Below are 115,343 nucleotides of genomic sequence, written 5' to 3'. Positions count from 1 at the left end.
GACTTGCATCTCTTGTTCCATCTGATTTAAATTGGTCAAAATTGAGATCATCCATTCGTTGGAAACGGCTTGATTCAAATGTAAAAAGACTCCGTCTGCTGGATAGACGACCCGTAAATATTCCTGCAGCTGATCCACAACAGGAATCAAGTCAGCAAAACTGGCGTAGCTATTTGCATCAAAAGCCAATTGCGGCTCAATGGCTTCCCAGGATAACGTCTGATCGACAAACAAGGCACCGATGATTTTTGCTAAGTAAGCAATATCAAAGCCCATCGCATCACTGGAATAACGTAGCGCCAGGCGATTGCCATTGGTCAATTCTTCATCTGTCAACTGGTCCAACTGTTCTTGGGTAAATGCGGTCACACTTCCTTCAGTGATCCCTTGGGTTAAGGCGCTACGCAGCGAACTAGGTTCATCGGCTAACGTGTTGATCTCACTGACATCTTGCGTCCCCGTCTCTGCTTGGATCGAGGCAATAACAGCTTCGGAATCGACTGGTTCTTGATTCTCGGTAGTCGTAGTTTCTGAAGCAGCGGATTGATCCGTCTCTTGATTTTCTACTGTACTTTCTTGGACAGCAGCTTGTGTCTGATCCGTTCCTGATTGCTCCTCTGATGAAAGCGTCTCGCTAACGGCAGCCTGATTGCCACTTTCACTCGTAGCTGTTTCATCTGCATGAACCATCAGTGGTGAAAAAGCCAGCGTCATTAGTCCGAACCAAATTATTTTTTTCATCCTCATTGCCTCCTCGAATGGGATCACTCCCTTTGTAACGAAACTGTAACATAAAGGAAAATTTTTCGCAATCTATTTAGTAACTTCTTAAAAAAAACCTCTATCTTTATCCGATAGAGGTTTTAACATTATTTTATCGTTGCCACATGCATGACGGCTTGACCCGCTTTTGTTTCTGTTCCTGGTAACCCTTCGATATTGGCTACTTGCTCCATATTGGTGATGATCACGAGCATCTCAGAAGCTTTGCCTTTAGCCGTCAACTGTGCCAAATCGACTTGGGCAACTTGGGTAGCTGGTGTCACGGCTTGGCCTTCCTCCACCAGGATCTCAAAAGGTGCTCCTTGCAATTCGACGGTGTCAACACCCATGTGCAGCAGAATCTCTAGCCCGCTGGCAGTCTTGATCCCCAATGCATGTTTCGTGGGAAAAATCGTCGTGACGGTTCCTGCTGCTGGTGCATAGATCGCACCATTGTCTGGCAAGACGAAATACCCGTCGCCCATCATTTTTTGCGAAAATACCGGATCACTTGATGCACTGATCGCTTTTGTCGTGCCTGTGGCTACTGCGTATAAAGGGGTATCGATCGGTTCTTTTGATGGAGTTGCTGTCATTTCCTTTGCAGCCGTTTCACTCGTTTCTTTTGGTTGCGGTTGCACAGTAACGGTTGCAGCTGGTTTTGCTTCTTCTGCCTCGCTTTCTTTGACTGCTTCTAAGCGATCTTTCGGAATCCCAAAGAAGTAGGTGGCAACGAAGCCGCCAGCATAGCCTGCTAACAAGCCGAAAATATAGCCCATCCAACGGCCGTTGGCAATCAAGGGGATCAAAGCTAGCCCTGATGGTCCAATCGCCGTTGCGCCGATATTTGTCAAAGCGCCAATGACCGCACCACCGATCCCACCACCAATACAAGCAGTGATAAATGGTCGACCTAATGGCAACGTCACTCCATAGATCAATGGTTCGCCGATGCCTAAGATCCCAACTGGCAATGCACCTTTGATCATTTCAGAAAGCTCTTTGTCTTTACGTAGTCGTACCCATAAGGCTAAAGCTGCACCGACTTGACCAGCACCAGCCATGGCTAAGATCGGTAATAATTGCGTGCTGCCTGTTGCTTCGATCATTTGAATGTGGATCGGGGTCAAAATTTGATGCAAACCAAACATGACCATTGGTAGGAAGGCCGCCCCTAAGACAAACCCAGAGAAAGCACCGCCCACGTTCAAGACCCAAGTGATCGAACCGACTAAGCTGTCAGAGATCAGACCTGCCAATGGCATGATCAAGAAAATCTCCGTCAAACCGATGATCAGCAAACACAACGTCGGGGTCACGATAATATCGATTGCTTCAGGAATCACTCGATGCAGCACTGCCTCTAATTTCGCCAAAAGCCATACTGCGAAGATCACACCGATGATCCCTCCTTGGTTGGCAGCTAAAGCTTCGCCAGTGAACAAGTTTTGGATCGGGGCTTCTGGGTTCATACCTGTCAGCAAGATGATCGAACCGATCACGCCACCAAGGGTGGGATTGGCTTTAAAGACCTGCGCTGCATTGACCCCAGTAAAGATCGCTAAATAGGTGAACATCCCATTTCTGAGGACGTTTAAAATCATGACATAATAATTCCAAGTATCTCCATCTAATCGGCCAGCCGTGATCATGTTGGTCAGAACAGAAGCGATCCCTGCGACGAGTCCTGCACCAACGAAGGCTGGAATCATTGGAACAAAGATATTAGAAATATCTTTCAGCAGCGACTTTAATGGCGATGATTTTTGTTTGGCTTTTTGGGCTGCTTTCATCTCTGCCGTTTTTTCTGATAACGCCTCTTTGCCTGATTTTTGCGGTGGGATCTCTTGCCCTAAATCAACACCAGCTTTTGCCACCATTGCATTGGCTACTTTGTTGACTTTCCCTGGTCCGATAATGACTTGCAGCTGCTCATCATTGACCACACCCATCACACCGGGAATCTCTTTTAACCCTTGTTGATCGACCTTGTCGTGGTCGCGGACGGTCATTCGTACGCGAGTCATACAGTGATTGACTGTTTCTACGTTGTCCATTCCGCCGGCTTCTTGAAAAATCTTCTCCGCTAACTCTTCTACCGTCAGTGTTTCTTTTGCCATTACTTTTCTCCTCCTAACGCCGTTTTGACAAACCCTTGTGCCGTGGCAAGTTTTGCTTGTGCTTCGTCTTTCGTGCTATCAGTCAACAGCATCACGATCGCCAATTTGACATTCTGATCTGCTTCTTCAAATGCCGCGGCGGCTGTTTCATAATCAGCTTCAGTCGCCTGCATGATGATCCGTTTTGAGCGTTCCACCAATTTTTCGTTGGTCGCTTTCACGTCGACCATCAAATTATTGTAGACTTTGCCGATCCCTACCATCGATAACGTCGAGATCATATTCAAAATCAGTTTTTGGGCAGTCCCAGATTTCAAACGAGTCGAACCTGTCAGAAATTCTGGTCCACAATCGACCTCGATTGGAAAGCTGGCATGCTGAGAGATCTCCGCGTCTTTATTACAAGCGATCGTAGCCGTTGTGGCACCGAGCTCATTGGCATAGTCAAGCGCCCCGATCACGTAAGGGGTTCTGCCACTGGCAGCGATCCCGATCACCATATCATTTTGGTTCAACTTCAAATCGACAAGGTCTTGTTTGCCTAGCGTTAAGGAGTCTTCTGCTCCTTCGACAGCGACCGTCATCGCTTCTTCGCCACCGGCGATCAGACCGACCACCATCTCAGGTGATACCCCAAAGGTTGGGACACATTCGGCCGCATCCAAGACCCCTAATCGACCACTCGTCCCAGCGCCAAGATAAATCAAGCGTCCGCCCTTTTTAAAAGCGACGATGGTTTGTTCAATCACTTTTTCAATACTAGGAATTTCTTTTTCCACCGCATAGGCAACTTTTTGATCTTCTTGGTTCATTTTTTGACACGCTTCTAAAATCGTCATTTCATCTAAATTGCTCGTTTCACTATTGCGTCGTTCGGTCGTTAATTTGTCTAAATTGATTTTATTCATCGGAATCATCTCTTTCTAATTTAAATCGCATCCCTGCTTTGATTTGTTGGATCAACGGCAGATCGGCTGGTATCACCTGAGCGGCGAGGTTGACTTTTGGGTCTGCCGGCAAAGGTCGTTTGCACACCTGGATCTCTCCCATATAGCGCAAGTACTCTTGGTTATCGATCGTCACAGCCCCCACTGGCCGCTCTTGACTAAGTTCAGGTTTGACTTCTGGAATGGCATTGAAACGGGCATCGGCGCTGCGCAAGACATCCCGAGCTTCATCGTAACGATTTTGGTGATTCCCTAAGACGTGTTCAAAGTAAGTGGAACCAAGATCTTTGACCCGCAAAACGATCCGCGCTTCTTGCAGATACGTCGCAAACTGCTGGGCACTTTTTTCAGAAACCATGCCATCGCCAATGTAAACAGCATCGACTGAGCCAGTTGCCAATAAGTCGATCGCTGCGGCAAAAGGCGACCAGTTGCGGTGTCTTTCCAGTGTGGGTAATCCTTGAAATAACGGTCCGCGTTTCTTGGCATCCCCTGGAACAAAGGCTTGGACGAAAAAGCCTTGTGCTTTCAACCAGCGGTTCTTCTCCTGAAACCAGCCAACATCCAGTCCCGTTTCTGGTCGGGGGTAATAATTGTGCCAAGCTTCCAAACGAGTAAAATCGGCTCCATACGCCTGCAGCTCTCGAATGTCTTTTTCCGTCAATGTACTGGCATTCAAACTGATGGTCATTTCTTTTGAAAAAGCTGCGATTTGCTGATTGTCGATCGCATAATCCATTCGTAAACCAGTGACACCGATCTCCCTTAGTTCCGCCAGATTGTCGATGGAAAAGCCCGCTTCTGCTAATGCGTTTCCAGAAATATCTACCATTAAAGACAGCTGATGGTCTTTTGCGAAACCTCCCAAGTCCGTCAAACGCTGCCGAAAAGTACTGCGATCATCTTCTGGTATGTGCATGGAGGTGAAAATCCCTTTAAAGCCTGATGCCATCGCAGTCATCTGCTCAAGTTCTGCTGCCGTCAAGTCTTCGTTCATAAATACAGAAAAGCCGAACATCTCTTTGCCTCCTTGATGGGTCACTTTCGTGATACCGTTTTCTATAAAAGCATTATAACTGATTCTTTTCCCATTCGCAACTATATTTCATAATTAAATCATTAATATAGAAATATCGTTTCATTTAATAAGAAAGCTTTACCGTTTAAACTTTCTTATGCCCTTCTTTCTACACTTATGGTACACTTTATTAGGAACGAAACTTGCTTTCGTCATTTTTACATAGTAGGAGGAATCACATCATCAATGATTACAATGGATGATATTATTCGCGAAGGCAATCCAACCTTGCGTGAAGTAGCAAAAGAAGTACCTTTTCCTTTGAGCGAAGAAGATATCGCACTAGGAAAAGAAATGATGACCTTTTTAGAAAACAGCCAAGACCCAGTCAAGGCAGAAGAACTTGAATTAAGAGGCGGCGTTGGTCTAGCAGCTCCTCAATTAGATATTTCAAAACGAATCACAGCGGTCCTCGTCCCTAGTAGCGACCCAGAAAAAACAGAACCTGATTTTAAAGATGTTCTATACAACCCCAAAATTTTAAGTCATTCCGTGCAAGAAGCTTGTTTGGGTGAAGGCGAAGGCTGTCTGTCCGTGGACCGTGAAGTCCCTGGCTACGTGGTACGCCATGCCCGGATCACGATCAGCTATTACGACATCAACGGCAAAAAGAAAAAAGTTCGTTTGAAAAACTATCCTGCGATCGTCGTTCAGCATGAGATCGATCATTTGAACGGGGTCATGTTCTACGATCATATCAATCAACAAAATCCTTTTTCATTGAAAGAAGGCATTTTAGTCATCGACTAACTAAAAAGTCTCTACCGACATTTTGCGGCAGAGACTTTTTTTCTATACTATTGACTATCTTCCTTCACGGTTTTGGCATTAATTGCCTTTCGCTAGGCTTTCTTGATGATCGGCTTTGATTTTTTCTAATAACGCTGGCTGCTCAAAAAGGTCTAATGCCGTCAGCGCTAAAAGTTCCGCCGCGATGGCGATCGATTGCAAGCCTTTTTCACTCTTGGCAGCGGCTTTGAATTCTTCCGAATGCCCCGCAATGTAATCATCTGAAATCGAAACAGTGGGTTGGATCGTCGGGATCACTTGGCTGACATTGCCGACATCAGACGAACCAAGGCTTGTTTTGGCTTCCGTATCGATCTCATCGGCAGGTACGCCCGCTTCTTGGGCATGGGCGAAGAAGATCTCATCAAAACTTGGTGTCACGATCACATCGTCGACGGAGTTTTGGAACAAACCAAATTCATAGGTCGCTCCCGTAGCTAAAGCGGCTCCTTTTACGATGTTTTCGACTTTCTCGTAGACATCATTCAAGGTTGCTCGATTGGCAGCTCGTAAATAAAAACGACCGGCTGCATATTCTGGCACGACATTGGCTGCCACGCCGCCATCGGTGATCACACCATGAATATTGACGTCTTTTGGTAAATGCAGGCGCAACCCATTGATCCCGTTAAAGACTTGCAGCAATGCTTCTAACGCGTTGATGCCTTTTTCTGGTGCAGCTGCCGCATGGGAAGCCCGACCATAGAACTTGATATCCACTGGATCATTGGCTAATGAAGCCGTCGTTTTGCCATAGCGATGGGCTGGATGGACACAAAGAGCGGCATCGACATCATCGAAGAACCCTTCACGGACAAAACTGCCTTTAGCGGAACCATTTTCTCCACCTTCTTCTCCTGGCGTCCCATAGACTCGAATCTCCCCGCCTAGCTCATCGATGAAAGGTTGCAGAGCACTGGCAGCTAAGACGGAATAAGTCCCGAAGAGATTGTGTCCGCAGGCATGACCGATGCCAGGTAACGCATCATACTCGGCTAAAAAGGCAATCGTCGGACCCGGTTTCCCACTGACATAGCGGGCATCAAAGCCGGTGCGATGGCCTGCCACATCCTTTTTGACAGCAAAGCCTTCTTTTTCTAATTGGGCGATCAGGGCATCGGCTGAATAAAACTCATAGTTGCTGACTTCTGGGTGATTGTGGATATCTAATGCCAAGGCTTGATAAGCGGCTAAACGCTCTTGGATAAATGGTTTGATGGCTGCTTTCGTAATAGTTGCTGTTGTCATAATCAAATCTCTCCTTTTTATACATGCTTTTTCAGTTTTTTTATCAAATTACATGGTGCTTATTTTGCCCCAAAGGTTTCCCAAGCAGGAACGCTTGATCCTTTTGACGTTTCCTCGATGACTTTTTTCGTATCCTCTGTTTGGTAAGCAGCGACCACTTTTTGGTAAACTTCATTGTCTTCCTCTTCTTTACGGGCGGCAATGATGTTGACGTAAGGACGGGCCGTTTCATCAACAGGCTCTAAAAAGATCGCATCTTCGGTTGGTACAAATCCTGCATCCACCGCCATGCCGCTATTGATGACCGAAACATCGACATCCGAAAGTGCCCGGGCGGTTTGCGCTGCATCAAGTTCTGAAATTTCTAAGTTCAAACGGTTTTCTGTAATATCCGCGACCGTTGGTGTTTGTCCGGCTGCTTCATCCACTTTGATCAATCCAGCTGATTGTAATAAAAGCAATGCCCGACCACCATTGGTCACATCATTAGGGATCGCAACTTTAGCTCCTTCCGCCAAATCGTTGACATCCGTCACTTTGTCGGAATAAATGCCTAATGGCGCATTGACTGTATTGCCGATCGATACGAGATCAGTACCAAATTCTTCATTATAGTTGTCCAAGAAAAATTGGTGTTGGAATGAATTAAGGTCGATGGAACCATCAGCTAAAGCTGCATTGGGTTGATTGTAATCAGAGAATTGGACATATTCTAAATTGATGCCTTCGTCTTTCAAACGATCCTTGACATCATCCCAAACGTCGGTGTCCGCCCCGATCACCCCTAATTTCACCGTCACTTCTTCTTGGTCATTGGCTGCGGCACTGCCATTGTTTCCGCATCCTGTAATAAATAATAATGCTGCCCCTAAGACGATTGATTGTACGATTTTTTTCATTTTTGCTTCCTCCATAGACTTGCTTGATTTTTTATTTGTACGTAAGTGGTGGTCAGTGTGATACTCGTTTAATGAGTAGGTTGCTGACAAATTGACTGATAAAAACGAATACCAAGATGATCAAGGTCGCCATGATCGTGACATCGGTCTGGAATCGGTTGTACCCGCGGGTGATGGCTAAGTTGCCTAAACCACCAGCGCCAACAGCTCCTGCCATGGCGGTCAATCCGATCACATTGATCACGGTCAATGCAGAGACCCGAATGATTCCCGCCACGCCTTCTGGTAAATAGACCCGAAAAATGATACCGAAAGGACTGGTGCCCATCGCTTCAGCTGCTTCTACGACACCGGGGTCAACTTCTAGCAAGGCGATCTCGATCTGCCGAGCAAAGAAGGGGATGATCCCAGCAATCAGAGGAACCAATGCTGCTGTTTCGCCGATGGTCGTTCCAACAAGGAATCGGGTAAAGGTTCCTAGTAACGTCAATAAGATAATAAAGGGGATCGAGCGGACCACATTGATGACTTTATCGAGAAATTCAAAGAGCGGTCGATTTTCTAAAATCCCATTCGGTCGAGTTACTACCAAGACGATCCCTAACAAGATACCTAAGATGCCCGCAATCAAAGAGGTCCAAAAAACCATATACAAGGTTTGGATCGTTGCTGTCACAAATTCATCTTGGATCGCAACAACATTGGGAAAATATCTTTCTAATAAGGCAGCCATCTAAAATCCTCCTTTAATCACATTGTTTAATGGTTCTGCATGATTTTCTTTTAAAATATTGGTGTAAACTCCTTGAGCCTTCAAGTATTCTAAGGCATGTTTACGCTGATGGTATTCGCCAGATAAGCTAACGACTAAGCTGCCGATCGGCACTTCTTGCAAGATCTCCACGTTGCCGTAAAGAATATTGGTGGTCACTTTGTAGCGGCTGTACAATTGGGCGATCAGTGGTTCATTGGTTTGATCGCCAACGTAGGACAGCTCCACCAGCCATTCATTTGGTGCCAAGGAAGAAAACTTCGAACTGCCAAGGATCGTTTCTAAGGCCTGGTCGATGTGCGTCGCCGTTCGGATGAAATCTTTGGTCAATGGTTTTTCTGGTTGACTGAAAATCTGAACGCTTGAACCTTGCTCGATGACTTCGCCGTCTTCCATCACTGCCACTTTGTTGCAGATTTCTTTGACGACTTGCATCTCATGAGTAATGATCACGATGGTCAAGCCGAGGGTTCGATTTAATTTTTTCAACAAAGCCAATATCTGTAAGGTCGTTTTCGGATCAAGGGCGCTGGTTGCTTCATCACAAAGCAAGATCTCTGGATCATTCGCTAACGCTCTGGCAATCGCGACCCGCTGTTTTTGTCCTCCAGATAGTTGGCTAGGAAACGCTTGGGCTTTTTCTTCCAATCCCACCAATGCTAACAGCTCGGTTACTTTTTGATGACGTTCCTGTTTGGACCGTCCCCCATATTTTAAGGAGAAATCCACGTTATCAAAAACATTGCGGCTGTCCATCAAGTTGAAGTGCTGAAAGATCATTCCGATCGTTTTCCGTTTTTCTCGCAGGGCTTTCGCAGAAAGCGTGGTCAGCTCGGTACCATTGACGACGACGCTGCCGCTACTTGGGCGCTGCAATAAGTTGATCACACGGACGAGTGTACTTTTCCCGGCGCCTGAGTAGCCCACGATGCCGTAAACGTCCCCTTTGTCGATCTCGATCGATACGTTTTTGACCGCTTGGATCGCGGGTTTCTTTGGTTGATTGAATGTTACTGATATGTCTTTTAATGAAATCATCGTCTTCCCCCTAGTTCTTGTCTTTTTCAATATAAAAAGGCATCCTCAAACAAGTCACCTGTGACTTGTTTGAGGACGCCTTTTTGCGTGTTACCACCTCAGTTTAAGCTGCACTCGCATACAGCTCCTTTTCGAGTACGATCATACTCTAGCCAGATAACGGTCGCTACCGTCGTCGCCTTGCAAACTACTGCTCGGAACGAATCACTCCTTGGCCATTTTCTAAAAGTCGTTTGATGCTTCTTTTCAGCTACCGAAGCTCTCTGTTGAAAAAACGTGCTTTTGTACTTACCAATTCTTCGTGTGTGGTGCTATTTGATTTTGGGTATAAAAAAAGTCCTTTTACCAGCGTTTGCTAGTAAAAGGACGAATACTCGTGTTACCACCTTTTGTTTAGAAGGTTTCCCTTCCCTCAACCCAACGTCTAGTCGTGCTAGAGATTGGTGCACTTTGTAACGGTAGTGCGCATCCGTGATTGCCTACTTATCGACAATCAATCCTCCAAGGCCATTTTTCATCGCTTCTGACTTGACTCTTTCCACCAACCAGAGTCTCTCTTTGAAGTATCCGCGGTTACTTTCCTTCTCAACAGATTCATTATTCTTGTTGAAGAGTACTTTACTGGAAAATGAACGCCTTGTCAACAAAAAATCACAATTTTTTCATCTGAGGATTTGCCAAGACTTCCGCAAAGCGTCCTTGCCAGAATGATTTACGCCTCAATTTTGATAGAGCATGCCTTTTTCTGCTAACTGTTGTTTGGCTTTTTCCAGAGCCGCAGGATCGGTGTAGCGCAACGTATGCAAGTGTACCCCATTGGTTAAATCTGAGAGCAAGCGGGCTTCTGCATGTTTGGTTTTGTTGATGAAATCAGTCACGTCTTGGTCTGTTTGGATCTGCAAATTGCCAGTGATCTCTCCATAGATCTCATGCTCAACGATGACATCGACCACTTCCACACCACAAGCGACAAAGATGCGCAATTCTTCTTCCGTTTGTTCAGGTCGATGCTGCACTGCTAGCTTACTTACATGCCCTGCCTCATCCAACAGCGCTTGCAGACGATAGCCGCGAGCCGTAGCCACAATCGCTTCACCTGCTGCTCGCAATAAGGCAATGTCCCCAACGATGATTTGACGGCTGACTCCGAGGGATTCTGCCAGTTTGCTGGCACTGATCGCTTTGTCCGCTTGCTTCAATGCCGCTAAAATGTTTTCTCGACGTGTTCCTCCATCCATACTCATTCCTCCAATTGATTCTCTTGATAGGTTTTTGAGTGGTTCATAATTGATTGAAACATAGCCAAAATCGTTTCTTCATAGGCTTGATTAGAAATCGCCTGCCGAATGTTTTCCAGCACTTTCTCTTCACGATTTTCATCTAATACTGGCAATTGACTGCTTTTCTTCAATTGTACGATTTCGTTGACCGTGCTCATACGTTTTTCTAAAAGATGCGTGAGCTGCCAATCAATGTCATCGATCGCTGCTCGCTGAACAGCCAAAGGATCTTGCTGGTTGTTTTCTTCTTCTAAATCGATCGTCTTGATGACCCGTGCTGGATTTCCCGCCAACACAACATTGTCTGGGAATGATTTGGTAACGACACTGCCAGCGCCTACCACGACATTGTTGCCTAAGCGGACCCCTGGCAAAATCGTGGCCGCACCACCGATCCATGCGTTGTCGCCAATCACGATCGGTGCCCCTAATTCTAAGCCGCTATTTCGTTTGACCGGATGTAATGGATGAGTCGCCGTAAACAACCGAACATTGGGTGCCAGCATACAATTGTCACCAAAGGTAATCGGGCAAACATCTAGTAACACACAGTCGTAGTTAGCATAGAAGTTTTTGCCGACAGAAATATTGTAGCCATAATCAAAGCGGACATTCGGTTCGATATAGATTCGACCAGTCACAGAGCCGAAAGTTTCTTTTAGTAACTGCTCTTTGATTTTTGTATCAGTTTCTTGGTTGATCAGGTTCATTTGTTCACGGGCATATTTTCGATCTGCCACCAATTCTGGATCTGGGGAAAAGTACAATTCGCCAGCAATCATTTTCTCTTTTTCGGTACGTTGTGTCATATCATAAACTCCTTCATTCAATTTTCTGGAAAAACGTTTCGGCTGCTGCGGTCAACATGCCATATTCATTCGGGATCGCCAATGGTTCCTTATTGATGACCAACACCTGCTGGCTGTAATCGACTAGCCCTGCAAAAGGATAGACTTGCAGCGAAGTCCCCACGACCACCGTCAGGTCGGCTTGAGCAACGGCTTGAATGGCTCCTTCAATGGTTTCATCAGTAAATCCTTCCCCGTAAAGCACGATCGCTGGCCGAATCTGACCACCGCACCCTGCATGGTGCCAATCTTGCAAATACGCTTGCCAAGGTACCTGATTGCCGCATTTTCGGCAATAACAGTTGTACAAAGAGCCGTGAAAATCGATTCTTTGGTGACTGCTTGCTTTTTCATGCAAGCCATCGATGTTTTGCGAAACGACCCAGACGGTTTTCTTCGCTTGCAGCTCAGCCATTTTTTGATGAATGATATTAGGCTGTGCTTGAGGATGGTAGAGGTGCTTGACGAACTGATAAAATGTTTCCGGTTCGTTTTCTAAACAGTCATGGCTTAACAAATACTCTGGCTGTGCCACTCCTTGATAGACCCCTTTTAAGGAACGGTAATCAGGAATGCCAGATGGGGTCGAAACACCAGCCCCCGTCAAAAAGGTCACGGATGATGCGGCGGTGACCGCTGCGATTGCTTGCTCAATAGATACCTTCATCGTTCTAACTTCCTTTATGGCTTTTCTCTTATTCTAACCGAAAAAGAACCGTTTTTGCGAAAAATCAGCCATTTTCTTTTTTAAAAGCAACTAATGCTTTTTCGTGCGGAATTGCTTATAATAGATGAAATAAATGCAAGGAGAATGGGAAAACCAAATGAAAATTTTGATTATCGAAGACAACAATGAGATCAGCGAAATGTTGGCTACTATTTTAGCAGCTGACTATACTGTCCAGCAAGCCTATTCAGGCACGGAAGGTCTGCTACTTTTTCAGCAAGATGCTTTCGACTTGATTTTGCTAGATCGAATGCTCCCTGGTAAAGATGGGACACAAGTCTTGCAAGAGATCCGCCAAACCTCCACGGTCCCCGTCATTATCTTGACTGCCTTAGATGAACCAGCCGATGTTTCCACCCTTTTGCTGGCGGGTGCCAATGATTACTTGACCAAACCCTTCAATGTCGAAGAATTAAAAGCCCGTATCATTGTTCAGTTGCGCACAAATAAACAAGCCCCTCCTGTTGCCAGCAGCCTCTCGTATAAAAACATTCAACTGTTGCCTGACTCGTTTCAGCTGCAACGAGGAGAAGCAACGGTTCAGTTGAAGAAAAAGGAGTTTGAGATTTTTTCCCTGCTCTTAGCCAACCCCAAAAAAGTTTATACGAAAGAAATGCTCTATGAAGCTGTTTGGCAAGAACCCTATTACGGTGAAGAAAACACGATCAATGTCCATATCAGCCATTTACGCAGCAAAATCAAAACACTCGATCCAGAGGAAGCGTATATCGATACTGTCTGGGGCATCGGCATCAAGCTAGCTTAAAAAGGAGGAACCCCATGCATATACTTCAGTTTTTCGCTGCCTTGATCGTTGCTTTATTGATCGGTTACTGGCTATTTTTACTGTATGATCTGAAAAAGTACCACCAACAATTAGCAAGAATCAGCGAAATCGAAACAAATCAAGAGATCCATTTGCAGACCCGAGTGCCCGCTTTAAAAGCGATCGCCTTGTTAAACAATCAGATACTTAGAAAAAATAAGCAGCAACACTATCAAATGCTGCAAGAAAACCAGCAATTGGAACAAGCCATTCAAAATATCTCTCACGACTTGCGCACCCCTTTAACGGTCGCCAGCGGCTACACACAACTGCTGCAAGCCGATACGACCCTCGACAACCAACAGCTGCAACTGTTGGAAAAAGTCAGCAGTAATTTAGAAAAAGTCGAAAATCATCTGGAACAGTTATTGACCTATCAGCGCCTCAAAGACAATCAACTGGCTTTGACCTTAGAAGAATTCGATCTTTCTCGTTTGCTGGAGGAGGAACTGCTCCAGCTCTATCCTTCTTTTAAGGAAAACCATTTATCACTGACGGTTGCAATCCAACCCAATATCATGATCATTTCAGATAAAAAAAGTTGGCAGCGTATTTTTCAAAATGTCCTTGGTAATCTGCTGGAACATGGCAATGAAACGGGAACGATCCGCTTGAAACAACAAGGAGACCGCATCGTTTTCCAACAGGAAAATCAGCTGAGGACACCGATCCAGCACCCAGAAAAATTGACTCACCGCTTTTATACGGAAGACCTTTCACGGCACAAACAGCAAGCTGGACTTGGTCTGTATATCATCGCGGCATTGACTCATGCATTAGAGGGCAAGATTCAATTGGATACAACCGAAGAGACGTTTCGTTTGACTTTGGCTTGGCAGCAGTCTGCTAAGTCCCATTAAACACTGGCTACACGGACAAAAACGCCCAACAGTCTGACCTTTTGCGGTCGGTCCTGTTGGACGTTTTTCTTTTCTTTATAATTCTTGTCTCTTAAACACCAGATGTGCAGCCAAAAGACAAAGCAACAAACTGATCAGACTCCCGACAAAAATTGGTTGAACCATTTCCCACGTTTTGAAAGTGGTCATAGTCACCATCTCTAATCCGCCTTGGAAATCCAAGTATTCTAAGAATTTCCAGGTTGGCAAAGAAAAACGTGCAATCGCAAAGCCCATTGGAATAAAGATCGTCGCCAATACGCTGACTGCTGTATTTTTAGTCAAATACAACACCAACAAGGCAAAGGATGAGGTAGCCAATAAGATCAATACAAAGCCAGCGAAATAATACACTAAGTTTTCTAGCTGAGAGATGTCTTCAAAGCCGGTACCGCCAATGATCGTTCCCGCAACAAAGCTCACTAAGCAAATAGCCAAAATTTGCAAGACAAGTACCAACGCATACACCAAGAATTTTCCAAAGAGATAGGCGGGTTTAGAAACACCGACGGTAATGATATTCTTCATCGTCCCTTTCGTGTACTCACTCCCTAAAACTTGCATCACTAACGGCAGTGAATAATATAATAGCATGGAAGACAGGCTGGTCTGGATCGCAAGAAAGCCCGTCATTTCGGCAAGGCTGCCTGTGGTTTGCGTACTATCTCCCAGGGTGACTCCCACGTCACCATTTGAAACAACCGCTAAAATCACCAACAATAAAATAATTCCTTCTGTGATCCAAAAACTTTTACTTTTAGATAAACGATACAAATCTGCCCGAATAAAATTCAACATCTTAATTTCCCCCTTCACTTGTCACTAACTCTTTGAAATACGACTCTAGGTTTTCCCCTTCAAAAGAAATCTGGTCGATAGCGATCCCTTCATAAACCAATTGACGGATTAGATCACGAATCAATACATTTTCTTGGTAGATGTGGATCTTGTGGTCACTGACAACTTTATATTCAGAAATCAGCTGACTGTCCAGTAAGCGGCTAGCTGTGGCTACATCATCGACTTCTAATTGAATAAACCGTTTCGCCATCAGATCGAATTCGTGTTTGGTCATCTCTTTGATCAGACGCCCCTCACTAATGACCCCAAAGCGTGTAGCCACTAAGTACAACTCTTCTAAAATATGGCTGGAGATCAAAATCGTCATGCCGCGTTCTTGATTCAATCGTAAAAGCAACTCTCGAAATTCAACGATCGCGACAGGATCCAAGCCATTGATCGGTTCATCTAAAATTAGAAAATCTGGCTGATTCAACAAAGCAATCGCTAAGCCCAGTTTTTGTTTCATCCCTAAAGAAAAATCACGGTATTTCTTGTTGCCGACATTGGTCAAACCAACAAACGCCAGTGCTTTACTAACGGCATCAGGTTCCACCACCCCGCTGATTTTGCAATAATAGTTCAAATTTTGTTCTGCGGTCAATTGGTCGTATGCGACTGGGGTCTCAATCACATTACCGACCCGTTTCAGCATCTGGATGTACGCTTTGCCGCCTTCAACACCAAACAACTGCAGACTGCCACTGGTGGGTTGGATCAACTGCACGATCGCTTTTAGTAAGGTCGTCTTCCCAGCACCATTTCTCCCTACCAATCCATAAATATCTCCTTTGGCGATCGTTAGATCGACATCATGCAACGCCAGCTGTTTGCCGTAACGCTTGTTTAATCCTTTGATTTTAAGAACATTTTCCATTTCTACTTCCTCCTTGCTTGCTTCTGTGATCATTCTAGCAAGCAGATCTAAATCAGCTATTAACTAATTATTAATTGATTCTTAACTCGTATTTTTTTGCAAAAAACAACTTATTTCTATTATACACAGCTGAAAATGCACCTTTTGAAGAAAATCTCTCTTTGATAGAAAACCCTCCAGCAATAAATATAGCAAACGATCATTTTGCTGCAGCTTTTGCGCTTTGTTTTTTGCCTCACAAAGAAAGAGATTCCTTCATGACAAGGAACAAAAAACGTGGTAAACTAGTCACGAATCAAAGTGAGGTGAAATACATTGGTAGCAGCTATTATTTATTGGGCAATGATCATTATCAGTTTCGGTTGGTTGGCAGTCAGCTTATATTTCTCTATCTTCTATTTAGCACGTAAAGAAAATGGCAATTTATGGGCATTCGGCTTTTTAAATGTCATCACAGCAATCATTCAAGCCATCGTCCTTGTGGTTTACCGTACCTTAGGACAAGATTGGGGCGTTACACAATACTCAAGCCTCATCTATCTAGCACTTGGCTTATTGCTTGGCTTGACAGTCATCCAAGCTGTTTTAGGCCGTGAACCAAAAGCGAAAGTCGCTTAAGGGTTCCAATAGACACTCGTAAAAACGATCCGCTTTCTCTTTGATAAAAATAGGGAAATGGTCGTTTTTTTGTTAAAAAGAATTGACATTTGGGTGCTTTTCTTCTAAACTCTGAGAAGAATCAAATTAAATACGAGTACCCTTTAACATTTAGGTAGAGGTCGCGAGGTTCATTAATCCTGCTGAGTGAAGCAACACGTTTACAGCAGAGCTAGGGAACATCGCCGAAACAAGATCGGTTTTGCTTGCATCGATTTTGTTGGGCCGCAAATGAACAATTTGCGGACTGTCTTAGCTTGTCTAAGTTGCGCTATGTTTTGTGAAAGGTTTGTCGACGATGACCTGTCAACAGCCGTTTTCCAATCATGGAGTACGGCTGTTTTTTTGCTTTTTCATCCTTACCTGCTTGTCCAACTCGTGAAAGGAAAGAGATAAAATGAAAAAAAATAATTGGATCTGGGCGGTCTTCGCCCTCTGTCTAACCCTCATTCAGCTGCCCCTAACCGTGCAAGCGGATGACCAAACGCCTGCGGAACAATTCCGTGTCGGTATGGAGGCAGGCTATGCCCCCTTCAACTGGACGCAAACGACGGACGCCAATGGTGCCGTGCCGATTTCTGGGGAAGAAGGCTCGGCGTTTGCCGGCGGTTACGATGTCCAGATCGCCAAACGAATCGCTGAAGGTTTAGGCAAGGAATTAGTGATCGTTAAAACCCAATGGGACGGTCTGCCGCCAGCTTTACAGGCGGGGACTATCGATGCCGTCATCGCTGGTATGTCACCAACGGCCGAACGCCGCGAGCAAATTGATTTTACCGATCCTTACTATGAATCCGACTTGGTGGTCGTAGTACGTAAAGATGGAGCATTCGCCGATGCCAAAAGCCTCGCCGATCTTTCGGGGGCAAAAATCACTGCTCAGCTGAATACCTTCCATTATACGGTCATTGATCAAATCCCTGAGGTCCAAAAAGAACAAGCCATGCGGGACTTCTCCTCCATGCGCGTTGCTTTAGCTTCGGGCATCATTGACGGCTACGTCAGCGAACGACCAGAAGGCGTCACTGCCGTCGGAGCAAATCCTGATTTGAAGATGGTCGAGTTCGATGAAGGAGCAGGTTTTGAAACCAATCCAGAAGACGTCCAAGTAGCAGTCGGGATGCGCAAAGGCGATCCCGATGTTGAAAAAGTCAATGAGATCCTTGCAGGAATCTCTGAAGAAGAACGGGTTTCCCTGATGGATCAAGCAGTCTTAGATCAGCCTGCAGATGCCAGCGGAGAAACGGCGGATCAAGGCCTGATCGCTGATTTCAAAAAAATCATTGATGATTACGGCATGCTCTTTTTACGAGGCGCTGGCTTGACCTTATTCATCGCGATCCTTTCAACGATCATCGGATTGATCATCGGTCTTTTAGTCGGTATCTTCCGGACACTGCCGCTTTCAGAAAATCCAGTAGGACGTTTCTTCCAACGAATCGTCAATGGCCTGCTGACCATCTATATCGAAGTTTTCCGCGGTACCCCAATGATGGTTCAGGCAATGGTTATTTTCTACGGAACGGCTCTAGCCTTTGGCGTCTCCATGAATCGCACGCTGGCAGCCGTGCTGATCGTTTCTATCAATACGGGTGCCTACATGTCTGAAATCGTTCGTGGAGGGATTTTTGCTGTAGATGACGGCCAATTTGAAGCAGCTCAAGCCATCGGAATGACCCATTGGCAAACCATGATCAAAGTCGTGTTGCCGCAAGTAATGCGCAATATTTTACCAGCTACCGGAAATGAGATCATTATCAATATCAAAGATACTGCTGTCTTAAGTGTCATCAGTGTTGCGGACCTCTTCTTCCAAGGTACATCAGCCGCTGGAACGAACTTCCAATACTTCCAAACATTTGCGATCATCGGTGTGATCTACTTAGTCTTGACCATCAGTGCCACCCAGATCTTGCGCTTTGTTGAACGCAAAATGGACGGTCCCAGTGCGTATGTCAAATTAGAAGACATCAACCCGAACGAATAAGGAGGAAGAACATGTCAGCAATCATTGAAATTGACCATTTAAAAAAGAGTTTTGGCGACAACGAAGTCTTAAAAGACATCAGTTTGTCTGTTAATAAAGGAGAAGTTGTCACGATCATCGGTTCTTCTGGTTCAGGAAAATCCACACTTCTTCGCTGCATCAACTTGTTAGAAAAACCAACCAGTGGGCAAATCATCTACTTAGGTGAAAATGTGCTGGAAAAAGGCTATGACTTGCCGAAATACCGTACGCATCTAGGAATGGTTTTCCAATCCTTTAACCTATTCAACAATATGAATGTATTAGAAAACTGCGTGACGGGACAAGTCACTGTTTTGAAACGTGATCGCAAAGAAGCAGAAGCGACTGCCAAAGAAAATCTGGAGCAAGTCGGTATGGCTCAATATGCCAACGCCAAGCCTTCCCAGCTTTCAGGCGGACAAAAACAACGGGTAGCCATTGCCCGTGCCTTATCGATGAATCCAGATGTCATGTTGTTTGATGAGCCGACTTCTGCACTGGATCCAGAAATGGTCGGTGAAGTGTTGAAGACCATGAATACGTTAGCTCATACTGGCTTGACGATGGTGATCGTTACCCACGAAATGGGCTTTGCCAAAGAAGTATCTGATCGGGTCATCTTTATGGATCAAGGTGTCATTGCCGAACAAGGGACACCTGAAGATATCTTTATTCATCCAAAAGAACAGCGCACCAAAGAATTCCTTTCCCGTGTGTTGAATTAATTTTCTGTCTTGAAACACTTAGCGATCTTCTTCCGAGCTTTTTCGTCCTTTTTCAGTACGCTTGGAATAATTTAATGCTAAGTGTTTTTTTATTCTCTAAACGACAATTGTCAGAATTTATCAAAAAATCACAAAAAACCATTGCTATTTGTTAGAAACTTTGTTATTTTTTTTAAAACTAAGGAATTATAGGAGCTTTCATTTATGGAAAAAAAGTTACAGTTTAAGGATTATATGTATGTTGGATCAATGCTTTTTGGTCTTTTCTTTGGTGCGGGAAATCTGATTTTCCCAGTCCACATGGGACAAGAAGCCGGTGCGAATGTCGGCTTGGCCAATCTTGGCTTTTTAGTAACAGGGATCGGCTTACCGTTTTTAGGGGTGATCGCCATTGGGGTTTCCCAGAGCAGCGGTGTTTTTGAATTAGCTTCTCGAATCAATCGACGCTACGCACTTATTTTTACGATTTTGCTTTATTTAGTGATCGGGCCGTTCTTTGCTTTGCCCCGTTTGGCTACCACTTCTTATGAGATCGGGATCGCTCCCCATGTTTCATCTGACATGCAAACTTGGTTATTGGCGTTGTTTTCTGCCCTCTTCTTTGGCGCTGCCTGGTGGTTTTCTCGTAAACCAAGCAAAATCTTAGATTATGTAGGGAAATTTTTGAATCCATTATTTCTGGTCTTACTAGGCGTTTTGCTGTTTTTTGCTTTTTGGCAACCTCTAGGAACCATCAGCGATGCGCCGATCTATCCTAGCTATCAAAGCGATGCTTTCTTTACTGGTTTCACCAACGGTTACAATACCCTTGATGCGCTGGCATCTTTAGCCTTCGGGATCATCATCGTCTCGACGATTCGCAATATGGGGGTTGAAAAACCTACGACGGTCGCAAAAGACACGATCCTTTCTGGTTCTGTCAGCATCGTGTTGATGGGGATCATCTATACCTTACTTTCTTATATGGGAACCAAAAGTCTAGGGCAATTTCCTATCAGCGAAAACGGGGGGATCGCTTTAGCACAAATCGCCAACCATTACCTTGGCACTGTCGGCAGTCTGCTGTTGGCTTTGATCGTTATCTCCGCTTGTTTAAAAACTGCCATTGGTTTGATCACGGCTTTTTCCGAAACCTTTACTGGATTGTTTCCCAAGCAAAGCTACGGGTTCTTTATCGCTTTGACAAGTATCTTGCCAGCGATCTTCGCCAATGTCGGCTTGACCAATATCATCGAGTTTTCTATTCCAGTCTTGATGTTTATCTATCCACTGGCGATCACGTTGATTTTGTTGGCGATCATCAGTCCCTTGTTTCATCATCGTGCCAGTGTCTATCGAATGACGACATACTTCACATTGATCGCTGCAATCATCGACGGTTTAAATGCAAGTCCTGCACTGATTACCAACAACGCTTTCGTGCAAGGAATCTTGTCTTTTGCGTCAGAATATCTGCCCTTCTTCCAAATCGGGATGGGGTGGGTCGTACCGGCTGCGATCGGATTTTTGATCGGTTTGCTATGGTCGTGGTTCAAAAAAGACCCTGTTTCAGCCTAAATTAGTTAAAAAGATGAAAATAACCTACCTTTTTTTAAAGGGTAGGCTATTTTTTTGATTAAAAAGACTGACAGTTTCGTAAAAAAAAGATACAATAGAGCCACAAAGGAGGATACCTATGTTTTATGAAGAACTTATGATGGACCCGCAAACATTAATTAAATTTAAAATATTCCGGCGTATGCTGACTCTGCAAAACCCTAGCCACCCAATCGCACAATTGGCAAAGGAAATGGAGTTAAGCTACCAACAAGCTTTTATAGAGTTGACTGAGATCGACCAAGATCTAACTGAGTTAACTCCGGATCATATGTCGATACTCGGTCGTGGCGGTAAATTACAGCCTCAGAATATCGCGGTAACGATCGATGAATACCGCTTCTATTTATTGAATAAAAGCGTTCCGTTCTTATATGTTCTTTACATGCTGAATGAAGACCATCCTACGATCACGGATTTTTGTGCAAAATACGATGTCAGTCGTTCAACGGTGTCTCGCAAATTTGAACATCTAAAAAAACATTTGAAGCAATTTCAGCTTCGCTTTACGTACACTGAATCAAACTTGGTGGGCGATGAGCGTCTTGTGCGGCTCTCCCTATTCAATATCATTTGGTTAGGTACTCGTGGAATAGAATGGCCATTTGCGATCGCTGAGAGTGAGACAGAAAAAATGGTGGATCGATTCACGGAGTACTTCCCAATGACTCATTCTTATCTTGGCCGATTAGAGTTGAAGTATTTCGCCGCCTTGATTCTTTTACGAATCAAAAAAGGAAATTTTGCCAAATACGACAAGCGGTACAATTTCCTAATGAAAAATAATCCATATTTCGATTTTGAGCGTTTGACACAAGTCGTTGATCCTGAAGTTTCAATGACAGACAAACAATTAAAAGGCGAATCAGGGTTTATTTACTTGATGGCGCAAATCTTCCCATTCTATTTGAGTCCTGAAGAAGAAGCGTTGCAACAAACCTTGCAATTCTTTTCAAGCAAACAAAACCCAGTTTATCCATTAGTCGCAGACTTGTTAGCAGAGATGAAAGCAACCTTCTTTGCTTCACAACCTGGCCTGTTAGATGAGCCATTGGTCGTGGGTAATTTAATCAATGTGACTTTCGGCAACTACGTTTTCCGTCAGCCGTTTCCAAATATCTATCGCTTGCTGACGCCATCGATCAATCGCGGGTCTGCTGAAGAGCAGCTGCAGCAAAAAATCGATGAATTCTTAACGAGTTATCGCGAAGAATCCGCAGTGGACTATATCAACGATGAAAACCAAGAGCAGATGGCAACGATGTATACCCACGCCCTGCTGCCGTTTTATGATCAAATCCGTTATTCGAATCGTTTACGGGTAGGGGTTGCGTTAGAAGACAATTTCTTAGTCGTTCAAGGATTGAATCAATTCTTACATGACTTGACCTTCGTAGCAGCAGAACCTTATGATCTAAACCAGCAAGAAAACTATGATGTCATCGTTAGTTCCAATCAGTTGATGAAAAAACTCAAACCAGAAAAAATGAGTTATATTTGGGATTATGCGGCAGATGATCGGCAATACATTGATTTGTATCGTACCTTGAAAAACCGTTTTGATGAAAAGAACCTTTCTCTGTAATCAAACCGTTACGGTTTCTTAAGAACTTCCGAAAAGATTTGTCACAAAATATTCATATTTATCTCGTATACTCTATGTATACCAACAAACAACCCTAACTAACACTTTTTCATTTTTAACTCCTTCCCGTCGGCCACCCACCGACGGGTCTTTTTTTGCTTCTTTTCGCAGCCAGCAAACTTAAACACTTTCCAATCTTTTCTCCACAAAAAATTCATATTTGGACAGTATAGTATACATAACCCAACAAACAACCCTAACTAACACTTTTCATTTTTACTCCTTGCCTGTCAGCTACCCACTGACAGGCTCCTTTTTTTCTTACGGGGTTTGCCGTATACTAAAGCCAGGAGGTGTCCTATGACAAAAGCCATTACGACAGTTGACCAATACATTGCAGCAGCTCCAGCAGAACGACAAGCGACTTTAAAAAAGGTCCGTCAAACCATCAAAGCCGTTTTACCTGAAGCGGTTGAAAAAATCAGTTATCAAATGCCTACCTATCATCAGGGAGAAAATATCGTGCATTTTGCCTGCGCCAAACAGCATCTTGGCTTTTATCCCACGCCTTCTGCGATCACGGCCTTCCAAGAAGACCTACAACCCTACAAAACCAGTAAAGGGGCGGTTCAGTTTCCTTTTGCACAGCCGATCCCTTACGAACTGATCGCTGTGATGACCGCTTGGCGACTCGCAGAAGTCAAAAACAAGCACGCTTAACCAGCAATAAAAAAACCGCTGTGTCTAATGACGCAGCGGTTTTTTTGCTATGCACAGGCTTGTCTACAAGCCAGGTTTTGTATTCAAGGTGCTAACTTTCAGCACATGATGCAGGGGAATAATCCGCAGCTGCTGACGGTCGCTTTGTAATTTCAAGACAACTTGTTCTTTTGCTACCGTTTTGCCGACGATCCAGCCGGTAACGGTTTCAAAACCACCCAATTTCTCTGTTTTTACTTGCAGCACGACCAGGTGCTTGGCAGCGGCTGCCTCTTGCAGCGTTCGCTGGATTTCTTTGACTTTTTCAGACTGATTCTTCTTGTCAGCATCATCACTGAAAAAGGTATCCAGCAACGTTGTGGATGTCATCACAATGAGTTTGCCCAATTGTTTGATGGGCGATGGTTTCTTTTCCATTGGACATTCCTTTCTGCGCGTTGCAGCAGTTTATAAAAACCACACATACGTTCGCATTTCCATGGTTCTATTTTAGCAAATTTTTGGTAAAATACAAGCGAACACGCCTTATTTTTCAGAAGAAATAACCTCTAGCCAAAAAGGAATTCCTTCTTGTAGCAGTTGATAGGTCTCTTCGAAATCTCCTGTATAATAAGGATCTGGTACTTCCGCGGTTTCTTTGCCAGGAACAACACTCAAATACGAACGAATCTTTGCGGTGGTATCGGCAGGTGCCAGCGCTTGAAGTGTTTCAACATTGCTTTGATCCATACCGATGATCCAGTCAAATTTGGCAAAGTCTGCTTCTGTGATCTGCCGTGAAATGAGTCCCTCGCTGGATAAGCCTGCTTGACGCAATCTTTTTTTGGTTCCGGGATGAGCAGAATGTCCGACTTCCCATGAGCTGGTCGCTGCCGAAGCGATCTGCCAATCCAATTTGCGTTTTGCTATTTCTGCTTTATAAATAGCTTCTGCCATGGGGGAACGGCAAATATTACCTAAACAAACAAATAAAACTTTCGTCATCGCTCACTGCTCCTCTTTTTCATAGATTTGGTGGCCAAAAAATTCCACATCCTTCGCCAAACGAAACAATTGCGTTGCAATCTCTAATGGGGTCTCTGGAAAGTCGTTATGAATCCAATTTTCCAAAATGCCTCCGCAGCCGTAGGAAAAGAACCGGCTATAAAATAGAATGTCTTGTTTCGTCAATTGTTGCTCTTGATCGACCTCCAAGAACAAGCGCTGAAAAAGCGGTTCTGTGATCTGTAGAAATCCGTTCATTAAGATTTCGCGGTCATAAGCCAGTGATTTGCGGTAAAAGGCCGGCGCTTGTTTCATTGCTTTCAGCATGCGCAAGGCGGCTTCTTCCCAGTTATCAAGGGAGACATCTTCTGTCGTCAAAAAAATCAGGGCATCTTGCCGATAGATCCATTGGATCAAAGCTTTTTTATCAGGAAAATGGTAGTAAAACGTCTGCCGATTGACTTGCGCCTTTTCGGCGATCTCCTGTACGCTGATTTTATTCACTTCTTTGGTCTCACAAAGGGTGATCAATGTCTGGCCAATCACAGCCTTCGTTTGTTTCCCATCCATCATAGGGCACCTCTTTTTCTTCTCTTTCTATCATACCAAATTTTCCTGCAAAAAAAAATCCTATCAAATGGTCCTTTTTCACAGACCTTCCCCGAAACCTTCATCAGAGCAATAGATTCCTGGGCGCTTTTTAAATAGGACAGGTTTCTACAAAAAACGCCTGCCTCCATTTGAGGCAGACGTTGCTTTCGATAGTCAAACGGCAGGTTGCTCATTGTGCCATTTTGGTTTGAAACTGTTCTCTTCGAATCACACTGACTTTTTCAGTGAAATTGGCCCAGTCGATGGGTCTAGGTGGTGCCAGCCATAAGATATGGTCGATCCCCAATGCACCATAAAAGGGTAAGTTTGAAAGAATCAGATGCGTATGATCATCTGGGTAACTTTGGAATTGGACATTTAAATCGAGGATTTTTTCGATATTCTTTTGGATCATCTGATTGTAGGAATCGCCAAATGAAAAGTCCACGCAGACATACAAGGGAACCAAAATCTCTTTTAGCGGAATCGTGGAAATCAACAGAATCAGGTACCTGAAAAACAAAAACTCTTTATTGTTCCATAAGATCGGCCGGTTGCGGCTTTCTTCCAGATAGTTACGGCAAAAGGCAGCATATTCTGGATAGGTTTCAAGAAAATACGTCACATCCATATATTGGTATTCATAGCGAGAACTAAAGGAAAACGACAAGAGCTGATAATGGATCGTTGTCGTTTCAGCATGAAGAAGTGCCAACGTATCTGCGGTTAAGGAAAACTGCTGTTGGACGGCCTGAATAAAATGCTCGTTTAATTGTTGGATATAGGTTTGTTCTTGATCGATGTAGCTATTGTTGTCGATCAGCCAGCCCTCAACGATCAAAAAGCGCAAAATATCTCGAGCTTCACGCTCTAGCACTTCTTGATCGGTGATCGTCAAAATCTCCTGCAGCCAGCGTTTCAATTCCTCAATGATCACGAGATGTTTGGGCAAGACTAAATCATTTTCCACGCTGTTTTGCAGGTAATGACCATTCGTCATCCGTGCCAAAACGATTCCTAGATAATGTTTCTTGCGAATCCGCATGCGAGCAGACTGTTCTGGTTTAAGCCAGGTGCTTTCATTAAAACGATCAAAGGTCTTTTCTTTTTCTAGGATTTCTTTTGGAAAAGGCGAATGATTCAGATAGTATTCCTTCATAAAAAAGAGAAAAATAAATTCCCTGATCTCACTTTCCTCCCCAACCAGCTGAAATTCTTTCGTCACTTCAATATCATATTCTTTCAAGATCAGTTTGAACTGTTTAAATTCTTTATAGACGGGATTATGGCTTAAATAGTGATTGGTGGCAAATTCGTATAAAGAAGACAATTGCTCAAAAAAACATTCTTTCAACATGGAAAATTTCAACGCTTGATCCAAATAATAGGTCAGCAGTGTATCGGAAGTTGCCAGCCCCGAGGCATTCAGTTTAATGACCGTCCCATCGGTCACGATCTCAAATTCCTCGTTCAATCCAAGTTCATAAAAATCAAGATTCAATTCTTGAACGGTTTTGTTGATCAAAAATTCCGACATGGTCAATTGATCCATCAATGTTTCCTTCGTTTCCGAAAGAGCGACTGCGTTTTCCAAATATTGCAGCATCACCAGTTTTCGTTTGTCCGCCTTATTCAAAAATGTCACAAACATGCGTTTTCAAGCCTCCATTGTTTTTTTGGCCATAAAGGACGTTTCCTGAAAATAAGTAGCACAAGCTGGCAAGATAAGAAGGCTTATCATCGCCATCACCATCTGTATTATTTCCTGGCAGTGCTAGATCGACGTTCAAACGATCCGGCGCAAAGACATCCTCCAGCATGACTCGTTGGGCAAAATGTTTTTGCTTTTCCAAAAAACTGCTTTCTGACAGTGAGGATCGCTCCGGCTCTTTTTTCGGAACGGTTTCTGGTTCAGGCGCGGGTTGTTCTTTGGATTCTTCCATTTCAGTTGGCGGTTCCTCCACTTTTTCTGGTATTTCTTCTGGTGGGTCCGTGGGGACGATTTCTTCTGAGGGGTCCAGCGGATTATAAATGGTCGCAAAAACGACTTGTTCTGTAACAAGATCGATCATTCCGATAATCATGCACGCACCAATGACAAAGCCAAATCTGCGTTTCATTTTATTCACCCTCCTTATCATCAGCGCATCTTCTGATGATGTTTCTACGACGCTGAACGGTCCAACAACTTATGGGCGCCCAGCAGACATCCACTAATTATAAATAAAATAACAAATAAAAGAAACCAATTTTTCATTGATTGTTGTTTCCATACCGTTTCTTGTTTTTCAACCATCACTTTTGCTGCTTTCGGCGTGCTGATTGTCGCCGCTGGTTTTTGTGGGTGATCGGCAGTCGCCTGCTCAACAGGAATCGCTGTCAGCACGTACCGTTCTTCTGTTCGAGTAGGCGTAGGACAAGTGATCAAGGTCAATTTTGGTGTCTGTTCTTCCTCTAGCACCGACAAGTCCGACTCGTCTACGATTTTTTTATCCGTGATGATATACTGTTGACTCTCCTCGAGATAGGTCACTGATACTTCCATCCCCACCTGTGCTTCTAGCAATTGACCAAATAACAAACTTTGTCTGCCAAGATGATGCCCTAAAACGACAAAATTGCTATTTTTCAACGAACGTTCGGGAAACATCACGACGCCGCCTCTCAGCAGCTGTTGATTCGTTAGTCCCACCAACAGCGGCTGCTGGAAATCGATCGCCTCGATTGCGACAAAGCCGTACCCAGTGATCGTTGTCGGCTGAGGCGCCAATACATCTGACAGAGCTGGCATTTGGATCGTTTCTTCTTCTGGGATCGTTGCCGGCAGTTGGGTGGCTATCGTCAATTGCGTGGTGCGTAATTGCCAACTGACGATGCTTTCTTTTAGAAAAGGCAGTGCCAGCAAAAGGATACCTACGATGATCAACCCATCGATCAAGCATTTCTCAAGGCGCTCACGCTTCATCCGTTTCATTTTTTTTCTTTCGTCGGTACCATAAAAGCAGCAGCAAGGCGAGTAGTAGCAACAGTCCGCCGATCAAGAAATAAAGCCATGTGTAATCTGTTTCGATCGTCACATCCTTCTTATTAAGATCACGTGCGACCTCTCCCGTCACTGTAAATTCTTTTTCGAAGGTCCATTTATAGAGATAGCTTTCTTCTTCGCCTTCTTCATTTTCAATTTTGTATTGCCCTTCATCGCTTTTTCCACCATAGGCAACGGAAGTCAACACGTAGGTCCCTGCTTCTAAACGTTGTCCTTCTAAAGAGATTGGGTACGAGAAGTTGGAATTAGGTGCCATTTGCATTCGTGAGGTATCCGAAGAATACAAGACGTCGCTATCACCTTTTTTCTTCACTTCATTGATCAGGCGTAATGAATTCAAGTAAGCTGCTTCAGGATTTTGAAGGGTGACATTGATAGTATTTCGGGCGTTGACTTGACCTGGTCCAACATCCAGCAGTTTTAGATCCGGTGAAACTTCTGTTGTGTTTTGTCGCAGTAAAATCGCAACGACATAGGCATACTCATTCTTGATAGCTAACCCTTGCTCTTCTTCACTGTCAGCAGTATCGGCTTCCTCTGTCGTCTCTTTTAAGGTCAATCCGCCTGCGATGACTCCTTCAAAGGATTCTGAAGGCATGGTGATCTTTAAGGGCAAGGTGATTTGGGATTGTTTGGGGATCGTGATCTCTTCATCCACTTCAATCAAATCAGCCATATCATAAGGCAAGGTTTCGTCCGCTTCGATGTCGTTTTCGCCATATTCCACGACTCCGTTTAAGTTTGTGGTAGCTGAAGCGATCACTGGCACGATGACGACCTCTTGATCGGTGTCATTACGCAATTGAACTTCAACGGTTTGTACCGTACCCGGCGCCATTTTCAAGTCAAAATAAGTTTTTTCTTTATCGATTTGATTTTCTGGAATTACGGGATTGACGGCAAAGTTAAATTCAGAAGCGGTTCCTATCGTTGGTACAAAAAAGAAAATACTTGCGAATAGGAGCGCCAAAAGCTGGTTGATTTTTTTCATGATGGATGTCCCTTCTTTCTATGTATTCTCCTTAAACCTCGAAAGGGTTCAAGGAGAAAGCTGGTACTTATGGGTTTGTTGGTGTGTCTGTCAGTAACCAAGTAAACGTGGTGTTGTATTGGCTGGCATATTTTGTCGTTGAGCCTGGAACTTCCAACTCAATGCTATCCATAGCTGCAGCTAAACTATCGCCCCAGCTCATTAGATAGGTCCCTGCCCCTTCGCCATCTTGGGCACTCATCACTAAGGATTGGGCACCATTTGGATTCAATGTGATCGTTGAACTCACATTTGATGGTTTTGGTGACAAGGAAGGTGTTACTACAGTTCCCTTCGTCAAGCGAATTTGCGCGGCGGACAATTCTTGATCTTCTGCTGTTTTGAACTGACCATTTTGGCGAACATTCAATGTCCAACCGCTCTCTGTTCCCCGATTGTCTGTCACTTGGACAAAATTTGGTCCTTCTTGATTCACATTTGCTGAATCTACGTATTTTTGGGTTTCCGCATGGTAGATCTCTGTTTTTGAGGTGATTTTTTGCGTACCAAAGTAAAGGCTTGAAGCAAAATCAATCGATAACGGTCCGTTGGTTCCTGGATTTGGTCCATCTGGGTCCGTTGGGTCAACTGGTTTGATCGGATTTTCTGGATCTGGGTCTGTTGGACTGATTGGATTGGTTGGGTCTGTATTTGGTTCAAAAGTGATCTGTCCGTTTGAATTGTATTCTGCGCTGTCCGCTGCTTGTGCCAGCACAGGAGCAGCGAAGCTTAGCCCTAATACTGAGAGAAATGCTAGTGTTTTTTTCATGTCTATACTCCTTATCCTTCCGTTCCTGGTGTATCTGATAATACCCAAGTTAGTGTAGTCGTGTAGCTAACGGCATCTTTTGGTGTGCTGCCGGGTACAGAAAGTGCGACCGCTTTGGTAACATCTGCTTGTACTTCTTGGCCATCCTTATCTATTTCAGTGACCGTCTCAACGCTTCCCCAAGCGTTGACCCATGTTCCAGCACCCGTTTGATTTGCTGCGGTCATCACCACTGATTCAGCACCTGCTGCATCCAATGTGATCGTCGCTTCTGCCACTGGAGCAGTAACGCCGATCGCATTTGATTTAACGGCAGGACTTGTTAGAGTAATGACAGAACCAGTCAATTCTTGATTCAACGTCGATTCGTTTTTGAATTGACCATTTTGCTTCACAGACAACCGCCAACCGGCATTGCTACCGCGATTATCCGTTACTTGAACATAATTGGCAGTTTTTAATGTAGAAACTGTGTCATCGTCATTCAAATACCCTTGTGCTCGTGCATAATAGACTTCATTTTTATTGGAGATTTTATTGACGCCAAAATCTAAGCTAGAGGCATAATCGATCGATAATGGTCCATTCGTTCCAGGGTTTGGTCCATCTGGATCGGTTGGATCCACAGGATTGACTGGGTTTTCTGGATCTGGATTTTCTGGATTGACTGGGTTCGTCGGATCGGTATTTGGAATAAAATCAACCGCCCCATTTGAGGTGTAAGAAGCCGCTTCAGCTGCTGAAACCTCAGTTGCTGCACTCGCTGCTGCCAATACGGCAAGACTTAAAAAGACCCATGCTGTTTTTTTCATTTCTATTTGACACTCCTTTATCTGTTTTACTGAAAATCAGTGATTTTAATTGCTTTCAGGGACATTCTTTAAATTCCAAGTCAATGTCGTCCGATACTCTTTGGCTAATTTTACGGAACTGCCTGGTACATTTAATTTTACTGCCGTTGACCCTTCCGTTGCATCGTTCCCAAACTTGTAGATCCAAGTGCCCATTCCTTTTCCGACAGGTGCGTTGACCAATGTGATTTCACTATCGGGTACAAAGGTATGACTTGCCGTAACCGTTGGTGCATACTGCATATCGGTGACCGAAGTTGCTGCACCTGAGGCGATCGATAATGAAGCCCCGACTAGTTCTTCGTCATCAGCCGTTTTGAATTGTCCGTTTTGCACAACGCTCAATGACCAGCCTTCTTGCGTTCCTCGTTTATCTGTTACTTGCACATAGTTTGGTCCAGCAGCGCCAGCTGTGAACTCTTGCAGCTGTGCGTAATAATCTTTTGTTTCGGAAGTGATCAATTGGTTGCCAAATTGAAAGCTTGAAGCAAAATCGATCGATAATGGTCCAGCTGTTCCAGGGTTTGGTCCATCTGGATCGGTTGGATCGACGGGATCCACTGGTTTTTCTGGATCGGTCGGATCAACTGGATTGGTTGGATTCGGGTCCGCTTCAAAAGTGATTGCTCCATTTGAGGTGTATTCAGCGGCATTAACGGTTGTTGGTAACAGAGCAGTGCTCATCAATAGAATGCCTGCCGTCAAGAAAAGTTTTTTCATTTTTTGTTCTCCTTTTGATTAAAATGATTCCTGCTGCCAACAAAACGACAAGACCACTGCTTTGATAGCTATTAAAGTGATCCGACCCTGTTGCCGGCAGAATGTTGTTGCCTTTTTGATTTACTTGTTTATTCCCTGGCTGTTCTTTTACGGGCTCTTCTGGCTCCTCAACTGGTTCTTCATAGACACCGAAAAAGGAAGTAATGCCATTGCTGTCATAGGCACCTGCTTCGGCTGCTGAAACGAGCTGAGGAAACATTAATAGACAGCCAGCAATAATACCGATCATGATTTTTTTCATTTATTTTCCTGCCTTTATGGGTTGCCAGGTGCCGAAACTAGCTGCCAGCTCAAGGTTCCTTGATAGTCCCCGACTTTTTGCTGTTCGACTGGAACGGTAAGCTTGATTCCTTCATTCTGACTTTCGCCCCAGTGCTGGTTCACGACGTATGTGCCATTTTCTGTCAATTCCGTTTCCTCGATGATCATTTCCCCACTGGTTATCATCTGTTCTTGACCGTTTGTCACAAAGCGGAAGACATCGGTTAATTGATCTGTCCCATCCGTTAATGGCTGTTGCTCTTTGACCGTCAAGCGCCATGGACTCCGTTCGGACCCTCTCGTATCTTTCACTGCTAGCTCGCCTGTGATCGTTGGCCAATAATCTTGTGTTTCTGTAGCAACTTTCTGCTGTCCAAAATCAAAGTCTGTTGGCACACTGCTTAAAATAAGCTCGCCGGCAACTGCGACATTGACGACTTTTTCTGCCCGTTGACTGCCTGCTTCATAATGGTAAGCCGTTGACACATTTTTCAACAGCTCAGCTTCCGTTGCTTGCTGGATCGCGGCAAAAGCTTGTGGATCGACAGTCGGTGGTACATTTGCCCGATTATCTGCAAAAATCGTGGTTGCTTGGGTATAGTCTGCCAAAGCGGCTTCATCTGTCAGTGCCGTTGCTTCTGGTAAGGTCAAACGGACATCTTTTGCATAGACGGCAAATTGCCGATCAGCAGAAATGACACTTTCATTTTTGACCACCACCAGATTCACGGTAGTTTCTGCCTGATTCTGATCGTTTTCCCCTACGGAAAAAGTGACCGCTTGTTTGCGGTAGACCGCTGTTTCTAACGGTTCTTGAATCGCAGCTAAGACCTCATCTGTCAGCGTATCCTTAAAGAAAGGACGCCCTCTGGCTTCGAGATAAGTCACGGCTTGTTCTTTTGTCAGCGATTGTGCCTCTTGCTCTGTAAGGATCACATTGCGGGCTTGGACTTCCGCCTTATTTGAGTAGCGGACACTGATATCGTAACTATACTCCCCATCAGGACTCGTCCAATCAACTGGCTCTGAATCTGGTTGTTCCGTCAACTGCTGCTCCGTGCTATCCAGCTTGCTGGATTTGATTTGACCCGCATAGACCCATGAACCGGACGTTTGGGTTTCTGGTGTAAACGTCAATGTTGGCAATTCCGTTACCGTGTAGGGAATCAATAAACGCCCTTTTTGCACCTGCGTCCCCGCCTGCTCAGTTCCCCATGCTTGCAAAGTCAGCGGCGTATTGTTCTCTTTGACTGCCGTTACATTGTGACTAATGGCACCGATCCCATTCGCGACTCCGGGTGTTTCGACTTCGTAGTTAATGATCGAACCTGGTATTGCAATACCGTACCCATTGGCTGCATTGGTCACATCGTTGTCCCCGATGAAGGTTTTCCCAGTCGCTTTTTCGATCCCGCTGAAATTGATTGGCGTGATCGCTACAGCATTAGCAGCAATTGGATTTATGGTCAGTACTTGATAGGCACTAACCGCCCCAAACCACGTTCCTTGACTGTTGACTCGAGAACCTGCATCATTGGTCGTCGTTTTCAGCCACGTTAAATGATCTTTATCCGTATCTGGTGTGGCGAAATCCGAGAGATTGATTCGCCCCGTTCCCGGCGGCGACTCGATCGTCCCTTTGTCTTCTACCGTTAACTTCGCCCCTGAAATCAAATTCGTTGCGGAAGAAATCCCGATACCAGCATCCTTGGAAAGATGGATGTTACCGAACTGATGATAGGTCGTTGCGTGATTGGCAGCAGTCGCTGAACGGCCATTTTTGATGTCTCCCCCATTGGCCATCAGCTTGATGCCGTTTGTCACATTCAATTCGGTAAAGTTGACGATCCCCAGACCCGTCACAGCGATTGGATCAGTTTGATAAGAAGCTGTCCCATCGACATTTTCACCAAAGTTCATCTTCACTTGATTACTGCTGTTGGCTACGATCGTGTTCGTAAAGTTATCTGACGCGTTTCCGCCTGAGATCCCATTGATACTTTTGGCTCCTTGAAGTCGCATCTCGACATCTCTTAAAATTTGATTGGAAGAAATATTGGAATAATACGTGGTGTATAAATTCCCGATACTTGATCCTTCCGCCTGGATATTCATATAAATTTTGCCGCTTCTCGTATTGCTAGCAGTCCGTCCGCCATCACCATAGATCGTTGCCCCATTCAGCGCATCTGACCCCGGCTTTGTGTAAATGTTCAATGTAATCGTATTGGAGCTGTCGGTCCCAACGATATTTGTACTGTTAAACGGATTACCGCCTGAGATGTTCGTTCCAGAAGGAAGGGCAAACTCACCATCGTAATTTCTCAAATCCAATGTCAAACTGGCATTTCCTAATAACCGTCCATTGTTCGTAACACCGCCTGAAAAACCATTAGACCCTGTACGCGGAGTACCTGAGAAGTTTCCGCCAAACACTCGATTATCCGAGTTTCCGTTAATGGTGTGGGAAGAAGCGACACCATAAGAGGCACCGAGTGAGGCATTGATCACCCCATCATAAACCGTTACTGCGACATTGCCGGTCACTAATAAGTCATCCCAGCCACCACCAGATAAAAACCAGTCTACTTGCCCATTATTTACTGTCGTTCGTCCATCTCCGTAAACACGGCGTCCAGTATAGCCTGTTCCTTCTAGCGTATCGACGATCCCAGAGTTCAAAGTATTGGAAGAATTTCCCTCAATGACACCTGAGAAGGAACCACCGTAGGTCCAGCGAGCAACCGTGTTATTCAAGATCGTTTTGGTATTCCCTTTAATATAGATATCCCAAGCTGTTCCTGGATAACCGCCGCCACCAACGATATCCCATCCAGATGAATAGCCTCTCGTTTTATTGCTCGTTGAGTAATCTAGATTTGTCGGTCTGGTTCCTGTGTAAGCAATCCCATCTCCCCCAGGACTACCATCCGAAGTGATCGTACCAACTTCAATCGTCGTATTTCCCTCAACATAGCCGCCTCGACCAGCTGCCGTCGAATAAATCGCACCGTTTGAAAAGGAACCGCTGACTAGATGAGAAGTGATATCGCCATAAACTTTAAAACTTGCCGCTGCTTCTGCCAGTGCTGCTCGTTGCTCAGGAGTATAATTGTCATACGTCGTCGTATTCGAAGCCCCCATTGAACTTTGAGTCAAGGTACTAACGTTGTTTCCCCCACCGCCGTTAAAATCACCAATTCCGCCGACGCTGGCACTCGGTCCCGCTTTCACGGTGTTGACGATGTTTCCTGTGATGGTACCAGTATTCCGATTGCCACCTTCAAATTCACTCCGTCCAGTGGAATAGCTGCTGGCATCAAGGTTGGTCACGATGGCATCCTTAGAACGGTCAGAGCCGATGTTGCCATAAAATGAACCGCCTACAAACCGATTGGATATACCTGACCAACCGCCTGCACCCGAGATCGTACTGCGGATCGTTCCATTGATGTTGCCATATTGAACGCCACCAGCAAAAGTACTTAAACGGAAGCTTGCATTGGTGGTTTGAATCGTCGTTTCAACATTGCCTGTCACATTGGCTGTATTGGAAGCGTTTGTTCCAAAACCACCGCCATAATAATTACTTAAGGTCCCATTCAAACGATTGATCGTGACACTGGTATTCCCATCAATCGTACCGATATTGGCACCTCCAGCGATCGTACTGATATTACCTACTGTATTATTTACGACAATCGCTGTATTCCCGGTCAATGTACCACCGTTTTGATTCCCCCCATAAATATTCCAAGTTCCTGAACCTGTCGCATTCAATGTGATCGTTGGGTTTCCCGAAAGGTCGCCATTGTTGCTTCCCCCATAAATCGCAAGACCATTCCCGGTGGACCCACCGTTCAATGAAAGGCTATACCCATTCATGTACATCCTCGTACCACTATAGTTGAGGTTTCGAATCACTACATCAGAACCGAAGTAAATGTCCGTGCCAAGTGCAACCGTGCGACTCCCAGTGGTCAACGTTGTTGCATCTGTGATGGGATCATCACTATGCCCTGTGATGATCAAGCGGCTGACTTTTCCTTGTAGCGCATAAAAAGTCATGTTCGTATTATCGACTGTGGCTGGAATCGTCTTTGAAGTCAGATTCGTTGGCAGTGATAGCGATCCACCCGAGCCAACATACAAAGCAAATTCTTGGCCATTGCCGTTTTGATACATATCAAACAACGCTTGACGAATGCCTTCAGCACTATTGGTGTATTCCGCATATGCTGATCCATCTCCAGCTGGGCTTGGTACAGCGATCACTTTCGTTTTATCGGCTTCTGCAATGATCTCTTTGATCGATTGCTCTGCCAACGAGATGTCCGCCGCTCTTGCCTTAACCGTCGGTTTAAAAACAGCAGTTAAGGTTTGGTTCTCCGTGAGAATCAATTCGGTCAACGCTTGACTTGTATAGACCGTGCCATCTAACGACCAGCCTTCAAAAGCAGTATCATCTTCAAAAACTGGCAACTCACTTTCTTTTAGTGCTTCCCCTTTGTTTTTGCTGATCTGAGTGCGGGTTTCCCCGGTAGCAAATAGATGCTCCGTGTCTGTCAGAAAGGTCACCTGTACTTCTTCTGCAGCTTCCGATGAAGCTTCTGTTTCAGATGAAGCTGTGTCAGTGGCTCCTGTAGACGAATCTGTCGAAGCAGGTTCACTAGATGCTTGCACTTCAGTTTCGTTCGTCTCTTCCAGACTGTCGATCGATGAAACGACAGGGTCAGAAGAAGACATACTTTGTTCTTCACTTGTTTTTGTAACACTTTCGGCTTGTGCCACTACCATTGCATATGAAAAACACGGACCTGATGTTAGTAGAAAAACAAGTAAAGTTGTTAAAAACCGTTTCACTTTATCCCTCCTATCTTAAAAAAATAAACGTATCGCGCAGTGCACGCCCTGTGTTACAACTCTTAGTTTAGCGAGTTGGCGAAAGAGAATTATAATTCTTTTTTTCTTCCATTCAAAATTATGATTATAATTGATTTTTCATAATTCCGATTTTTGTAACTTCCACATCTTAGAGCTATCTGTTACTCATCGATTGAAAAAAAGCGCAAATTATCAGGATGAATCATCGATTCTTTTCAAAAAACTGCTTTTCTCTTTCATAAATCATACAAAAAACGAGGGATAAATCAACACTCATAATTAAATTAAGATGAGAAAAATAAATAAAAAGTTAGAATATTTGACAAAATTCAGCGGCACAAAACTCTTTTCTAACGACCTAAAATAATAAGTTAAAAGAACGCTTCCTATCTTCTGACTGTAGATAATGATAATGTTATAATCAAAAATGAATAAAAAACGTTATTTAAAAATTCCATTGCATATAAAATAACAAAATAAAAATTATTATTTTTTTTATAAATCACTGTTTTTGATAAAATAAGTAAAGTTATTTTTGAAATAACGCAAAAAAAGCCTCAAACAGCGTTCTCTGTTTGAGGCTTTTTCAACTCTTTTTCCTTTTATGGATCAATTAAATAAATGATCCGCCATCCACAAAAGTGGTATAAATATGCTCGTCCGCCACTGGATCCCCTTGGATCGATTGTACGATTTTCTCAGCTGCCACCATGCCCCATCGATGTTTCGAATAGGAGATCGTCGCTAAGCGCGGCTGCACAAAAGCGCCTAATTCCGTGTTATCAAACCCGATGATGCGGATCTCTTTTCCGATGCGATAGTCGGTCTCGCGGACATATTTGTAGACACCGATCGCCATTTCATCATTGAAGGCAAAGATATCAATGGGAAACTGGGGATCATTTGCTAAGAGCTGTTTTGCCGCTCGATAACCAGAAGGTTCCGTGAAGTCACCAGGAATGACTTCATAAGGAATACCAAAGCGCGTCAATTCTTTCGTGCTGGCTTCCAAGCGCTCCCGACTGTCGTAGCCTTTTTCTGGCCCTGCTAAGAGGAAGACTTTTTGGCTTTGTCCAGCGATCAAGCGATCGATCGCCAGCGCAGCCCCTCCTTTATTGTCTAACAAGACTTGATGGATGTTTTCATGAGACAAGACGCGGTCTAACACGACGATTTGATGCCCTCGTTGGGCGTATTGCTCGATTTCCTTTGCTGGAAACGTCCAATCCAAAATGATGGCACCGTCCACCATCCGCTCAGGAATAAACAAGTGTGATTTCTTGCCGCTGCAGACGATCATTTCATAGCCGAAAAGTTCCAGCCCTTTCTTGATGCCATCTAGCAATTCCCCATAAAAACTTCCCGCATAATCGGCGAGATAAACACCGATGATGTTGGTTTGTCTGCGTTTCAGTGTGCGAGCAGCCATGTTCGGAACATAGTTCAATTCGTTTGCGATCGCTTGAATCCGCGCGCGGGTTTCCTCGGTCACTTTTGGACTGCCATTCAATGCATACGAAACGGTGGATATGGAGACACCCGCTTTTTGGGCAATATCTTTGATTCCTACCATGGCTTCTCCTTTCTTAACGATAAATATCGATCGTATTGGTTTGGTTTTCGTTTAATTTGGCGCAAAGTGCTGCTTTCTTCAGGACAAGCGCACCTTGACGGTAGCGATTTTCCGCAAACTCAGTGGACATTTCTTCGCCGTTGATCAATACTTTCGGCGTACTTGCCGAATGATAGACGATTTCGACCGGCCGATCAAAGAGTCGATACGTCAGTGTCAACCCTGCTAGCTCCGCTGGCAAGACAGGATCAAGTTCAACGTGATCAACAAAGGTACGAATGCCTAACACATTGCTGATCAACTGATTCATATAGATCCCCGGTCCACTAGAATAGATGCGCCAGCCGCCTTTGACGCCGACTGCTGCCTCCTTAAGTTTACCAAAATTTTCTTGGGCTTCAACCCTTGTTTTGAAATCGCCATCAGAACTGCTGAAATACGCATTTGCTTGACGGATCTCCGCGTTTTCGACCCGTTGAGCGATCTGGATCGGATTGATGACCCCTAGCGCTTGCCAAGTCTCTTCTTCTCGACCTAATTTCGCCATCGCTTCGGTAAAGCGGATGTGGGCGTGAACGTACTGCAAACCGATTTCTCGTCCAAAGTTGGCTGCTTGTTCTGCTCGCTTGAAATTGGTGCTGACACCACCCACATAAGTCGCTGGACGATTCATCAAGCGCACCCCATCTGGAAATTGCAAATGCTCCTTGATGATCGCCACATGATGATCGGCTTGTTCGGGAGATAACAGCTCACCGATCATGCTTTGTTGCATCGGCAGCAAGCGGTATTGGATACCAGTTTTCTTGTCAGTCGGATGGACCATCAGTTCCACGTGCTCGCTATCTTCCATATAGACAAATCCTGGCAACGTGCCATCAGCTAACATGTATTTTTCAAAGTCGTGTTTGATGCCCTTAGACAGTTCTGTTAAATGTTTGGCATACTCTGGGTCAAATGACTGCAACTGGCTGGCTAATTTTTTCAATACTTCATAGGTCAAGGCAACGGTCCAGCTGCTGGCCATTTGTTTCTTCAACTTACTGTTATTTGGCTGCAAGGTGTCATCCCAATCGCCATCGCCATAACAAGACAGGTACGTTCCTTCCAAGAAGTTCGCTTCGATATACGCCACTTCTTTTTTCAAATGATCAAACAACGAAGCTTTGGTCTTGGTTTTCAGGAAGGTTGCGCGATCCGTATAAGGCAGTTCTTTTTCCAAAATCGCGAAATCTTTGGTTTTTTCGAGATAGTCACTAACGACTTTCATTGGCCAGACGATCACATCTCCGTGGCTCTCATCGGCTTTTTGTTTCTCATAGCGATCAAACATAAACCATTGTGGCCAGTTGCCGTCATCTGCAAATTGATTTTCAAACAAATGCTCGATGATGGACGCCACCATTTCAGGACGATTAAGTGCTAAGAAATACTCAGTCGGTCCTTGGGAAACGTCTCGAGTCCCCCAAGCAGCACCACCGTACTGTTCAAGACCATGAGGAGACAAGTAATGAACAAGCATATTGTGGGTGTACCAACGTGCCAAGTGATTGAAGGATGTAACGTCCGCCTGCGAATGTTTCAATTCAAACTGATTCAACAAATCATCGACAAAGGCCGTATAGGCAGTGTCTTCTTGCTGGCGATCTAACGTTTCGGAAACAAAGGGTTCACCAGTCAGTGTGCCTTGGATCACGAAGGAAACCGTCGGCTGTTCTGCAAAGGTCAATACGGTCGTGCTATCAGCAGCGGCCACATTGAAGATTGCTTCATCGGTCAGTTCAAAAGGTTGAGCTGCATGGAGATAATACGTCAATTCTGGATAAGTTTCCGCAATCGGTGAATCCGCTGTTCCTTTGATGGTGAGCAATTGCTGGTCTCGCGTAACAGTAGCAGTTGGTGTGGCTTCATCGATCCCCATCACAAATTGATTAGTGATGGCCCAGGTGTAGGCACGTCCTGCTTCACTGGTGATGGTGGTTGCGATCGTGCGTCCGTTTGCTTTCGTGAAGGTCGTTACTTGAATGACATCATCCGCTGTTTTGTAGTACCACGTCGCCGAATTCAAGCCCATTTCAAAAGCAGATGGCATCGTTAAAATCCGCCATTGATCGCCGTCTTTCAGATAGATCCGCTGACCAGAACGTTTGAACAGATTCAATGAGTTGCGGCTATTACTCAACAATTTATTCATGTTCGTATTGCCTAATACGATTTGGGAGTTAAACATCCCCGTCATGTAAACAGTCGTGCTCAAAATGGGTTGATCGACGATCAACTCTTGTCCGCTCATCAAAATATGTCCATGGGAGCGTTCCATCTGTGCTTCTTTTTCCTTCAACACGACATGGTGATAGTCAGGGGTAAAAAAGGAATAAAGCTGCTTATCAACGATTTCCACTGCTTCTTGCTGCGGGAACCGCTCGTTGATTTCTTCTGTGGAAAATGTCAGCCCTGTGAGCGGTCGACCGAAGTTTTTTCGTGGCTGCGCCGTTGCTTGCAACGAGTCAAAGGACAAGGCTTGATACGTTTCTTTCAGCGTTTCAAGTGCAAACTGCGGTTCATTGACTGCCGTCGCTTGATTGGCTTTGACCGCTGCGTAAAAAACGATTTCCGTAGGCGTCTCACTTACCGTCAACCATTGCGTTTGCAGTGCCGTATAGGCAAATTCGTATTGATACACTTCATTGGCTAACGTTTCTTGGCTAAGTGCAGCTGGTTGATTCGTTTCTTTGTAGCTGCGACCGAAAAATTGATAGCCATCCGTCGAGAAGCCTTTCAAGGCTTGGAAGCTGCCCTGTTCCACTAAGGGAAATTGACCATTTTGAGGTTGATTTTGGCGCGAAGAAAGCACGATGCGACCCTTATCATGGCTAACATGATGGTCGATATATTGCGAAACATAGGCTTCATTGGATTGAACAGCACCTTTGGCGGCATTACCAAGATCTTGTCCGTAAACTAGTTCCGCTTCCCCAGAACCACTCAATTGAACCCGCCAGAACCAGCAATCTTGTGCCAATTGGAAATCAACTTGGTAATCGATGGACTGGTACGTCCCAGTCCAAGTCAGCTGTTTGTCTGAGTAGGCAAAGGCACTGTTAGCATTTGAACCGATCAAGGGAATAAAGGACAACTCCCCCGCCTCACGCAGACGTAGATAGATTTGATTCAAACTACCATCTAGCGCATTTCCGTTCAACTGATTGATCATCACACCGTGACTTTGGATCTCATATAAATCACCGTTTGGTAAAAACGTCACGGTCGTATTTGCGTTATTCATCACTATTTTTTTCGTCATAGAAACCTTCCTATCTTACCTAACTAATTGCAGGGTTGTTTGTTGGGTGTCTCGGCTGTTCCCACCAATCATGATGTGGAATTTCCCTGGATCACTGCTTAATTGTTGGTTGCTGTGGACATAGCGCAGCAGTTCTTCCGTGATCTCAAATTGAACGGTTGCTGATTCGCCAGCCTCTAGCCAAATTTTCTTAAAGCCTTTCAGTTCTTTCACTGGGCGAACCACTTCACCGACTAAATCGCGAATGTAGCATTGGACCGTTTCCCAAACCGCTGCTGTTCCTTGGTTCGTAACAGTGATGGAAGCCGTGACCGTTTGATCTTTGGTCATAGTCGGCTGATCCAACGTCACCGCAGAATACGCAACTGGGCTATAACTCAAGCCAAACCCAAATGGATATTTGGCATAATTGGAGACATCCAAATATTTTGAGACATATTTTTCATCCGGTGCACTTTCATAAGGACGACCGGTATTGTCAACGTTGTAATACACAGGAACTTGTCCAACGGTTTCTGGGAATGACATGCTCAAGCGACCGCTTGGATTGTATTCTCCCCACAGGATCTGAGCAAGTGCGTTTCCGCCTTCGGTTCCAGGGAACCAAGCCTCGACGATCGCTTTGGCTGCATCCACACCTTGCAAATCAAGAGGACGACCGTTATAAAGAGTTACGATCAATTGCTCGTTGTATTCTTTTAAGGTTTCAACCAAGGACAATTGGGCTTGCGGCAAACGAATGTCGCTGCGGCTGGCAGCTTCGCCGCTCATCCATTCCTGCTCTCCTAGTGCTAAGACCACTTTATCGGCTGCCTTCACTAATTCGATTGCTTCTTGGATCGCCGTTTCAGACGGTGCAAAATAATCAAAGGGCTCTTGACCGATCAACAGATCCGCACCCAAGGCTTGAGCACCCTCCACTAATGTCACTACTTCTTCTTGTTTTCCTTGCCAAGACCAAGCACCTAATAGATCACGGGAGTGAGCACCTGGGCCCACGATCGCGACTTTTTCGGTTTTCTGCAACGGCAGGACACCTTCATTTTTCAACAACACCATTGATTTCTTTGCGATATCGCTGGCGATCTCTCGGTGTTCTTGAGACAAAACAGTGGCTGCTTCAGCGGCTTCATCAGCGCCGCGGTATGGATTTTCAAATAGCCCCAGCTCATTTTTTAAGGTCAAGATTCTTAGCACCGCTTCATCGACTAAGGCTTCCTCAACGGTGCCTTCTGCGATCAACTCTTTCAAGTTATCGGTGTAGCAAGTCGTCATCATCTCGATATCGACCCCAGCTTTGATGGCTAGTTCAGCGGCATGTTTTTCATCCTCCGCTGCGCCATGAGCGATCACTTCTTTGATTGCTGCCCAGTCAGAGATCACAACGCCTTCAAACCCGAATTCTTCTCGCAAAACATCGCGGAAAAGCCAGCGATTGGCCGTTGCTGGAATGCCGTCTACCGTATTAAAGGAGGTCATCACCAGCTTAGCACCAGCATCAAGGGCTGCTTTATAGCCTGGCAAATAACTTTCTCGCAGTTGGCGTTCTGACATATTGACCGTGTTGTAATCGCGACCACCGATAGCCGCACCGTAAGCCGCAAAATGTTTGACGCAAGCAGCCACGCGGTTGAAATCCGTTCGCAGATCATCCCCTTGATAGCCTTTGACGAAGGCTTCAGCGAAGCGACTGTTCAAGTAAGGATCTTCCCCCGTCGATTCCATGACACGGCCCCAGCGTGGGTCTCTTACTAAGTCCACCATCGGTGAAAAGGTCACATGCAAGCCAGAAACAGCTGCTTCTTTGGCAGATACTTCCGCCATTTTCTCCGCTGCTGCCAAATCCCATGAACTACCTAATCCTAATGGAATCGGGAAAATCGTCCGAAAGCCGTGAATGATGTCCGCCATCAATATCGTCGGGATATTCAAGCGGTTATTGGCGATATACTCTTTTTGGACGCGGATCGCTTCTTTTGCACCAGAAACACCTAGCGTTGTTCCCGCGTTGTTGATGTTTTCTTGTGTCAGTCCTAAGTCGCCCATCGGACCTGTTTTCTCTTCTGCTTTATCTGAATAAAAAGCCGCTGCCAGTTGCAGCAACTGATCGATTTTTTCATCTAAGGTCATTTCTGAAAGTAGTTCGGTTAATTTCTGCTGTTCCATTTTTATTCATCCTTTGCTTTCTTCAAATTGGACTTCTGCTTCTAAAGGGAAATGATCGGAGGGAAAACGACGATCATAAGAATCCGTTAGACAGGCGGTTTTGACCACCGTGAAGCCTTTCGTATAGATATAATCAATTTCTTCTAGTTCTTGCCATGGTAACGTATAAATAAAATTTTGATAGGAGCCTTTTGGCCCATGATGGTGCTTCTGTCCATGTTCTTTGGCATTTTGAAAATGCTGCTCTAAGTACCGATGCACCCGCTCCGTTGGCTCCGCATTCAAGTCGCCCATCAGCAATACAGGATAACGTTCGATCTGATCTGCCAGCTGCTCAAGGATCACTTTCATCCCTTCAAAACGAGCCATTTCTGAAATATTATCTAAATGAGTCGTGATAGCAAGAAACGGCGGATTCTTTTTTTCCTGCAAGACTGCCCAAACACATAAGCGTGAATACGCAGCTTCTGGATGAATACTTGGTTCAGTCGGTGTCAATGACAACCAAAACGAACCTGAAGCTAATAACTCGAAAGCCTCTTTTTGATAATACAGTCCGATGCCTTCGCCTAAGCCATCACCGTCACGTTCAGCCGTGACGGAAGCATACTGCGCTAACTTTGCTAAATCTGCAAATTGGCTGGGACGAGCTTCTTGGATCGCCAGAACATCCCAGTCGTAGTAATCGATCAAGGAGCAGACCGCCTCCGATCGATAGTGCCATTGCCATTCTTGGTCATAGTCGGTATCGACTCGTAGATTGTAGGTTGCTGCTTTCATCTGCATTCATTTCCTTTGAGTAATTTTGTGATTTGCTGCATCTCACGACGGATTTGTTTCGCTTCGCCGCCGCCATGCCCTTTATTTAAGTAAATACGCAATTCTTTCGGTCCAGGAATCTTTTTATAGGAAACGAAGAAATCTTCCATGGGACAGATGGGATCAGCACTGCCGACCGATGTATAAACAGGACCAGTTATCTGATGAGCAAAATACTTCAAATCAAAATAACTCATGACTTGATAGATCGTTTCCCGCGTTTCTGGAAATTGTTCGATATACTCTTGAATCACCTGGTAACTTCCTGTTTTTTGTTCGATCCGATGGACAAGATTGGAGTGGCTTGGCACATCGGCAAACGTCGCAAAAATCGGGACGTTCGTTAATGCGTTGACCAATAAGGCGATGCCGCCTCCTTGTGAGCCGCCTCTTAAAATAATGCGCTGCGGATCGATTTCCGGTATCTGTTGAAGGACTTCTAGTGTGCGCAAACTATCTGCGACCAATCGCTTCATATAAAAATCTTCTTTTTTCAAGATGCCGCGTCCAAAAGGTGCTTCATGCTGCGTGGTTTCATAGGAAACCTGATCTTGCGTGCGTCCCCCTTGTCCGCGATTGTCGATGACAAGACAGCCGCAGCCGATCAATAACCAATGAGCAAATTGGAACGGTTCTTGCACATGATTCATATAGCCTAAAAAATCAATCACGATTGGACAATCTGCCGCTTGTTCTGGCAGCAGCAGATGCCCATAGATCGTTTCATTACCAAGACTTTGAAAAGAAATCGTAAAACAATCGATCCCTTTCAGCAAAGGCGCTTGTTTGGTTCTTTCAAAGGCTAGCGGAAGGGTGTCAAGTTCTTGTTGGACCGAAGCCCAAAAATAGGATCGATCCGTCGCTGTGGATTCAGTCATTTGTCTCTTCCCCCTTCGCTAATACTTTATTGAAAAACAACACTTGGACAAAGGCTGAGCCTGAGATCCCTAAACAAACAAATAAGAATAGGTTCACTTTGCTGCACAATACAAAGACAAGAATGGGGATCACCAATAAAATGATCGCATTCGCCGTACTGCTAAGAACCGCATAGGCCGTTTCTTTTGCTGTTTCTTGCAATGATTGGGCAAACAAGCTGTACAAGAGAACGAACACGACGAGATACAGCGCAGCCAAGCTGACGAGGATCACGGCTAAAACGCCAAAGTAAGGTGTAATCATCATCAAGGAATAGATCAACCCAGCAAAGACTGCAACATACGCAATAATAAGACCTTCTAAGAAGAGCCCACGTTTGAGGTTGCTTAAGAATGCTTGCTTGTATCGCTGCCAAATCGGGACATCCCGTTCCTTGTACAATTGATCGATCGTCTGATACAGCGCGATCAATGCTGGTCCTGCGAGAATCAGCGTCATTGCTGGAATCATAAAGAGAAAACTAACAATGATCATATCTGCTAAAAAAGCAAAGACCCGATAGTACCATCCTTCATAAGAAAATAGTCGATTCATTATGATCCTCCAATCAAAACTTGCTGATTTGTGCTGCGGGTGCTACGTAAACTTGTTTCTTGCCTTCTTGTGAATTTGGGTCGTTTCTCAACGTACAGTTTTCTGGGTTGCAGGTTGCACGTCTCACTACGTGAGCCAATCGCAGTGATTCTTTGTATGGACACTACGCTCCCTGCGGTCGCCTAGTACTTTGAAACATCAGATTTTGCGCAAAGTGCGCGCAAAACCTGTGTTTCTTTGGTTGGTCACTACGCTCCTTACAGTCGCCTAGTACTTTTCATCATCTGCTCGTCTCCGCTTTCGCTTCGCCTATAGTTGCACTAAGAAAAATACACTAAGTGCAGCTTGCATGTCTCACTACGTGAGCCAATCGCAGTGATTCTTTGTATGGACACTACGCTCCCTGCGGTCGCCTAGTACTTTGAAACATCAGATTTTGCGCAAAGTACGCGCAAATCCTGTGTTTCTTTGGTTGGTCACTACGCTCCTTACAGTCGCCTAGTACTTTGAAACATCAGATTTTACGCAAAGTGCGCGCAAAACCTGTGTTTCAAAGCAAAGGAGAGGAAAGGTCTTTTTTTTGGCTTCCTTTCCTCTCCTATGGGGGTTATTTTAGTCGTTCGCGGTTTTCGGCCATTTTTTCAGTTTTAATGTCTTTGATTGCATCCCAGTTGTTTGAATCTAAGAAGCTTTCAAAGTCGGTTAGTGTGCTGTCAAATGTTCCTTCATCTTTTGAACGGATCAGTGAGATGATCGTGCTGTTGATTTTGGTTTTGATGGCTGTGTTTGAACGTGCTTCAGCAGTTCCAGCATCTGGATCCGTATTTTCGATCACAAAGTGTGGATACAATTTGCCTTCGCCCCACTCTTGCATTTGAGTCAACGCATTTTCGGTTTTGACTTTCAGTGCATTGACACGGTCATTGTTAAAGTAGTTGAAACGGCTGATACCATATTTTTTGTTGTAGCCTTCGTTGTCGGTTTGTTCCATTTCTTTGATTTCTGGCAAGTAATCGATTTTGCCTTCATCGTTGTATTCATACGTCACGCCTTCAACACCGAATTTTGTCAAAATTTGTCCTGGTTCATCGATCAAGTACGTGAAGAGTTGGGTTACTTTTGCTGGATCCGCCGCATCTTTTGTGATGTAGTTGATCAACCAGCCAGAGATTCCTGTTTGGTTCAAGGTTGCTTCACGACCAGACGTGCTGGCAGGGCCATCGATTGCGATGTAGCGTGTGTCAGAGTTTTTCATGAATTCAGTGAAGTTCCCACCTTGTCCGCTCGTTCCTGCGACTAAGATCGTTGCATAGTCCCCTTGTTTTACTTTTTCATCATAGGTTGGACCGTCATCGGTAAAGCTGTCATCACTGATGTTGCCGTCACGATACACTTGATTGAAGGTTTTCAACCATGAGATATATTCTTCATCTAAATTACGGTCGTAGAACGCACCATCTTCATCTTCTAATGGAACACCTAAGAAATCTTGCAATTTATCTAAGAATGGTCCTGCTGTTTCGCCGATCGTTGTGAAACCCATTGGTGTCAAATCAGGGAATTTCTCGCTGATTTCTTTCATGACTTTCACATAGTTTTCTGGCGTCGAAACATCTGGTTTGCCTAATGCTTCATAGACATCTTCACGGATCACAAAGTTGTCGTTGACGGGAATATTGCCGCTTTCGTAGTCTGCTGCTGTGTTGGAATAGTTTGGATAACCATAAGTTTTGCCATCATCTAAAGCAAACCATTTGAAGGTATCTTCGGTCACGACATTCATCAAATACGGATCGTATTGTTCCGCTAAATCGTTCAATGAGTATGCCCAGCTATCAGCTTTTGTGGCTGCTTGGCTGGTTTTATCCATCAACGTCACGATATCAGGCATATCACCACTTGAAATCAAAGCGTTTAATTTCGAATCATCCCCTGAAATAAATTCAATATCAATGTTCAAATCTTTTTTGATTTGGGCTGTCGTCACATCTTCACCAAATGGCAAAGCTGTCCAGTCTGAATTGATGTACCATGTGATCTTGGTTGGTTCTTCTTTGGTATCGAGTTTCCATGCTGGTGTCTTTTCATCTAACTCATACCGATCTTTGATAGAAAAATCCGAACTGCTGGCATTGTCTGAGCTGCCGCCACATGCTGCTAAGCTGAGTAATGCTGATGCTGCCAATAAACCGCCTACTACTTTTTTCATGTCTATCCCTCTTTCTATTCTTTTACTGCACCGGCCATCATACCGCCGATAAAGTGTTTTTGAAGCAATGGATATATAATTAAAATTGGCACTGTCGTGATGACGATCGTAGCCAACTGAACCCCACGGGTCGTTGCTTGGACGATAAAGTCGGTACTACCGCTTTCAGTCATCGTACTCAAGTTGGATTGGACGATGATTTCATAAATCTTCATTTGCAGCGGATAGAGATACTCTTTTGTGATATACAGTTTTGTCGTCATAAAATCGTTCCATTGGCCAACCCCGTTGAACAAGATGATGGTTGCCAAGGCCGGTTTCGTTAATGGTAAGAAGATTTTATAGAAGATTTGGAATTCACTTGCACCGTCGATCTTCGCAGATTCTTCGAGTGAAGGCGGAATCTCACGGAAAAAGTTCATTAAAATCACGACATCATAGTAGCTGAACAAGGCTGGAATAATGTAGACCCAGAAAGAATCCAGTAATCCTAGCGAGCGAATCAGCAAGTACGTTGGAATCATCCCACCACTGAAGTACATGGTGATGACCCCCATCGTTGTATAGATGTTGCGGCCGACCAAGCGTGATTTACTCAATCCGTAAGCCACGATCGCACAAAACAAGGTATGGGTCGCAGCCCCAAGAACCGTTTTTAACACTGAGATCAAGAAGGCACGGGGGATACTTGCGTCGGAAAAAACTTTCCGATAGTTTTCCCAGGTAAAGCCTTTGGGCCATAACACGAGGCCGTTGCCCGCTAATCCAGAACTAGAAGACACGGAGGAAACCAAGATATTCCAAATCGGTACGATGATCATCAATGAGAATAAAATCAAGATCACGGTATTGAAGAAGTAAAACCACGTGTTTTCTTTTGCTTTTCTTTTGATCATGTTTTTTCCTCCTATAAGATAACTGAATTGCCGTTGTTCAACTTGCGGGTCACTCGATCCGTGATCACCAATAAGATGACGGAAATGACCGCGATCCCCAAGCCGACAGCAGTTGCATAAGAGAAATCACCTTGCGTCAACCCCATTTTATAAACGAAGGAGTTGATGACTTCTGAACGGTTTTGGTTCTGTGAATTCATTAAAACTAATGTTTGATCTAGGTTTGACCCTAAGATACCGCTCACATTCAGAATCAAGTTTAAGGAGATGATCGGTGTCAGTAATGGCAATGTGATCGAACGAATCTGTCTTAGCTTGCTGGCACCATCGATTCGTGCGGCTTCATAAAATGTTGGATCGATCCGCGACATACCTGCCAAGTAAAGGATCGTTCCCCAGCCGACTTCTTTCCATAGATCCGAAAGGACCGCGATCCACCAATATTTGCTTGGATCCAATAGATGATTGACCCCTTTGTCCATCAATCCTACGGACATCAGCACTTGGTTGATAAAGCCGTTCGTTGACAGCCAAGAAATCATCATCCCACCTAGCACGATCCATGAGAAAAAATGGGGAATGTATGAAACCGTTTGAATAAATTTCTTCAAGCGGCCATCTTGCATTTCAAAAATCATAATGGCTAACACAATCGGGATCGCAAAACCTAAACCTAATTTCAATAAGCTGATGGCTAACGTATTTCTAACCGCTTCCCAGAAAAAACTGTCATTCATAATGATACGGAAATTCTCTAACCCGACCCATGGTGCTGATGAAATCGTGTCAATCACCGTATAGTTTTTGAAAGCGATTATAATTCCGTATATCGGAATATAATTAAATACGATCATAAATGCCACGCCGGGAAAAACCATCCAGTGAAGCTGCCGTTGACTATAAAACTTTTGCAGTTTACTCATACACAAAATCTCCTTCTTTCTATCCTCGCAACACTACCTATATCTCCACAATTTGGTGAAACGTTTCTACAAAAAGATTATATCCGCTGCCAATCGAAAATGCAAGCCTTTCCAATTATTTTTTTCAGCTTTTCTTTTTTCACAAATTTTGTTGGGTTCCTCACAAATACAAAAGCTTTCATATCAGCTTTTTCATAAGAAATCCTTTTTCCAAACATTTCCTTTTAATCAAATTTCACAAATATTGTATTTTTTCAACATCGATTAATTCTCAGAAATCATTAAAAAATAAAAAGAAACGTTTCACCAAAAGCACAAAAAAGCAGCAATCATCGTTGATTGCTGCTTCGTTCTATTCACTTCTTTGGGGATAGCCAAAATGGTCATAGGCTAACGGCGTTGCGATCCGCCCACGCGAGGTGCGCTTCAAAAATCCTTTTTGGATCAAAAACGGTTCGTACATATCTTCCACTGTTTCGGTTTCTTCCCCGATATTGACAGCGATCGTACTTAATCCCACCGGGCCGCCTTGGTACAATTCGATCATCGTGCGGATCAATTTCTGATCGATATAATCCAAGCCAGCATGATCGACTGCCAAAAGCGCCAATGCCTGGTCAGCAACGGTGCGATCGATCAACCCATCCGCTTGCACTTGCGCATAATCGCGAACTCGTTTAAGCAACCGGTTGGCGATCCGTGGAGTGCCTCGGGATCTGCGGGCGATTTCGATCGCCCCTTCTTCCACGATATCCGTTTCAAAGATCAACGCAGTCCGCTGCACGATCTCTTTTAAATCATGGTCTTCATAATATTGCATATGAGAAATGATCCCGAAGCGATCCCGTAGTGGCGCCGAGAGCATCCCCGCCCGCGTCGTTGCGCCGACTAAGGTAAATGGCGGGAGCGGAAAATGAACTGGGTGAGCCGTTGTCCCTTGCCCCACCATGATATCCACATAAAAATCTTCCATTGCCGAATAAATCATTTCTTCGGCGACACGAGGCAAGCGATGGATCTCATCGATAAATAGAACATCTCCCGGCTGTAGCTCATTCAAGATCGCAATCAAATCCCCTGGTTTTTCGATCGCAGGACCGCTGGTCGTCTTGATTTGGACCTGCATCTCGTTGGCGATCACCATTGCCATCGTTGTTTTCCCTAAGCCTGGCGGACCATATAAGAGGACATGATCCAACGCTTCTTCTCGATTTTTCGCCGCTTGGATATAAATCGAAAGCTCCTGCTTGACTTTGTCTTGTCCGATATATTGGGCAAGGGTTTGCGGACGCAAGGATTTTTCGATGATCTCTTCTTGTTCTGTGCTTTCTGGCGAAACAATTCGTTCATCCATCGTCTACTTGCTCCTTACTTTTTCATCATCAATCGGAGAGCTTCCCGCAAGTACTCATCCGTCGATTTTGTGGTATTCGCCGCTAATTGTTTTTCGGCTTTCTTGACTTCTTTTTCGCTATAACCCAATGCTTTCAAGGCTTCCATCGCTTCATCTAAAGCAGTCGTTGCTACGCTTAGAGGAACGATCGCTTCTTCTCCAACCAGTTCAGCCACTTTGCCTTTCAAGTCTAGGATCATTTGCTGCGCCGTCTTTTTACCGACACCTGGGAACTTAGTCAAATAATTGACGTCCCCATTTTCGACTGCCGTGATCAACCCTGTATGGTCTTCATTGGCCATGATTGCTAACGCACTCTTTGGTCCAATACCTGAGACACTGATCAATTTTAAAAACAACTGCTTGCCTTCGATCGTGGCAAAGCCGTAGAGACTATGAGCATCTTCACGAATCACTTGGTGCAGATAGATTTTTACTTCTTGGTTCAACTTGCCGCTAAATGAATACGGATTGCCAAAAGCGATCTGATAGCCGATGCCATGGGTCTCAACGACGATATACGCCGGAAAGATATCCGTTACTTTTCCTATGATATATTCGTACATGTGCTTTCCTTTCTGTACATATGTTCCCTTTATTGTAGCACAGACGAGAGGGCAAAAAAAGGACTGTGAACGAAGGAAAAGGCTTAGCAGGAAACAAACGGAGGAAAAACCGTTGTTTCAGTCGCATTTTTTCAAACGAGACATGCTGCTGCGTCTTTTTTTCGCACACAGTTCCTAATACTTACTCAACGAGTGATTTGAATTCGCCATAGCCTTTTTCATCCATTTCTGCTAAAGGGATGAACTTCAATGCTGCCGAGTTGATACAATAGCGCAAACCGCCTTTGTCCTGAGGACCGTCTGAAAAAACATGTCCTAAATGAGAGTCAGCTTCTTTGCTGCGGACTTCTACCCGATGCATGCCGTGAGAAAAATCGGCTTTTTCTTGAATATCTTGGCGACTGATCGGTTTCGAAAAGGACGGCCAGCCACAACCTGCGTCATATTTATCAGTAGAAGCAAACAATGGTTCTCCGTTGACGATATCAACATAGATCCCTTTTTCATAAAAATCATCATACTCGCCAGTAAAGGGGCGTTCGGTTGCATTTTCTTGGGTCACCGCATATTCGATCGGCGACAATTTTTCTTTTAATTCTTTTTTATCTGTCATTTTTTCACCTGCTTTTCCTCTAGACTCATCCTGTATGCTCTATCATGCCTTTTTTCTTAGCGAATGTAAAATGACTTGCTCAAATTGTTTAAGGGTTTTGCAGCTTTTGCCAACGAGTCGTTGGTTCCGCAAAATGGTAAAACTGCGGTTGGTCTTTTGTATAGATTTCTTCGGTTAAGACAGCTTCTGGCATGTTGCCAAACAACCCAGCCGCAAAAAAATAGGTGTGTGTTTCATTGAGGTAAAAGAACAGGCTCGAGCCGCATTGACTGCAAAATCCTCGCTGTGCCCACTCAGAAGAATCGTAACGTCGCAGCCACTTCACTCCTTGAAGAGCCATCTGGTCCTCCGAGCATGGCGCAAGAGCAAACATCGGTCCGCCATGAAATTTCTGGCAGAGACTACAATGACAAACCGTGATTTCTTTCGCAACTCCCGTCAAGTTGATCGTGACTTTGCCGCAAAGACAACTACCAGAAACATCCATCCTTATTCCTCCTCCGTAAACTCTTGCAACAACTGATAGACCGTAGCGACAGGAAATCCTACGATCGTATAAAAATCGCCGTTTATCGATGAGACAAATATTTTGGCTGCCCCTTGGATCCCATAGGCGCCCGCTTTGTCTTGGTACTCATCTAAGGCAAGATACTTGTCGATCTCTTGATCCGTCAAAGGACGAAACACAACTTCCGTCGAAACCACTGCTTGGCGTTGCTGTTTGCCTTTTTGCAAAACGACGGCGGTATGCACCCAATGGGTACGTCCGCTCATTTTTCGCAACATCGACCGAGCATCTTTACGGTCGACTGGCTTTCCTAAGATTTCTTCATCCACCACGACCGTCGTATCGCTCGCGATCACCAGATCTTCAGGATTGGTTTGTGCAATAGCCGCCGCTTTTTCTGCTGCCATCCGTTGGACATAAGGGATCGCAGCTTCGTTTGGTCGGACCGATTCGTCGATATCTGCTGGTATGACCGCAAATTCCGAGACTAACTCTGCTAATAATTCTTTGCGCCGCGGCGACTGTGAAGCCAAAATAATCATTCCATGCCACTCCTTGCTCGATGAGGATCTTGAATCCGTTTGAACATCCGCTCCATGTCGCTGTTGGTGAAATGGATCAGCACCGGACGACCATGGGGACAGTTGAAGGGATTCTCGCATTTCGCTAAATCTTGCAACAAGATCCTAGCTTGTGCTTCATTCAAATAGTGATTGGCTTTGATGGATCGTTTGCAGCTCATCATGATCGCGGTTGCTTCACGAAACTTTTTGACACTGACACTTCCTGTCGTCAATAACATATCGATCATTTCGCGGATGATGGCTTCTTCTTCACCGCTAGGGTACCACGTCGGGTGCGCTCGGACGATGAAACTATTGGTCCCAAAAGATTCCAGATGGATCCCGACTTCTGCCAGCTTGTCGCTTTGTTCTTGTAATTGCAGTGCATCGCTGTTGGGATAATCCAAAACGATCGGCACCAACAATTCTTGCAGGTCATTGGTCACTTCGCCGATTTTTTCGCGGTAATACTCGTATTTGATTCGTTCTTGCGCCGCATGCTGGTCGACGATATATAGCCCCGCCTCGCTTTGGGCAAACAAATAGGTCCCATGCATCTGCCCAAAATAATCCAATTGGGGAAAACGCTCCTTCGCTGGTTCTTCTTCCAGCAACCGTTCGACCGTTTTTAGGTAGTTGCGGTCATCCCCATGCATTTCAGGATGCAGAGTCGCTTGACTTTGCAGATCCTGCGCCGTAAGCTCTGGCGTCTCATCTGGGAGAAAGACTGGCGCTTCTGGCAGCGACGCTTTTGTTTCCGTCTGGCCTTCCACAAATGGTTTTCGGACAGGCTTATTTGGCAGCGTCTCTTCCAAACTGCGAAAGGTTTCCTCGGTTTCTTCCAACAGGTTGTCGCTAGATTCCTGTGGCATTTCTGGAAGTTTTCCACCTTCCTCCACAGGTTTTTCCACAGAGTTATCCACAGTCTGTTGATAAGTGTTGCCCTGCACCTCAAATTTCCCTGTTTCGCGATTATAAGACAACCCAGAAGTCGAATTTCCTGCTGACTCCAGTTCCAAGCCAAGCTGCTGGGCTTTTGGCTGATCGGCCACTTTTTTCTTAAAACGAAGACTGTCAGCCGCGTTAGGAATCAAATTGATTTCCCGCAGCGCCTCATTGATGGCTTTACTGATTAGCTTGGTCAATTCTTCTTCTTTTGACAAACGAACTTCTTGCTTAGTCGGATGAACGTTGACATCGACTAATAAGGGGTCCATTTTGATTTCAAGGACAGCTAATGGAAAACGACCGACCATCAATTTTGATCCGTAACCAGCAACGATCGCTTTATTCAAAGCGAAGTTGCGAATATAACGACCATTGATGATCGTGGATAAATAGTTGCGGCTGGCTCGGGTGACTTCTGGCAGTGACACAAAGCCAGTGACTTTAAAGTCGAGGTCCTCAGTATCGATCGCGATCATTTTTTTGGCGGTTTCCACCCCGTAGATCCCTGCGATGGTTTGTTTTAACTGCCCACTTCCAGTGGTGCTCAACATCTTATTGCCTTCATGAACGAGACGAAAAGCCACTTCTGGGTGGCTCAGGGCGATCCGATTGACGATATCGCCGATGTTCGCTAGTTCCGTTTGCAGCGTCTTGACATATTTCAAACGTGCCGGTGTATTGTAAAAGAGGTTTTCCACAGTGATCTTGGTTCCTTGCCGCAAGTTGGCAGGCAGATGCTCTTCAACAGCGCCGCCTTTTAAGCGCACAAAGGAGCCTTGTTGGGCGCCTTTGACTGCCGTTTCAATCGAGAGGATTGAAACCGAAGCGATACTAGGCAAAGCTTCCCCGCGAAACCCGAGGGTACGTATTCGAAACAAGTCATCCCGATTGTGGATTTTACTGGTGGCGTGGCGTTTAAAGGCAGTCAAGACATCCTCTTCTGCAATCCCTTCGCCATTATCGATGACTTGGATTTTACGCAAGCCCGCTTCTTCAATAAAAATATCGATTTGGGTACTGCCGGCATCCACGGCGTTTTCAACTAATTCTTTGACGACAGAAGCCGGTCGCTCAACGACTTCTCCTGCCGCGATTTGGTTCGCCAGACGTTCGGATAACTCTTGGATCTTTCCCATCTGCTGACCTTCTTTCTAAATTCGTTTTTGCAGCTCGTACAATGTATTCAGAGCGTCCATCGGGGTCATTTCCAACAGATTCAATTTCTTCAATTGATCGATGACGCCGATTTCTTCCGTAGATACTTCACTAAACAACGACAACTGCTGACTTTCTTCGACGACGGGTTTTGGCTGTACCGTCGGTTCATGTTCTTCCAGCGCTTTTAAGATCGTGGCTGCGCGCTGTAAGAGTGCACTTGGCAGTCCAGCGATTTTGGCTACATGGATCCCATAGCTTTTATCTGCGGGCCCTTCCATCATCTTATGCAAGAAGACGACTTCGCCTTCTTTTTCAACAGCACCGACATGGACATTGCGCAAGTGCGCCAATTCCTCATCTAAAACCGTCAGCTCATGATAATGGGTGGAGAACAGTGTTTTGGCATGAACTTCTTTGTGGATATATTCAATGATGGCTTGTGCCAATGCCATCCCATCATAGGTCGCAGTCCCACGCCCTAACTCATCAAACAAAATCAAGCTGTTAGGCGTTGCATGACGCAGCGCTTGGTTGGCTTCCATCATCTCCACCATAAACGTGCTTTGACCGGCGATCAGGTCATCGCTGGCACCGATGCGAGTAAAGATCCGATCAAAAATCGGCATCTCTGCAGATTGTGCGGGTACGAAACAGCCGATCTGCGCCATAATGACTAGCAAGGCAAACTGCCGCATGTACGTACTTTTCCCAGACATATTTGGGCCTGTGATCAACAAGATCTCTGTTTCTTCATCCATCACGATACTATTCGGAATGTACTCTTGGTGACCAAGGACTTTTTCCACTACAGGATGACGGCCGTCGATGATCGATACCGCTCGTTTTTTCGCTACTGTCGGCCGCACGTATTGGTAGCGTTCCGAAACTGTGGCGAAACTTTGTAAGACATCGACCGCACTGACGGCTTTGGCTAACTTTTGTAGACGGGTGATACTCTTTTTCACTTCTTCACGGACGTCAAGAAACAGGCGATATTCCAAATCCACCGATTTCTCTTCGGCTTCTAAAATCAAAGTCTCCAGTTTTTTCAACTCGGGGGAAATAAACCGTTCCGCATTGGCTAACGTTTGCTTGCGCTCATAGCGAGAGGTATCTAAATTCACTAGATTGGCTTTCGTGATCTCAATGTAATAGCCAAAGACGCGGTTGAACCCAACTTTCAGGTTTTTGACTCCCGTCGCTTGGCGTTCTTTGGCTTCTAATTCCGCCAGCCATTGCTTGCCGTTACGCATCGCTGTACGGTATTCATCTAATTGTTGATGGAACCCGTCTTTTATAATGTTGCCTTCCGTGATCTGTAACGGGGCATCTTCATCGATCGCAGCTTCGATCAGTGCAACCAAATCATCTAAGGGCGTTAATTCCAGCAGCAAGTCATTCCACTCGCCACGGTTGATGCCTTGCAGCAATTGCGCGATCAAAGGCACTTGCTCCAAAGAAGATTTCAACTGCAGCAAATCGCGGCCATTGACATTTCCGAAGGCGACCCGTCCGACTAAGCGTTCCATGTCATAGACTTTCGTCAACGCTTCTTGCAGATCTGCTCGCTCAAAGAAACTGTCCAGTAACGATTGGACCATTTCTTGGCGGGCAGTGATTTTCTTTGGCTGGATCAAGGGACGGTCTAACCATTGCTTTAACAAACGGCCACCCATTGCGGTTTTTGTCTCGTCCAACAACCACAAAAGAGTCCCTTGTTTTTTGCCAGTTCGAATCGACTGCGTCAATTCTAAGTTGAATTTGGAATAATGATCCATTTTCAAGGCATGATCGGGCTGATATTCCACGGCTTGTTGAATATGCGCTAAACTGCGTTTTTGGGTGATCGCCAAATAACTTAGCAACTTCCCTGTGACTACTTTTTCTAACTCTTGGGAGAGGGGTTCTGTTAAAAATTGAAATTCGGCATTTTCTTCCAACGTTTCTTGCTTAGAAAACACGACATTCAAGCGATTGGTCAGTGTTGTTTGCAATGACTCAGGGATCTCGCTGCACAAAACGACTTCTTTCGTTTGCAGAGCGGCGGCCTCATTGACGACAGCTTCTTCATCTTCCAATTGCGCTGCTTTTAATTCACCGGTACTTAGATCGACATAGGCAAAGCCAAAACGCTCCCCTTGCTGCAAAACAGCTGTCAAAAAGTTGTTTTCTTTGGCGGATAGGCCTTTGCTGTCCATCACCGTTCCCGGCGTGATCAGTTGAACGACTTCGCGTTTGACCATTCCTTTGGTGGTTTTTGGATCTTCCACTTGCTCACAAATCGCTACTTTGTAGCCTTGCTCGATCAAGGTGTCGATGTAATTGCTGGCAGCGTGGTAAGGCACCCCACACATAGGGATCGGTTCCTCCGCATTTTTGTTGCGGCTGGTTAACGTCAGTTCTAAAATTTGTGCTGCCTTGACAGCATCCTCATTAAATAATTCATAGAAATCCCCTAAACGATAGAATAAAAAAGCATCTTGGTACTGAGCCTTGATGCTTAAATACTGTTCCATCATCGGGGTATTTTTAGTTTTTTGAGGCATTGGTTTCATCCTCCTCGATGGCTTTATTCATTTTCTTTTGGATCTCCGTCGTGACATATTGCAGCAATTCATCTGCTTGCAGTAACGCTTGGCGATAAGCAACCACTAAAGAATGCTGCTCGTATTCGTTTGTCAATGACGCATAACGCTGCTCGGCAGCTTTTTTTGCTTCGGGTTTCTCATAATGCTCAAATTGAACGATCTCTTTTTGCGCTTGCTTCAGCGCTTCTTCCAGCTCCAATAGCCCTTGGTTTTGCAAGGCTCGTGCTTGAATTTCTTGAAATTCTTGAACGATCGGATGATCAGACAAGAGCCTTTGCAAAGCAGCCAGCTCTTGGGCAACGTGTGGTTCCTTGGCTAATTGCTCTTCCATGCTTCTCCTATTCTGTAAACGGGCGATCTTCACTGATTTGGATCGGACGGATCGATTTTGCTTTACCAGTGGCTTCATCAATCTCAAGCAAGCAAGCCGACAAAATACTGCGGCCTTTTTCAATCACTTCAAACCGTTGCGGCAACGCCGTCAAAAATTTTTCAATGACTGGTTCGCGTTTCATCCCCAAGATCCCATCATAAGGACCAGTCATGCCGACATCTGACAAATAAGCTGTTCCTTGGGGCAAAATCCGCGCATCATTGGTCTGGACGTGGGTATGCGTGCCGACGACTGCCGAAACACGGCCATCCAAATACCAGCCCATCGCTTGTTTTTCGCTGGTGGTCTCCCCATGAAAATCCACAAAGATAAACGGTGTACGTTTGCGGGCAATCGCAACCAGTTCATCCATTTTGCGAAACGGATCATCAAGGTCTACCATGAACGAGCGAGCTTGCATGTTGATTACCGCTAATTCAATGGTGTTGACTTTCACAAATACCATGCCGACGCCCGGTGTTCCCTCTGGAAAATTGGCTGGACGAATCATTTTCTTCGCATCGCCAATAAATTCAAAAATGTCACGGTTGTCCCATGTATGATTGCCTAGTGTCACGACATCGACACCATCTTGCAAAAATTTCTTATAGATTTTACCAGTGATCCCACGACCCGCCGCCGCATTCTCGCCGTTTGCGATCGTCACCTGTGGCCGATACGCCTTTTTTAATTTTGGAAGGTACTCCGTGATCGTTTCTCTTCCTAATGAACCAACTACATCTCCAATGAATAATACCCGCACACATTTTTCCTCTTCTCTTTTAGCTTCTTTTCTATTATAAGGGTTTTGGTCCAGAAAAAAAAGGTTCTTTCACTTGCGGTTCTTCCCTGCAGCAGGACAAAAAAACACGCTAGACTCTTTCGCATCAGTCTAGCGTGTCGCTTAATTCTCTTAGGAAACAGTGGTGTCCTCTTGTCCTACGTGTTCTACGATCGCCACGATCAAATCACGGGCTTTTTCCATCGCTTCCACGGTAATAAATTCATACTGGCCATGGAAGTTTTCACCGCCGACAAATAAGTTCGGTGTTGGGATCCCTTTATAGGTGATTTTCGAGCCGTCGGTCCCGCCACGAAACGGTGCTTCGATCGGCGTCACGCCAATCGCTTGCATCCCTGCTCGGGCAGCTTCGATACTGCGGGGATCTTTCTTGATCAAATCCCCCATATTGTAATATTGGTCATACAGCGTATAGGTGATACGTTCTTGCCCATAGGCTGTGTTCAGTTCATCAATGATCCCCACGATGTTGGCTTTTCGCTGTTCAAAAAGCGTATGATCGTGATCACGAATGATATAAGAAACTTCTGCTCGACCAATATGTCCCGTCAAATTGTGCAGCAGGTAGAAGCCTTCATACCCGCGGGTGCGTTCAGGAACTTCCTCTGCTGGTAAGGCATCATCGATTTGATGCGCGATTTTCAAGGCGTTGACCAAACGACCATAGGCAGTCCCAGGATGCACACTCGTACCGTCGATCGTTATATCGATACGAGCCGCATTAAAGGTTTCATACTCCATATGGCCCACGCGACCACTGTCCATCGTGTAAGCAAATGCTACTGGAAAATCCGCCGCATCAAAGCGATCAGCGCCAGTCCCGATCTCTTCGTCAGGACCAAAAGCGACCCAGACATCGCCACGCTTATGCGCATCCATCGTTTGTAAGATCCGCAGCGCATCAATGATCTCTGCGATACCAGCTTTATCATCTGCACCCAGCAGGGTCGTTCCATCCGTTGTGATCAACGTTTCGCCGACATAGTCTTTGAGATTAGGAAATTCAGCAGTTGTCATATAAATGGCTTTTTCTTTATTTAAACAAACATCCTTGCCATCGTAATTTTCATGGATCTGCGGTTGAATATTTTCAGCTTCGAAATCTGCCGTATCTACATGGGCAATAAAGCCAATCGCCGTTTTTTCAGGATTACCAGGTAGACGTCCGATCACAAAACTATTCTTTTCATAGTAAGCAACATCCGCTAATCCCATCTCGATCAACTGATCTTTCAATAAAAGAGCCAACTCAACTTGTCCCTGCGTCGTTGGGATGGTCTGACTCGTGGCATCCGAGCGAGTATTCATTTTTGCATAGGTCAAAAAATCCTTTAAGATTGCTTTCAATTCTGCACATCCTTTTTCTTCAATTCTTCTACTATCTTTATAACGACAGGGGACGATTGTCCGTTTCGTGGATCACTTGTCGAAAATCAGCAAAGCCAGCTGCTAACCCGCGCAGCAAGATCTCTGCCGTTCCCATATTGGTGGCTAAAGGAATCTCGTACACGTCTGACAAGCGAATCAATGCCGTTACATCTGGTTCATGGGGTTGTGCGGCTAAAGGATCGCGCAAAAAGATCACCATGTCCAAGTCATCTTGCGAAATCATGGCGCCAATTTGCTGGTCTCCTCCCAGCGGCCCTGATTTGTAGCGGTGGACAGGCAATTGGGTTGCTTCTTCGATCCTCTTCCCCGTAGTTCCTGTTGCGAAAAGTTCATGCTGCGCTAAAATTTCTCGATAGGCAGTCACTAATTTTACCATTACATCTTTTTTTCGATCATGAGCAATCAATGCGATTTTCATTTGCTGCATTCCCCCTTTTTTCTATTGTACCAATTTATTTTCTTTGCGACCGAGAAAAAACAAAAAAAACATAGCACAGATGCCGCAAATCGACTGTGCTATGTCTAAAGGATTCCTTTTTAAATCAGTTGTAATTCTTTCAAGGCTAACCAGATACCATCTTCATCATTGCTAGCGGTCACCATATCTGCGACTTGTTGGATCTCAGGGACCGCATTGCCCATTGCCACACCGACACCTGCGGCAGTCAGCATTTCACGATCGTTTTGGCCATCACCAAAACAGATCACATCTTCTTGCGCTATCCCTAATTGTTCTGCGACACACAGGATCGTTGCTGCTTTGGAGCCTTCTTTTGGAACGACATCCACACTGTTTTCATGCCAACGTACAAAACGCAGTTTGCTGTATTTCTCGTCAAAGAAATGCTCATACTCTTTTCCGTAAAAAGCCAATGCTTGATAGACTTCTTTTTCTTCAGGAAAGTCCATGTCCAACTCAGGAAGTTGGGCACCAAAGGAATGCATCGCTGCTTCCATTTTAGCAATATCCAACGAAGACGCTCGTTTCGCTGTATCCATCCCGACAAAGGCCGTATCGATCCCAAGCTCTTGGGCTTCTGCCACGAAAGCAGCCAATTGCGTTTCATCGAGCAAATTTTTATACACCTGCTGATGCGAAAGAAAGGCGGCTGCCCCATTACATAAAATGTAATTATCAAAGGACAACGAACGAATAATGTCTTGGGCGTGAAAACGACTGCGCCCAGTGGCAACGGTCACGAAATGGCCAGCATCTCGCAGAAGGTCAAGGGCTTTTAGCGTACTGTCTAGTGGCTGTTTGTTCGAGTCAAGCAAGGTTCCATCAATATCAAAGGCAAAGAATTTCCGATTCATAAAAGGTTAAGGCTCGCTTTCTATTAAGAAGTAACTAAGATTTTGGTCTTGGTTGCGGTCATTTTTACAAAAAACAGCAAGAAAAACCGTACATACTTATTCTTAACACAAATGACCGCTGATTTCAACGCTCCGTTAAGGGATGATAGCTTCTTCCTAGAGAAATGTTAGAGAAAAGAAAAAAAGAAGCATCGCTGCTTCTTTTTGTAGGTTCTGATTAGTCGACATAGGTCGATTTTGAGTTGTTCAACCATGCATAGCCAAGTCCCATGACCAAGCCACCGCCGATATAATTACCAATAAAGGCAAAAACTAAATTATGGATCACACTGCCGGCAGTCATGCCTGCCAAATGTCCGCCTGAAGCCCAAAAAGCTAAGGTAAACGCTGGGAAGTTAGCGATGACGTGTTCGAAGCCTAAGAAAGCAAAGATGAAGATGATGAAAATGATTGCTGCGACTTTTCCAGCATCGTCTTTCATCCGCATGCTTACCAACACGGCTGTGTTTACCACGATATTAGCGAACATCGCTTCCACTAAAATTTGGATAGTGGATTTTTCTAATTTTGCAGTGATCGAGGTCAGCATAAAGTTGTCTGCGGTCAGCCCTTGAAAAGGTCCCGTTAGCGCAACGATCGAGCCGAAGATCACCCCGCCGATCAAGTTGAACAAGACACACGTAAGCAAAATTTTCAATGCCAAAGGAATACTTAGACGTTTACGGTAAACCCCAACAGTCATATACAACATATTCGATGTTCCTAATTCTGCGTTCATATAAAGAATCATGACTAAAGACCAGCTAAACATAAATGCATACAAAATTTTTCCTAACCCGTGAACCATTGATTCACCTTTCATAGCGATCGCAAAAGCAATAGCTGTTCCGAGGGTCAAGAATAAACAAGCCATCATCGCACGTACAGCGTAACGCAAATAACTACTCTTGATCAAATCGATTTTCTTTTCTATGGATGAATCGATCTTCTCAAATAATGGGGATACTGGATTCATTTTTCTACTCCTTTTATGAAAAATTTTACTTCGTTATAATTTGCACAATACTTCCATATTCTAATGACGAAATGCTGATTTGTAAAGAGATATTTGAAAATATAAGTAATTAATGAAAAATTTCAAGCTTTGTTTTCATCAAATCCAAAGCCAGCTCCATCTTGACTTTTGCCCCTAGTTTGTCGTATACTATTCCTTGTGTAAAATAATGCAGCAGGAAAATAACAGCTCGTCACCAGTTCGTTGCCCCTCGGGTGCAATTGCGTAACCGCGGCTGCAAAGGTGAAGATTGAAGAACGAACTGCACGAATGTGAGTTTTTCAACGGATTATTTTACTCCAAACTATTTTATTGGAGGAACTAAATTATGTCTCGTTATACAGGACCATCATGGAAAATTTCTCGTCGTTTAGGAATTTCTTTATCAGAAACTGGAAAAGAATTGGCACGTCGCCCTTACGCTCCAGGTCAACACGGACCAAACAGCCGTGGCAAAAAATCAGAATACGGCATGCAATTAACTGAAAAACAAAAATTGCGTCATATGTATGGCATGAACGAACGTCAATTCCGTACATTGTTTATCAAAGCAAGCAAAATCAAAGAAGGTAAACACGGTGTTAACTTCATGATCTTGCTAGAACAACGCTTAGATAACGTTGTTTACCGCCTAGGTTTAGCAACTACTCGTCGTCAAGCACGTCAATTAGTAAACCACGGTCACGTTTTAGTTGATGGCAAACGCGTTGATATCCCTTCATACCACGTTGAAGTTGGACAAGTCATCAGCGTTCGTGAAAAATCACAAAACATCTCAACAATCAAAGAAGCAGTTGAAGCAACAGCTGGCCGCGCGTCATTTGTAAGCTTTGACAGCGAAAAATTAGAAGGTTCATTAACTCGTTTACCTGAGCGTGATGAATTGTCTGCAGAAGTTGACGAAGCACTAGTCGTTGAATTCTACAACCAAAAACTTTAAGATTTCAACCGACACGATTCCTTTTGGGAATCGTGTTTTTTTGTGGACTCAGCGGATTTACGGATCCCTTTAAGAAGACCCTTAAAAAAATACCAAAAAAACCGACAATGATACATCGCTGTATTCATTTGCCGGTTTTGTTCCTATTTTAGATAAAGTTCGCAACAGATTCGCCTTCTTCTTGCTTTTGGCGATAATTAAACATGAGCAGCTCTGTTTGGCGTCGTTTGAAAATGATCTTTCGTAAGTTTCGTGGCACGAATTTACGAATGTCTTCTTCATTGTACCCCACTTGGAGCTTGTTCTCATCTAAGATAATTGGTCGTTTCAATAAGTTCGGGTATTTTTCGATCAATGAAAGCAACTCTTCTAGCTTCAACTCTTCTAAATCAATGTCTAGCTTTTGGTACACTTTCGAACGAGTAGATATAATGTCTTCCGTTCCATTTTTCGTTAAAGAAAGAATCTCCATTAGTTCATCACTATTTAATGGATCGCTAAAAATGTTTCTCTCTTTAAATGGCAGTTCATTTTCGGTCAACCATGCACGGGCTTTACGACATGACGTACAGCTGGGTGTTGTATATAGTGATATCATTTGTTCATTCTTCCTTTCTCTTTGATGTACTTCGATTTTTTGTTTGGTGCTCAACCTTCGATTTGATCGATCGTTTCCTGTTTGACGATATCGGCGATTCGAATATTGATCTCTTTGACTTTCAAAGAAGTCAAGCGGCTAATTTCTTCTAAGACCACTTCTTGGACTTGCGCAAAGAGTTTGGGGATATCTTTGCCGTAAGCCACGATTACTTCCAAATCAACTGCAACCTCTTCTTTGCCAACTTCCACATCAATGCCAGAAGCGACTTGCGGCTGTTCTTCAAGGTTTTCGGTCATATCTGAAAGAAATCTGCCATTTACACTAATCAAGCCATCAATTGACTGCAAAGCGACACCAACAATTGTTTCAATGACTTTCTCTTCAAAGGACAGTGGACTTGCTTGCGCTGCTTCATTAGACACATTCGTTGTTTGCTGATCGTCAGTCATTTTTCACACTCCTTGGTTAAATAAGAAAGGATACTAGAGACATCGCAAAGTCGCATACACGACCTTGTCTAAAGTGGACATTCCTCTTGGGAACTTTTTTTCCCTACCTTTCTAGCATAAATTCTTTTTGTTTTTTTTACAAAGAAAAACACTTGTTTTCGGAATAAATTTATCGCGCAAGATAAAATGAATGCGCTAAAAAAATCTCAAAGCATAATTTTCCTGAAATGATTCGTTTTTCTTGACAAAAAAAAAGAAAGCATCTACAACGCTCTCTTTTTTTCGTGTTATTTTGACAAAACTTCCAACGGATCAATCAGTTGGTGTCGCGCTAAACTTGGTGAAAGACTGACTTCAAAATGCAAGTGCGGACCTGTACTGTTCCCCGTACTTCCCATAGAAGCAATCACCTCGCCTTGTTCGACCGTTTGACCGACTTCCACTAAATTGCGATGATTGTGGGCATACAATGTCGTCAGCCCATCTTTGTGCTCGATGGCAACATAATTTCCCCATGAAGAATGATATTCTGAGCGGATCACTGTTCCTGAAAGACTAGCCATGATTGGCGTTCCTTGCGGTGCGGCGAAGTCCACTCCACGATGAAACCCATTGCCTCGTGGACCAAAGACAGAGGAGACAACTGGATTGCTGACAGGATAGATCATCTTTTCGCTGCCTGTGGGTAATTCTGGTTTCTCTTTGTCATAACTCGTCAGGGCATACGCTTCGATCAGCGCATTCAGCTTCTCATTGTATTGTGTATCTGATGCATAACGTCCGGTCAGATATTCCGTGGCGTCTTCATAAGATTCCGTTTCTGATTTCCAAACACCTTTATAAAAATTCGGATTGTGGTCCAATCCTTCTTTCAACAATTTCGCATAATCTTTCAAAGAAGATTCGATGCTGTCATATTGGCGAAAAGTGGCATGAACTGTGTATAAATTACCAGAACCATCGTCTTCTTGTGTTTGGAAGGAAATCCCATTCCCTTCATAAAGTCCCTTAATACCAAATAAGTTATAAAAAGGCTCCTGGCTCAGACGGCTTCTTCCGCTGCCAGACTCTAAAATCGCTTGGGCAATCATGACCGATGCGTAAAGATCTTCTTCTTGTCCAACTTTACGAGCATCTTCTCCAATCTCCATAATAAAGTCCCACGTTTCTTTGACTGGCGTGACTTCAAATTTTGCTGGCTCATCTTCTTGCGGCGGCGTTACCGTCAACTCTGGTACATTCGGTACTTCTTTGATGTCAGGCGAAGGCTGGCTTGGTGTTGATTCTGGCTCTGGATTTGGTGTTGTCTCTGGTTCTGGTTCTGGATTTGGTGCTGGATTTGGTGCTGGTTCTTCTGGTTCTGGCACCGGCTCAGGTGTTGGTTCTGGTTCTGGATTCGGCTCAGGATCAGGATTTGGTGTCGGCTCTTCTGGTTCTGGTGTTGGTTCTGGTGTTGGTTCTGGTGTCGGGGTTGGTTCTGGTTCTGGCAAAGGTTCTGGTGTTGGCTGTTCAGGAGCAGGTGTTGACTCTCCTGGAACTACTTCGCCGTTTTCTCCTGGTACCGTTGCGGCATCTTCAGGGACCAAGCCCATGGTTGGCCCGTTCACTCCCGGAACCGTTGACTCAGCTGTATTTTGACCTGCAGTAGACTCGTTCGTCAAAACAGATGCCGCAGCCGATACTGGCAGCATTGTTGAAAATTGACTGGTAATAATGGCAATCGCCATCCATTTTTTTATTTTCATTCGTGAACTTTCCTCCTTTATTCCTCCCTCTATCATACAAAAAATGCAAGAAACTTTGTAATCAATTTTTGCATTCCTATATGAAAAACGAGAAAAACTTGATTTTTCTAACGAATGAATGATCCAAGCCATTCATTTGCTCTCTAGTAAAAATACGCAAAAAACGGCTCAATCCTTCTTTTTTTCGAGTGTCCAAAACAAAAACAGCAGCGAGCTTCCTCCCTGCTGTTTTGATCTATCTTGACTCTATATCGATATATTCCCGATCGTTTGACACTTCTTTGTAGGCGGGACGCATGATTTTTTGTGCGTTGACCAGCTCTTCGATCCGATGGGCGGACCAGCCGACGATCCGCGCGATAGCAAACATTGGTGTATACAGTTCTTCTGGCAGATCCAACATGTTATAAACAAACCCGCTGAAAAAGTCGATATTGGCACTGACTCCTTTGTAGATTTTGCGCTTTTCATTGATGACTTGAGGAGCAATTCGTTCGACCATCGTATACAATTGATATTCTTGCCAAGCTTCTGATCCTTTTTCTTGGGCCAGTTTTGCCACATAATTTTTAAAAATCGCCGCACGGGGATCGTTGTCGCTGTATACCGCGTGGCCCATGCCATAAATCAATCCTTTACGGTCAAACGCTTCTTTATCTAAGACTGCTTCCAAATAGCTGCGGATCGCCTGTTCATCGGTAAGGTCAGCAACGTTGCGCTTCAAATCTCCCATCATTTCCGTCACTTTGATATTAGCACCACCATGTTTAGGCCCTTTCAAAGAACCTAGCGCTGCAGCAATCGTTGAATAGGTATCCGTCCCACTGGAGGTAACGACTCGTGTCGTAAAGGTCGAATTATTCCCGCCGCCATGTTCCATATGCAAAACCAGTGCCATATCCAATGTTTGGGCTTCTTGGAAGCTATATTCTTTCGTTGGACGTAGCATAGTCAAAATCGTTTCAGCTGTACTCAACTCTTCGGTCGGACGGTGGATATACATACTCTCCCCTTGATTGTAATGATTGTAGGCATGATAGCCGTAGATTGCCAAGAGCGGAAAGACACTGATCAGCATCAGACTTTGTTCCAATACATTTTCAATGCTGATGTCATCTGCTTGTGGATCGTAACTTGCCAGTGTCAAGATACTGCGAGATAAGCTATTCATGATATCAGAAGAAGGTGCTTTCATAATGACGTCACGAACAAAATTGGTCGGCAATGTACGTTTTTCTGCTAATAGGCAATGAAAGGCCGCAAGTTCTGTTTTGTTTGGCAGTTCGCCGAAAAGTAATAAATATGCAATCTCTTCAAAGCCAAAGCGTTTTTCATTGACGAACCCTGCAACTAACTCGTTGATGTCAATTCCGCGATAACGCAGCTCGCCACAAGCTTCAATTGGCTTGCCAGCAATGATTTTTTCTGGATAAATGGTTGAGATCGTCGTAAGCCCTGCTAAGACCCCCGTGCCATTTAAATCCCTCAGTCCACGTTTCACATCATATTCTGAATAAAGATTCACATCTATCAAATTGTATTTCTGACATTGCGATGCAAGATAGGACATCTTCTCTTTCTTTTCTAATCTTTCCACGGTGATGTTACCTCCAATCTTTCTACAAACTATCGACTACAATGTTATTTAACCGTATACAAACATCGTTAAAATAGTCATCCTATAAAATCGTTGCTTTTTAACAAACTTTCACACATTATAGCACGATGTTGAGAAAATGAAATATTTTTCATAAATTTAATTGATTTTTTAAATTATCAACGTATAATTATTCCTAATAAGTACGTTTATCTTCGTAAAAAGGAGGATTCTTATGAAGTGGCAATCTCAACTCACCGTCAATGATACGCAATACACGTATATTGACTTAGCGAAAATCACCCAAGACTTAGGGGCTGATTTATCTCGCTTGCCCTACTCCATTCGAGTTTTATTGGAAAGTGTTGCTCGTCATCAAGACGAGGAAATTACAGAGGATTATTTACCATTTTTAGCGAACTGGCAGGCAGAAACCCCTACTGGTGTCGTGCCGTTCAAACCAGAGCGGGTCGTTTTGCAAGACTTTACTGGGGTACCCGCAGTCGTTGATTTGGCTGCCATGCGGGATGCGATGGTCGCTTTAGGCGGTGCCGCAGAAGACATCAATCCTGAGATTCCCGTCACACTCGTCGTCGACCACTCTGTGCAAGTCGATCAAGCCGGTACTCCTGGGGCGATCGCTTTTAATACGGAGCGGGAATTTGAACGCAATGCAGAACGCTATCAATTCTTGAAATGGGCGCAAGGTTCTTTCGACAATTTCGAAGTCGTACCGCCTGAAACAGGGATCATTCATCAAGTCAACATCGAATCGTTATCTGATGTAATCTTGCAAAAAACACACGAAGATCAACGACTGCTGTTTCCTGATACATTGCAAGGAACCGATTCTCACACCACGATGATCAACGGCTTGGGGGTTCTCGGTTGGGGGGTTGGCGGTATTGAAGCGGAAGCTGCGATTCTTGGCGAACCTTCTTTCTTCCCTACGCCTGAAGTCATCGGGGTGAAATTTATCAACGAGATGCCTGCAGGTACCACCGCCACCGATTTAGCACTAAAAGTAACTGAAGTGCTGCGGATCGAAAAAGTGGTCGGAAAATTTGTCGAATACTTCGGTCCTGGCTATCGTCATTTAAGTTTAGCTGATCGAGCAACGTTAGCAAACATGGCTCCCGAATATGGTGCGACTTGCGGTTTTTGTCCGATTGATCAAGAGACCTTGAACTACTTAGCAACGACCGGTCGCTCCAGCGAGCTGATCGAACTCGTTGCCGCTTACGCCAAAGCCAACCATTTCTTTTATGATGAAACGATCGTGCCGACCTATACTAAGACGATCACCATCGATCTAGCAGAAGTTCAGCCAGCATTAGCGGGCCCTAAGCGCCCGCAAGATCGGATTTTGCTTCCAGCAGTCCGTCAGGATTTTGAACAATCGGTCACGGCTGCCGTCGGTCCCAAGGGCTTTGGTCTTTCAGAGGACGAATGGCAAAAAGAAGCCAGCGTTACCTGGCCAGATGCTGCACCTGACAAATTAGTGACCGGCGATATCGTCTTGGCGGCGATCACTAGCTGTACGAATACGAGCAATCCCTTCGTCATGCTCTCGGCAGGCTTATTGGCTAAAAAAGCCATTGAAAAAGGTCTGACCGTCTCTCGTACGGTCAAAACCTCCCTTGCACCGGGCTCCCAGATCGTGACCACCTATTTGCAAAACAGTGGTTTGCTGCCGTATTTAGAGCAACTCGGCTTTTATTTAGTGGGCTACGGTTGTACCACCTGTATCGGAAATTCAGGTCCTTTAGAAGCGCAGGTCGCTGAAGCAATTGAGGCAGAAAATCTACTGGTGGCATCGGTTCTGTCAGGCAATCGAAATTTTGAAGGAAGAATCCATCCACAGATCAAAGCCAATTATTTGGCTTCACCGCCATTAGTTGTTGCCTATGCCATCGCTGGCAGCATTCGCAAAGATCTCACAAAAGAACCGTTAGCTATCGTCAATGACGAGCCGGTGTATTTGTCTGATATTTGGCCTAGCAATGAAGAAGTCAATGCTTACGTTCAAGAGTACGTCGGACCAGAAGCATTTCGCGCTGCCTATGAGCATCTTTTTGATGCCAATGAACGCTGGAATGCGATCGAAACCACCACGAGCGCATGTTATGAATGGGAGGAGCAATCCACTTACATCGCTCATCCGCCCTACTTTGAAACATTGACCAAAGAGTTGCCTAAACCAGATGTCTTAGCTGATCTGAAAGTCTTGGCAAAATTGGGTGATTCCGTCACCACTGACCATATTTCTCCTGCTGGCAGCATCAGTATGGATTCTGCAGCCGGAAAATTTTTACAAGAAAAAGAAGTTCCGTATCGTGAATTCAACTCCTTTGGTTCGCGGCGCGGCAATCATCAGATTATGATGCGGGGGACTTTCGGCAACATCCGTCTGCAAAACCAGCTAGTGCCTGGCAGTACTGGCAGTGTCACGCATTATTTTCCAACTGGGGAAACCCTGTCGATATTTGACGCAGCTATGAATTACCAAAAAGCTGGTCAAAGCTGTATCATTTTAGCTGGTAAAGATTATGGCATGGGTTCTTCTCGCGACTGGGCCGCCAAAGGAACACAATTGTTAGGCGTTAAAGTCGTCTTAGCAGAAAGCTTCGAACGAATCCATCGCAGCAACTTGGTCATGATGGGGATCATTCCGCTTGAATATCTTGCTGGTGAAAGTGCCGCATCGTTTGATTTGGACGGCAGCGAAACATTCTCGATCGCTTTGCCAGAAGAGCCAGTGGTCAAGCAGCTGATCGAAGTCACTGCGCAACGGATCGACGGAGGGACTGTCTCCTTTATGACCCGCCTGCGCTTTGATGCCCCTGCAGATATTCGCTATTGGAAGCATCAAGGAATTTTACCGATGGTCATTCGAAAAAAAGCTGAATTAGGAGGAACTGCCCATGCCTAACCAAACAACCCATGAAGCAACGACGATCACCATTCCTTACATTGCAGGAGACGGCATCGGTGCCGAGATTTGGCAGGCTGCGCAACCTGTGATTGATGCCGCTGTAAATAAAGCCTATGACAATCAACGCCGCATCGAATGGCTGGAAGTTTTAGCTGGAGAAGCCGCCTTTGAACAGACGGGGGAATGGCTGCCGCAAGCAACCATCGATACGATCAAGGCTCAACAATACGCCTTAAAAGGACCGTTGACTACCCCAATTGGCGAGGGCTTTCGCTCCTTGAATGTCACCTTGCGGCAAACGCTGGATCTTTATGCCTGTGTCAGACCTGTTCGCTATTTTACAGGGGTCCCTTCGCCTTTAAAGCAGCCAGAAAAAACCGATATGGTGATCTTTCGAGAAAATACTGAAGATGTTTATGCTGGCATCGAATTTGCCAAAGACGACGACGCAACGCAGCGTCTGATCCAGACATTGCAAGCAGACTTTGCTGTCAAGGCGATTCGTTTTCCTAAAACTGCCGCTATCGGCATCAAGCCGATCTCTTTAGAAGGCAGTCAGCGCTTGATCGCTGCTGCCATTGAGTATGCGATCGCTCAAAAGCGGCCCACGGTGACACTGGTGCATAAAGGCAATATCATGAAATTTACAGAAGGCGGCTTTAAAAACTGGGGCTATCAGCTTGCAGAGACCACATACGCCGACCAGTGTTTTACAATGAATCAATACAACAAAATCAAAGCAGAAAACGGCTCAAAGGCAGCCGAAGCCGCCCTTGCCTCGGCAAAAGCGGCTGGGAAAATCGTTGTTAACGACGTGATCGCAGACAACTTTTTACAACAGATCCTTTTGTATCCAGAAAAATTCGACGTCATTGCCACTTGTAATTTGAACGGCGACTACATTTCTGATGCACTTGCTGCACAAGTCGGCGGCATCGGGATCGCCCCCGGTGCCAATATCAACTACGCTACTGGGGCAGCCATCTTTGAAGCTACCCACGGAACAGCACCGGATATCGCAGGACTTGGCAAAGCCAATCCCTGTTCGCTGCTGCTGTCAGCGTGCATGCTTTTAGAACATTTGAACTGGCCAGAAGCAGCTCAAATCCTAACACAAGCCATTGAACAAGCCTTGCAAAGTCAACACGTCACTGCCGACTTCGCGCGGTTGATGCCAGAAGCGGTCTGTTTAACGACACAAGCGTTTGGTGAACACCTCCTTCAGTTGATCCATTCGTAAACTCAAGCTGTGATTGAGTCGGCATTTGCCTGCTCAATCACAGCTTGATTGCGTTTTCACCTTTTGAGAAACTATACTTAGAGCATGAAAGGGGGAATTCATTTATGAGTGAATTCAACATGAGAAAAATCGGTCAGCAGATCGCTGCCAAACGCAAAGAAAAAAACCTGACCCAAAGCAACTTGGCCGACCAGTTACTTGTCAGCTATCAGGCGGTCAGTAATTGGGAGCGGGGCAACTCACTGCCGGACATTGAAAAATTGCCGCAGCTAGCAGCGATTTTAGACCTATCCATCGATGAGCTGTTAGGAAAGCCAGCAGCTGCGGTGCAACATTATCAAGCGGGAACCGCACAGCCAGAAGAAATCGCCGAACTAGCTCCGCTGATCAAACCGCAAGAATTGTCAGCGTTGATTCAAGAAGAACCGTTTCAAGAAACTTCTTTAGATTTAGACTTATTGCCTAGGCTAGCACCTCATTTGACCAGCGCAGACTTGCAGCACCTGCTAAATGGTGCCGAGAATATCCCAGAAGAGGTACTGGAAGAACTCCTGCCGTTTTTGAAAAAGCCCCAAGTAGAAGAGCTCCTGAAAGGCAAGCACTATTCCATGGCTTTTTGGGAAGAGGCGGCGCCCTTTTTACCCCCCAACTTTTTGGCGGGAGAAATCAAAGGCTGGCTTGAAAATCCTGACTTCCGCTTTTCTGAGATTGAAGAACTGCTGCCCTTTTTACCTGCGCCGTATCTGGATGAACTCCTGCTGACCGCCCTGGAACAGCCAAACGTTGCCGCAGCAGAACGCTTGGCTTATGATGAAATCGAAGAACTGCTGCCGTTTCTGACAGAAGCAACGATCTGCCGGCTCGTTCAAGCACTGCCCTTCTCAACAGATGAGCTGGAAGAGATCGCCCCTTTCCTCTCCTCAAAGAACTTGATTGTCCTTTTAAAAAAAGGACACTAAAAAAACAAGATTCTTCTTTACTTTTGGTAAACCACCGTTTATAATTTCGTTAACCAAATAATTTATTTTTAGGTTAACGAAATTATTATTAGAGAGAAGGATTCGATGAAATTATCATTACGTGAACAAATCCATGCCGCTTTATTTGCGATCATTATTGCTGGTCTTTCCCAACTGACGATTCCATTAGGTTTGATCCCATTGACAGGACAAACCTTTGCGATCGGGTTGGCGGTGACTTTCCTCGGCACGCGAACTGGAACGATGGCGATCATCATCTACTTGCTGTTAGGATTGATTGGTTTGCCCGTTTTCGCTGGTTTTTCCAGCGGTGTCGGTGTTTTGTTAGGACCAACTGGTGGCTATTTAGTCGGCTTCCTCTTTAATGGATTGCTTACTGGATTGATCGTAGAAAAAACAGCGTTTCGCTACACAGGAGCAGTGATCGGCAATATTGTCGGTGCGCTGGCAACTTTGTTGTTTGGTACATTGTGGCTGAAATGGAGCACGGGCATGGCATGGCCGGCTGCCTTTAACGGTGGCTTTGTTCTGTTTATTATCCCTGGGATCATCAAAGCCGTTGCCGCAGCTTATCTAGGTATCTTTTTAAGAAACCGCTTGGCGCAACCATTGGCTTTACGTTAATAAAAAACACTCGCGTCATATGCAGCGATTCCCATCAGTTAGCTTTTTCGTCTAACTTTTGAAAATCGCCGCATCACGCGAGTGTTCTTTTTTATTTCTTCCCCTCTTCAATCGAGAGCTGCGGCCAAATTTTCTGCCACTGCTTCATCGCTTGGCGTTGTCGATAAACCGCAAGATACTGTTCATTTTGGGCAAAATGCGGTGTTGGACGCACCCGAAAACTGCAAATATCCTGCCAACCAAAAGGCGCCATCAATTCAAGCTTGCCTTGATTCATTCGTGCCGCTACCGCTGTACAACGCTCTGGAAACTTCGTTAAAGCATCGAAGGTACTTGTATAAGGCGGCTCCTCGGCAAAATTGTGCTGGTGCATCAACGCTTGGTTTCGAACCTCCCAAGGAAATTCGGGAAACGAACGGCGCAGTTGCGCTTCGATCGCTGCTGTTTCTTCTATGCTTACAGTCGGATCATAAAACACGACATCAATATCGGTTATTGGCACCTCCGCTATTTTTCCACTGAGAAACCCCCATAAATAATTCCGCAGGTACCCAGCACACAGCCAGCAATCCGACAGCTGCAACGCTTCAATGATCGTAAGCAGTTGTCGACATTCACGATTTTTTGCAAACAAGTTCTGGATCGCTTGTTCCTTCATTGGCGTCCTCCTCTAATGGGCTCAGGCTAGTTATTTCAAGGTCCAACCACCGTCGATGGGCACGATCGCCCCCTGCAAGTAACTAGCTTGCGGACTGGCAAGAAAAAGAGTCAGCGCTGCAACTTCTTCTGGTTGCGCCCAACGCTTGACCGGCGTCTCTTCTGCTACCCATTGCGCCATTTTCCCGTCACCGGCAAAATCAGCCGCATTCATCGGCGTTTGAATCGCACCGGGCGCGATGCCCTTCACCGAGATCCCTTGATCTGCAATATCCAATGCCAACTGTTTGGTAAACCCGACGATCGCGTGTTTTGCGGTTGTATAGGCGATCCCGCCCCCACCTGCGACCATTCCAGCGATCGACGCCATATTGATGATCGTTCCGCCGCCGTTGGCTTGCATCAGCGGCAAAATTTCTTTCGTTAAATAAAACATGCTGGAGACATTGGTTTGAAATATCTCCTCCCACTCCATTGACGTCGTCTCAGCGATCGTATGATAGCCGTCAAGTTTTCCTGCTGTATTTAACAAGACCGTGATACCGCCAAAGTGCGTCACACAAGCTTGGACCGCTGCAAGACAATTTTCTTTCACCGCTAAGTCACAACATGTGCCGAAAAAGCGGGGCTGGGCTAAAAGCGTATCAGGAAACGATTGGCAGTCAACACCAAATACTTGAGCGCCTTCTGCAAGAAACACCTCTGCTTGCGCTTTACCGATACCTGAAGCAGCCCCTGTGACAAACACAATCGTTTTGCCATCGATCCACGCTGCCGTCATTCCACGATTTTCCAATCTTCCGCAAGAATGTCGCAAACAGTCGGTGCGAAACTCGAGAATCCCTCATCTGCTGTTTTGATCAAAAAGTAAGGGGTGACTGGGGCATTGTCGTAGACTTCGCCTTCAACGAATGTCACATAAAGTTCAAAGCCGCCCCAACCTTCACGAATGATTTTTTTGCCAGCTTTTAATTCTGGTAAGATTTCTTCAAATGTCATGATTTTTCTCCTTTGTGTGTTTCTTCTAATGGTTTAAATTGCTTGGAAAATCAATTACGAAAACAAGCAGAACTCGTTTGCTGCGCTAATACGGCAGCAGCGTGATCGCTTGCGCCAATTCCTCTAAAAGATGCGCCGTTTTATAGTCCTCAAATGCCTCATGATGGTTTCGCAGCAGCGTCCGAACTTTCGTTGGAGAATATGCTTCTGCTAAGTGATTTTCCAAAACGAAGCGTCGGGTCAACTGCCATTCATAATAGTAGCCGAAGGGACGGCAATAGTAGCTGGTTCCCGCAAGCTCTTTTTTCTCAAAGCGTCGATGGGTATGCCCAAAGACGACTGCCCGCACATTGGCGTACTGATCGATCACTGCGCCAAAATCAGGCGACCCCAAAAACGCATTTAGGTGGTTCCAGCGGGCGTACTTGCCGGTCTGCCGCACAATAAACGCTTCTTGGGGCACAAAATGCGTAGAAAGAAGAATTTCTTGGTCTTGCGGCAAATGGGCCAATGTTTCCGCTAAACGCTCATTGATGGCTTGGCTGATCTCCTTATCCGATCCCTTTCGTTGAATCATGCGGTCATACCAAAACAAATTTTTCAGCCGCAAGATCTCAGCTTCACTGGTCAGATCAGAATATTGGTAGTCATACCAGCCATTGATTCCCAACAGCTGTGTTTTTTCTGATAAGCGATACGTCTGAAAATTAAGAAAGGCGGGATCATCGAAAGCCTCGATCTCTTGTTCCGTCAAGTCCACCATTTCATGATTGCCCCAATGAAAGGTCGTTGGCACCTGTCGACTTTGAAAAAATGCGACCACGTCTAATAGCCGTTGTTTTTTATTCGCCACATCTCCTGCCAGATGCAGATGGGTCACCTGATTTTGCTGCAAATAATCAGCGATCAGCTGCAGATGGGGATCAAATAATTGGTTGATATCGACGTGCAAGTCGCTAATAACCGCCAGCGTGCCCATCTCAGCGGCCCGCCGTCTGCTTTTCGATCCGTAACATTTGGACATCGTTAGCTAAGATCCCGCTATTTCCCACCAATTGCAACCGTTGATAGGTCGGTTCCACCTGCATCCGAGTCTGTTCTTCTAAATACACCTGAGCCCCTTGCTTCAACCAAATCGTGCCTAAGGGTGTCGTTAAAGGGGTGTCGTAGATCGCCAATCCTTCTTCTGGATAGCTTTGCGGCACGATGATCAGGCGAAAATGGATGTCCAAACGGCAGGTGATCTCCGTTGCAGGAAACGGACCAACGCCGTCTTCAAAATCCAAGTAGAGACGATCATCTGGCTGCACATAAGGGGTTATTTTTTCAATTGCTGCTGGCTCAATGTTCAGTTCCATGACGAGAGCCCTCCTTTACATGATACGTTTTTTCCATTCCTCAAGGGTGATGCCACGCGTGACTTCATCGATGATTTCTTCACCCGATTTGCGGGCAGCTGGGATCGTTGCTTCCAATTTCATCCCAATTTTCTCCATGACCCGTCCAGACTTGGGATTTCGGGCATCATGTCGAGCAAAAATTCGAATCAATTCGAGTGTTTCAAAACCGAAATGCAGCAGTGCCATTGCCGCTTCTGGCATGATCCCTTGCCCCCAATAATCGCGACTCAATGTATAACCGAGCTCAGCGATCTCTTTTTCTGATTCTACCCGCAAATCGATGGTCCCGATCATTTTTCCTGAGTCTTTTTCTTCGATCGCAAATTTTCCTAAGGGTGCAGCAACAAAATACTCGGCGATGCGTAGTTTTGTTTCTTCAACCGACCCATGTCTAGCAAAGACGAAGGTCGTCGTTTCTTCATCATTTGCATAGGCAAACATGTCCGCTGCATCTGCCAAGGAAACAGGACGCAAGAGCAGCCTCGGTGTCTCCAACCGTTGATTTTCTGCTAACAATAGCAAATGTCGTTCTTTTGTTGTCATAGGATCCCTACTTTCTGTCAATACTCTCTCACGATCGCACCCCTCTTTTGCTATTTGCTGGATATGCTATAATAAGCATAAGTAAACGCTTTGAGGAGGATACTTCAATGTCAGACGAATTAGAAAAACGCCTTGATACAGGAATGTATGGGACGCCTCGCGTCAACCCAGATGAACAGCGCAAGTATTTAGGCACGTTTCGTGAACGGTGTTATCTTAGTATGACAGTAACAGAAATGAAGAAGAAGGACAACCAGAAAACGCTCTTGAACGCCTTACCAGATTATCAAGGAGCGCTCGTGCTGCTTAATGGAAAATTGCCAGAATCGATCCAGACCGATTACATCACTTTACTGACCAAGCAACAGATGGAATTTCGGATCGTCTCCGATGCCCAAGATGCCGGTCCAGATAGTATCGGCTTGCTGATTGCTGGGAAAGAAGCCGTCAATGAAGACGTCATCGATATCGAAAAAAAATTCCCTGCAGCTGCCGCTCCATCGGATAAAGAGCAGGAACAACCAGAGAAAACGTCATTTTGGAAACGTCTTTTCCATTAAAAGGAGGAACTATCATGGAACAATCAACACCGCCCTACCTTTCATTAAAGAAAGAACTGCTTGATGCTTTGGATCTGCATATCGATTTGTTAAAAACGGCACCCACGATCGAATCCAGCCATCTAGATGGCGTATTGTTCATGATGCGCAGCTTGGGTTTTATGCTGGATCGCGCTCCGAAAGTACTCCTGCTGGAGGATAAGAATGAAATGAACTTTATGATGTTTCAATATTATAGCCTCCTGTCGGAACTGAAGTACAATCTGGTTTTAAACTTTCCCTACGCCTCGATTCAAGGCGTACCGTTATTGACCTTGATCCAACGTTTTCCTACCACGTATGAAAAAGAAATGAAACAATGGTGGGAAGCCCGAACGGGTCTCAAGGTGGAAGAAACAAAACAAACGATTGAGATCGCTGCTTTTGAATCCTAATAAAAAAAACTGCACACTTTGAAAGGAACTCTCCTTCCAAAGTGTGCAGTTCTTTGCTTTTTGTACTTCCATCAGCTCTCGAAGACTTCAGGGAACAACAGGCGTAAAACAGACATAGTTAAGCGTCGGCCTTTCCCGCTGTATGGATAAACGTGCATATGCATCGCTGGGTTGAAATTAGCTTCAATGATTCCATAAGCCCCCGGTTCATTGGCGGGCTTGGTTTTATCTGGAATAATCAGATCGATTCCGCTGATAGATGCTTGTAATGCGGCTACCGCATCGACTGCTACTTGTTTGTAATCATCGTTGAAGTCATCCGTCACATCGATAGAATCACCGCCAGTACTGATATTCGAGTTTTCTCGCAAATAAACGATCTGCCCCTCTTCGGGTACTGAATCCACTTGATACCCTTGCTCTTTTAACATCAGTTGTTCCAGTTCCCCTAATTGGATCAGCTCTAATGGGGTCCGATGATGGGTGCCGCGCAATGGATCAAGATTTTTCTCTGCGACGAGTTCCGTGATCGTGCGCTTGCCGTCACCCACGACATTGGCAGGGATACGTAGTAAAATCGCATCGACTCGCCCATCGATCACGAAGAACCGATATTCCGTCCCTGACAAAAAAGTCTCAACGAGGATCGAATCATCTTCCGCAAAGGCAATGGCGACCGCCGCTTGATAATCCGCTAAAGAGGCACCTTCTTTGAAAATCGAGATACCGATCCCATAGTTGGTGGTTTTCGGTTTTACCACAAACCCGCTGTGGGCAATCTGAGGATAAAACGCGATCGCTTCTTCTGCCGAAGCGAACTCAGCGCCACTTGGTACATGAAAGCCATTTTCGGCTAAGATTTTTTTAGTGACCGTTTTATTCGCCATGATCAATGGGACGATGTACTGATCCTTACTGGTCATATTGGCATTTTTAACATATTCGATGTGGTCTTTCACGGCTAATTTCAAGAATTGATCCGTTTCATCCAGTACCGACACTTCGATTCCTTTTTGGATCGCATCGAACAAGAGGATCTGGGTCGACAATTCCATTGCTCGAAAGCCAGCTAATTGATATGGTTTTTCCCAAGCAGCTTGATGATACTTTTGTCCCAGCACTGTTGCTGTCTGCGCTTGACTGGTTGCTTGACTTGCTGAGAAAAGACGTCCCGCGAAGGTTCTTTCTGGTTCAGCCAGCATTTCTGAGAGCTGATCCAAAAATGGTGGATGCGGCAGCTCAAGGGCTTGGGCAAAGTCCATCATTTCAGTAATCAGCGCTTGCGCTTCTTGCTGATAAGTCAAAGGTGCAAGCGGATGTTCTAATGCGACCTGATCATTTTTCTGATTGCCCTCTTCGATCCACGCATCCGCATCGCTGCCTTCTTCTTTTGTACTTAAAAACAATAAGAAGAAATGCAAGAATGCGACTTGCTCTTTGGAAATCCCATAGCGGGCAAAGGGATCGATGTCAATATTTCTTAACTCAATATAACGGATACCCGCTGAGGCTAAATCTGCGACCCGTTTTCCCCCACGTAGACGCACTGGCGCATAAAATTCTTTTTCTTCTGAAAGCTTTCCCGTCTCCACTAATTTGGCAATATCTGCAAGATAGGTCTCTAACGAAGCGTAAGATACCTTGACGTCTTCGTGATTCGTGTACCCATAGCGGCTATTGCGAATACTGCGGACTGGTTCTTGCGGTCCGTTTTCTGTCGTAAAATAATTGGCTTCTGAAGCAGGAGTCGCCCCAAAGAAATACGTCAAAAACCAGCGATAGTGCAAATAATTGCGAGTTACTTTCAAATAAAGTGCCGTTTTAAACGTCTGGAAGCTTTCCTTCGTTTCAGACAAAGCATACAGCTGCTGCAAAAAGTCTTCCGCAAATTCGAAATTGAAATGAATCCCACTGACCATTTGCTTGCGGCGACCATATGTTTTGGCTAAATAGCGGCGGTAGAGCACATCTTCAAATTGGTCTAATTTAGCAATGACGATGTCTTCTTCTTTTTCTGGTAAAGCCGGTGGCATACTCAATGGCCAGAGCATTTCTTCTGCTGACATCGAACGATACGCCACATCATGAATAGCCCCTAAAAAACGGAACAATTCATCCACGGAATCAGCAACGGGCGTAATCAGTTCCAGTTGGTTTTCGGAAAAATCCGTTTGGATATACGGATGGAAGCGTCGATTGCCTAACGTTTTAGGATGATCGGTACCTGCAAACGTCCCATCGATCCGCACCCGCTGCGCTTCACGCTCAATCCCGTAGCGTCCTTTCAATAAATAGGGAAAAAGCTCTTTATGTGATAACAATGTTTTTATTTTCATTCGACTGCCCTCTATGTTCTTCTACTAAATTTTTTCTCAAATGCTATTTCTTTCCATCTATTATAGTGAAAACTGGTGAAAAATGCAGAAATTTGCTCCTCACTTGTAATATCTCTTACTAAAATTACCAAGAATTTATAAAATACTTGAATAAATTTGATATTTACCTTCAAAATAAAGTATACTGCTTATAGAACAGTAAATTATTATGTCCATATTACTCTTTTTTGAAAGGAAGAATAGTGAATGAAGCCACTTAATCTTACCAAACGCGAACGTCAAATCATGAATATCTTTTGGAATTCAGACAAACCTCTTTCTGCAAATGACATTGCTGTCCAACAGCAAGATCTAAGCAAGAATACCATTCAAGCAGTCGTACGTAAACTAAAAAACCACGACTTATTGAAAGTAGCGGATATCGGCTACAGCGGTACTGTTTTGACTCGGTTGTATTCTCCGAATGTGACCCAAGAAGACTTCTTAGCAGCAGAATTGTCTGATCAATCTTTATTGAATTTGATTACGAACTTTATCGAAACCAATAAAGATATCGATACATTGAACAACTTGGAAAAAATGATCACTGAGCGCCAAGGGGAACTTAAGAAATAATCTTTCCCTACCGTTGAACTCGTTGTATTCTGCCTGATACTTCCCAAAGTTTTTAGACAGTGCAGAAGAAAACGAAGTCTTCAAACTGCTTTTCCTGATTTTTGGCAAAGTCGTGCATCGCTGTACCCACATTTGCCACGCCAAGTGTTCTCAGCTTTACGTCACAAGTCAAGCTCGTGGAAAGAGACGACGACCCGTTTTCTCTTCCCTTTGATCTCACAAAAGCAACAATAAAGGAGAGCCATGTGTAGGTGTATCACCTAACACAGGGCTCTGTTTTTTTATTCTTTGATCAAGCCTTTGAATAAGCCAACGACAAATTCATTTGGATCAAATGGTTCTAAATCATTGATGCCTTCTCCGAGTCCCACTAATTTGACGGGCAGCCGCAGCTCGTTACGGATCGCCAAGACGATCCCCCCTTTAGCTGTTCCATCAAGTTTGGTTAAGACGAGACCAGAAACATCCGTCGTTTCTTTAAATTGTTTTGCTTGATTCATCGCGTTTTGACCTGTTGTTGCATCCAACACGAGCAGGACTTCATGAGGGGCCGTTGGGTCCACTCGTTGAATGATCCGTTTGATTTTTTCTAGTTCGTTCATCAAATTGACTTTGTTTTGCAAACGACCCGCTGTATCTACTAATAAAACGTCAGCATTTTCTCGTTTTGCGCGCTCCATCGCATCAAACACGACTGCTGCTGGATCGCCTCCTGCATTGCCACGAACGACTTCAACACCAGCCCGTTCACCCCAGACCACTAATTGATCGATGGCACCGGCACGGAAAGTATCCGCTGCAGCCAATAAGACTTTCTTGCCTTCGGCTTTGAATTGGTGGGCTAATTTCCCGATACTGGTGGTTTTTCCAACACCGTTCACGCCAACAAATAAAATGACGGTCAACCCTGACTGCATATTCAACTCGTTGACTTCACCGACACCTGCTTCCCCATATAGGTCAACCAATTTTTCGATGATGACATTTTGGACATCTGCCGTTTTCTTCACATTACGTAGTTTGACTTCTTGCCTCAATGCATCCGCAATCTTCATCGCCGCATCAAAGCCGACGTCTGCGCCGATCAGCGTTTCTTCCACTTCTTCGAAGAAGTCTTCGTCCACCGTACGGAAGTTGGCAAACAATTCGTTCATCCGTTGCCCAAAGGTTTTCCGTGATTTCGTCAATCCTTTGGTGTATTTATCCTGCACACTTTCTGTTTCTGGCGCTGGTTGAAGGATTGGTTCAGAAGCTGGTACTTCCTCTGATGGTGTATCCTTAGCCACTTCTTCTGGAATACTTGGTGCTTCTTCTGGAATACTTGGTGCTTCTTCTCCTTTATTCGCTGTCGTTGCTTCTTGCTGCGGGGACACTTCAGCAGTTTCTTGCTCTGCCTCCAAATCACTGGAGTCGGCGGCTTCTGCAGGTGCCACTGGTTCTGAAGCGCCTTGTTCAGCAGGAGTTTGTGCTGGCTGGCTTTCTTCTGAACGCTGTGCCTCTGGTGAGTCAGCATCGACTAACGGTTTGTCGGTTTCTTGCTCTGCTTCTTTGGTTTCTCCAATCAGCGCTTTTTTGATTTTGTCAAAAAATCCCATCTTACGCACCTCCTTTTAAGACATATTCTTCAATCACTGCTGCCACACCGTCTTCTTGGTTTGAAACGGTGACAACGTCAGCTGCCTCTTTAATGATTGGCACGGCATTGGCCATCGCTACGCCAATCCCTGCATAGCGAATCATCGGCAAGTCATTTTCTTCATCACCGATCGCCATCACTTCTTCTTGCTTGATCCCTAAATCTTGCGCCAATAGGCTGATACCATAGGCTTTGGTGATTCCTTTAGGCATAAATTCCAACAGGTTATTCCGGCTTTTGATGATTTCATATTTCTCGCGGATCTCTGAGGAAATCTCAGGGATCTTAGGATCCAAGACTTCCTGATGGTAGGCGATCACCGCTTTATTATAGAGCATCGATTCATCCAGATCAGCTACGGCAAAAGGACGACAATCCAATAAAGGATTCAACGAGCCATAAATCGATGGATGCGCTGCTGAAGTGGGTAAACTCAAGACGATCTCTTCGGATACCACGTCTAAAGGCAAATTCAAGTCTTCCGCCACTGAAACCAATTCATGGATATCTGCCAGCTGCATCGCTGCTTTTTCAATGATCTCGCCAGTCTCATTTTTTTGAACCAAACCGCCGTTAAAGGTGATGCTATAGTCGCCGGGTTCTTTCAGCGATAATTCTTCTAAATAGGGACGGATCGCCCGTAATGGACGTCCCGTACAAATGACGATTTTTACGCCTTGTGCTTTGGCACGAGCAAGTACCTCTTTGTTGCGAGGAGTCACTTCTTTTTTGTCATTCAATAACGTTCCGTCTAAATCGATCGCAATCAGTTTAATCATATCATTCCTCCTCTATGCTTGATCTGCTGCAAAACTACCGCCTTCACGCACTTCTTCTAAGCGCACGGACACGGTCTTCGACACTCCAGATTCTTGCATGGTCACACCATACAACACATCTGCTGCCTCCATCGTTCCTTTACGGTGAGTTACGACGATAAACTGTGTATCATTTTGAAAAGCACTCAAGTAATGACCGAAACGAGAGACATTGGCTTCATCCAATGCTGCTTCCACTTCGTCAAGCACACAAAACGGTACTGGACGAACTTGAATAATGGAAAACAATAACGCAATCGCAGTCAGCGCCCGTTCGCCCCCTGATAGCAAGCTGAGGTTTTGCAATTTCTTGCCCGGTGGTTGGGCTTCGATCTCGATCCCAGTGTTCAATAAATCTTTCGGATCTGTTAAGACTAATTCCGCATGACCGCCGCCAAACATATTAGGAAATACTTGTTTGAATTGCAGACGGATCGCATCGAAGACTTCGCCGAAACGGGTTTTGACCTCTTCATCCATTTCAGACATCGTATCAAACAGCTGTGCTTTAGCCGACAGCAGATCGTCTCGCTGACTCGTCAAGAACAAATGCCGTTGATTGACTTGCTCATATTGTTCGATCGCATTTAAATTGACTGGACCAATTTGCTCGATCGCTTGTTTTAGTTCCTGAATGTCGACTTTGGCTTGTTCTGCATCCTCGATTTCAGGGAAATCTTGCGCTGCCTTTTCAAAGGTGAGATTGTATTCTTCTTGTAAATACAACAAACGATTATCCATCACCAATTCTGCGCGATTTTTTTCGATCTCAACTTCGGTTTTTTCTGACAGCTTTTCTTTTTGCGTTAAGTTTTCAGCACTCAGGGCTTCGTCTAATGCGCCGATTTCTTGTTGAACGACTTGACGTTGTTCACGAATCACCGTCAATTCCGCTGTTACCTGCTGCTTGGTTTTTGTGAAGGCTTCAATTCGCTGAAGAATGCTTTCTTCTGAAAACTCATGATCGCTGACGTTGCTTGTCAAGGCAGCTAACTGCCGTTCTAAGGAGAGTTGACGCGCTTCGTTTTCTTCTAATGCTTGATTCGTAGCGGCAATTTTTTGCTGCAAATGCGCCACTTGTTCTTTTTGAACTGCGAAAGCTGCCTGCAAGCGCGCACTTTCTTGTGCTAAGGTTTGGCGTTTTTCCTCGATCAAGTCTTCTTCGGCATTCATTTGATGAATATCTTGGTCGATTTTCGCCAATTGCGCTGCAATATTCTTTTGCTGTTCTTCCAAGCTCGTCTTCTTCTCATCATATTCCTCAAAGAAGGCTTGCACTTCGCGATGTTCAAAATCAAACACTTGCTGCTCTTGCTTCAAGCGGCTCAGGTCATTCTCAAGATTTTGTAAGCGGCTTTGCAGCTCATGCTCCGTCATGCGAGCCTGTTCTCCTTGCGTCCGCAATTCTTCTAATGCTGCTTGTGCTTCTTTGGTCGCTGCTTCAAAATGCTGGACTTGCTTTTCCGTTTTTAAAAGCCGCTCATCCAGTTGCGCCGCTTGTGCCGTCAATTGTTGCAGCTCGTTACTTTGGCTAAACAAACTACCGGCATTTTTCTTCGTTGCGCCACCCGTCATGGAACCGCCAGCATTCATGACATCCCCTTCTAAGGAAACGACCCGATAGCTATAGTTCAATGCCCGTGCTAACGCATTGGCACTTTGCAAGTCTTCGGCAATCAAGATACTGCCTAACAAGTTATCCGTAATCGTTTGGACGTGTTCGGGCGACTGGACCAATTCGCTGGCAACGCCGATAAATCCAGACACTTGCTTGGCTTGATTGCGGGCATAATCTGGCAAATGACGGGCTTTGATGGTCGTCAGCGGTAGGAAGGTTGCACGCCCCCCTCGATTTTCTTTCAAATACGTGATGGCTGCTCGCGCATCCCGCTCATTTTCAACGACGACATGCTGTGCAGCGGCGCCTAATGCGGTCTCGATCGCCACGGTATAGTCTTGCGGCACATCGATCAACTCCGCTACTGCGCCAACGATACCGCTGATCTGCTGTTTGTTTTTCAAAATCAAGCGAACGCCTTGATAAAAGCCGCTATAATTTTCTTGAATGTCTTGCAGACTGCGCTGTTTCGCTCGTACCTGCTGCACTTGACTCATTAACTGATACATTTTCTTTTGTTCTTCATCAAAGCGTTTTTTGTTGGTCTGAGCTTTTTCTTGAAGATGGATGTATTGCTTGCGTTGTTCTTCTAAAATCGCCTTAGCCTGCGTCAGCTGCTCTTCCACGATTTGCGCTTCTGTCGTCTTTTCTTTCAACGACGTATTCATTTGCGTCTGCTTGCTTAGCGCCGTTTGATTTTTCGCGGCTTCTTGTTGGTATTGACGCTCCAAGTATTTCAATTCGTTTCCGATCGTTGCCTGCTCCTGCATGGCTTCGACATATTGGCTACGCAACTCTTCAATGATTTCTTTTGCTGAACGTTGGTACTTTTCTTGCTCTTGCTGACACGCCAGCATCGCTGCTTCAACTTCCTGCACACTACGATTCTTTTGTGAAAGCAAGCCGATCAGTTCCGTTTTTTCTTCATTTAAAAGTGTGACCCGCTCTGTGACTTCCTCTAAAGTTTCTTGGTATTCGGCAGAGCTTTTTTGCGTATGCTTTGAACGTTCATCCAAGACTTCTTTTTGCCCTTCGGCTTGCTTCAGTCCTTCGGTGACCTCTAAAAGCTGCTGATTCAAACGCTCCAACGTTTCATCAAAAGCAGTACGTTGTTGCCGCAAAGAATGTAGCGACAGTTCCCCTTGGTTGATCTTTTCGGAAATCTGCGCCAGTTCTTGGTTAAAGGTACTCAGTTGAGCTTTGGCTGTCTCCCACGCTTCTTTTGCTTTCGTGATCTCTAAGACCGCATAGGCCACATCGACCGTCGTCAATTTTTCTTTTAACGCTAAAAAGCGGTTGGCTGCTTCACTTTGGGCTGCCAGAGGCACCAACTGATCTTCTAGTTCATAAATGATATCTTGTAGACGGCTTAAATTGTCTTCCGTTTCAAACAATTTTTGCTCGGCTTTCTTTTTCCGCTGTTTGTATTTCAATACCCCCGCCGCTTCTTCAAAAATCCCACGACGGTCTTCTGGTTTGCTGCTGAAAATTGCTTCTACCTTGCCTTGGGAAATGATCGAAAATGATTCTTTCCCCAACCCAGAGTCCATAAACAGCTCTTGGATATCCTTTAAGCGGCAAGCTTGTTTATTTAAGAAAAAGTCGCTTTCGCCGGTTCTTCTCAAGCGGCGAGTCACGCTGATCTCACTGTAATCCATCGGCAAGTAATGATCGCTATTGTCTAAAACGATCGTCACTTCCGCTATATTTAGCGCTCTGCGGGTGTCAGAACCTGCAAAAATAACATCAGGCATTTTGCCACCACGTAGATTTTTGGCAGATTGTTCTCCTAAAACCCAACGAATCGCTTCGGTAATATTGCTCTTGCCGCTGCCATTTGGTCCGACGACTGCAGTCACTCGATGTTCGAAATCAATGACTGTGCGGTCGGCAAAGGATTTAAAGCCGGCAATCTCTATTCGTTTTAAATACACTCCGCCAGTCCTCTCTTACTGTTCAAGATCCGCCAAGGCATTCGCAGCGGCGTCCTGTTCTGATAATTTCTTCGATTTTCCTTGTCCTTTTCCGATCAAGGTATCATCGCAATAGACTTCCGTCCAAAAAATCCGTTCATGGGCGAGGCCTGCTTCTTTGATCAAACGATAATTGATGGAAACATCGCCGCCACGCTGCAAGACTTCTTGCAAGCGGGTCTTGTGATCCATCTCATGGGAAAAAGCACCTGCTTTTACTTTTGGAAAGACAACTTTCGTCAAAAAGCCGCTGACACTTTCCAATCCTTGGTCCAAGTATAACGCACCTAAAAAGGCTTCAAATAGATCACAAAGCAAAGAAGGTCGTTTACGACCGCCAGAGTTTTCTTCCCCTTTGCCTAGACGAATGTATTCATCGAATCGGCAATCTTTGGCAAACATGGATAAACTGTCTTCGCGAACGATTGCCGCCCGTAGCTTCGTCAGCTTACCTTCGGGCAGATCTGGCAATTCGCGATACAAATACCGTGAAACGATCAACTCTAAGACAGCATCGCCCAAAAACTCTAAACGTTCGTTATCTGACAAGTGCAAGTTGCGGTGCTCATTCACATAAGATGAATGCGTAAACGCTTGTTCAAGCAGATCTACATCATGGAACACAATATCAAACTTTTCTTTTAGTTCTTTCGTTAATTGTGTATTCATTTGTCACATTCCTTCATTAGTTTATCGACACTTCCCTATTATACTGGTTTTTGCCGAATTATGAAATGTTTCCTCCAAATTCTTGGAAAGACTGTAATAAAATTTTATTTACTTAATCTTCTCCTGTATAAAAAAGCCTGTTTTCCTCAGATACCCGCAAAAAAACAGGAAAAAAAGACGTCCTGGAAAGGACGTCTTTTCATCGATCATTGATTAACGAGATTCAGCTGTAACTGAAACTGTTGCCCATCTGTTGTGGTCAATGTCATAAGCCCATGAGAAGTCTTTGACACGGTTTGAAACAGGCATTACTTGGTTTCTGTAAAGAGTAGGGATAACAAACGCTTCGTCTGCTGCATACTCTTGCCATGCATCAAATGCTTCTTTACGTTTTGCATCATCAAATGAATCTTTTGAGTCGATTGCATCTAGAAGTTTTGTATTTTCTTCAGATTCAAAACGAGTGTAGTTGAATGCTGCGTTCGGGCCGTAAAGTCCGCTTGGAGAAGGATCTGAACCAGTTCCCCATGCTGCTTGGAAGACATCGATCTCAGGATCATCGTTTTTCAACTTGTCATAGAAAGCTTGGAAGTCGATCAAGCGACCAGTTGTGTATTGTACATCAAGTCCGATTTCATTCCATTGTTGGATGTAGTAATCAGACAATGGTTGAGCCGTTTCGCCACCTGACATTGAAGCAAAGTTGATGGTTAATTTCTCACCATTTTTGTCTTCACGCATGCCGTCGCCATCGACATCTTTGTAGCCAGCATCATCAAGTAATTGATTTGCTTTGTCGATGTTCAATGTGTAGCCTTCTACTTCGGTGTTGTGCAGTGTGCCGAATACTGGTGGGATCAATGTCGTTGCATTTGAACGCAAGCCATTGTAGAAACGGCTTCCGACAGCATCGTTATCGATTGCGTAACCCATTGCTTGACGCAATGCTTTATCCGCCATTTTAGACTCAGGGTTGTAGTTTACTTTGTTTTCTTCTTCATTCCAAGTACCTAATTTAAAGCCTAGGTAAGTGTATGCTTGTTCAGGACGACCTAAGATTTGGTAGCCATCTACATCTTTGTAGGTTGGATACGTATCTGTTGGCATTGAATAAACAACGTCATATTGTTTTGCATTCAATCCTTCTACGATTGATGCTGAAGGAACAGCTTTAAATGATAATTTATCCATTTTAGGTGCGCCGCCGTAGTAGTACTCATTCGGTACGTATTCAACAGACTCTCCCGCAACGATATTTGACATTACATAAGGACCAAAGACAACTGGATTTTTACGAACTGGATCGCTTGATTCCATATCTTTGACTTCGATACCTTCAAAGGCATGTTTCGGTAAAGCAGATTCATACACTCCGCCACCAGCTTGCAACATACCTGGGTGAACTTCTTTGTATTGGATTTTAACGACTTTGTCACTTTCTTTGGTGATACCAGAAATAGTATCAGCTTTGCCATCATGGTAATCTTCCATACCAACGATATTGGTAAAGTTGTTATCATAGCGGATACCTGTGTAATCTTTATGACCGATTACTTCATAAGAGAAGATCACGTCATCAGCGGTAACATCTTCGCCATCTGACCATTTCAAGTTATCACGTAATGTGATCGTTGCTGTGTTGTTGTCTTCATCTAACTCAAGATTTGCTGCACCGCCGTCAACGATTTTGAAGTCAGAATCGTATAAGAACAATGTTTCATTACTTGGTTCCATGAAATAACTGTCATAACTGTCTTGATAAAACTCAGGTACGAATAACCCTTGGAACTGCGTATCCATCACTACTGCAACATCCAATGTACCGCCTTCGATTGCTTCTTCATCATTGCTGACTTCGACTGGCATTGTGCTGATATCTTCTGTTTCTGTCGCTGCATTACCGCCACCAGAAGAATCGGTTCCGCCGCCGTTGCTGCCACAAGCTGCCAATGCTAACACTGACAAAAGAGTGACCATACCAAAAATATTTTTCTTCATCCTGTATCCTCCTTGTTTATCCTAGTCGTTGACGCGCATCCGCTGAACGCTTAAATGCTTGACCAACGTAATTGATACTCAACATCAAGACTAAAATTAGAATTGATGCGGGTAACCAGATCCACTGTCTGTTGACCAGCACATCACCGCTGCTGGCATATCCGATCAGTGTTCCCAAACTTGGAACATTGGTCGGCAGACCAAAACCTAAGAATGTTAGTGTCGTTTCAATACCGATATTCGCTGCAAAGTTCATTGTTAAGTTGGTGATGATCAATGAGCTAAGGTTCGGCATGATTTCGCGGAACATGATGACAAAGTCATTGGTTCCAAGGGTTTTCGATGCACTAACATAGTCGCGACGGCCTTCTGAAAGGGTCTTACTTCGGAAGAGCCTTGCTTTTCCGACCCAGTAAAAGGCACTCATGACCCATATAAAGGTCCAAACGTTGTAACGAGGTACGATCGATACGATAACGATAATGATCAACATGATCGGCAAAATCATAACAAAGTCAACGATACGCATCAAAATGTTATCAATGATGCCACCATAGTAACCTGAGATGATCCCTAGTCCGACCCCAACGATCGACGTAATGATCGTGATTGAAAAACCAATCAAGATTGAGTTACGCGCACCGATGATCAATTGTCCCCAAACATCACGGCCACCTTCATCCGCCCCTAAAAGGTAGGTGCCACCGTTTGGCGAAATCGCGCCGGGTACAGCGTATTTATCAAGGATGCTGACACGCATCACTTGTGATTGGTCGATAACTGCTGAGCCGATAAACACGAACAATAAAACTGCGACTAACAACACTAATGAAAAGATAGCCATTTTATCTTTTAAGAATTCGCGAAAAATCATTTTTAATCCCATAGGCGGGATGCTCTCTTGTTTTAGTACTTTTTCTTTCTTTTCAGACACATTTATCCCCTCCTATTACTGGATTCTGATTCTTGGATCGACAATACTCATGATGATATCTGATAGTAGCGTACCGATCAAGGTCGCTAGTCCTAAGATCAATGTCAGTGAAGTGATCACGGCATAGTCCCGTTGGACGATACTATCGATAAACAGTTTTCCGACACCTGGGTAAGCGAAGATTTTCTCAATGACCACAGAACCTGCGATCAATGAAGTGATCTCGTAGCCCATTTGTGATGCGATCGGCAACGATGCATTACGGAAAACGTGACGTGAGAAGACTTTATTCGTTGGTACCCCTTTTGAACGAGCGGTACGAACGAAATCCAATGATTTCGAATCAATGACTTCACTTCGCAAGTATTGGATCGTCACTGCTGTTCCTAATAATGCAGAAGTGATCGCCGGTAATAGTAGGTGATACAAGCGACTCCAAAACTCAGCCATGCCGCTGACCCCCGGTGCAACGGAACCACCCGTTGGGAACCAAGCCAATCGGTAACCGAAGATGAACAATGCGATCAACGCAAAGATAAACAACGGTACGGCGAAACTGAAGAAGTTGTAAACAACGACGACTTTATCAAGCAATGAATTTTGGTAACGTCCTGCCCACATCCCTAAAGGAATGGCAATCACGTAAGTCAAAATGACCGTCAATAAAGATAACCACAATGTATTGCTGATACGTCCTGCTAATAACGTTGAAACAGGTAATTTAAAGATGAAACTTTGACCAAAGTCCCCTTTTAAGGCATTTCCGATCCAACGGAAATACTGGGTATACCATGGGTCATTCAAACCAGCGGCTTCACGCATCCGCTCAATAACAGCTGGATCTTGGTTTGGATTGATCAAACCAGTAAATGGATCCCCAGGCATTGCTTGTGCGATCAAGAAAATCAAGATACTCAAAATAATGACTTGCGGGATCATCAACAACAAACGACGTAGAATTGTTTTCCACATTATTCAGCACCCCCGTTTTTCAATGCGACTTGGTGCGACTCGGTGATTTTACGCAAGTCATACACTCTGCCAGTTTCGTCGTAGTAATCTTTTTGATGGGTCACATATTCCAACTCGACCTTGCGGCGGTTTTCTTTGTGAGCATCGCGATTTTTTACGTCGATTTGAGGAATCGCTGATAATAAACGTTTTGTATAGATGTGACGCGGGTCTTGATAGATGTCTTCCCGTGTCCCGATCTCAACGAAGCGGCCTTTGTACATGATGGCGATATTGTCACACATGTGTTTTACGACCCCTAAGTCATGAGAGATAAATAAGAAACTTAAGCCAAATTCTTGCTGGATCCGTTTCATAAAGTTCAGTACCTGCGCTTGCACGGATAAGTCAAGGGCTGAAACCGGCTCATCGGCGACGATCAGTTTTGGATTGGATGCTACCGCGCGGGCAACCCCTAACCGCTGACGTTGGCCACCAGAGAACTCGTGAGGATATTTGTATAGGGCATCTTCTGGCATCCCAACGATATCCAGAAGGCTTTTCACGCGTTTTTTCTCTTCTTGATCGCTTAAGCGTTCAAAGTTGCGTAATGGTTCGGCGATAATGTCGACCACGCGTTTTTTAGGATTCAAGCTGGACATTGAATCTTGGAAAATCATTTGGACATCTTTGTTGTAGTTCATTTTTTTGCGGACGGAACGTTTGGTCACGTCTTGCCCGTCATAAATGATTTCGCCACTGGTGATTTTTTCTAATCCAACGATGGCTTTCCCCGTCGTGGATTTACCAGAACCAGACTCACCAACCAATCCGTAGGTTTTTCCTTTTTCTATGATGAAGTCCACACCGTCAACGGCATACACATGGTCTGTGACGCGGTTGAAAAATCCGCTGCGAATAGGATAGTGGACTTTCAGATCTTTAATTGTAATTAATTCTGTCATCTACACTTCTCCTTCTTCGTCTCTAAAATGAAAATGCTTGTAGCATGTGCAACGGACCAAATGATCAGGTGCTACTTCATGCAAGACTGGGTTTGCTTCGTGGTCGCTTTCAGGAATCCAAGGAATCCGTGCGGCAAACCGACAACCCGTCCGTGGCATATTTTTCAATGAAGGAACTACGCCTTCGATCACGTGCAGTTCACTGTCTTGTGAATTTTCTTGAGGGATCGAGTTAAGCAATGAGCGAGTGTATGGATGTTTCGGATTGGCAAACAACTCTTCGGCTGTTGCGACTTCCACAAACTGACCCCCGTACATCACGGCTACTCGGTCGGCCATCTCTGCTACGACACCTAAATCGTGGGTGATCAAAATGATCCCCGTCTGTGTTTCTTCTTGCAAATCTTTTAGTAGATCAAGGATCTGTGCTTGGATCGTCACGTCCAACGCGGTCGTTGGTTCATCGGCAATAATGATTGGTGGTTTACAAGCAATCGCGATCGCAATGATGACCCGCTGACGCATCCCACCAGACAATTCATGAGGGTATTGACGTCCTACTCGCGGTGGATTGGGAATCCCCACTTGTTCTAATAATTCTAATGCTCGTGCTTGACGCTGTTCGGCGGTCATATCCGTATGGTAGGATAACCCTTCTTTGATTTGATCTTCGATCCGCATCAAAGGATTCAGTGCAGACAATGGATCTTGGAAAATCATCCCAATATCATTTCCGCGAATTTTGTTGTACAGCGTTTCGTTTAAGTTTGACAAGTTTAAATCTTTATATAAGATTTCTCCGGTGATTTTCGTGTTGTTTGGGTCATGCAGCCCCATGATCGTTGTAGCTAACGTACTCTTGCCGCAACCAGATTCTCCTACGATCGCTAAGATCTCATTGCGATCCAGTGTAAAAGAAATACCATCTACTGCGTCATAGTAATCGTCTTTAATACGAAAACCTGTGTGAAGGTTTTGAACATCTAGTAATTGATTATCTCTGGACAATCGAATACCCCTCTCTACTTTCTAAGATGTCTTGCAATTTAATGTAAAAAAAGAAGGAACATGCATTTCATTTCCAAAAGCTTTCTTAACATTGTATAATATATTCTTAATAATTATATAGAAATGCCACCAATAATGCAAGTCCCAGAAAAGTTAATACACTGAATTTTCAGAAAATTTACATTATGCTTTCAACGCCGTCATGTCAGGTTTAACGACCGTTTTTTAGATTCCGCTACCAAAGAAAAGCCGCTCAAAATCACTGCGGATCAATTATGAGAAAGAAAGAGCTAAGTCATCTAGGACTTAGCTCTTATGTCTGTCTTAAGCAAGATGGCTTGAAATATAATCAACCGCTCCACCGACTGTTTCGATCTGCTCGGCATCTTCATCAGAAATCTCGGTACCAAATTCATCTTCTAGTTCAAGGACGAATTCCATCACACTGATCGAATCAGCGTTCAAGTCGTCTTTAATGCTCATCGTATCCGTTACGTTCTCTGCGTCAATTTCAAAATGATTGGCGATCACGACCGCAACTTTCTTGAATACTTCATCTCGTGTCAACTGGCTTCACCTCCACGCGTTTGCACAAAACATAGAATGGCTAACAAACATTGTACTGCTTTCTATGCTTTTTGTCTAGATATTTTTGCAATTTCATTACAATCATTGCATTATGATTGCGTTTCGTCTTTGTCAGTCGGCATTTCTTCAAAATGGGCGACCAATTGTGCCACGACATCTGTCGCTAACATCGTATGGATCTGCTTGATGGTGTACGCCACCGCTTCTGGTCCTGTCGCACCATGGGTTTTGATGACTGGGGCTTTCAACCCAAACAATACGGCACCGCCGTGTTTCGCATAATCCATTTCATTTTTCACTTTCCGCAACGCATCTTTTAATAATAATGCGCCTAATTTCCCTTTGGCACCGGAATCGAGAATCGATTGTTTCAACAGCGCCATCAAATTCAAGGCGGTTCCTTCGATCGATTTCAAAACAGCATTTCCAGTAAAGCCATCTGTCACGACGACGTCAGCTGCACCATCCAATAATTCCCGAGCCTCGACATTGCCGATAAAGTGGATCGTCGGGTCTTGCGAAAGCAGTTCAAAGGCTTTTTTCGTTAATTCACTGCCTTTGGTTTCTTCCGTTCCGTTATTTAATAAGCCGACCCGTGGTCGATTGATCCCGCGAACTTTTTGGGCATAAAAGGACCCTAAGACGGCATAGTTTGCCAAATGTTCTGGTTTATTGTCGGCATTGGCACCTAGATCCAGCATGTCAAAGCCAGCATCTTTGCCAATCACTGGCATCGTGGACATCAATCCGGGACGGTCGATCCCTTTGATCCGACCGACGATAAACAAACCAGCCGCTAATAAGGCCCCAGTATTTCCAGCTGAAAAAATCGCATCTGCCTCACCATTTTTGACCGCTTGTGCTGCCAAGACCATTGAGGCGGTTTTTTTTCGTCTGATCGCTTTGACAGGTTCATCATCACTATTGATTTTTTCATCCGTGTGGATAATGGTGACATTTTTATCATCCGTCATGTATTTTTTGATTTCATTTTCTTTTCCGTAAAGGAGGAATTCAATCTCTGGAAAGTCTTTTTTTGCCAGCATGACTCCTTCTACGATCGCTTTTGGGGCGTTGTCTCCGCCCATTGCATCAACAGCAATCCGCATCTCGCTGCCACTCCCTTCATTTTCCCAATCAGTATAGCATATTCTTTAATCAAAAAATTGTTTGTCTGCTTTTTTTGCTGCTAAATAGTTCGCCAATGCCGAAAATTCTGGCAACAGCTGCCAGCCATTTTTTTGCCAAAGCTGGGCAGCTTCGACTTGTGCCACTTCTAGAATATGGGCATCTGCGACCAAATCGGCAGCCGCAAACTCTGGCAAGCCCGATTGTCGATTGCCGAAGACTTCTCCTGGTCCTCGCAACTGCAAATCTTTTTCGCTGACTACAAAGCCGTTGGTGGTTTCTGTCATGATCTTCATTCGCTCGACCCCTGTTTCATTCTTCGGGTTTGCGATCAATATACAGTAAGAAGCATCGGCGCCGCGCCCTACCCGTCCACGCAATTGATGAAGCTGGGCTAACCCGAAGCGATCGGCGTCAATGATCAGCATCACTGTCGCATTGGGGACATTGACCCCTACTTCGATGACCGTCGTGGAAACCAAGATCTGCAGTTGATTTTCTTTGAAAGCTTCCATGATGCTGTCTTTTTCTTGATTCTTCATTTTCCCATGCAGCATCCCCACTTGATAAGTAGGAGAAAAGTAACTTTGCAGCTGCTCATAAATCTCCGTGGCATTCTTGACATCCAGCATTTCGGATTCTTCGATCAAAGGACAGATGACATACATCTGATGCCCTTGTGCCAATTCTTTTTGCGCCCACTCTAAGATCGATTCAAACTGCGGCGGACGGACCCAGCGAGTCTCTACAGGAATCCGTCCTGCTGGCATTTCATCGATCACCGAAACATCCATTTCGCCATAAGCCGTGATCGCTAACGTACGAGGGATCGGTGTGGCGGTCATAAAGAGCACATCAGGCAGATAGCCTTTTTCCCGTAAGACTTTTCGCTGATTGACGCCAAAACGGTGTTGTTCATCGGTGATGACTAAGCCAAGATGTGCAAAGTCCACGCCTTCTTGAATCAGCGCATGGGTCCCAACGATGATGTCGATCTCCCCAGCTGCTAATTGTTCTAAGATGACCCGCCGTTCTTTCGGTTTGGTCGAGCCTGTCAAAAGAGCGGTGGTCACTTCTAAGGGGTCAAAGAGCTGATTCAAGCTTTCTAGGTGCTGCTGGGCCAAAATCTCAGTCGGCACCATCAGTGCGCCCTGAAAGCCAGCCGTCATCGTGGCATAAAGGGCGATCGCCGCCACGACTGTTTTCCCGCTTCCTACATCTCCTTGCAAGAGTCGCTGCATGTGCTGCGGACTTTTCAGGTCATGGCAGATTTCATTGGTCACGCGCTTTTGCGCATTCGTCAATTCAAAGGGCAGTTTACGAGTAAACTCTTTCAAGCGTTGCACATCATAATCGATCGCCAAGCCGTTTTTCTCGGCTTTTTCGCTTTTCTTCAGTCCTTGGATCTGCATTTGGAACAAAAAGAACTCTTCAAAAATCACCCGACGCTTCGCTTGATGACTCTCTTGGGGATCTTTAGGAAAGTGCATCGCAAACATCGCGGATTTCCGATCCAACAAGCGATATTTTTCGATCAATGACAAAGGCAAGATCTCTGTGATTTGATCACCAAAATCAAGGAATGCCTGTTTGATCAGTTCGATCAACACACTTTGACGCACGGCTTTATTGACATGATAAATGGGGGCAAAGTCTTCTGCGCTCTTGCTGCCGAGAATTTTCATCCCCGTCAGTCCTTTGCGTTTGGCGTCCCATTTGCCATAGACGGCGATCTCTTCTGAGACCTCTACTTTATCCTTCAAATAAGGCTGATTGAAAAAGGAGACATTAAAGACATCGTGGTCTTGCATCATGCGAAATTGCAACCGACTTTTCTTATAGCCAAAGCGATTGACGACCGGCGGGGAAACGACGATCCCCTTGATCGTTACTTTTTCTTGGTCTTGAATCTCCGCTAATTGCCGTTCTTGAATGTCTTCATAACGAAACGGATAATACTTCAGCAGGTCTTCAATGGTTTCGATCCCTAAACTCGCCAAGTCTTGGGCGCGTTTTTCTCCGACACCCTTTAATACCGTAAGTGGCTGATTCAGCATAGGTACCCTCCTTTTCCAAAGTAATTTTGTTTATTGCAGAGATTCCTGCATTCATAGAAAAAGACGGAGCCAAAAATCATCTACGATTTTTGCCCCCGCCGCCTAATTTGTTTATTCTGCTGAGAAAAGATACGGATAAACTGGCTGATCGCCTTGATGGATCTCTACTTCGATCTCAGGATGCAGTTCAACGATTGCTTCTTCGATTTTCGCTGCTTCTTTGGCTTTGCCTTCTTCACCGATAATGATGGTGACGATCTCAGTATCTTCTGTGATCATTTTTTCTAAGGTAGTCATGGAAGCAGAGAAACGATCAGGAACAGAAACAACGATTTTGCCGTCGACCATTCCTAAGAAGTCGCCTTCTGTAATTTCGATGCCATCAATTGATGTATTACGGATCGCATGAGTCACTGATCCGCTGACAACACTTGCTAAGACATCGGTCATAGCTTGCTGATTTTCAGCTAGTGTGGATTGCTCGTGGAATGCCAGCATCGCTGTCATCCCTTGTGAGATCGTCCGTGTTTCAACAACCGCTACTGGAATCTCGGAAACTTCCGCTGCTTGCTGTGCAGCCATAAAGATGTTTTTGTTATTTGGTAGAACGATCACTTGGTCGGCATTAACTTCATTGATCGCCAACAAAATGTCTTCCGTACTTGGGTTCATCGTTTGGCCGCCACTGATGACATATGAAGCACCCAGGCTAGTGAACAATTCTTTCAAGCCTTCGCCAGCCGCGATCGCGATGATCGCAAATGGTGTCCGTGGACGTTTCACTGGTGCAGGTTTTGCACCTTGCTGGTCGTGTTCCAAAATCGTTTCATGCTGAAGACGCATGTTGTCAACTTTGATTTTCACCAATGAGCCGAATTTTTGACCATAATTCATGACTTCGCCAGGATGTTCCGTATGGACATGGACTTTGATGATCTCATCGTCGTTGACCACTAATAAGGAATCCCCTAACTCATTTAAGTAATTACGGAATGTTTCATAATCAAATTCACTATCTACAGTCGGACCTTCACCGATCTTCACCATGATTTCTGTACAGTAACCAAAGGTGATATCTTCTGTCGCTAAGTGTCCTTGAACGCTGCGATGATGTTCGGCATTGACCATTTCATCCATAGCCGCTGGGGAAGGTTCGAAGATTTCATCGGCTGGGTATTCACCCGTCAACGCATTTAAGAAGCCTTCATAAATGAACAACAATCCTTGACCGCCGCTATCTACCACGCCGACTTCTTTTAAGACGGGCAATAAATCTGGGGTTTTCGCCAATGAACGTTTTGCACCGTGAACCACGGCTTTCATCACTTCGATACAATCATCGGTAGTTTGTGCTTTTTTCTCGCCATATTCAGCTGCGATGCGTGCCACAGTCAAGATGGTTCCTTCCACAGGTTTCATGACTGCTTTATAGGCGGTTTCTACTCCATGAGTAAAGGCTTGAGCCAATTCTGGTGCAGTGAGTGTTTCTGCGGTCGGGATAGCTTTAGAAAAACCGCGGAATAATTGAGATAAAATGACGCCAGAATTCCCACGTGCGCCCATCAATAGTCCTTTTGAAAGTGTAGCGGCAAGATCGCCGACGTTTTCTGAAGTCGCATCTGCGACCGCTTTTGCTCCACTGGTCATGGATAGATTCATGTTTGTCCCAGTGTCTCCATCTGGAACAGGAAACACATTCAATGAGTTGACAAACTCTGCATTAACTTGTAGACGAGCCGCGCCTGCCTGCACCATTTCTTGAAACTGACTTGCGCTGATATTCGTTACCTTCACTTAGATAGTCCTCCTTAAAATCATCCGCCATGAACGGATCCCTTGCCTAATCTGGCAGTACACGTACGCCTTGAACAAATACATTTACCGAGTTCGCAGAAACACCTAGCATCGTTTCTAAGTTGTATTTCACTTTTTCCTGCACGTTGCGGGAAACTTCGGAAATCTTTGTTCCATAGCTGACGATCGTGTATACATCCACTGCAATGCCGTTTTCTTCTTGGCGGACAACGACACCGCGAGAATAATTTTCTTTTCGTAAAATTTCATTGATGTTATCTTTGATTTGTTTCTTGCTAGCCATACCAACAATGCCGAACACATCTGTTGCTGCGCCTCCGACCACTGTTGCAATGACTTCATTGCTGATTTCAATAATACCTGATGAGGTTTGAATTTTTACAGCCATTTTATAGCCTCCTTCAATGGGCATGACCCATCTTTCTTCTTACATATTTTATCATAGCTGTACCGCAAATAAAAGGATGAGACATATGAAAAGGGGCTTTCTGACCAAACGTCTTGCATTTCGACCTTGTTTAATTTACAATGTTTACCGGGAAAAGTCAATGTTTCTTGAAAATTACTCTTGCTTTTTTCACCTTTCTGTGATAAATTCAGATGGTATGAGCTGAAATAGCGCTCCAACATCAAGGCAAAGGAGGAAATAACCACATGGCTAAAGTTTGTTACTTTACTGGACGTAAAACTACAAGTGGAAACAATCGTTCTCACGCAATGAATGCGACAAAACGTACTGTGAAACCTAACTTGCAAAAAGTTCGCGTTATGATTGACGGAAAACCTAAAAAAGTTTGGGTGTCAACTCGTGCTTTGAAATCTGGAAAAGTTGAGCGCGTATAATTAGACCTTTTCGGCCGTTCGTTTTGAACGGCTTTTTTTGTACCCTTTTTTCTTTGGTGCGCTTTCACTTAGGTTTTCATTAAAGAAAACAGGTCTTTGTTTTTTTAATCGATTCACCTGTGGTAAACTAAGAAAAAATTGATAAAGAACAGGTGACTTCTTGTGACGAAAATAAAAACATTTGCCAAACAACATTGGCCTTATATGCTTGCTAGTTTCTGCTTGCCGTTTCTTATCATGGCAGTGATCTATTTGACCATCGGCATCTACCCTGGCAGCAGCCGCAGTGTCTTAGCCAGTGATGCCTTTTCGCAATTCTCAAACTTTCATGCCAGCTTTCGCAATATGCTCTTAGGCAAGCAAAGTATCTTTTATACATGGAATGCCTCTTTAGGCTTGAATTATCTGGCACTGATCTCCTATTACTTAGGCGGGATCTTCACTCCTCTGGTCTTGTTTTTCCCAAATCAGCTGATGCCAGATGCGTTGTACTTCTTGACCTTGATCAAGATCGGCAGTGCGGGCTTGGCGTTTTGGTTTTATGCCAGCCAAACCTTTAAGATCCAACGTTGGCAGCATGTGACCTTAGCCGTCTGTTATGCCTTGATGTCCTTCATCACCGCCCATTCGGAACTGATCATGTGGCTTGATGCCATGATCTATCTACCGCTAGTGATTTTAGGTATTGACCGTTTAGTGAAAAAGAAAAAACCAGTCGTGTTATTTATCAGTTATCTGCTGTTATTTTTATCCAGTTTTTACATGGGCTTTATGATCGGTCTCTTTTCCGTGATGTATTTCTTGGTTCAGTTGGGGCGCAACTGGAAGCAAGCTCGGGGGGCGATCATTCCTTACGGCATCACCTCCTTGTTAGCTGGCGGCGCCTCAATGGTGATCATCTTACCTGCTTTATTGGATTTGCGCTCAAACGGGGAAGAATTAACAACGATTTCTTCCTTTAAAACCGAAGCCACCGATGTCTTTGACCTCGTGATGAAAAACATGATCGGTGTTTACGATACGACAAAATACGGCTCCATTCCCTTCATCTATATCGGCTTATTGCCGCTGCTGTTGTGTATTTTATATTTTGTTTCGAAGAAAATCCGCTTGAAGGATAAATTCTTATACGCTGGCATGTTTGCTGTTTTGATCGCCAGTTTTTATATCGTGCCGATGAATCTTTTTTGGCACGGGATGCATGCCCCAAATATGTTCCTTTTCCGTTATGCCTATTTGTTCTCCTTCTTAGTGATCATGCTGGCGGGATACGGGTGGGAGCAGCTGCAGCAAAAAGATCGCGGATTGTTTCTCATTATTGGTCTTTCTACGATCGTGGTGTTTGCCCTCTCCTACGCATTGAAAGGACCTGGAACCTATGAATATGTTTCCGCTACTTCTTTTGCGCTAACGATCGTATTCTTTGTTCTTTACTTGTTATGTATTGGGTTCGGGCAATTAGGTCTTTTAACACAAAAACGAGTGACGATCTTGATGCTGATCTTCGTCTGCGGAGAAATGGCCGTCAATACGAGCGGCATGGTTCGCGGAATTTTGAATGATTGGAACTATGCTTCTCGCAGTTTGTATACAGAACCTTATCCGGACATCAAAAAACTAGTCACTCAAGCCAACGAAGACAATGATACCTTTTTCCGATTAGAAAACCTTGATCCTGTTTCTTCCAACGACAGTATCAATTATGGCTACAGCGGTGTCAGCATGTTTTCTTCGATCCGTAACCGCAATTCCTCAAGCTACCTGGATAAGCTGGGCTTTCGGTCCCGCGGCACCAATTTAAATATCCGCTATCCGAATAATACCTTGCTGATGGATGCTTTTACAGGGATCAAATACAATATCTCCAAGCCAAATCTCACCAAATACGGCTTTCAACGTGTGGGGGAATCTGGTGAATACAAGCTTTATGAGAATCAAAATGCGTTACCGCTAGGTTTCTTGGCTGAACCAACCATTGAATCGATTGAACAGCCGCAAAACGACAACTTGACGAGCCAGAAAAATCTTTTCAATGGCTTGGCGGATTTAAATTTAGAGTATTTTGCCTTTCAGCCGATCACGGTGATCCATAGTAAAAATACAGATATCACCAATGACGGCATGTATATGAAATTTACCGAGCAAGAAAGCAATGTCGCAAAAGAAGTGACTTGGCAAGTGGAGGTTCCAGCGAACTCGCAAGCATACTTGAGTCTTTTCCCTGCCAACTTTGGGGAATTGGAAAGCTCATCTGCCACCGTGACAGTCAACGGTCAGCAGCGAGAAACGCAAATCAGTATCAACGGTCAATACTACGACTTAGGGCACTATGAGACCGATACGACGGTTCAATTCACCGTCAGCTTCTACGGAACGCCTGAAATCTCCTTCCAAAACCCGCAAGTCGTGACCTTGGATACCAACGCCTACCAACAAGCAATTGATGCGATCCAAGATCGAGGGGTCGCTATGACGGTCGGCAAACGCAGTGCCAAAGCCGATATCACGACTGAAAAAGAGCAGCAGCTTGTAACGACCATCCCTTATGACAAGGGCTGGACTGCTACGCTTGACGGCAAAGAAGTTCCAATCACCGCCTTTCAAGACGGCTTTATCAGTGTGACGATCCCAAGTGGCACCCATCACTTGGAACTGTCCTTCTTGCCGCAAGGCTTTGTTATCGGTGTTTGCTTGTTCTTCAGCTGCATCGCATTGTTTATCCTGTTTGCTTGGTTTTACCAGAAACAAGTAGCCAAAAAGCAAGTTTTAGACGACCAACGTCAACTCATGGATCAACCACCAGAAACCTAATCGAAAAAGAACCAACTCGTCTTTTTGAGGCACTCCCCATAAGTTAGAGCAAACGCTGACTTATGGGTGTCGCTCAATGATCGGTAAGTTTGGTTCTTTTTTTGCGCTGGCGTTCCGCAGTTGTTCGCTCTAGTGGCCTTAGCCTCCACTACCGACTAGGTCCCCTTCGATGCGGGGCCAAATGCCTAGCCCGTTAGCCCTTAGAGCGTTTAGCGAAACATAAGATAACTGTTAGGTTCTTCCGCATTTTTCTTGATGGAGTGCAACGATCGCTCCCATAAGTTAACCATTTTGGTTTGTTTCAAGACGCGAAAGATCGAAAGCCCTTGGTCGATTTTTAACAGTCCTTTTTCTTGATCGCCATAAATATACCAGTACCACCCTTGATAGCAAAGAAGATGCGTGCTGTTTAGCATGTCTCCGCGATCTGCCAATAATTCCTCTGCAATGGTCAACACCTCTTTTGCCCACTCCAGGCGGCGAAAATTGACAAACGTCGTAAAACAACTAAAAATCAAATCCATTTGAATTTCTCGCATCAAGGACAAGCCTTGTTCTTTTTTTGTGCGGGAAATAGCGATCTGCAGTAAGTGATAGGAGGTTTCGACAGGAAACAAGAATTGAAAATACCGAAACAGTAAAATCTCATAAACGCCCCAGTTGTCTACTTTCGTAAGGTAGGAAATGACGGGGCGAGTTTTGGTGCGTAGCTTTTCCATATAGTCACCAGAAGAGTGATTGGGTTTAAGACCTGAGAGATTGATTTCATGTATCTCCTTTGTGATCTCAAGGTACAGAAAAACAAAAGAATGCTGTTTGGAAGCGGCGATCAGTTCGCTGCGCATTTCCTCCAGCCCTTCTTTGCTTCGCTGGGCGTGGGCGTTACTCAAGAAAGCTTCTTTGTTGATCCCTAAAATTCGATCCAGTAAATCCATAAATTCGCTCGTCATATAGCTGGGGAAGCTCATCAGGTTGTCGTGACTTTTTATGCCTTTTTGCTGCGCACGTAAATAATAAAACTCCTCCACCGTAACATGGATATTTTCTAATAAGCGTTCCAAGCGATGAATACTGATACTTGAAGCACCTTGCTCAAATTTACTGATAAACGAGCGACTGTTTTGTTCATCCGCCACTTGAGCGATCGTATAGCCGCGCTCTTTGCGCAATTGTCGGTACAGTTTTCCTTCTTCCATAACCATCCTCCTAGCGATCAGTCTGCAAACGCCAAACCAAACTTGCTTTACGAATGAAGCTCTGCCATTAAATGCTACTATTTTAGATTCAAATCTAGATTCAACCTTATAAAATGTTGAGGAACAAAATCTACGATCCCCTATTTACATACCACTCTTTTAGCTGTTAGCCACTCGTGGCAGTAACCTCTGGTACGCTCCTAGTACATTTAAATTCCACTATAGTGGATTATTTTCTCTTCTTAGTATAAAGCATCCTATACTGATTTTACAACGTAGAACGTGAAAGGATGATTTCGATGAAAGAATATCAACAAAACAAAGGCTATCGTGCCTTAGTCAACGCCGCCTTACTCAGTGGCATCGGCATGAGTTTATTTAATATCGTCTTTGTAGTTTATGCCAGTACATTACCCTTTAATGCCCTTGCTGTTTCCTTAGCCTCCATGGCACTGCTGGTCCCTGATCTCTTACGGATCCTGACTGGCTATCTAGCCGATCGTACCAAAAACAAAGTGCAATGGATGATCAGCAGTCGACTCTTACAAGGAGTCCTTTTTGTGGCACTCGCTTTTTTGATCCAACTGCCGCCTAGTTTATGGTCTTTCTTCCTTTTGCTAGGCATCAACATTGTATCTGATTGTTTGGGCGCTTATTGTTCTGGGTTGCAGCTGCCCTATGTTCGCCGTCTTGTGCCTGCCGATGCCTTAGACAGTGCCATGGGCTTTCAAATGGCGTGTCAAACCACCGTTCAAATCGTCTTTCAAGGGATCGGTGCTTGGGGGATCCTTTTACTGAATAATAATTTTGCCGCTTTTGGTTTGATCAATGCCGTGACGTTTTTCTTAGCCGCCATCGTGATCTTCTGGAACCGCTCGCTCTTTTATGCGGTGCCTGGGAAAATCAATCAAGCACCCACACCACTCTTTCAGAATTTCTCGGAAACCTTTAAATTATTGACTGGCACAGCTTTTCTTAAAAAGATGATCCTCTTTGCCTTACTGATCAATACCTTAGCCGCTAGTACGAGCGGTCTACTAAATCTCCAGCTGTTGGATGACCTTGCGCTTTGGTTTGCCACTTATGGCAACACCGTTGCGATGGCAGGCATCGCCACTTCCATCGGCATGGTCGCTGGCGCCTTGTTTGCTGCCGACTGGTTCAAGAATACTGGTCTGGTTCGCTTGATTGCCTATACCTCTTTCGTTTTATGTCTATTGACCTTGAATTTTCTCTTCCTGCATAATCGTTGGCTCATGATTGTGCTGCTCTTTGCTGAAGGCTATCTGATTGGAAAAATCAATCCTCGCTTTTCGGCACATCTGATTCGTGAGATCGATGAAGAACATCTCGCCATCAGCAGCGGGATCTTCTCCACCATTGTGATGCTAGGGGGGCCCGTCGGTCAAATGGTCTTTTTAGGCATCGGCAATCGCTATCACGTTGCTTGGAGCTGGCTGCTTTACTTGCTTTTCGCATTTTTGGTAGCCATCGCCGCCTTAGTCGCTGCCAGTACGTTAGAAAAAACACCCACCACTGCTGCGTCTAAAACCGCTGCGGAAAGGACTGAAGATTGGCAAGAAACTGCCCCTGTTTTGCCTGAGAAAAAATAAAAACACAAGCTTTCGCTTTCTCTTGTTGGACAAGAGCAGCGAAGCTTGTGTTTTTCCTTATTCATAGGCAACGTGAACCAAATACAATCCTTCTGGATGAGCTGTGGGTCCTGCCGCATTTCGGTCTTTTTGCGCAATGATCGCAGGAATACTGTCAGGTGCGAGTCGTCCATTGCCGATTTTCAACAATGTGCCCACCATGATTCGGATCATCTTGTACAAAAATCCATCGCCGCGAAAGGTGAAAATCAACTCATCTCCAGCGTCATTGACCGCCATGGACGCTTCATGGATCGTCCGCGTTTTGTCATCGACGGAACTGCCCGTCGCGCAAAAACTGGTAAAGTCATGGGTGCCTAAAAAATCTGGCAACGCTCGTTGGATTTTTTCCAAATCTAGCGGATACGGATAATAGCTGGCATAATGACGGCGGAAAGGACTGCGAGGTTTCCCAATGTCCACTCGAAACTGGTAGGTTTTTTCAACGACTAAGTAGCGGGCATGGAAGGTATCGTCAACGATCTCCACCGATTTTACCGCAACATCTTCTGGCGTTTGGGTATCTAAACCAAAGCGCATTTTTTCCAGTGGGCGCTTTTGAGGGAAATCGAAGTGGATCACTTGCCCCTGCGCATGGACCCCCGCATCGGTGCGTCCAGAGCCATGAATCTGAATCGGCTGACCATTGTTCATCTTCGTTAATGTCTTTTCAATCTCTTCTTGAACCGTTCGTCCATTGGGTTGACGCTGAAATCCTTGAAAATTCGTGCCATCATAAGCGATCGTCGCTTTATAGCGGACCATTGAATCACCTGTTTCTTTCTATTTTTTCAAAAAAAGCCTATGAGAAAAGTCTGATCGATCGACAGGCCTTTTCGAACCAGCCGCTGGGATCGCCAGCAGCCTCGTTGCTTCGTTAAGAACCTTTCGTGGGTTGACTTCAATCATAGGTCTTCGATTATCCTCGTAAGAACACTAACGCTACTGTAAAGAGCGCAAAAACGATGACAACCAATGTGTCCCGTTGATGCCAGTGCAAAATCCGATACTTCGTACGCCCTTCGCCGCCTTGATAGCCTCTGGCTTCCATAGCGGTAGCTAGATCTTCCGCACGGTTAAAGCTGCTGACAAATAAAGGAATCAATAAAGGAACGATCGCCTTCATCTTCTGCAACAGTCCCCCTTCGCCGAAATCGACCCCGCGGGCACGCTGAGCATTCATAATTTTTTCTGTTTCATCCATCAAGGTTGGCACAAAGCGCAACGCGATCGACAGCATCAGTGAGATTTCATGGACAGGGAAACGGATCGCTTTTAAAGGACGCAAAATGTATTCGATCGCATCTGAAAGCTCTAATGGAGGCGTCGTTAACGTCAACAAGGTCGACATGAAAATGATCAAAACAAAACGGCAAAAAATAAAAATCCCGTTTTGGACACCAAATTCTGTGATGTTAAAGATCCACCAAGACCAGTAGACGTCGCCGCCGGTAGTAAACAAAATCTGTAACGCCACAGTAAATAAAATCAGCCAAATCAAAGGTCGCACGCCTCGAATAAAAAAGCCAAAATCGATTTTTGAAAAGGAGATACAAAAGAGCGTAAAAGCACCCGCTAATAAATAGCTTTGCCAATTATTCGCCAAAAAGATAATCGCGATAAAATAAAAACTAGCAATCAATTTGACTCGTGGATCTAAACGGTGGATCAAGGAGTCCCCAGGAATAAAACGACCGAAAATCAGTTTATTCATCATGGGCAGTCGCCCCCTTTGCTACTAAAACATCTGCCAGCTCATCAGCTGTTAGCGGCAACTGCTCAAATGCCAATCCTCTGGCTTGCAGTTGCTCCGCAAATGCGGTTGCTGTCGGCACCCCCAACTGCTTTTCTTGCAGCCAGGCAGTGTCTTGAAACACAACAGACGGCGTGCCTGCTTTGACGAGACGGCCTTTTTCTAACACATAGACATAATCAGCATAGTTTGCCACATCATCCATCAAGTGGGTCACTAAAATGATCGTCATGTTCTTTTCCCGATGCAAGCGATCAAACATTTCCATCATCTCTTTGCGTCCTTGTGGATCTAAGCCAGCTGTCGGCTCGTCTAAGACCAAAACTTCTGGTTCCATAGCCAAGACCCCAGCAATCGCTACACGGCGCATTTGGCCCCCTGAAAGGTCAAAGGGTGAACGTTCCAGAAAACTTTCATCTAAACCTACCAATTGAATGTATTCTTGGGCTAAACCTTTGGCTGCTTCTTCGGAGACCCCAAAGTTTTTCGGTCCAAAAGCGATATCTCTCGCAACAGTTTCTTCAAATAATTGGGATTCAGGAAATTGAAAAACGATCCCGACTTTTTTACGTAACGGTTTTAGATTTTTGTTGTCTGTCTCGGGTTTGATGACTCGCTCACCGATCGTGACCGTGCCAGTCGTTGGTTTTAATAATGCATTCAAGTGCTGCAACAACGTAGATTTTCCGCTACCCGTATGACCGACTAAAGCGGTATAAGAGCCTTCTTTGATCTCTAAATCGATATCGAACAAAACCCGCTGTTCAAACGGAGAATGCGGTTGGTAGGTGAATCCTACTTGTTCAAAACGGATGTCCATAGCCAATCCACCATCCCTTCTTCAGTTAAGTACGCTTGCGGTACCGTGACGCCCCGCTGTTTTAGTGCCGCCTTTAATTTTTCAGGAAATGGCAGATCTAAGCCTAGCTCAATCAGTTCTGGACCTGCAGAAAAAATCTCTGCGGGTGTCCCTTCGCGGACGAGCTCTCCTTGACGCATCACCAGCACCCGATTGGCATTGGCTGCTTCATCGATATCATGGGTGATCGATAACACGGTCAAATTGTTTTTCTCTTTGATTTTTTTGATCGTTGCGATCACTTCTTCACGGCCTTCTGGATCTAGCATACTAGTGGCTTCATCAAGAATGATGATATCTGGGCGCAATGCAACGACGCCAGCAATGGCTACCCGCTGTTTTTGACCACCAGAAAGACGCGCGGGTTCCCGGGTCGCAAACTCGCTCATCCGTACTTGTTCCAGAGCGTCTTTGACACGAACCAGCATTTCTTCACGTGGGATTCCTTGATTTTCCAAACCGAAAGCCACATCATCTTCCACCGTCGAACCAACGAATTGATTGTCAGGGTTTTGAAAGACCATACCGACCATTTTTCGAATATTCCAGATATTTTCTTCATTCAAAGGCAATTCGCCGACAGAAACACTGCCTTCTTGCGGCAAGATCAAGCCATTGATGGTTTTTGCTAAAGTTGATTTACCAGAGCCGTTATGGCCGATCAACGCCACCCATTCCCCTTTGTTGATGGAAAAGGATACGTTATTTAACGCGGCACGCTCTTCTTCGCTATAACGCACAGTAATAGCATTCAATTCAATGATTGGCTTCATGATAGACTCCTTCATTTGCGATTAATTCTTTCTAACACTACCAAAAAAGCGCACGTTTTTCAATGATTCACGCACGATTTGTCTCCAGATCTTTTTTTCACTTGCCATTACCTGTCTTGACAGGTAATCGAAAGTAAAAAAAAAGCACTTTATGATGAGTGCGTACACCTCGAAATACATCGAGGTGTAGGCGCTGAGCTAGACTCGGAAAGTTTCTTCCAACATCATAACACTCTTAGTAAACATCTATAAAGTGATGATAAGTGTGATTTTAAACAAGTTCTAGGATAACCATTGGTGCAGCATCTCCGCGTCTTGGTTCTGTTTTCAAGATACGAGTATATCCACCTTGGCGATCTGTGTAACGAGGAGCGATATCATTGAATAATTTTTGTAATGCTGATTCAATAACTACTTCTTCGTTTTCTTCACGTACACTTGCAACTTCATTACGAACGAATGCTGCTGCTTGACGACGTGCATGCAAATCACCACGTTTACCTAAAGTGATCATTTTTTCTGCAGTTGAACGAACTTCTTTCGCACGAGCTTCAGTCGTAACGATACGTTCGTTAATGAATAAATCAGTTGTCAAATCACGCAACATCGCTTTACGTTGGCTAGATGTGCGTCCTAGTTTACGATAACTCACGTGGTTTCCCTCCTTCACTTTCGAATGTTGTATCGGTCAGACGAACCGAACTAACGTAATCGAAAACGGTTTAATCGTCTTTACGTAGTCCTAAACCTAAATCATGTAATTTTACTTTGACCTCTTCAAGAGATTTACGGCCTAAGTTTCTTACTTTGATCATTTCTGGTTCAGATTTGTTTGTCAATTCTTGTACAGTATTGATTCCTGCACGTTTTAGACAGTTGTATGAACGAACAGATAAGTCTAATTCTTCGATCGTCATTTCCAACATTTTTTCTTTTTGTGTTTCTTCTTTTTCAACCATGATTTCAGCGTTTTTCGCTTCATCTGTTAGGTTAACAAAGATGTCTAAATGTTCAGTCATGATCTTCGCAGACAAACTCATTGCTTCCAATGGTTCGATTGAGCCATCAGTCCATATTTCCATCGTTAATTTGTCGAAATCATCCCGACGACCGACACGTGTGTTTTCTACTTGGTAGTTGACACGACGTACTGGTGTATAGATTGAATCGACTGGAAGAACGCCGATCGGCATGTCTTCTTTTTTGTTTTCGTCCGCTTGAACGTAGCCGCGGCCAGGTTTCACTGTTAAGCGAGCATGGAACGTAGCACCTTCAGAAACGGTACAGATATACATATCTTTGTTAAGGATTTCTACATCACTATCAACGATGATATCGCCAGCAGTTACTGTAGCAGGTCCTGAAATATCAATTTCAAGGGTCTTTTCTTCATCCCCGTACATTTTCAATGCAAGACCTTTAATATTCAAGATGATTTGAGCAACGTCTTCCCGAACACCCTTAACAGTTGAGAATTCGTGTAAAACTCCATCGATTTGAATATTGGTGATTGCCGCACCAGGTAAAGAAGATAATAAAATACGACGTAGGGAATTTCCTAGTGTAGTTCCGTAGCCTCTTTCAAGAGGTTCCACGATGAACTTGCCATAATCTTTGTCTTCATCAATCTTTGCGATTCTTGGTTTTTCGAATTCAATCATTCTTATCTATTACCCCTTTCAAAACGAAAAGTGTCTTGTTCAATGACGTATTTGTTACACTCAAAATGAGCAGCACTCATTAAACACGACGGCGTTTTGGAGGGCGGCATCCATTATGAGGGACTGGAGTCACGTCACGGATCGCACTCACTTCCAAACCTGCTGCTTGTAATGAACGAATTGCTGCTTCACGTCCAGAACCAGGTCCTTTAACTGTTACTTCAACAGTTCTTAATCCGTGTTCCATTGCTGCTTTGGTAGCTGTTTCTGCTGCCATTTGAGCGGCAAAAGGAGTAGATTTTTTGCTTCCTTTGAAACCTAATGAACCAGCTGATGACCATGCTAATGCATTACCATGAGTATCAGTGATCATTACGATTGTATTATTGAATGTTGAGTGAATATGTGCAATACCCGCTTCAATATTCTTTTTCACACGGCGTTTACGACTCACTTTTTTTGCTGCCATGAAGTTTTAACCTCCTTCACTTAGGAATTATTTTTTCTTGCCTGCGACTGTTTTAGACGGGCCTTTACGAGTACGTGCATTGTTTTTCGTGTTTTGTCCACGAACTGGCAATCCACGGCGATGACGGATTCCACGGTAAGAACCGATTTCCATCAATCGTTTGATGTTTAAGTTCACTTCACGACGAAGGTCACCTTCAACTTTTAATTTATCAACTTCCGCACGGATAGCATCTGTTTGTTCATTCGTTAAATCACGAACGCGAACTTCTTCAGACACGCCAGCGTCAGCTAAAATTTGTTTTGCAGTCGTGTTACCAATACCATAGATATAAGTAAGTGAAACGACCACACGTTTATCACGAGGAATATCTACTCCTGCAATACGAGCCATATTTGTTACACCTCCGATTATCCTTGACGTTGTTTATGTTTTGGATTTGCTGGGCAAATCACCATAACGCGTCCTTTACGACGAATTACTTTACAATGTTCGCACATTGGTTTTACTGATGGTCTTACTTTCATGATAATACCTCCTGTGGTTTTACGGAGTACAATTATTTAAAGCGATAAGTAATGCGGCCACGGTTCAGATCATACGGGGATAATTCCACCGTCACTTTGTCTCCAGGTAAAATACGAATGTAGTGCATCCGGATCTTACCAGAAACGGTCGCTAGAACTTGGTGTCCGTTTTCCAATTCTACTTTAAACATTGCATTCGGCAAAGTTTCGACGACTGTACCTTCGACTTCAATCATATCTTCTTTTGCCACGCACAGTACCTCCTTGTACTTGTGATTTTCACACGATAAAATGGCGGAAACTCGGTTCCCACCTGATATTCTCAAACTATGCTCCTACTTAATAAAAAGTAGAAGTCGGACTGACATATTCTATCATATCCTGTCAAAGATTTCAAGAGAAAGTTTTAAGCTGCAAGTTGGACTCGGGCAATCTATGATTAGTCAATGATCTTTTGAACATCTTCGAATACAGCGTCGATGTCGCGATCCCCATCAATCGATTGCAATAACCCTTTGTCTTTGTAATAAGTCAAAATTGGTTCACTGCTTTTGATATTGACAGCTAGACGATTTTTGACCGTCTCAGGCTTATCATCTTCACGTTGGTAGAAGTCATGACTTCCACAACGATCACATGTTCCTTCCTCTTTTGGAGGATTGAACAATTTATGATAAGTTGCCCCACAATTGCGGCACATGAAGCGGCCGGCTAAACGTTCTACAAGAACTTCTTCAGGAACATGAATATCAATAACGGCATCAAGTTTTTTGTTAAGGTCAGCTAGCATCTCATCTAACGCTTTTGCTTGATCCAATGTACGAGGAAAACCATCTAATAAGAAACCTTTCTCGGTATCAGGTTCAGCTAAACGTTCTTTAACGATCCCATTTGTAACCTCATCAGGAACTAATGCGCCTTGATCCATGTATGATTTTGCTTTAAGGCCTAGTTCTGTTTCGTTCGCCATCGCAGCCCGAAACATATCGCCTGTTGAAATATGAGGAAGACCGTATTCAGCAACGATACGTTCTGCCTGAGTACCTTTTCCAGCACCAGGTAATCCCATTAAAATGAAGTTCATTCTAATTCCTCCTGTAAGTTTTTGAATAGTGTTGAGGAAATCCTCAACACTTCAATAACTTTAATTGATGAAACCAGTATATTTCCGTTTCAGCATAAGCCCTTCTAACTGCTTGGCAGTATCAAGTGCCACACCGATAATGATCAATAGACTCGTTCCACCTAGACCGATCGATTGCGGTAGATTCCAAGCCATCTGAGCGATGATTGGAAGTAAAGCAACCAATCCTAAAAAGATCGATCCAACCGTGCTTAATCGCATCAACAAACGTGATACATATTCTTCGGTTCCTTTACCAGGACGCACACTCGGAATGTAACTTCCTTGTTTTTGCAAGTTTTCCGCTAATTTCTCAGGGTTCACTTGAACAAATGCGTAGAAGAAAGTAAACGCAACAATCAAGACAGTATAGATGATCGCACCCGGTACAGTGTTGTAACTAAAGATCGTTTGCACCACTTCGTACCAAGTTTCTCCTCTATATGAACTACCTAATGCTTGAATGATCGCATTTGGTGTTGTAATAAAAGAACTGGCAAAGATAACTGGGATAACCCCGGCAGCATTTACTTTCAAAGGAAGGTAACTGCTGGTAGGCGCTCCTGCTACCCGTTTTGTATATTGGATCGGAATCTTGCGTTCTGCTTGTTGAACATACGTTACTAAAGTAATGACGATCAACACAGCGATCACAAGCAGCGCCATAAAGATAGCATTTAGCCAGATATCCGATTGATCCACGTTAATGAAGTAATCTTCAATCAATTCTTTGATGCTTGCTGGTAAGCGTGAAATGATCCCTGCAAAGATGATCATTGACACACCGTTTCCGATACCACGCTCGGTGATCTGCTCTCCTAACCAAGTGACTAACATCGTTCCGGCTGTTAAAATCAGACCGATCACGATATAGGTTGCCATATTAGGATTGTTTACAAACCCGAGTTGAGTGTAATAGTTAAATCCAGCCGTTAATGTCATGGATTGGACAAAGCCCAATACCAACGTCAAGTAACGTGTTGCCTGATTTAGTTTCTTACGACCCACTTCACCTTGTTTCGACCATTCAACAAATTTAGGGACGATATCCATCTGCAACAACTGAATAACAATTGAGGCAGTGATGTAAGGCGAAACCCCCATCGAGAAAATCGAAAATTGTTGCATGGCGCCACCACTTACCAAGTTTAACATGTTTAAAAATGGTAGATCCGCGATGGTATTTAGGCGACTTGCGTCTACGCCTGGCACAGTAATATGTGTTCCCAGACGAAAGACAAACAAGATTAAGACGGTGAACAATATTCTGGATCTAATATCCTTAACCTTAAAGGCATCCTTCAATAGTCTGATCATTAGATCACCTCGATTGATCCACCAGCAGCAACGATTGCTTCTTCAGCTGCTTTTGAGAATTTAGCTGCTTTCACAGTCAATTTCTTCGTTAATTCTCCGTTAGCTAATACTTTGATTCCAGCTTTTTCGTCTTTGACGATTCCAGCTTCGTGTAAAGCAACAGGTGTTACTTCAGCACCGTCTTCAAAGCGGTTCAAGACATCAAGATTGATGACTGCATATTCTTTGCGGTTCACATTTGTAAAGCCACGTTTTGGTAAACGACGGAACAATGGTGTTTGTCCACCTTCGAATCCTAGACGTACTCCGCCGCCTGAACGAGCTTTTTGACCTTTTTGTCCACGTCCAGCTGTTTTACCGTTACCAGATGAAGTTCCTCGACCGACACGGTTACGTACTTGGCGTGAGCCTTCTGATGGTTTTAATTCATGAAGTTTCATAGGTTTGGCACCTCCTTAATCAAACTAGATCTGCTGA

The 115,343-nt window shown here is 44.7% G+C and carries 106 protein-coding genes, 1 riboswitch and 1 other annotated feature (1 of these 108 only partly in view); of the genes, 20 read left to right on the top strand and 86 right to left on the bottom strand.

Translation table 11 applies throughout. The annotated features are described in order from the left end of the window. From IGI77_RS01940 to IGI77_RS01925, 4 genes are all read right to left on the bottom strand, one after another. Nucleotides 1-741 carry the 5' portion of an LPXTG cell wall anchor domain-containing protein gene (locus IGI77_RS01940; RefSeq protein WP_086294464.1) on the bottom strand. The gene continues 291 nt to the left of window position 1, outside the view, so only the first 741 of its 1,032 coding nucleotides appear in the window; it begins with the start codon at nt 739-741; the stop codon falls past the left edge of the window. A 128-nt stretch (nt 742-869) separates the two neighbouring features. Further along, nucleotides 870-2,882, bottom strand: coding sequence for a glucose PTS transporter subunit IIA (locus IGI77_RS01935; protein WP_438769301.1), 2,013 nt, complete (start codon nt 2,880-2,882; stop codon nt 870-872). Next, complete coding sequence (murQ, locus tag IGI77_RS01930) at nt 2,882-3,790, bottom strand: N-acetylmuramic acid 6-phosphate etherase (protein ID WP_010748684.1); 909 nt, start codon at nt 3,788-3,790, stop codon at nt 2,882-2,884. Before murQ ends, IGI77_RS01935 begins: the two co-directional genes overlap by 1 nt. Continuing rightward, the gene (locus IGI77_RS01925) at nt 3,783-4,847 is read right to left on the bottom strand and encodes a DUF871 domain-containing protein (protein WP_438769299.1); all 1,065 of its coding nucleotides are present in this window, start codon (nt 4,845-4,847) and stop codon (nt 3,783-3,785) included. The genes murQ and IGI77_RS01925 overlap by 8 nt, the downstream gene beginning before the upstream one ends. A gap of 246 nt (nt 4,848-5,093) precedes the next feature. Between IGI77_RS01925 and def the strand changes: the two genes are divergently transcribed. Next, nucleotides 5,094-5,657, top strand: coding sequence for a peptide deformylase (def, locus tag IGI77_RS01920; RefSeq protein WP_005227211.1), 564 nt, complete (start codon nt 5,094-5,096; stop codon nt 5,655-5,657). 78 nt (nt 5,658-5,735) lie between these two features. On the opposite strand, the gene IGI77_RS01915 is transcribed toward def, so the two are convergent. The 7 genes from IGI77_RS01915 to IGI77_RS01885 form a co-directional block, all read right to left on the bottom strand. Continuing rightward, nucleotides 5,736-6,944 carry a M20 family metallopeptidase gene (locus IGI77_RS01915; RefSeq protein ID WP_015508853.1) on the bottom strand — a complete coding sequence of 403 codons (1,209 nt, stop codon included), beginning with the start codon at nt 6,942-6,944 and terminating at the stop codon, nt 5,736-5,738. A 59-nt stretch (nt 6,945-7,003) separates the two neighbouring features. Continuing rightward, the gene (locus IGI77_RS01910; protein WP_005227209.1) at nt 7,004-7,843 is read right to left on the bottom strand and encodes a MetQ/NlpA family ABC transporter substrate-binding protein; all 840 of its coding nucleotides are present in this window, start codon (nt 7,841-7,843) and stop codon (nt 7,004-7,006) included. A 52-nt stretch (nt 7,844-7,895) separates the two neighbouring features. Further along, nucleotides 7,896-8,576: a methionine ABC transporter permease gene (locus IGI77_RS01905; RefSeq protein ID WP_010748680.1), complete on the bottom strand. Its 681-nt coding sequence runs from the start codon at nt 8,574-8,576 to the stop codon at nt 7,896-7,898. Next, entirely contained in the window at nt 8,577-9,653 is a 1,077-nt protein-coding gene (locus IGI77_RS01900; protein WP_010748679.1) for a methionine ABC transporter ATP-binding protein, read from the bottom strand. It abuts the gene before it with no gap. A gap of 359 nt (nt 9,654-10,012) precedes the next feature. Then, nucleotides 10,013-10,251: a binding site (T-box leader), on the bottom strand. 121 nt (nt 10,252-10,372) lie between these two features. Then, nucleotides 10,373-10,897 carry a transcription repressor NadR gene (locus IGI77_RS01895; RefSeq protein WP_005227206.1) on the bottom strand — a complete coding sequence of 175 codons (525 nt, stop codon included), beginning with the start codon at nt 10,895-10,897 and terminating at the stop codon, nt 10,373-10,375. After that, entirely contained in the window at nt 10,894-11,742 is an 849-nt protein-coding gene (locus IGI77_RS01890; protein ID WP_005227205.1) for a chorismate mutase, read from the bottom strand. Before IGI77_RS01890 ends, IGI77_RS01895 begins: the two co-directional genes overlap by 4 nt. A gap of 13 nt (nt 11,743-11,755) precedes the next feature. Further along, nucleotides 11,756-12,448 carry an NAD-dependent protein deacylase gene (locus IGI77_RS01885; protein WP_438769297.1) on the bottom strand — a complete coding sequence of 231 codons (693 nt, stop codon included), beginning with the start codon at nt 12,446-12,448 and terminating at the stop codon, nt 11,756-11,758. A gap of 157 nt (nt 12,449-12,605) precedes the next feature. On the opposite strand from IGI77_RS01885, the gene IGI77_RS01880 reads away from it, so the two are divergent. After that, nucleotides 12,606-13,274: a response regulator transcription factor gene (locus IGI77_RS01880; protein ID WP_015508850.1), complete on the top strand. Its 669-nt coding sequence runs from the start codon at nt 12,606-12,608 to the stop codon at nt 13,272-13,274. A gap of 14 nt (nt 13,275-13,288) precedes the next feature. Then, entirely contained in the window at nt 13,289-14,194 is a 906-nt protein-coding gene (locus tag IGI77_RS01875) for a sensor histidine kinase (RefSeq protein WP_438769296.1), read from the top strand. A 75-nt stretch (nt 14,195-14,269) separates the two neighbouring features. Here the strand turns inward: IGI77_RS01875 and IGI77_RS01870 are convergent, their stop codons facing one another. Further along, nucleotides 14,270-15,031 (bottom strand): ABC transporter permease, encoded by a 762-nt coding sequence (locus tag IGI77_RS01870; RefSeq protein WP_010748673.1) that lies wholly within the window; start codon nt 15,029-15,031, stop codon nt 14,270-14,272. 1 nt (nt 15,032) lies between these two features. Continuing rightward, nucleotides 15,033-15,950: an ABC transporter ATP-binding protein gene (locus IGI77_RS01865; RefSeq protein ID WP_010748672.1), complete on the bottom strand. Its 918-nt coding sequence runs from the start codon at nt 15,948-15,950 to the stop codon at nt 15,033-15,035. A 315-nt stretch (nt 15,951-16,265) separates the two neighbouring features. On the opposite strand from IGI77_RS01865, the gene IGI77_RS01860 reads away from it, so the two are divergent. The 6 genes from IGI77_RS01860 (at nt 16,266) to IGI77_RS01835 (ending at nt 23,241) form a co-directional block, all read left to right on the top strand. Continuing rightward, nucleotides 16,266-16,568, top strand: coding sequence for a hypothetical protein (locus IGI77_RS01860; protein WP_005227198.1), 303 nt, complete (start codon nt 16,266-16,268; stop codon nt 16,566-16,568). A 147-nt stretch (nt 16,569-16,715) separates the two neighbouring features. After that, a riboswitch (Lysine riboswitch) is annotated at nt 16,716-16,889 on the top strand. Between the two features lie 115 nt (nt 16,890-17,004). Then, entirely contained in the window at nt 17,005-18,594 is a 1,590-nt protein-coding gene (locus IGI77_RS01855; protein WP_016609561.1) for an ABC transporter permease subunit, read from the top strand. Between the two features lie 11 nt (nt 18,595-18,605). Continuing rightward, complete coding sequence (locus IGI77_RS01850; protein ID WP_005227196.1) at nt 18,606-19,340, top strand: amino acid ABC transporter ATP-binding protein; 735 nt, start codon at nt 18,606-18,608, stop codon at nt 19,338-19,340. 204 nt (nt 19,341-19,544) lie between these two features. After that, on the top strand, nt 19,545-20,897 hold the full coding sequence (brnQ, locus tag IGI77_RS01845; RefSeq protein ID WP_438769295.1) for a branched-chain amino acid transport system II carrier protein: 1,353 nt from the start codon (nt 19,545-19,547) through the stop codon (nt 20,895-20,897). Nucleotides 20,898-21,015: 118 nt separating this feature from the next. Beyond that, nucleotides 21,016-22,521, top strand: coding sequence for a helix-turn-helix domain-containing protein (locus IGI77_RS01840; RefSeq protein WP_005227194.1), 1,506 nt, complete (start codon nt 21,016-21,018; stop codon nt 22,519-22,521). Nucleotides 22,522-22,881: 360 nt separating this feature from the next. Further along, entirely contained in the window at nt 22,882-23,241 is a 360-nt protein-coding gene (locus IGI77_RS01835; protein ID WP_074934419.1) for an iron chaperone, read from the top strand. A 63-nt stretch (nt 23,242-23,304) separates the two neighbouring features. Here IGI77_RS01835 and IGI77_RS01830 read toward each other — a convergent pair whose 3' ends face one another. The 34 genes from IGI77_RS01830 to IGI77_RS01665 all read right to left on the bottom strand — a co-directional run bounded on the left by IGI77_RS01830 (nt 23,305) and on the right by IGI77_RS01665 (nt 63,030). Beyond that, on the bottom strand, nt 23,305-23,658 hold the full coding sequence (locus IGI77_RS01830; protein ID WP_005227192.1) for a hypothetical protein: 354 nt from the start codon (nt 23,656-23,658) through the stop codon (nt 23,305-23,307). 108 nt (nt 23,659-23,766) lie between these two features. Further along, nucleotides 23,767-24,225: a low molecular weight protein-tyrosine-phosphatase gene (locus tag IGI77_RS01825; RefSeq protein ID WP_438769294.1), complete on the bottom strand. Its 459-nt coding sequence runs from the start codon at nt 24,223-24,225 to the stop codon at nt 23,767-23,769. 3 nt (nt 24,226-24,228) lie between these two features. Further along, a complete protein-coding gene (locus IGI77_RS01820) occupies nt 24,229-24,798 on the bottom strand; it encodes a TetR/AcrR family transcriptional regulator (protein ID WP_005227190.1) in 570 nt (189 codons plus the stop codon). 208 nt (nt 24,799-25,006) lie between these two features. After that, nucleotides 25,007-26,467, bottom strand: coding sequence for a helix-turn-helix domain-containing protein (locus IGI77_RS01815; RefSeq protein ID WP_010748665.1), 1,461 nt, complete (start codon nt 26,465-26,467; stop codon nt 25,007-25,009). Continuing rightward, nucleotides 26,445-26,936, bottom strand: coding sequence for a hypothetical protein (locus tag IGI77_RS01810; protein WP_015508844.1), 492 nt, complete (start codon nt 26,934-26,936; stop codon nt 26,445-26,447). The genes IGI77_RS01815 and IGI77_RS01810 overlap by 23 nt, the downstream gene beginning before the upstream one ends. 44 nt (nt 26,937-26,980) lie before the next feature. Next, the gene (locus IGI77_RS01805) at nt 26,981-27,781 is read right to left on the bottom strand and encodes a class A sortase (RefSeq protein WP_151195947.1); all 801 of its coding nucleotides are present in this window, start codon (nt 27,779-27,781) and stop codon (nt 26,981-26,983) included. Next, complete coding sequence (locus IGI77_RS01800; RefSeq protein WP_438769293.1) at nt 27,771-28,853, bottom strand: DUF916 and DUF3324 domain-containing protein; 1,083 nt, start codon at nt 28,851-28,853, stop codon at nt 27,771-27,773. Before IGI77_RS01800 ends, IGI77_RS01805 begins: the two co-directional genes overlap by 11 nt. A gap of 67 nt (nt 28,854-28,920) precedes the next feature. Continuing rightward, nucleotides 28,921-29,661 carry a WxL domain-containing protein gene (locus IGI77_RS01795; protein ID WP_438769292.1) on the bottom strand — a complete coding sequence of 247 codons (741 nt, stop codon included), beginning with the start codon at nt 29,659-29,661 and terminating at the stop codon, nt 28,921-28,923. 11 nt (nt 29,662-29,672) lie between these two features. Continuing rightward, nucleotides 29,673-30,473, bottom strand: a complete 801-nt coding sequence (locus IGI77_RS01790) for a WxL domain-containing protein (protein WP_016609550.1) — start codon at nt 30,471-30,473, stop codon at nt 29,673-29,675. A 45-nt stretch (nt 30,474-30,518) separates the two neighbouring features. Then, nucleotides 30,519-31,232, bottom strand: coding sequence for a WxL domain-containing protein (locus tag IGI77_RS01785; protein ID WP_016609549.1), 714 nt, complete (start codon nt 31,230-31,232; stop codon nt 30,519-30,521). Further along, the gene (locus tag IGI77_RS01780) at nt 31,165-31,533 is read right to left on the bottom strand and encodes an LPXTG cell wall anchor domain-containing protein (protein ID WP_010748658.1); all 369 of its coding nucleotides are present in this window, start codon (nt 31,531-31,533) and stop codon (nt 31,165-31,167) included. The genes IGI77_RS01785 and IGI77_RS01780 overlap by 68 nt, the downstream gene beginning before the upstream one ends. A gap of 14 nt (nt 31,534-31,547) precedes the next feature. Continuing rightward, nucleotides 31,548-36,416 (bottom strand): hypothetical protein, encoded by a 4,869-nt coding sequence (locus tag IGI77_RS01775; protein WP_438769291.1) that lies wholly within the window; start codon nt 36,414-36,416, stop codon nt 31,548-31,550. Nucleotides 36,417-37,050: 634 nt separating this feature from the next. Beyond that, nucleotides 37,051-38,010, bottom strand: coding sequence for a LacI family DNA-binding transcriptional regulator (locus IGI77_RS01770; RefSeq protein WP_015508838.1), 960 nt, complete (start codon nt 38,008-38,010; stop codon nt 37,051-37,053). Between the two features lie 13 nt (nt 38,011-38,023). Further along, nucleotides 38,024-41,314 (bottom strand): GH36-type glycosyl hydrolase domain-containing protein, encoded by a 3,291-nt coding sequence (locus tag IGI77_RS01765; RefSeq protein ID WP_438769289.1) that lies wholly within the window; start codon nt 41,312-41,314, stop codon nt 38,024-38,026. A 15-nt stretch (nt 41,315-41,329) separates the two neighbouring features. Then, nucleotides 41,330-43,480: a glycoside hydrolase family 3 N-terminal domain-containing protein gene (locus tag IGI77_RS01760; RefSeq protein WP_074934427.1), complete on the bottom strand. Its 2,151-nt coding sequence runs from the start codon at nt 43,478-43,480 to the stop codon at nt 41,330-41,332. 6 nt (nt 43,481-43,486) lie between these two features. Continuing rightward, the gene (locus tag IGI77_RS01755) at nt 43,487-44,266 is read right to left on the bottom strand and encodes an endonuclease/exonuclease/phosphatase family protein (RefSeq protein ID WP_438769288.1); all 780 of its coding nucleotides are present in this window, start codon (nt 44,264-44,266) and stop codon (nt 43,487-43,489) included. Then, the gene (locus tag IGI77_RS01750; RefSeq protein ID WP_438769287.1) at nt 44,257-45,177 is read right to left on the bottom strand and encodes an acetylxylan esterase; all 921 of its coding nucleotides are present in this window, start codon (nt 45,175-45,177) and stop codon (nt 44,257-44,259) included. The genes IGI77_RS01755 and IGI77_RS01750 overlap by 10 nt, the downstream gene beginning before the upstream one ends. Then, on the bottom strand, nt 45,170-45,772 hold the full coding sequence (locus IGI77_RS01745) for a DUF624 domain-containing protein (RefSeq protein WP_015508834.1): 603 nt from the start codon (nt 45,770-45,772) through the stop codon (nt 45,170-45,172). Before IGI77_RS01745 ends, IGI77_RS01750 begins: the two co-directional genes overlap by 8 nt. 607 nt (nt 45,773-46,379) lie before the next feature. Further along, nucleotides 46,380-47,981 (bottom strand): sugar ABC transporter substrate-binding protein, encoded by a 1,602-nt coding sequence (locus tag IGI77_RS01740; protein ID WP_005227174.1) that lies wholly within the window; start codon nt 47,979-47,981, stop codon nt 46,380-46,382. Nucleotides 47,982-47,995: 14 nt separating this feature from the next. After that, nucleotides 47,996-48,877 (bottom strand): carbohydrate ABC transporter permease, encoded by an 882-nt coding sequence (locus IGI77_RS01735; RefSeq protein WP_005227173.1) that lies wholly within the window; start codon nt 48,875-48,877, stop codon nt 47,996-47,998. 11 nt (nt 48,878-48,888) lie between these two features. Next, the gene (locus IGI77_RS01730) at nt 48,889-49,800 is read right to left on the bottom strand and encodes an ABC transporter permease (RefSeq protein WP_005232388.1); all 912 of its coding nucleotides are present in this window, start codon (nt 49,798-49,800) and stop codon (nt 48,889-48,891) included. A 352-nt stretch (nt 49,801-50,152) separates the two neighbouring features. Further along, complete coding sequence (ruvB, locus tag IGI77_RS01725; RefSeq protein WP_438769286.1) at nt 50,153-51,154, bottom strand: Holliday junction branch migration DNA helicase RuvB; 1,002 nt, start codon at nt 51,152-51,154, stop codon at nt 50,153-50,155. Nucleotides 51,155-51,168: 14 nt separating this feature from the next. Then, nucleotides 51,169-51,759: a Holliday junction branch migration protein RuvA gene (gene ruvA, locus IGI77_RS01720; protein WP_005232405.1), complete on the bottom strand. Its 591-nt coding sequence runs from the start codon at nt 51,757-51,759 to the stop codon at nt 51,169-51,171. A gap of 181 nt (nt 51,760-51,940) precedes the next feature. Beyond that, nucleotides 51,941-52,372 carry a peptide-methionine (R)-S-oxide reductase MsrB gene (gene msrB, locus IGI77_RS01715; RefSeq protein WP_008376288.1) on the bottom strand — a complete coding sequence of 144 codons (432 nt, stop codon included), beginning with the start codon at nt 52,370-52,372 and terminating at the stop codon, nt 51,941-51,943. A gap of 88 nt (nt 52,373-52,460) precedes the next feature. Beyond that, on the bottom strand, nt 52,461-52,859 hold the full coding sequence (locus IGI77_RS01710; RefSeq protein WP_431399172.1) for a GFA family protein: 399 nt from the start codon (nt 52,857-52,859) through the stop codon (nt 52,461-52,463). A 2-nt stretch (nt 52,860-52,861) separates the two neighbouring features. After that, on the bottom strand, nt 52,862-53,422 hold the full coding sequence (locus IGI77_RS01705) for a Maf family protein (protein ID WP_015508832.1): 561 nt from the start codon (nt 53,420-53,422) through the stop codon (nt 52,862-52,864). Continuing rightward, entirely contained in the window at nt 53,419-55,527 is a 2,109-nt protein-coding gene (mutL, locus tag IGI77_RS01700; protein ID WP_438769283.1) for a DNA mismatch repair endonuclease MutL, read from the bottom strand. Before mutL ends, IGI77_RS01705 begins: the two co-directional genes overlap by 4 nt. A 15-nt stretch (nt 55,528-55,542) precedes the next feature. After that, the gene (mutS, locus tag IGI77_RS01695) at nt 55,543-58,095 is read right to left on the bottom strand and encodes a DNA mismatch repair protein MutS (protein WP_438769281.1); all 2,553 of its coding nucleotides are present in this window, start codon (nt 58,093-58,095) and stop codon (nt 55,543-55,545) included. Next, on the bottom strand, nt 58,079-58,468 hold the full coding sequence (locus IGI77_RS01690) for a YlbF family regulator (RefSeq protein ID WP_438769280.1): 390 nt from the start codon (nt 58,466-58,468) through the stop codon (nt 58,079-58,081). Before IGI77_RS01690 ends, mutS begins: the two co-directional genes overlap by 17 nt. 7 nt (nt 58,469-58,475) lie before the next feature. Further along, nucleotides 58,476-59,273: a TIGR00282 family metallophosphoesterase gene (locus tag IGI77_RS01685; protein WP_010748642.1), complete on the bottom strand. Its 798-nt coding sequence runs from the start codon at nt 59,271-59,273 to the stop codon at nt 58,476-58,478. Nucleotides 59,274-59,423: 150 nt separating this feature from the next. After that, the gene (pepT, locus tag IGI77_RS01680; RefSeq protein WP_005227162.1) at nt 59,424-60,659 is read right to left on the bottom strand and encodes a peptidase T; all 1,236 of its coding nucleotides are present in this window, start codon (nt 60,657-60,659) and stop codon (nt 59,424-59,426) included. Nucleotides 60,660-60,696: 37 nt separating this feature from the next. Continuing rightward, complete coding sequence (locus IGI77_RS01675; protein WP_008376307.1) at nt 60,697-61,119, bottom strand: methylglyoxal synthase; 423 nt, start codon at nt 61,117-61,119, stop codon at nt 60,697-60,699. Nucleotides 61,120-61,238: 119 nt separating this feature from the next. Further along, complete coding sequence (locus IGI77_RS01670; protein ID WP_005227160.1) at nt 61,239-62,015, bottom strand: Cof-type HAD-IIB family hydrolase; 777 nt, start codon at nt 62,013-62,015, stop codon at nt 61,239-61,241. 217 nt (nt 62,016-62,232) lie between these two features. Beyond that, the gene (locus IGI77_RS01665; RefSeq protein WP_060792410.1) at nt 62,233-63,030 is read right to left on the bottom strand and encodes a formate/nitrite transporter family protein; all 798 of its coding nucleotides are present in this window, start codon (nt 63,028-63,030) and stop codon (nt 62,233-62,235) included. 367 nt (nt 63,031-63,397) lie between these two features. Here IGI77_RS01665 and rpsD point away from each other — a divergent pair, with 367 nt between their 5' ends. Further along, the gene (gene rpsD, locus IGI77_RS01660) at nt 63,398-64,009 is read left to right on the top strand and encodes a 30S ribosomal protein S4 (RefSeq protein WP_005227158.1); all 612 of its coding nucleotides are present in this window, start codon (nt 63,398-63,400) and stop codon (nt 64,007-64,009) included. A gap of 148 nt (nt 64,010-64,157) precedes the next feature. Here the strand turns inward: rpsD and spx are convergent, their stop codons facing one another. The 4 genes from spx to IGI77_RS01640 form a co-directional block, all read right to left on the bottom strand. Next, complete coding sequence (spx, locus tag IGI77_RS01655) at nt 64,158-64,607, bottom strand: transcriptional regulator Spx (RefSeq protein ID WP_010748641.1); 450 nt, start codon at nt 64,605-64,607, stop codon at nt 64,158-64,160. Between the two features lie 50 nt (nt 64,608-64,657). Next, nucleotides 64,658-65,059 (bottom strand): Asp23/Gls24 family envelope stress response protein, encoded by a 402-nt coding sequence (locus IGI77_RS01650; RefSeq protein ID WP_005227156.1) that lies wholly within the window; start codon nt 65,057-65,059, stop codon nt 64,658-64,660. Nucleotides 65,060-65,346: 287 nt separating this feature from the next. Further along, nucleotides 65,347-66,804 (bottom strand): peptidoglycan DD-metalloendopeptidase family protein, encoded by a 1,458-nt coding sequence (locus IGI77_RS01645; RefSeq protein ID WP_438769278.1) that lies wholly within the window; start codon nt 66,802-66,804, stop codon nt 65,347-65,349. 235 nt (nt 66,805-67,039) lie between these two features. Next, entirely contained in the window at nt 67,040-68,401 is a 1,362-nt protein-coding gene (locus tag IGI77_RS01640; RefSeq protein WP_170927486.1) for a citrate/2-methylcitrate synthase, read from the bottom strand. 235 nt (nt 68,402-68,636) lie between these two features. Here IGI77_RS01640 and acnA point away from each other — a divergent pair, with 235 nt between their 5' ends. From acnA to IGI77_RS01620, 4 genes are all read left to right on the top strand, one after another. Further along, entirely contained in the window at nt 68,637-71,333 is a 2,697-nt protein-coding gene (gene acnA, locus IGI77_RS01635) for an aconitate hydratase AcnA (protein ID WP_115231615.1), read from the top strand. Continuing rightward, entirely contained in the window at nt 71,326-72,576 is a 1,251-nt protein-coding gene (icd, locus tag IGI77_RS01630; protein WP_438769276.1) for an NADP-dependent isocitrate dehydrogenase, read from the top strand. Before acnA ends, icd begins: the two co-directional genes overlap by 8 nt. A gap of 104 nt (nt 72,577-72,680) precedes the next feature. Further along, nucleotides 72,681-73,535 (top strand): helix-turn-helix domain-containing protein, encoded by an 855-nt coding sequence (locus IGI77_RS01625; protein WP_074535380.1) that lies wholly within the window; start codon nt 72,681-72,683, stop codon nt 73,533-73,535. A gap of 105 nt (nt 73,536-73,640) precedes the next feature. Beyond that, nucleotides 73,641-74,180 (top strand): biotin transporter BioY, encoded by a 540-nt coding sequence (locus tag IGI77_RS01620; protein WP_005227150.1) that lies wholly within the window; start codon nt 73,641-73,643, stop codon nt 74,178-74,180. Between the two features lie 91 nt (nt 74,181-74,271). Here IGI77_RS01620 and IGI77_RS01615 read toward each other — a convergent pair whose 3' ends face one another. From IGI77_RS01615 to IGI77_RS01590, 6 genes are all read right to left on the bottom strand, one after another. After that, nucleotides 74,272-74,838, bottom strand: a complete 567-nt coding sequence (locus IGI77_RS01615) for a nucleotidyltransferase family protein (RefSeq protein ID WP_005227149.1) — start codon at nt 74,836-74,838, stop codon at nt 74,272-74,274. A gap of 30 nt (nt 74,839-74,868) precedes the next feature. Then, nucleotides 74,869-75,618 carry a 3-oxoacyl-ACP reductase gene (locus tag IGI77_RS01610; RefSeq protein ID WP_438769275.1) on the bottom strand — a complete coding sequence of 250 codons (750 nt, stop codon included), beginning with the start codon at nt 75,616-75,618 and terminating at the stop codon, nt 74,869-74,871. After that, nucleotides 75,615-75,836: a DUF2829 domain-containing protein gene (locus tag IGI77_RS01605; protein WP_005227147.1), complete on the bottom strand. Its 222-nt coding sequence runs from the start codon at nt 75,834-75,836 to the stop codon at nt 75,615-75,617. The genes IGI77_RS01610 and IGI77_RS01605 overlap by 4 nt, the downstream gene beginning before the upstream one ends. Nucleotides 75,837-75,921: 85 nt before the next feature. Next, on the bottom strand, nt 75,922-76,815 hold the full coding sequence (locus IGI77_RS01600) for a metallophosphoesterase (RefSeq protein WP_151195762.1): 894 nt from the start codon (nt 76,813-76,815) through the stop codon (nt 75,922-75,924). Nucleotide 76,816: 1 nt separating this feature from the next. After that, nucleotides 76,817-77,194: an iron-sulfur cluster biosynthesis family protein gene (locus IGI77_RS01595; protein WP_438769273.1), complete on the bottom strand. Its 378-nt coding sequence runs from the start codon at nt 77,192-77,194 to the stop codon at nt 76,817-76,819. Between the two features lie 15 nt (nt 77,195-77,209). After that, nucleotides 77,210-77,779 (bottom strand): GNAT family N-acetyltransferase, encoded by a 570-nt coding sequence (locus tag IGI77_RS01590; protein WP_005227144.1) that lies wholly within the window; start codon nt 77,777-77,779, stop codon nt 77,210-77,212. A 107-nt stretch (nt 77,780-77,886) separates the two neighbouring features. Here IGI77_RS01590 and IGI77_RS01585 point away from each other — a divergent pair, with 107 nt between their 5' ends. Together IGI77_RS01585 and IGI77_RS01580 are read left to right on the top strand one after the other, a co-directional pair. Then, nucleotides 77,887-78,339 carry a YueI family protein gene (locus IGI77_RS01585; protein WP_010748630.1) on the top strand — a complete coding sequence of 151 codons (453 nt, stop codon included), beginning with the start codon at nt 77,887-77,889 and terminating at the stop codon, nt 78,337-78,339. Nucleotides 78,340-78,353: 14 nt separating this feature from the next. Then, a complete protein-coding gene (locus tag IGI77_RS01580) occupies nt 78,354-78,773 on the top strand; it encodes a hypothetical protein (RefSeq protein WP_005227142.1) in 420 nt (139 codons plus the stop codon). A gap of 71 nt (nt 78,774-78,844) precedes the next feature. On the opposite strand, the gene gshAB is transcribed toward IGI77_RS01580, so the two are convergent. Then, the gene (gene gshAB, locus IGI77_RS01575; protein WP_438769271.1) at nt 78,845-81,109 is read right to left on the bottom strand and encodes a bifunctional glutamate--cysteine ligase GshA/glutathione synthetase GshB; all 2,265 of its coding nucleotides are present in this window, start codon (nt 81,107-81,109) and stop codon (nt 78,845-78,847) included. Nucleotides 81,110-81,355: 246 nt separating this feature from the next. Here gshAB and IGI77_RS01570 point away from each other — a divergent pair, with 246 nt between their 5' ends. After that, entirely contained in the window at nt 81,356-81,724 is a 369-nt protein-coding gene (locus tag IGI77_RS01570; protein ID WP_005227140.1) for a BlaI/MecI/CopY family transcriptional regulator, read from the top strand. Nucleotides 81,725-82,005: 281 nt separating this feature from the next. On the opposite strand, the gene ftsY is transcribed toward IGI77_RS01570, so the two are convergent. From ftsY to IGI77_RS01500, 14 genes are all read right to left on the bottom strand, one after another. Continuing rightward, the gene (ftsY, locus tag IGI77_RS01565) at nt 82,006-83,319 is read right to left on the bottom strand and encodes a signal recognition particle-docking protein FtsY (RefSeq protein ID WP_438769270.1); all 1,314 of its coding nucleotides are present in this window, start codon (nt 83,317-83,319) and stop codon (nt 82,006-82,008) included. 1 nt (nt 83,320) lies between these two features. Beyond that, a complete protein-coding gene (locus IGI77_RS01560; RefSeq protein WP_005227138.1) occupies nt 83,321-84,139 on the bottom strand; it encodes a Cof-type HAD-IIB family hydrolase in 819 nt (272 codons plus the stop codon). 12 nt (nt 84,140-84,151) lie between these two features. Then, nucleotides 84,152-87,730, bottom strand: coding sequence for a chromosome segregation protein SMC (smc, locus tag IGI77_RS01555; protein WP_016609185.1), 3,579 nt, complete (start codon nt 87,728-87,730; stop codon nt 84,152-84,154). Nucleotides 87,731-87,745: 15 nt separating this feature from the next. Continuing rightward, a complete protein-coding gene (rnc, locus tag IGI77_RS01550) occupies nt 87,746-88,438 on the bottom strand; it encodes a ribonuclease III (protein WP_438769269.1) in 693 nt (230 codons plus the stop codon). Nucleotides 88,439-88,651: 213 nt separating this feature from the next. Then, the gene (locus tag IGI77_RS01545) at nt 88,652-90,436 is read right to left on the bottom strand and encodes an oligopeptide ABC transporter substrate-binding protein (RefSeq protein ID WP_005227134.1); all 1,785 of its coding nucleotides are present in this window, start codon (nt 90,434-90,436) and stop codon (nt 88,652-88,654) included. A 16-nt stretch (nt 90,437-90,452) separates the two neighbouring features. Continuing rightward, nucleotides 90,453-91,322, bottom strand: a complete 870-nt coding sequence (locus tag IGI77_RS01540) for an ABC transporter permease (RefSeq protein WP_153883525.1) — start codon at nt 91,320-91,322, stop codon at nt 90,453-90,455. Nucleotides 91,323-91,385: 63 nt separating this feature from the next. Then, nucleotides 91,386-92,342, bottom strand: coding sequence for an oligopeptide ABC transporter permease (opp4B, locus tag IGI77_RS01535; protein ID WP_005227132.1), 957 nt, complete (start codon nt 92,340-92,342; stop codon nt 91,386-91,388). Beyond that, a complete protein-coding gene (locus IGI77_RS01530; RefSeq protein WP_005227131.1) occupies nt 92,342-93,286 on the bottom strand; it encodes an ABC transporter ATP-binding protein in 945 nt (314 codons plus the stop codon). Before IGI77_RS01530 ends, opp4B begins: the two co-directional genes overlap by 1 nt. Then, the gene (locus IGI77_RS01525) at nt 93,287-94,294 is read right to left on the bottom strand and encodes an ABC transporter ATP-binding protein (protein WP_005227130.1); all 1,008 of its coding nucleotides are present in this window, start codon (nt 94,292-94,294) and stop codon (nt 93,287-93,289) included. It lies immediately after the preceding gene. A 324-nt stretch (nt 94,295-94,618) separates the two neighbouring features. Beyond that, entirely contained in the window at nt 94,619-94,861 is a 243-nt protein-coding gene (gene acpP, locus IGI77_RS01520; RefSeq protein ID WP_005227129.1) for an acyl carrier protein, read from the bottom strand. A gap of 110 nt (nt 94,862-94,971) precedes the next feature. Then, a complete protein-coding gene (gene plsX / locus IGI77_RS01515) occupies nt 94,972-95,991 on the bottom strand; it encodes a phosphate acyltransferase PlsX (protein ID WP_016609182.1) in 1,020 nt (339 codons plus the stop codon). A 45-nt stretch (nt 95,992-96,036) separates the two neighbouring features. Then, nucleotides 96,037-98,067: an ATP-dependent DNA helicase RecG gene (gene recG / locus IGI77_RS01510; RefSeq protein WP_015508817.1), complete on the bottom strand. Its 2,031-nt coding sequence runs from the start codon at nt 98,065-98,067 to the stop codon at nt 96,037-96,039. Between the two features lie 111 nt (nt 98,068-98,178). After that, nucleotides 98,179-99,861 (bottom strand): DAK2 domain-containing protein, encoded by a 1,683-nt coding sequence (locus IGI77_RS01505; protein WP_005227126.1) that lies wholly within the window; start codon nt 99,859-99,861, stop codon nt 98,179-98,181. A gap of 46 nt (nt 99,862-99,907) precedes the next feature. Then, the gene (locus IGI77_RS01500) at nt 99,908-100,270 is read right to left on the bottom strand and encodes an Asp23/Gls24 family envelope stress response protein (protein ID WP_005227125.1); all 363 of its coding nucleotides are present in this window, start codon (nt 100,268-100,270) and stop codon (nt 99,908-99,910) included. Nucleotides 100,271-100,536: 266 nt separating this feature from the next. Between IGI77_RS01500 and rpmB the strand changes: the two genes are divergently transcribed. Together rpmB and IGI77_RS01490 are read left to right on the top strand one after the other, a co-directional pair. Next, on the top strand, nt 100,537-100,725 hold the full coding sequence (gene rpmB, locus IGI77_RS01495) for a 50S ribosomal protein L28 (protein WP_003128045.1): 189 nt from the start codon (nt 100,537-100,539) through the stop codon (nt 100,723-100,725). A 162-nt stretch (nt 100,726-100,887) separates the two neighbouring features. Next, complete coding sequence (locus tag IGI77_RS01490) at nt 100,888-103,536, top strand: YfhO family protein (RefSeq protein ID WP_438769267.1); 2,649 nt, start codon at nt 100,888-100,890, stop codon at nt 103,534-103,536. Nucleotides 103,537-103,745: 209 nt separating this feature from the next. On the opposite strand, the gene IGI77_RS01485 is transcribed toward IGI77_RS01490, so the two are convergent. Next, nucleotides 103,746-104,732 (bottom strand): Rgg/GadR/MutR family transcriptional regulator, encoded by a 987-nt coding sequence (locus IGI77_RS01485; RefSeq protein ID WP_015508815.1) that lies wholly within the window; start codon nt 104,730-104,732, stop codon nt 103,746-103,748. Between the two features lie 299 nt (nt 104,733-105,031). Between IGI77_RS01485 and IGI77_RS01480 the strand changes: the two genes are divergently transcribed. After that, a complete protein-coding gene (locus tag IGI77_RS01480; RefSeq protein ID WP_438769265.1) occupies nt 105,032-106,345 on the top strand; it encodes an MFS transporter in 1,314 nt (437 codons plus the stop codon). A gap of 57 nt (nt 106,346-106,402) precedes the next feature. On the opposite strand, the gene truA is transcribed toward IGI77_RS01480, so the two are convergent. The 13 genes from truA to rplO all read right to left on the bottom strand — a co-directional run bounded on the left by truA (nt 106,403) and on the right by rplO (nt 115,306). After that, entirely contained in the window at nt 106,403-107,149 is a 747-nt protein-coding gene (gene truA / locus IGI77_RS01475) for a tRNA pseudouridine(38-40) synthase TruA (protein ID WP_010748617.1), read from the bottom strand. 154 nt (nt 107,150-107,303) lie between these two features. Beyond that, a complete protein-coding gene (locus tag IGI77_RS01470; RefSeq protein WP_005227113.1) occupies nt 107,304-108,101 on the bottom strand; it encodes an energy-coupling factor transporter transmembrane component T family protein in 798 nt (265 codons plus the stop codon). Then, nucleotides 108,091-108,957 (bottom strand): energy-coupling factor ABC transporter ATP-binding protein, encoded by an 867-nt coding sequence (locus IGI77_RS01465; RefSeq protein ID WP_005232516.1) that lies wholly within the window; start codon nt 108,955-108,957, stop codon nt 108,091-108,093. The genes IGI77_RS01470 and IGI77_RS01465 overlap by 11 nt, the downstream gene beginning before the upstream one ends. Next, nucleotides 108,933-109,769, bottom strand: coding sequence for an energy-coupling factor ABC transporter ATP-binding protein (locus tag IGI77_RS01460; protein WP_005227109.1), 837 nt, complete (start codon nt 109,767-109,769; stop codon nt 108,933-108,935). The genes IGI77_RS01465 and IGI77_RS01460 overlap by 25 nt, the downstream gene beginning before the upstream one ends. A gap of 271 nt (nt 109,770-110,040) precedes the next feature. Further along, a complete protein-coding gene (rplQ, locus tag IGI77_RS01455; protein WP_003128038.1) occupies nt 110,041-110,421 on the bottom strand; it encodes a 50S ribosomal protein L17 in 381 nt (126 codons plus the stop codon). 70 nt (nt 110,422-110,491) lie between these two features. Then, entirely contained in the window at nt 110,492-111,430 is a 939-nt protein-coding gene (locus IGI77_RS01450) for a DNA-directed RNA polymerase subunit alpha (protein ID WP_008376367.1), read from the bottom strand. Nucleotides 111,431-111,509: 79 nt separating this feature from the next. Further along, nucleotides 111,510-111,899, bottom strand: coding sequence for a 30S ribosomal protein S11 (gene rpsK / locus IGI77_RS01445; RefSeq protein ID WP_005227104.1), 390 nt, complete (start codon nt 111,897-111,899; stop codon nt 111,510-111,512). A gap of 27 nt (nt 111,900-111,926) precedes the next feature. After that, nucleotides 111,927-112,292, bottom strand: a complete 366-nt coding sequence (gene rpsM, locus IGI77_RS01440) for a 30S ribosomal protein S13 (RefSeq protein WP_005227102.1) — start codon at nt 112,290-112,292, stop codon at nt 111,927-111,929. Between the two features lie 17 nt (nt 112,293-112,309). After that, complete coding sequence (gene rpmJ / locus IGI77_RS01435) at nt 112,310-112,426, bottom strand: 50S ribosomal protein L36 (RefSeq protein ID WP_002288710.1); 117 nt, start codon at nt 112,424-112,426, stop codon at nt 112,310-112,312. A 32-nt stretch (nt 112,427-112,458) separates the two neighbouring features. Continuing rightward, nucleotides 112,459-112,677, bottom strand: a complete 219-nt coding sequence (gene infA, locus IGI77_RS01430) for a translation initiation factor IF-1 (protein WP_002288695.1) — start codon at nt 112,675-112,677, stop codon at nt 112,459-112,461. Nucleotides 112,678-112,865: 188 nt separating this feature from the next. Next, nucleotides 112,866-113,510, bottom strand: coding sequence for an adenylate kinase (locus IGI77_RS01425; RefSeq protein WP_005227100.1), 645 nt, complete (start codon nt 113,508-113,510; stop codon nt 112,866-112,868). Nucleotides 113,511-113,570: 60 nt separating this feature from the next. Next, a complete protein-coding gene (gene secY, locus IGI77_RS01420) occupies nt 113,571-114,866 on the bottom strand; it encodes a preprotein translocase subunit SecY (protein WP_005227099.1) in 1,296 nt (431 codons plus the stop codon). Further along, nucleotides 114,866-115,306 carry a 50S ribosomal protein L15 gene (gene rplO, locus IGI77_RS01415; RefSeq protein WP_003128016.1) on the bottom strand — a complete coding sequence of 147 codons (441 nt, stop codon included), beginning with the start codon at nt 115,304-115,306 and terminating at the stop codon, nt 114,866-114,868. Before rplO ends, secY begins: the two co-directional genes overlap by 1 nt. Between the last annotated feature and the right edge of the window lie 37 nt (nt 115,307-115,343).

Origin of the sequence: Enterococcus sp. DIV0213h (genome assembly GCF_051711285.1) — a bacterium.
GTDB classification, from domain to species: domain Bacteria; phylum Bacillota; class Bacilli; order Lactobacillales; family Enterococcaceae; genus Enterococcus_D; species Enterococcus_D casseliflavus.
This window is presented reverse-complemented; position numbering and strand designations above follow the sequence as displayed.

What these genes read in the sequence shown, in the direction of transcription:
- IGI77_RS01870 (WP_010748673.1), bottom strand. Translation starts at nt 15,031, where the DNA reads ATGTTGAATTTTATTCGGGCAGATTTGTATCGTTTATCTAAAAGTAAA.
- icd (WP_438769276.1), top strand. Translation starts at nt 71,326, where the DNA reads ATGCCTAACCAAACAACCCATGAAGCAACGACGATCACCATTCCTTAC.
- IGI77_RS01625 (WP_074535380.1), top strand. Translation starts at nt 72,681, where the DNA reads ATGAGTGAATTCAACATGAGAAAAATCGGTCAGCAGATCGCTGCCAAA.
- IGI77_RS01665 (WP_060792410.1), bottom strand. Translation starts at nt 63,030, where the DNA reads ATGAATCCAGTATCCCCATTATTTGAGAAGATCGATTCATCCATAGAA.
- truA (WP_010748617.1), bottom strand. Translation starts at nt 107,149, where the DNA reads ATGGTCCGCTATAAAGCGACGATCGCTTATGATGGCACGAATTTTCAA.
- ruvB (WP_438769286.1), bottom strand. Translation starts at nt 51,154, where the DNA reads ATGGATGAACGAATTGTTTCGCCAGAAAGCACAGAACAAGAAGAGATC.
- IGI77_RS01935 (WP_438769301.1), bottom strand. Translation starts at nt 2,882, where the DNA reads ATGGCAAAAGAAACACTGACGGTAGAAGAGTTAGCGGAGAAGATTTTT.
- IGI77_RS01620 (WP_005227150.1), top strand. Translation starts at nt 73,641, where the DNA reads ATGAAATTATCATTACGTGAACAAATCCATGCCGCTTTATTTGCGATC.
- rplO (WP_003128016.1), bottom strand. Translation starts at nt 115,306, where the DNA reads ATGAAACTTCATGAATTAAAACCATCAGAAGGCTCACGCCAAGTACGT.
- IGI77_RS01765 (WP_438769289.1), bottom strand. Translation starts at nt 41,314, where the DNA reads ATGACGAAAAAAATAGTGATGAATAACGCAAATACGACCGTGACGTTT.
- def (WP_005227211.1), top strand. Translation starts at nt 5,094, where the DNA reads ATGATTACAATGGATGATATTATTCGCGAAGGCAATCCAACCTTGCGT.
- IGI77_RS01730 (WP_005232388.1), bottom strand. Translation starts at nt 49,800, where the DNA reads ATGAGTAAACTGCAAAAGTTTTATAGTCAACGGCAGCTTCACTGGATG.
- IGI77_RS01805 (WP_151195947.1), bottom strand. Translation starts at nt 27,781, where the DNA reads ATGAAGCGTGAGCGCCTTGAGAAATGCTTGATCGATGGGTTGATCATC.
- IGI77_RS01755 (WP_438769288.1), bottom strand. Translation starts at nt 44,266, where the DNA reads ATGCAGATGAAAGCAGCAACCTACAATCTACGAGTCGATACCGACTAT.
- IGI77_RS01710 (WP_431399172.1), bottom strand. Translation starts at nt 52,859, where the DNA reads ATGGATGTTTCTGGTAGTTGTCTTTGCGGCAAAGTCACGATCAACTTG.
- IGI77_RS01690 (WP_438769280.1), bottom strand. Translation starts at nt 58,468, where the DNA reads ATGGAAGAGCAATTAGCCAAGGAACCACACGTTGCCCAAGAGCTGGCT.
- IGI77_RS01530 (WP_005227131.1), bottom strand. Translation starts at nt 93,286, where the DNA reads ATGACAGAATTAATTACAATTAAAGATCTGAAAGTCCACTATCCTATT.
- IGI77_RS01900 (WP_010748679.1), bottom strand. Translation starts at nt 9,653, where the DNA reads ATGATTTCATTAAAAGACATATCAGTAACATTCAATCAACCAAAGAAA.
- rnc (WP_438769269.1), bottom strand. Translation starts at nt 88,438, where the DNA reads ATGAATACACAATTAACGAAAGAACTAAAAGAAAAGTTTGATATTGTG.
- IGI77_RS01540 (WP_153883525.1), bottom strand. Translation starts at nt 91,322, where the DNA reads ATGGGATTAAAAATGATTTTTCGCGAATTCTTAAAAGATAAAATGGCT.
- ftsY (WP_438769270.1), bottom strand. Translation starts at nt 83,319, where the DNA reads ATGGGATTTTTTGACAAAATCAAAAAAGCGCTGATTGGAGAAACCAAA.
- IGI77_RS01910 (WP_005227209.1), bottom strand. Translation starts at nt 7,843, where the DNA reads ATGAAAAAAATCGTACAATCAATCGTCTTAGGGGCAGCATTATTATTT.
- IGI77_RS01875 (WP_438769296.1), top strand. Translation starts at nt 13,289, where the DNA reads ATGCATATACTTCAGTTTTTCGCTGCCTTGATCGTTGCTTTATTGATC.
- IGI77_RS01890 (WP_005227205.1), bottom strand. Translation starts at nt 11,742, where the DNA reads ATGACACAACGTACCGAAAAAGAGAAAATGATTGCTGGCGAATTGTAC.
- IGI77_RS01705 (WP_015508832.1), bottom strand. Translation starts at nt 53,422, where the DNA reads ATGATTATTTTGGCTTCACAGTCGCCGCGGCGCAAAGAATTATTAGCA.
- IGI77_RS01470 (WP_005227113.1), bottom strand. Translation starts at nt 108,101, where the DNA reads ATGATGAATAAACTGATTTTCGGTCGTTTTATTCCTGGGGACTCCTTG.
- IGI77_RS01460 (WP_005227109.1), bottom strand. Translation starts at nt 109,769, where the DNA reads ATGAAGCCAATCATTGAATTGAATGCTATTACTGTGCGTTATAGCGAA.
- IGI77_RS01895 (WP_005227206.1), bottom strand. Translation starts at nt 10,897, where the DNA reads ATGAGTATGGATGGAGGAACACGTCGAGAAAACATTTTAGCGGCATTG.
- IGI77_RS01815 (WP_010748665.1), bottom strand. Translation starts at nt 26,467, where the DNA reads ATGTTTGTGACATTTTTGAATAAGGCGGACAAACGAAAACTGGTGATG.
- IGI77_RS01500 (WP_005227125.1), bottom strand. Translation starts at nt 100,270, where the DNA reads ATGGCTGTAAAAATTCAAACCTCATCAGGTATTATTGAAATCAGCAAT.
- IGI77_RS01545 (WP_005227134.1), bottom strand. Translation starts at nt 90,436, where the DNA reads ATGAAGAAAAATATTTTTGGTATGGTCACTCTTTTGTCAGTGTTAGCA.
- IGI77_RS01790 (WP_016609550.1), bottom strand. Translation starts at nt 30,473, where the DNA reads ATGAAAAAAACAGCATGGGTCTTTTTAAGTCTTGCCGTATTGGCAGCA.
- IGI77_RS01650 (WP_005227156.1), bottom strand. Translation starts at nt 65,059, where the DNA reads ATGACTGACGATCAGCAAACAACGAATGTGTCTAATGAAGCAGCGCAA.
- gshAB (WP_438769271.1), bottom strand. Translation starts at nt 81,109, where the DNA reads ATGAAAATAAAAACATTGTTATCACATAAAGAGCTTTTTCCCTATTTA.
- ruvA (WP_005232405.1), bottom strand. Translation starts at nt 51,759, where the DNA reads ATGTACGAATATATCATAGGAAAAGTAACGGATATCTTTCCGGCGTAT.
- IGI77_RS01670 (WP_005227160.1), bottom strand. Translation starts at nt 62,015, where the DNA reads ATGAATCGGAAATTCTTTGCCTTTGATATTGATGGAACCTTGCTTGAC.
- IGI77_RS01800 (WP_438769293.1), bottom strand. Translation starts at nt 28,853, where the DNA reads ATGAAAAAAATCAACCAGCTTTTGGCGCTCCTATTCGCAAGTATTTTC.
- IGI77_RS01915 (WP_015508853.1), bottom strand. Translation starts at nt 6,944, where the DNA reads ATGACAACAGCAACTATTACGAAAGCAGCCATCAAACCATTTATCCAA.
- IGI77_RS01615 (WP_005227149.1), bottom strand. Translation starts at nt 74,838, where the DNA reads ATGAAGGAACAAGCGATCCAGAACTTGTTTGCAAAAAATCGTGAATGT.
- IGI77_RS01570 (WP_005227140.1), top strand. Translation starts at nt 81,356, where the DNA reads ATGAAGCCACTTAATCTTACCAAACGCGAACGTCAAATCATGAATATC.
- IGI77_RS01480 (WP_438769265.1), top strand. Translation starts at nt 105,032, where the DNA reads ATGAAAGAATATCAACAAAACAAAGGCTATCGTGCCTTAGTCAACGCC.
- rpsD (WP_005227158.1), top strand. Translation starts at nt 63,398, where the DNA reads ATGTCTCGTTATACAGGACCATCATGGAAAATTTCTCGTCGTTTAGGA.
- IGI77_RS01580 (WP_005227142.1), top strand. Translation starts at nt 78,354, where the DNA reads ATGGAACAATCAACACCGCCCTACCTTTCATTAAAGAAAGAACTGCTT.
- IGI77_RS01560 (WP_005227138.1), bottom strand. Translation starts at nt 84,139, where the DNA reads ATGATTAAACTGATTGCGATCGATTTAGACGGAACGTTATTGAATGAC.
- murQ (WP_010748684.1), bottom strand. Translation starts at nt 3,790, where the DNA reads ATGAATAAAATCAATTTAGACAAATTAACGACCGAACGACGCAATAGT.
- IGI77_RS01605 (WP_005227147.1), bottom strand. Translation starts at nt 75,836, where the DNA reads ATGACATTTGAAGAAATCTTACCAGAATTAAAAGCTGGCAAAAAAATC.
- IGI77_RS01590 (WP_005227144.1), bottom strand. Translation starts at nt 77,779, where the DNA reads ATGACAACAAAAGAACGACATTTGCTATTGTTAGCAGAAAATCAACGG.
- secY (WP_005227099.1), bottom strand. Translation starts at nt 114,866, where the DNA reads ATGATCAGACTATTGAAGGATGCCTTTAAGGTTAAGGATATTAGATCC.
- IGI77_RS01735 (WP_005227173.1), bottom strand. Translation starts at nt 48,877, where the DNA reads ATGATCAAAAGAAAAGCAAAAGAAAACACGTGGTTTTACTTCTTCAAT.
- IGI77_RS01855 (WP_016609561.1), top strand. Translation starts at nt 17,005, where the DNA reads ATGAAAAAAAATAATTGGATCTGGGCGGTCTTCGCCCTCTGTCTAACC.
- IGI77_RS01675 (WP_008376307.1), bottom strand. Translation starts at nt 61,119, where the DNA reads ATGAAAATCGCATTGATTGCTCATGATCGAAAAAAAGATGTAATGGTA.
- IGI77_RS01810 (WP_015508844.1), bottom strand. Translation starts at nt 26,936, where the DNA reads ATGAAACGCAGATTTGGCTTTGTCATTGGTGCGTGCATGATTATCGGA.
- IGI77_RS01740 (WP_005227174.1), bottom strand. Translation starts at nt 47,981, where the DNA reads ATGAAAAAAGTAGTAGGCGGTTTATTGGCAGCATCAGCATTACTCAGC.
- acnA (WP_115231615.1), top strand. Translation starts at nt 68,637, where the DNA reads ATGAAGTGGCAATCTCAACTCACCGTCAATGATACGCAATACACGTAT.
- mutS (WP_438769281.1), bottom strand. Translation starts at nt 58,095, where the DNA reads ATGCCTCAAAAAACTAAAAATACCCCGATGATGGAACAGTATTTAAGC.
- IGI77_RS01820 (WP_005227190.1), bottom strand. Translation starts at nt 24,798, where the DNA reads ATGATGGATGGGAAACAAACGAAGGCTGTGATTGGCCAGACATTGATC.
- rpsK (WP_005227104.1), bottom strand. Translation starts at nt 111,899, where the DNA reads ATGGCAGCAAAAAAAGTGAGTCGTAAACGCCGTGTGAAAAAGAATATT.
- IGI77_RS01785 (WP_016609549.1), bottom strand. Translation starts at nt 31,232, where the DNA reads ATGAAAAAACTTTTCTTGACGGCAGGCATTCTATTGATGAGCACTGCT.
- brnQ (WP_438769295.1), top strand. Translation starts at nt 19,545, where the DNA reads ATGGAAAAAAAGTTACAGTTTAAGGATTATATGTATGTTGGATCAATG.
- IGI77_RS01745 (WP_015508834.1), bottom strand. Translation starts at nt 45,772, where the DNA reads ATGAATCGACTATTTTCTTATGAAGGATGGTACTATCGGGTCTTTGCT.
- IGI77_RS01450 (WP_008376367.1), bottom strand. Translation starts at nt 111,430, where the DNA reads ATGATTGAATTCGAAAAACCAAGAATCGCAAAGATTGATGAAGACAAA.
- IGI77_RS01425 (WP_005227100.1), bottom strand. Translation starts at nt 113,510, where the DNA reads ATGAACTTCATTTTAATGGGATTACCTGGTGCTGGAAAAGGTACTCAG.
- IGI77_RS01830 (WP_005227192.1), bottom strand. Translation starts at nt 23,658, where the DNA reads ATGGAAAAGAAACCATCGCCCATCAAACAATTGGGCAAACTCATTGTG.
- IGI77_RS01880 (WP_015508850.1), top strand. Translation starts at nt 12,606, where the DNA reads ATGAAAATTTTGATTATCGAAGACAACAATGAGATCAGCGAAATGTTG.
- IGI77_RS01925 (WP_438769299.1), bottom strand. Translation starts at nt 4,847, where the DNA reads ATGTTCGGCTTTTCTGTATTTATGAACGAAGACTTGACGGCAGCAGAA.
- IGI77_RS01485 (WP_015508815.1), bottom strand. Translation starts at nt 104,732, where the DNA reads ATGGAAGAAGGAAAACTGTACCGACAATTGCGCAAAGAGCGCGGCTAT.
- IGI77_RS01885 (WP_438769297.1), bottom strand. Translation starts at nt 12,448, where the DNA reads ATGAAGGTATCTATTGAGCAAGCAATCGCAGCGGTCACCGCCGCATCA.
- IGI77_RS01795 (WP_438769292.1), bottom strand. Translation starts at nt 29,661, where the DNA reads ATGAAAAAAACACTAGCATTTCTCTCAGTATTAGGGCTAAGCTTCGCT.
- msrB (WP_008376288.1), bottom strand. Translation starts at nt 52,372, where the DNA reads ATGACAGATAAAAAAGAATTAAAAGAAAAATTGTCGCCGATCGAATAT.
- IGI77_RS01780 (WP_010748658.1), bottom strand. Translation starts at nt 31,533, where the DNA reads ATGAAAAAAATCATGATCGGTATTATTGCTGGCTGTCTATTAATGTTT.
- IGI77_RS01865 (WP_010748672.1), bottom strand. Translation starts at nt 15,950, where the DNA reads ATGGAAAATGTTCTTAAAATCAAAGGATTAAACAAGCGTTACGGCAAA.
- rpsM (WP_005227102.1), bottom strand. Translation starts at nt 112,292, where the DNA reads ATGGCTCGTATTGCAGGAGTAGATATTCCTCGTGATAAACGTGTGGTC.
- spx (WP_010748641.1), bottom strand. Translation starts at nt 64,607, where the DNA reads ATGATATCACTATATACAACACCCAGCTGTACGTCATGTCGTAAAGCC.
- opp4B (WP_005227132.1), bottom strand. Translation starts at nt 92,342, where the DNA reads ATGTGGAAAACAATTCTACGTCGTTTGTTGTTGATGATCCCGCAAGTC.
- IGI77_RS01825 (WP_438769294.1), bottom strand. Translation starts at nt 24,225, where the DNA reads ATGACGAAAGTTTTATTTGTTTGTTTAGGTAATATTTGCCGTTCCCCC.
- IGI77_RS01850 (WP_005227196.1), top strand. Translation starts at nt 18,606, where the DNA reads ATGTCAGCAATCATTGAAATTGACCATTTAAAAAAGAGTTTTGGCGAC.
- IGI77_RS01840 (WP_005227194.1), top strand. Translation starts at nt 21,016, where the DNA reads ATGTTTTATGAAGAACTTATGATGGACCCGCAAACATTAATTAAATTT.
- IGI77_RS01905 (WP_010748680.1), bottom strand. Translation starts at nt 8,576, where the DNA reads ATGGCTGCCTTATTAGAAAGATATTTTCCCAATGTTGTTGCGATCCAA.
- IGI77_RS01835 (WP_074934419.1), top strand. Translation starts at nt 22,882, where the DNA reads ATGACAAAAGCCATTACGACAGTTGACCAATACATTGCAGCAGCTCCA.
- IGI77_RS01595 (WP_438769273.1), bottom strand. Translation starts at nt 77,194, where the DNA reads ATGGAACTGAACATTGAGCCAGCAGCAATTGAAAAAATAACCCCTTAT.
- IGI77_RS01465 (WP_005232516.1), bottom strand. Translation starts at nt 108,957, where the DNA reads ATGGACATCCGTTTTGAACAAGTAGGATTCACCTACCAACCGCATTCT.
- recG (WP_015508817.1), bottom strand. Translation starts at nt 98,067, where the DNA reads ATGCTGAATCAGCCACTTACGGTATTAAAGGGTGTCGGAGAAAAACGC.
- IGI77_RS01645 (WP_438769278.1), bottom strand. Translation starts at nt 66,804, where the DNA reads ATGAAAATAAAAAAATGGATGGCGATTGCCATTATTACCAGTCAATTT.
- IGI77_RS01760 (WP_074934427.1), bottom strand. Translation starts at nt 43,480, where the DNA reads ATGGAACAGCAGAAATTAACCGAACTACTTTCAGAAATGACCTTAGAT.
- IGI77_RS01600 (WP_151195762.1), bottom strand. Translation starts at nt 76,815, where the DNA reads ATGGGCACGCTGGCGGTTATTAGCGACTTGCACGTCGATATCAACCAA.
- IGI77_RS01610 (WP_438769275.1), bottom strand. Translation starts at nt 75,618, where the DNA reads ATGACGGCAGCGTGGATCGATGGCAAAACGATTGTGTTTGTCACAGGG.
- plsX (WP_016609182.1), bottom strand. Translation starts at nt 95,991, where the DNA reads ATGCGGATTGCTGTTGATGCAATGGGCGGAGACAACGCCCCAAAAGCG.
- IGI77_RS01770 (WP_015508838.1), bottom strand. Translation starts at nt 38,010, where the DNA reads ATGGTAGGAATCAAAGATATTGCCCAAAAAGCGGGTGTCTCCATATCC.
- mutL (WP_438769283.1), bottom strand. Translation starts at nt 55,527, where the DNA reads ATGGGAAAGATCCAAGAGTTATCCGAACGTCTGGCGAACCAAATCGCG.
- IGI77_RS01585 (WP_010748630.1), top strand. Translation starts at nt 77,887, where the DNA reads ATGTCAGACGAATTAGAAAAACGCCTTGATACAGGAATGTATGGGACG.
- rpmB (WP_003128045.1), top strand. Translation starts at nt 100,537, where the DNA reads ATGGCTAAAGTTTGTTACTTTACTGGACGTAAAACTACAAGTGGAAAC.
- rpmJ (WP_002288710.1), bottom strand. Translation starts at nt 112,426, where the DNA reads ATGAAAGTAAGACCATCAGTAAAACCAATGTGCGAACATTGTAAAGTA.
- IGI77_RS01750 (WP_438769287.1), bottom strand. Translation starts at nt 45,177, where the DNA reads ATGACTGAATCCACAGCGACGGATCGATCCTATTTTTGGGCTTCGGTC.